Annotated in this window: 66 protein-coding genes and 1 tRNA gene; 38 read left to right on the top strand and 29 right to left on the bottom strand. The window is 39.4% G+C overall.

Annotated elements, in window-relative coordinates:
• Positions 1-200: 200 nt before the first annotated feature.
• The 4 genes from ACRD69_RS15820 to ACRD69_RS15805 form a co-directional block, all read right to left on the bottom strand.
• Positions 201-1,415 (bottom strand): site-specific integrase, encoded by a 1,215-nt coding sequence (locus tag ACRD69_RS15820; RefSeq protein WP_430816085.1) that lies wholly within the window; start codon positions 1,413-1,415, stop codon positions 201-203.
• A gap of 308 nt (positions 1,416-1,723) precedes the next feature.
• Positions 1,724-1,808, bottom strand: a tRNA-Ser gene (locus tag ACRD69_RS15815).
• A 441-nt stretch (positions 1,809-2,249) separates the two neighbouring features.
• A complete protein-coding gene (bamJ, locus tag ACRD69_RS15810; protein WP_430816084.1) occupies positions 2,250-2,900 on the bottom strand; it encodes a BamJ family beta-barrel-assembly machinery protein in 651 nt (216 codons plus the stop codon).
• Positions 2,901-3,291: 391 nt separating this feature from the next.
• On the bottom strand, positions 3,292-3,996 hold the full coding sequence (locus ACRD69_RS15805; protein ID WP_430816083.1) for an SAM-dependent methyltransferase: 705 nt from the start codon (positions 3,994-3,996) through the stop codon (positions 3,292-3,294).
• Positions 3,997-4,175: 179 nt separating this feature from the next.
• On the opposite strand from ACRD69_RS15805, the gene ACRD69_RS15800 reads away from it, so the two are divergent.
• Complete coding sequence (locus ACRD69_RS15800; protein ID WP_430816082.1) at positions 4,176-5,105, top strand: bile acid:sodium symporter family protein; 930 nt, start codon at positions 4,176-4,178, stop codon at positions 5,103-5,105.
• A gap of 318 nt (positions 5,106-5,423) precedes the next feature.
• Here ACRD69_RS15800 and ACRD69_RS15795 read toward each other — a convergent pair whose 3' ends face one another.
• A complete protein-coding gene (locus tag ACRD69_RS15795; protein WP_430816081.1) occupies positions 5,424-7,673 on the bottom strand; it encodes an inorganic phosphate transporter in 2,250 nt (749 codons plus the stop codon).
• A gap of 528 nt (positions 7,674-8,201) precedes the next feature.
• On the opposite strand from ACRD69_RS15795, the gene ACRD69_RS15790 reads away from it, so the two are divergent.
• On the top strand, positions 8,202-8,840 hold the full coding sequence (locus tag ACRD69_RS15790; RefSeq protein WP_430816080.1) for a LysE family translocator: 639 nt from the start codon (positions 8,202-8,204) through the stop codon (positions 8,838-8,840).
• A gap of 797 nt (positions 8,841-9,637) precedes the next feature.
• Here ACRD69_RS15790 and menB read toward each other — a convergent pair.
• From menB to ACRD69_RS15775, 3 genes are read right to left on the bottom strand one after another with little or no spacing between them, the layout of a single operon-like run.
• Entirely contained in the window at positions 9,638-10,459 is an 822-nt protein-coding gene (gene menB / locus ACRD69_RS15785) for a 1,4-dihydroxy-2-naphthoyl-CoA synthase (protein ID WP_430816079.1), read from the bottom strand.
• Positions 10,456-12,147 (bottom strand): 2-succinyl-5-enolpyruvyl-6-hydroxy-3-cyclohexene-1-carboxylic-acid synthase, encoded by a 1,692-nt coding sequence (gene menD, locus ACRD69_RS15780; RefSeq protein WP_430816078.1) that lies wholly within the window; start codon positions 12,145-12,147, stop codon positions 10,456-10,458. Before menD ends, menB begins: the two co-directional genes overlap by 4 nt.
• A gap of 13 nt (positions 12,148-12,160) precedes the next feature.
• Complete coding sequence (locus ACRD69_RS15775) at positions 12,161-13,240, bottom strand: isochorismate synthase (protein ID WP_430816077.1); 1,080 nt, start codon at positions 13,238-13,240, stop codon at positions 12,161-12,163.
• 358 nt (positions 13,241-13,598) lie between these two features.
• Between ACRD69_RS15775 and ACRD69_RS15770 the strand changes: the two genes are divergently transcribed.
• The 3 genes from ACRD69_RS15770 (at position 13,599) to ACRD69_RS15760 (ending at position 19,284) form a co-directional block, all read left to right on the top strand.
• On the top strand, positions 13,599-15,887 hold the full coding sequence (locus ACRD69_RS15770; RefSeq protein WP_430816076.1) for a GAF domain-containing protein: 2,289 nt from the start codon (positions 13,599-13,601) through the stop codon (positions 15,885-15,887).
• A 29-nt stretch (positions 15,888-15,916) separates the two neighbouring features.
• On the top strand, positions 15,917-17,905 hold the full coding sequence (ppk1, locus tag ACRD69_RS15765; RefSeq protein WP_430816075.1) for a polyphosphate kinase 1: 1,989 nt from the start codon (positions 15,917-15,919) through the stop codon (positions 17,903-17,905).
• A gap of 170 nt (positions 17,906-18,075) precedes the next feature.
• Positions 18,076-19,284, top strand: coding sequence for a Pycsar system effector family protein (locus ACRD69_RS15760; protein ID WP_430816074.1), 1,209 nt, complete (start codon positions 18,076-18,078; stop codon positions 19,282-19,284).
• A gap of 224 nt (positions 19,285-19,508) precedes the next feature.
• On the opposite strand, the gene ACRD69_RS15755 is transcribed toward ACRD69_RS15760, so the two are convergent.
• The 6 genes from ACRD69_RS15755 to ACRD69_RS15730 form a co-directional block, all read right to left on the bottom strand.
• A complete protein-coding gene (locus ACRD69_RS15755) occupies positions 19,509-19,673 on the bottom strand; it encodes a hypothetical protein (RefSeq protein WP_430816073.1) in 165 nt (54 codons plus the stop codon).
• A 1-nt stretch (position 19,674) separates the two neighbouring features.
• Positions 19,675-19,875, bottom strand: a complete 201-nt coding sequence (locus tag ACRD69_RS15750) for a hypothetical protein (protein ID WP_430816072.1) — start codon at positions 19,873-19,875, stop codon at positions 19,675-19,677.
• A gap of 110 nt (positions 19,876-19,985) precedes the next feature.
• Entirely contained in the window at positions 19,986-24,209 is a 4,224-nt protein-coding gene (gene glgP, locus ACRD69_RS15745; protein ID WP_430816071.1) for an alpha-glucan family phosphorylase, read from the bottom strand.
• A 124-nt stretch (positions 24,210-24,333) separates the two neighbouring features.
• Positions 24,334-25,629, bottom strand: coding sequence for a glycoside hydrolase family 57 protein (locus tag ACRD69_RS15740; RefSeq protein WP_430816070.1), 1,296 nt, complete (start codon positions 25,627-25,629; stop codon positions 24,334-24,336).
• 18 nt (positions 25,630-25,647) lie between these two features.
• A complete protein-coding gene (locus ACRD69_RS15735) occupies positions 25,648-26,943 on the bottom strand; it encodes a glycosyltransferase family 4 protein (RefSeq protein ID WP_430816069.1) in 1,296 nt (431 codons plus the stop codon).
• 5 nt (positions 26,944-26,948) lie between these two features.
• Positions 26,949-28,883 carry a glycogen debranching enzyme N-terminal domain-containing protein gene (locus tag ACRD69_RS15730; protein ID WP_430816068.1) on the bottom strand — a complete coding sequence of 645 codons (1,935 nt, stop codon included), beginning with the start codon at positions 28,881-28,883 and terminating at the stop codon, positions 26,949-26,951.
• A gap of 266 nt (positions 28,884-29,149) precedes the next feature.
• Here ACRD69_RS15730 and ACRD69_RS15725 point away from each other — a divergent pair, with 266 nt between their 5' ends.
• From ACRD69_RS15725 to ACRD69_RS15710, 4 genes are all read left to right on the top strand, one after another.
• Entirely contained in the window at positions 29,150-30,082 is a 933-nt protein-coding gene (locus ACRD69_RS15725) for a polysaccharide deacetylase family protein (protein ID WP_430816067.1), read from the top strand.
• A 142-nt stretch (positions 30,083-30,224) separates the two neighbouring features.
• Positions 30,225-32,813: an ATP-dependent chaperone ClpB gene (clpB, locus tag ACRD69_RS15720; protein WP_430816066.1), complete on the top strand. Its 2,589-nt coding sequence runs from the start codon at positions 30,225-30,227 to the stop codon at positions 32,811-32,813.
• Positions 32,814-32,954: 141 nt separating this feature from the next.
• Positions 32,955-33,428, top strand: coding sequence for a hypothetical protein (locus ACRD69_RS15715; protein ID WP_430816065.1), 474 nt, complete (start codon positions 32,955-32,957; stop codon positions 33,426-33,428).
• A 16-nt stretch (positions 33,429-33,444) separates the two neighbouring features.
• Positions 33,445-34,116, top strand: coding sequence for a hypothetical protein (locus tag ACRD69_RS15710; protein ID WP_430816064.1), 672 nt, complete (start codon positions 33,445-33,447; stop codon positions 34,114-34,116).
• A 138-nt stretch (positions 34,117-34,254) separates the two neighbouring features.
• Here the strand turns inward: ACRD69_RS15710 and ACRD69_RS15705 are convergent, their stop codons facing one another.
• From ACRD69_RS15705 to ACRD69_RS15695, 3 genes are all read right to left on the bottom strand, one after another.
• Positions 34,255-35,043 carry a hypothetical protein gene (locus ACRD69_RS15705; protein WP_430816063.1) on the bottom strand — a complete coding sequence of 263 codons (789 nt, stop codon included), beginning with the start codon at positions 35,041-35,043 and terminating at the stop codon, positions 34,255-34,257.
• 18 nt (positions 35,044-35,061) lie between these two features.
• On the bottom strand, positions 35,062-36,057 hold the full coding sequence (locus ACRD69_RS15700; protein WP_430816062.1) for an NAD-dependent epimerase: 996 nt from the start codon (positions 36,055-36,057) through the stop codon (positions 35,062-35,064).
• 79 nt (positions 36,058-36,136) lie between these two features.
• Positions 36,137-36,643: a UpxY family transcription antiterminator gene (locus ACRD69_RS15695; protein WP_430816061.1), complete on the bottom strand. Its 507-nt coding sequence runs from the start codon at positions 36,641-36,643 to the stop codon at positions 36,137-36,139.
• Positions 36,644-36,783: 140 nt separating this feature from the next.
• Between ACRD69_RS15695 and ACRD69_RS15690 the strand changes: the two genes are divergently transcribed.
• The 8 genes from ACRD69_RS15690 to ACRD69_RS15655 all read left to right on the top strand — a co-directional run bounded on the left by ACRD69_RS15690 (position 36,784) and on the right by ACRD69_RS15655 (position 44,586).
• Positions 36,784-37,968 (top strand): aspartyl protease family protein, encoded by a 1,185-nt coding sequence (locus ACRD69_RS15690; RefSeq protein WP_430816060.1) that lies wholly within the window; start codon positions 36,784-36,786, stop codon positions 37,966-37,968.
• 167 nt (positions 37,969-38,135) lie between these two features.
• Positions 38,136-39,665, top strand: coding sequence for a glutamine-hydrolyzing GMP synthase (guaA, locus tag ACRD69_RS15685; protein WP_430816059.1), 1,530 nt, complete (start codon positions 38,136-38,138; stop codon positions 39,663-39,665).
• Between the two features lie 150 nt (positions 39,666-39,815).
• Positions 39,816-41,405 carry a S41 family peptidase gene (locus ACRD69_RS15680; protein ID WP_430816058.1) on the top strand — a complete coding sequence of 530 codons (1,590 nt, stop codon included), beginning with the start codon at positions 39,816-39,818 and terminating at the stop codon, positions 41,403-41,405.
• 33 nt (positions 41,406-41,438) lie between these two features.
• The gene (pnuC, locus tag ACRD69_RS15675) at positions 41,439-42,044 is read left to right on the top strand and encodes a nicotinamide riboside transporter PnuC (protein WP_430816057.1); all 606 of its coding nucleotides are present in this window, start codon (positions 41,439-41,441) and stop codon (positions 42,042-42,044) included.
• Positions 42,034-42,558 (top strand): AAA family ATPase, encoded by a 525-nt coding sequence (locus ACRD69_RS15670; RefSeq protein WP_430816056.1) that lies wholly within the window; start codon positions 42,034-42,036, stop codon positions 42,556-42,558. The genes pnuC and ACRD69_RS15670 overlap by 11 nt, the downstream gene beginning before the upstream one ends.
• Before the next feature lie 105 nt (positions 42,559-42,663).
• Entirely contained in the window at positions 42,664-43,485 is an 822-nt protein-coding gene (locus tag ACRD69_RS15665; RefSeq protein WP_430816055.1) for a serine O-acetyltransferase, read from the top strand.
• A 155-nt stretch (positions 43,486-43,640) separates the two neighbouring features.
• Positions 43,641-44,189 carry a SiaB family protein kinase gene (locus ACRD69_RS15660; protein WP_430816054.1) on the top strand — a complete coding sequence of 183 codons (549 nt, stop codon included), beginning with the start codon at positions 43,641-43,643 and terminating at the stop codon, positions 44,187-44,189.
• A gap of 16 nt (positions 44,190-44,205) precedes the next feature.
• Complete coding sequence (locus ACRD69_RS15655) at positions 44,206-44,586, top strand: DUF1987 domain-containing protein (RefSeq protein ID WP_430816053.1); 381 nt, start codon at positions 44,206-44,208, stop codon at positions 44,584-44,586.
• A 35-nt stretch (positions 44,587-44,621) separates the two neighbouring features.
• On the opposite strand, the gene ACRD69_RS15650 is transcribed toward ACRD69_RS15655, so the two are convergent.
• Both ACRD69_RS15650 and ACRD69_RS15645 read right to left on the bottom strand, forming a co-directional pair.
• Positions 44,622-47,714 carry an ATP-binding cassette domain-containing protein gene (locus ACRD69_RS15650; protein WP_430816052.1) on the bottom strand — a complete coding sequence of 1,031 codons (3,093 nt, stop codon included), beginning with the start codon at positions 47,712-47,714 and terminating at the stop codon, positions 44,622-44,624.
• Positions 47,715-47,770: 56 nt separating this feature from the next.
• Positions 47,771-48,208: a hypothetical protein gene (locus ACRD69_RS15645; protein WP_430816051.1), complete on the bottom strand. Its 438-nt coding sequence runs from the start codon at positions 48,206-48,208 to the stop codon at positions 47,771-47,773.
• Positions 48,209-48,491: 283 nt separating this feature from the next.
• Between ACRD69_RS15645 and ACRD69_RS15640 the strand changes: the two genes are divergently transcribed.
• The 6 genes from ACRD69_RS15640 (at position 48,492) to citC (ending at position 56,202) form a co-directional block, all read left to right on the top strand.
• Positions 48,492-50,630 (top strand): S9 family peptidase, encoded by a 2,139-nt coding sequence (locus tag ACRD69_RS15640; RefSeq protein WP_430816050.1) that lies wholly within the window; start codon positions 48,492-48,494, stop codon positions 50,628-50,630.
• A gap of 325 nt (positions 50,631-50,955) precedes the next feature.
• A complete protein-coding gene (gene citD, locus ACRD69_RS15635) occupies positions 50,956-51,246 on the top strand; it encodes a citrate lyase acyl carrier protein (RefSeq protein WP_430816049.1) in 291 nt (96 codons plus the stop codon).
• A 6-nt stretch (positions 51,247-51,252) separates the two neighbouring features.
• Positions 51,253-52,146, top strand: coding sequence for an HpcH/HpaI aldolase/citrate lyase family protein (locus ACRD69_RS15630; protein WP_430816048.1), 894 nt, complete (start codon positions 51,253-51,255; stop codon positions 52,144-52,146).
• Between the two features lie 11 nt (positions 52,147-52,157).
• Complete coding sequence (gene citF / locus ACRD69_RS15625; RefSeq protein ID WP_430816047.1) at positions 52,158-53,711, top strand: citrate lyase subunit alpha; 1,554 nt, start codon at positions 52,158-52,160, stop codon at positions 53,709-53,711.
• Positions 53,711-55,123, top strand: a complete 1,413-nt coding sequence (locus tag ACRD69_RS15620; protein WP_430816046.1) for a triphosphoribosyl-dephospho-CoA synthase — start codon at positions 53,711-53,713, stop codon at positions 55,121-55,123. Before citF ends, ACRD69_RS15620 begins: the two co-directional genes overlap by 1 nt.
• 2 nt (positions 55,124-55,125) lie before the next feature.
• Complete coding sequence (citC, locus tag ACRD69_RS15615) at positions 55,126-56,202, top strand: [citrate (pro-3S)-lyase] ligase (RefSeq protein WP_430816045.1); 1,077 nt, start codon at positions 55,126-55,128, stop codon at positions 56,200-56,202.
• A 23-nt stretch (positions 56,203-56,225) separates the two neighbouring features.
• Here citC and ACRD69_RS15610 read toward each other — a convergent pair whose 3' ends face one another.
• Complete coding sequence (locus ACRD69_RS15610) at positions 56,226-56,552, bottom strand: STAS domain-containing protein (RefSeq protein ID WP_430816044.1); 327 nt, start codon at positions 56,550-56,552, stop codon at positions 56,226-56,228.
• A 14-nt stretch (positions 56,553-56,566) separates the two neighbouring features.
• On the bottom strand, positions 56,567-57,022 hold the full coding sequence (locus ACRD69_RS15605; RefSeq protein WP_430816043.1) for an Hpt domain-containing protein: 456 nt from the start codon (positions 57,020-57,022) through the stop codon (positions 56,567-56,569).
• A gap of 253 nt (positions 57,023-57,275) precedes the next feature.
• Between ACRD69_RS15605 and gcvT the strand changes: the two genes are divergently transcribed.
• From gcvT to ACRD69_RS15565, 8 genes are all read left to right on the top strand, one after another.
• Entirely contained in the window at positions 57,276-58,358 is a 1,083-nt protein-coding gene (gene gcvT, locus ACRD69_RS15600) for a glycine cleavage system aminomethyltransferase GcvT (RefSeq protein ID WP_430816042.1), read from the top strand.
• A gap of 292 nt (positions 58,359-58,650) precedes the next feature.
• Positions 58,651-59,721, top strand: coding sequence for a 3-phosphoserine/phosphohydroxythreonine transaminase (gene serC, locus ACRD69_RS15595; RefSeq protein WP_430816041.1), 1,071 nt, complete (start codon positions 58,651-58,653; stop codon positions 59,719-59,721).
• A 75-nt stretch (positions 59,722-59,796) separates the two neighbouring features.
• Positions 59,797-60,720 carry a 3-phosphoglycerate dehydrogenase gene (locus ACRD69_RS15590; RefSeq protein ID WP_430816040.1) on the top strand — a complete coding sequence of 308 codons (924 nt, stop codon included), beginning with the start codon at positions 59,797-59,799 and terminating at the stop codon, positions 60,718-60,720.
• Between the two features lie 832 nt (positions 60,721-61,552).
• Positions 61,553-62,809 carry a DUF1015 domain-containing protein gene (locus ACRD69_RS15585; RefSeq protein ID WP_430816039.1) on the top strand — a complete coding sequence of 419 codons (1,257 nt, stop codon included), beginning with the start codon at positions 61,553-61,555 and terminating at the stop codon, positions 62,807-62,809.
• Positions 62,810-62,922: 113 nt separating this feature from the next.
• On the top strand, positions 62,923-63,594 hold the full coding sequence (locus tag ACRD69_RS15580) for a YggS family pyridoxal phosphate-dependent enzyme (RefSeq protein ID WP_430816038.1): 672 nt from the start codon (positions 62,923-62,925) through the stop codon (positions 63,592-63,594).
• A gap of 111 nt (positions 63,595-63,705) precedes the next feature.
• Positions 63,706-64,692 carry a dihydroorotate dehydrogenase-like protein gene (locus ACRD69_RS15575; RefSeq protein ID WP_430816037.1) on the top strand — a complete coding sequence of 329 codons (987 nt, stop codon included), beginning with the start codon at positions 63,706-63,708 and terminating at the stop codon, positions 64,690-64,692.
• Between the two features lie 241 nt (positions 64,693-64,933).
• A complete protein-coding gene (locus ACRD69_RS15570) occupies positions 64,934-65,860 on the top strand; it encodes a hypothetical protein (RefSeq protein ID WP_430816036.1) in 927 nt (308 codons plus the stop codon).
• 10 nt (positions 65,861-65,870) lie between these two features.
• Complete coding sequence (locus tag ACRD69_RS15565) at positions 65,871-66,317, top strand: hypothetical protein (protein WP_430816035.1); 447 nt, start codon at positions 65,871-65,873, stop codon at positions 66,315-66,317.
• A gap of 31 nt (positions 66,318-66,348) precedes the next feature.
• Here ACRD69_RS15565 and uvrA read toward each other — a convergent pair whose 3' ends face one another.
• Positions 66,349-69,153: an excinuclease ABC subunit UvrA gene (gene uvrA / locus ACRD69_RS15560; protein ID WP_430816034.1), complete on the bottom strand. Its 2,805-nt coding sequence runs from the start codon at positions 69,151-69,153 to the stop codon at positions 66,349-66,351.
• A gap of 207 nt (positions 69,154-69,360) precedes the next feature.
• Between uvrA and ACRD69_RS15555 the strand changes: the two genes are divergently transcribed.
• Both ACRD69_RS15555 and ACRD69_RS15550 read left to right on the top strand, forming a co-directional pair.
• Positions 69,361-69,954 carry a sigma-70 family RNA polymerase sigma factor gene (locus tag ACRD69_RS15555; protein ID WP_430816033.1) on the top strand — a complete coding sequence of 198 codons (594 nt, stop codon included), beginning with the start codon at positions 69,361-69,363 and terminating at the stop codon, positions 69,952-69,954.
• A gap of 61 nt (positions 69,955-70,015) precedes the next feature.
• Positions 70,016-70,222: a hypothetical protein gene (locus ACRD69_RS15550; RefSeq protein ID WP_430816032.1), complete on the top strand. Its 207-nt coding sequence runs from the start codon at positions 70,016-70,018 to the stop codon at positions 70,220-70,222.
• Here ACRD69_RS15550 and ACRD69_RS15545 read toward each other — a convergent pair.
• Complete coding sequence (locus tag ACRD69_RS15545; RefSeq protein ID WP_430816031.1) at positions 70,219-71,214, bottom strand: glycosyltransferase family 2 protein; 996 nt, start codon at positions 71,212-71,214, stop codon at positions 70,219-70,221. The two genes, ACRD69_RS15550 and ACRD69_RS15545, sit on opposite strands and share 4 nt — an antisense overlap.
• Positions 71,215-71,315: 101 nt before the next feature.
• Positions 71,316-72,533 carry a 6-phosphofructokinase gene (locus ACRD69_RS15540; RefSeq protein WP_430816030.1) on the bottom strand — a complete coding sequence of 406 codons (1,218 nt, stop codon included), beginning with the start codon at positions 72,531-72,533 and terminating at the stop codon, positions 71,316-71,318.
• A 320-nt stretch (positions 72,534-72,853) separates the two neighbouring features.
• Between ACRD69_RS15540 and ACRD69_RS15535 the strand changes: the two genes are divergently transcribed.
• Both ACRD69_RS15535 and ACRD69_RS15530 read left to right on the top strand, forming a co-directional pair.
• A complete protein-coding gene (locus ACRD69_RS15535) occupies positions 72,854-74,500 on the top strand; it encodes a diphosphate--fructose-6-phosphate 1-phosphotransferase (RefSeq protein WP_430816029.1) in 1,647 nt (548 codons plus the stop codon).
• Between the two features lie 104 nt (positions 74,501-74,604).
• Positions 74,605-75,003: an RrF2 family transcriptional regulator gene (locus ACRD69_RS15530; protein ID WP_430816028.1), complete on the top strand. Its 399-nt coding sequence runs from the start codon at positions 74,605-74,607 to the stop codon at positions 75,001-75,003.
• On the opposite strand, the gene ACRD69_RS15525 is transcribed toward ACRD69_RS15530, so the two are convergent.
• Genes ACRD69_RS15525 through ACRD69_RS15515 form a run of 3 tightly spaced genes read right to left on the bottom strand, consistent with a single transcriptional unit; the run spans position 75,004 to position 79,337 of the window.
• Positions 75,004-76,344 (bottom strand): zinc-dependent peptidase, encoded by a 1,341-nt coding sequence (locus ACRD69_RS15525; RefSeq protein ID WP_430816027.1) that lies wholly within the window; start codon positions 76,342-76,344, stop codon positions 75,004-75,006.
• Positions 76,337-77,029 carry a 16S rRNA (uracil(1498)-N(3))-methyltransferase gene (locus ACRD69_RS15520; RefSeq protein ID WP_430816026.1) on the bottom strand — a complete coding sequence of 231 codons (693 nt, stop codon included), beginning with the start codon at positions 77,027-77,029 and terminating at the stop codon, positions 76,337-76,339. The genes ACRD69_RS15525 and ACRD69_RS15520 overlap by 8 nt, the downstream gene beginning before the upstream one ends.
• Positions 77,030-77,084: 55 nt before the next feature.
• The gene (locus tag ACRD69_RS15515; protein WP_430816025.1) at positions 77,085-79,337 is read right to left on the bottom strand and encodes an ATP-binding protein; all 2,253 of its coding nucleotides are present in this window, start codon (positions 79,335-79,337) and stop codon (positions 77,085-77,087) included.
• Between the two features lie 362 nt (positions 79,338-79,699).
• Here ACRD69_RS15515 and ACRD69_RS15510 point away from each other — a divergent pair, with 362 nt between their 5' ends.
• The 3 genes from ACRD69_RS15510 to ACRD69_RS15500 all read left to right on the top strand — a co-directional run bounded on the left by ACRD69_RS15510 (position 79,700) and on the right by ACRD69_RS15500 (position 86,041).
• Positions 79,700-80,386 (top strand): TapB family protein, encoded by a 687-nt coding sequence (locus ACRD69_RS15510; protein WP_430816024.1) that lies wholly within the window; start codon positions 79,700-79,702, stop codon positions 80,384-80,386.
• A gap of 309 nt (positions 80,387-80,695) precedes the next feature.
• Positions 80,696-81,535 carry a 50S ribosomal protein L11 methyltransferase gene (gene prmA, locus ACRD69_RS15505; RefSeq protein WP_430816023.1) on the top strand — a complete coding sequence of 280 codons (840 nt, stop codon included), beginning with the start codon at positions 80,696-80,698 and terminating at the stop codon, positions 81,533-81,535.
• A gap of 39 nt (positions 81,536-81,574) precedes the next feature.
• A complete protein-coding gene (locus ACRD69_RS15500; protein ID WP_430816022.1) occupies positions 81,575-86,041 on the top strand; it encodes a hypothetical protein in 4,467 nt (1,488 codons plus the stop codon).
• A gap of 357 nt (positions 86,042-86,398) precedes the next feature.
• Here the strand turns inward: ACRD69_RS15500 and ACRD69_RS15495 are convergent, their stop codons facing one another.
• Positions 86,399-86,728, bottom strand: a complete 330-nt coding sequence (locus ACRD69_RS15495) for a TraR/DksA family transcriptional regulator (protein WP_430816020.1) — start codon at positions 86,726-86,728, stop codon at positions 86,399-86,401.
• Between the two features lie 123 nt (positions 86,729-86,851).
• Positions 86,852-87,421 (bottom strand): class I SAM-dependent methyltransferase, encoded by a 570-nt coding sequence (locus ACRD69_RS15490; protein ID WP_430816019.1) that lies wholly within the window; start codon positions 87,419-87,421, stop codon positions 86,852-86,854.
• Positions 87,422-87,427: the final 6 nt, after the last annotated feature.

The raw sequence follows: 87,427 nt of genomic DNA, 5'->3' as shown, positions 1-87,427 counted from the left end.
TCTCCTTAATCTTTGATTCGGCACTTTGCTTCTTCTGTTTCATTATTGAACTTTTATTGGTTGATAAATTAAGAATTCATCTCTTAACTTTTATACCAATCTGTCCAAATTAAGCTGAAGACCTACAATGTTTTGGTGCGACCAAAACCCTTTAGGGGGCATCCCGTTGGTCTATAAAAAATATGGATGAAAAGATATAATTATAATCTCTTTCGCAATTCATTCATGTCACGGCTAACTTTCTCGTTAATTACTTTCGAATAAATCTGGGTTGTACGAATGTTTTTATGTCCTAACATAGAGCTGATGGATTCTATTGGAACACCATTAGCCAAAGTAACAGTAGTAGCAAAGGTATGCCTGGCGGTGTGAAAAGTGAGGTTTTTATTAATAGATGCCAGGTCTGCCAGCTCTTTAAGGTAAGCGTTAAGCTTTTGGTTGCTGAGGTTTGGTAGAATATGCTCTTCGGTTTTCTTAGCCGGGTAGAACTTGTACTTATCTATTATTTCAATTGCCTTGGGCAGTAATGGAACATTTGATGGTACTTTGGTTTTCTGACGTTGAGTGATTATCCAAAGATTACCGTCAATCCCTTTTCGGATATTGTCCATCGTCAAGTTGGCCACATCAATATAAGCTAGGCCAGAATAGCAGGAGAAGATAAAAATATCACGAACTGTGTCTAAACGGGATATATTTATTTTAAGGTCTTCGAGCTGATGCAACTCATCCTTGCTAAGAAACTCCCGCTTGACTTCAACTAGCGAAGCTTTATATTTGGCAAAAGGATCTTTTTCCATCCATTCATTGCGGATGGCGATATTAATTACCTTTTTAAAATTCTTGATGTATTTATAGGTTGTATTGTTATTGCATTTGCGAGTTGTTCTAAAGTAGTGTTCCAGATCTGTTATAAATGAAAACTTGAGTTGGTTAAGTGGGATATCATCCAGCCTGTATTGTTGATTGATAAATTTCTTGATATGTTCCAGGGTAGTTACATAGCGCTGTATCGTCGCAGGCGAGTAAGAAATCCCTGATAATTCTGATATCTGCCTGTTGTGATATTCAAAGACTTCCAATAGTGTACGTTTGTCTTCTTCGATGCCAAGAAACCTATTTTTTAATGTTTTGGCAGTAATATGCTCACCTTTCTTCACCATCGCAGTGTGGTGGTCAAAAATGCCATTCTTTAATACATCCAGGAATTGATTGATTTGTGCTGCCCCTTTCTTTTTAGGAAAAGCCTTATTTATTTTACCATTCCAGTTTTTAGGGTTAATATATCGGCCTGTTGCAATCTCAGCCCGTCCTTGGTCAATGAAAATACGCATGTATATCGGTGCTTCACCATGTTTGTTAGTCCTGTTCTTCCGAATCAGGAAACTAACTTTTAGAACAGAAAAAGTATTCATAGCAGGCGTTTTAGAACGGTTTAGTACACTTTGGTAAATGCAAGAAGGTTGAAATACCTAAAAGTGTTCACTCAATTTACAAAAACACCGTAATAACGTCAAGTGTAAATTTATGCATTATTTATTTTAATGTGTTTTGATCCAATTTGTTATGAGGTTATTGGTGAACAGTGGAGGAGTATGGATTGTACACTGGTGAGCTCCCGTATCAAACGTGTTTGTTTGGGTATTTATGGTCTGTGTAAAAATAAAAAAGACCGTAAATCGTTTGATTTACAGTCTTTTGATACAATTTGATAATTGCAATGCGGAGAGAGAGGGATTCGAACCCCCGGTACCTCGCGGTACAACGGTTTTCAAGACCGCCGCATTCGACCACTCTGCCATCTCTCCAATACTTTTATATTTTGTCTGAAACCCTTGTGGTCTCTGGTGTTTCAGTGTTTATCTCTTTCGATAACGGTTGCAAAAGTAGGGTAAATTTTTAAACTGCAAAACTATTTTTAGATAAAAATTAGCGTACCATTTTAAGCCCAATTCTATCTTTTTAATAACTAGGTTGATAATGATCGAAAAAAAATAAAATAATTTTAGTGAGAACACTTGAATGGCGCTTATAGTGGAGTGTTTGTTAGTATCTGGCTTAGCTTAGGGCTATTTTCGGCTTAGTCTGTAATTAGTATATTCTTTCACCATTCACCACTCAAAACGATAGTTATGGAAGTGCATTGTCTGGTTTCCCGTCTGAGCCGGCGCAGGAGAGAGACAGGTGAATACATAAAAAAAGGCTTTCCAATAATGAAAAGCCTCTTTCTATATGATAAAAGTTAAAACTTACTCGCCAACTTTAATTAATTCAACCTCAAATATAAGAGCTGAATAGGGAGGGATTACCTGACCGGCACCACGCTCACCATAAGCCAACTCATAAGGAATATAAAAGATGGTTTTACCACCTTCTTTCATTAACTGTAAACCTTCAGTCCATCCTGGAATAACCCTGTTTAATGGGAATGAAATAGGTTCGCTACCTTCTGAGCTGTCAAATACCTCACCATTAATCAATGAACCTTTATAATGTACTGTTACCAGGTCTGTTGCAGCAGGAGATGCTCCGGTTCCTTCTTCCATTACCTTATACTGAAGGCCACTTTCAGTAGTTAAAACACCTTCTTTTTTGGCATTTTCAGCTAAAAAGTCAATGCCAACCTGAGCTTTACCCATGGCAATAGCCTGACCGGCTTCTTCCAGTGTCAGCTGACCATTTTCGCTCATGGCTTCTTTGATTCCGGCAGCGATTAATTCCGGATTTAAGCCTTTTTCATTTTGAAGCTCACGTGCCATCATCACCCCGTAGCTGTAGCTGATGCTATCAGCCTGGTTACTTAACTTGGCAGGACCAGTTGGTGTTGTACATGACTGAGCCAATACTATTGTTGCAATAGCAAAGCTTGAACCGGCAATTTTCAGAAATAAATGTTTCATTCGATTGTTTTCCTTTTATTATTATAGCCCCAAAGGTATTTAAATAGTTGGATAAATAGCGATTTACATACAAAAGTTGGGCTATCCTTCATCTATAGTTGCAAATTGGATGAATGGGAGCTTGACCACAGCCCGGAGTTGGTAATTTAATCCTTGCACAATCCGCTGATAATTAATATTGAGTACAATTTAATTAATAGTTGCAATTGGAGTGATTTTAATCGTGTTATGTCCCTTTTGTACTTTGGAGTATGTAAGAATTGATTATCCTTAATAATTTAAACAGAATGAATTGCTATAGTCCTTATTCAAACATTCCTGCGCTTTATCCATGGACAACCTCGGACTGCCCTGTTAGAATAGGCTCTACATAATGGAATCCAATTCTCCTTTAACCAAGAATCAGAAAGATAGCCGGTCGCTTATTGATCTCCGGTAACTTACTTTTCCACTGCGCGATGGTTTTAGTTTGTATGAATTCAGTTTCCAGGGTAATATCGCAGGCGATGCACAGGCGGGTTTGAGGACGACAGGCCGATAGTATCTCCTGTAATACCTTCATGTTACGATAAGGCGCCTCAATAAATAATTGGGTCTGCTTCTCCCTGATTGAACGATCTTCCAGGTGTTTGATATGTTTACCTACCTCGCCTTTCTTGAGGGGAATATATCCGTTAAAAGCAAAGCTCTGTCCGTTTAAACCCGATGCCATCACCGATAACAGGATAGAGGAGGGGCCTACCAAAGGAATGGTCTGTATCTTTTTTTCATGCGCCAGCTTCACAACATCGGCACCGGGATCGGCCACACCGGGACATCCGGCCTCTGATAATAAACCGAGTTTATTGCCATCGTGGCAGGGTTTTAAAAATCCGGGTATGTCATTGGGATTCGTATGTTTATCAAGTACATAAAAAGTAAGATCGTCAATCTCAATGGCTTTATCCACCTTTTTAAGGAAGCGGCGGGCCGAGCGGACATTTTCAACCACAAAGTGTTTGATTGATCGGATGATTTCAATGGTTTCTGCCGGAAGGTTACGCTCAATGGGGCTTTCGCCTAAAGTATTGGGAATTAAATATAGCTTGCCTTTCATGTATATGATATTTGCTGATGTATTCTTTTACGTTCTTATTTTAAAGCTTGGGGCAAAAGTACATAATTGGAACAAAGCAATGCAAGTGGAATATATCACATTATTAATGTAGAATAGTTCTAAATAAAATTTGTAAGTTTGCCCTTCATCAATAAGATTAATGTTTTTAGAGTATTAATATGCAATATATTCTCAATTTAGTACGAAATCGTAACTTTGTTTTAGTGCTGGCTGTTGTGGTAGGTCTGGCACTCGGTGATTGGGCTGTTTATATTAAATCCTATACAACCTGGATTCTGGCCGTTGTCATGACCTTTTCAATGACTAATATTCGCACCTCCAGTTTATACCCGCTTCGTTCACTGGTAAAACCCATGATGACAGGTATTCTGTTGAACTATGTGCTTTATGCCATTGTAATGATTGGTCTGGCCTGGTTTATCATTGATGATAAAGAACTGTTTTACGGTTTTGTGGTCATTGCCACCACACCTCCCGGAGTGGCAATAATTCCTTTCTCCTACATATTGAAGGGCGATGTTGAATATTCAATAAAGGGGGTACTGGGTGCCTTTTTATGTACTGTTTTTGTTACACCATTCATAGTAGGATGGATAACAGGTAATGATGGTATTGAATCATTTGGGCTTTTTATGCTAATGGTTAAAACCATAGTTATTCCATTGATAATTTCCAGGATCTTATTATTGCCACTACCTTTTAAACTGGTTGACAAACTAAGGGGTAAGGTGGTTGACTGGGGATTTGCCTTGCTTATCTTTATTGCCGTAGGACTGAACAGAAAAGTGTTTTTTAGTGAACCGGGTATTTTAATTAAGATTGCCCTGATTTTGTTTTTGACACATTTTGTACTGGGTTTGGCCTATGAGAAAATGTGTAAAGTTTTAAAGCGAAATGAGGTCAAGGCAATGTCTGAGAACTTGTTGCTGACTATCAAGAGCTCGGGTTTTGCCGTGGTAACAGCCATTACCTTATTTGGTCAAAAGGCTGCTATTCCTACAGCTGGCCTGGCAATATTCGTATTATTGTACCTTCTTTTCTTATCGTTCAGAATGGAGTTGAAAGAAAAAAGCCGTCAGAAAAATTAATTCCGACGGCTAAAGGTAGTTCACCTTTTCAAGTTAAATTTCTACTTCTGAACTGAAGCAGCGTTTCCCGATTGTATTATTTATCGTGTCTGACACACCTCTTCCGGTCCAATTACATGCTTTTTAAATCATTAAACCATGTGGTGAGAGGGGTAGTGTCACTTTTAGTGCTTCTTTTAAAATTAAGCTTCTCAGGTGTCTTAATCAGCGACTTTAAAACTTAATGGCGAACAACGCTTGTTGTTACTACATAAACTAAAATATACAGGTACAAAAAAAGAAAGAAGCCACGGGGCTTCTTTCTTTCAACTCTTATTCTTATTTCGATTGATAGTCTACGAAATCTCTTTGAGCCTTAACTAAGTTCACAAGGTGCAGCATTAAATTCTGCGTCTCATGTAAGGTGTTTAAGTATAGTAAACTTACTTTCGTTCCGGCTTTTTCATTCTTAATACGCTTCAATTGTTTCTTACGATTTTCGCGCATACTGGCAAAAATGCTTTGCTGTTGTTCGATCAACTCATCCAATGAACCATAATCACCGGTTGTGATAATCTTGATCGCTTTAGCCATAAAGTCCTGAACATCCACTCTGACGCCGTTTAGTTCTTCAAACTGCTCTGGAGTAAACACTTTGTGGTTGTTGTCAATGTGTTCGAAAGCAGGATCAGTAACATACGATAAACAGTGAGCTACTTCACGCAGGTAATCAACAACCTGAATGTAATACAGGCTTGAATCGATTGACTGTTCCTGAAGCTTCTTAACTGTAGGATAAACGTTTCCTTTTAGTTTTTTGGCTTTCTTATTGATTGATTTAACCTCTTTGGTAATTTCCTTAAGGCTTCTTCTGTCTTCAGCTTCGAAATCGTGAATAGCCTGAGCGTAGATCTGAGACACTTTCTTAAGGATGTCTGTTACACTGTACTTACACTTCTCAAGTACTTTTTCAGCTAATATTTCACCGTTTACTTCTTCTATTTCAAAGTCTTCGATCTCAGTTTCTTCCTGCTTGCTTTTCTTATGGATAATGTGCGTACGGAATACCACGTAAACAGCAATAGCAACCAGTACAGCCACAAACCAAAGACCCAGTGTGCTGATCAGAAGCGCCATTACAAATGCCACTGTAAATGCAGATAGTGCAGTGAAGAACCATCCACCAATTACCGATAGTACTCCTGTAATACGGTATACAGCACTTTCGCGTCCCCAGGCGCGGTCAGCCAATGAACTACCCATTGCCACCATAAAGGTTACGTATGTTGTTGATAAAGGCAGTTTCATGTTTGTTGCAATGGAGATCAGGATACTGGCAACTACAAGGTTAACAGAAGCGCGAAGCATATCAAAAACAGGAGCTTCAGAGCCAAGCTGACGTCTTCTTTCTTCATAATTGGCAGAATCAAATTGACGGTTGATGGCATTGTTTACCGATTTGGGCAAAACAGCACTTACAGCGTTAGATGCATTGATTGATACACGAACGATTGAACGTGCAAAGTATGAAGAACCAAAACGCTCATCACCTTCTTGCTGACGGCTAAGATCCAATGAGGTTTTTACAACCGCCTTTGCTTTCTTTGATGTCCACAAGGTCACCACCATAACAGCACCGGCAATAATTAACATATAAGTAGGGGTGGATACTTTACCTGCTAACGCCTCCATGCTCGTGCCTGCATCTCCGCTGGCAGTAAAGATCTTAAATGACTCAAATCCGGCCAGAGGCACACCGATAAAGTTCACAAGGTCGTTACCGGCAAAGGCCATAGCAAGGGCAAATGTACCGGCTAATACAATGATTTTCAGGATATCAACCTTAAATACAAGCTTTAGGAACTGTAAAAGAATTGTCCATCCCGCCATACTGATGGCAATGATAGTAAGACCGTTGTTCTTGATCCAGTCCTTGGTGTCAGGGTCCATAAATGAAGCTCCCTTGGCACCTTTTACCAAAATAAAGTAGGTAATAGCTGTAATAGCGATACCTCCCCATATAGCGCCAAAATAATTTAAGCGCTTATCGTAATCAAATGAGAATATTAAACGTGTAATGTATTGAACCAATGCACCCACACTGAAAGATATCACCACAGAAAGCAGAATTCCTGAGATAATGGCTAATGCTTTTGCGGTATTGATATACTCGCTTAAGGCAATGTCAGGGTTGTTCGATACTTTGATAAGTGCAACAGCTACAGCCGCACCAAGTATTTCAAATACAATGGATACCGTGGTTGATGTGGGCATTCCAAATGTATTAAATACGTCAAGCAGAATCACATCTGTTATCATCACGGCCAGGAAGATGATCATGATTTCAGAAAAGATGAAATACTGCGGATTGAAAATTCCCTTTCGGGCAACTTCCATCATACCGCTCGAAAAGGTAGCTCCAAACAAAATACCCAGAGCGGCTACAATCATAATGTACTTGTAAGGTGCTGCTTTAGCGCCGATTGCTGAGTTAAGAAAGTTCACAGCATCATTACTCACACCTACAATCAGGTCAGAAATGGCCAAAGCAAATAAGACAATGACCAGAATGAAATAAATGTTTTCCATCAGAAAATGTTATTTGTTGTTCTTTTTCGCGAGGCAAACATAGCTACTCAACCGAACTATGGCATTGATTTAATCTTAAGCGAATGTTAAATTTGTGTTAATTCGCAACAAGTTAAATTTTTCTTAAACGTCATACAAATGATTTATAAGAAAATGTATCTTTTTGATAGTTAGGGGTAAATGGGCCATTCTTTTGACCGCTTAATGTGAATCCGGTTTTTGCAATATCGGCTTGTCAGGCTTAATTTTTAACTCAAGGGACAGAATTTTCTAATATTTATGATTTTTATCCACCGGTAAATTGCCTAACTTATATTGATTAGTTCACAAGTTGTCAGGTCATTAAATTATTAACTGATTATATTATTCATAATTCTTCATTATTATCCATTCAATGGATGTCGTATTAAAAAAGGTTTTTATAATTTTGCCTGACTTTGCGATAAATTTAGAAGGTAAGCTGACTTTCTTGTGTTTGTTGTTACATGATAAGATAAGTGCAGCAGTGCTGCTACAAAAAGGCATTTGATGAGTATTGGAAATATAATTGACGGAGTTATAATTGGAATTTCAGCTTCTATACCTTTAGGACCTATTGGTGTGCTGGTTATTCAGCGAACGCTTAATAAAGGTCATTTATCAGGGTTTGTCTCTGGTTTGGGCGCGGCATTATCAGATACCATATATGCCATCATCGCCGGATTCAGTTTATCATTTATTGTAGGTTTTATTGAGTCGCAACTTCTTTGGATTCAGATATTTGGAGCCTTGATACTGATCGCTCTCGGATTAAAAATATTTACCACTAACCCCGCTATTCAGCTCAGGCGGCAAAAGAAGAAAAGTACCAGTTTGATTCAGGACTTTTTCTCAACATTTGCACTGACCATCGCTAATCCTCTAGCCGTATTTTTATTTATGGCATTCTTTGCCGGCTTTCGGGTGGTTGGATCAGAAAATACGGGTATTGATAATTTATTACTGATAGGAGGGGTGTTTGCAGGAGCCGCATCATGGTGGTTGATACTAAGTTCACTGGTTAACCTCTTCCGTTCAAAAATTAACCTGCGTCGCTTATTCTGGATCAATAAAATAGCAGGCAGCACCATTATTGTTCTTGTAGTTTTAGCCTTTACTATCTGGATAAGTAAAGAGTATCTGTTTTAACAGCCAGGTTCACTTTTGGAAATAAAACACAATGCTTCTTCTGGTGCCATTCGATGAATTGGCACGCTTTTATCCTTAGCCGGGCCAACAGCTTCTCTGCACCTGATATGATAACCAGTTGTCAATAACACTATTTCCTTTAAGCTCCTGAAGTTCATGATCCTGGTATTTGGGGTTTGTTTTCAATTTCCAACAAACATACAGCGATCAAAGGCGTTTTGCAATGACAGTGCATGCATTGTAATTTGGGAAAAATCACAACTGTCACATATTCTGCTGTTTAAGTGCCTTTATGGACTGCTTATGTTTAATGACTTAACTCAAAGTACGTTAGAGAAATCGCTCTTTTTCCCACAAAACGCCTAAAAACTGCATGAAAACACCATTTTTTTGCCTGTTTGACCCTTAATCGAGCCTTTTTCGGGCTATAATCGGGTCTTGTTCGGTATTTCTTCGGTAATTCTTCGCTTACGCGCGTAGCCGAAGAATTACCGAAGAAATACCGAACAGCTACCGAACAAGATACGAAGCGGTCCCGAAGACGAGTAACAGCAAATGGCAATAATTACCGAAGAGCTTTCGTGAACTTGATGCAGGATTCTAGAGAACTAATCAAATAAGTGCCGGACATCTATCGGCTTTATTTTAGCCCAATAAAATTTCTACTATGATAAAAGTTAAAGTTTAGCTTCAAATGTGGAGCATGGTCCCTCAATACCAGGGTATAAAAAAAGCACAGCTCCCAATGAACTGTGCCTGTCTTATATTGTCTGATCAACTATTCCAGTACTCCCGCATCAGGGGAATTTAGGGAATTGATGAAAATCCGGATCTCGTTTCTCAAGGAAAGCATTACGTCCTTCCTGTGCTTCTTCCATCAGGTAGAACATTAAAGTAGCATCACCGGCCATTTCCATGATACCTGTCTGACCATCCAATTCGGCATTTAGTCCGCGTTTGATCATACGAAGTGCCATTGGGCTGCGCTGAAGCATTGTCTTACACCATTCGATGGTTGTTTCTTCCAGCTCTTCCAAAGGAACAACAGTGTTGACCAAGCCCATATCTTCAGCTTCTTTGGCTGAATACTGCTTGCATAAGAACCATATTTCACGAGCTTTCTTCTGACCGACGTGGCGAGCTAAATACGATGAGCCAAATCCACCATCGAAACTACCTACTTTAGGACCACTCTGACCAAAAATAGCATTGTCTGATGCAATTGTTAAATCACAAACTACATGTAAAACATGACCGCCACCAATGGCATAACCATTTACCATGGCAACAACAGGCTTAGGCATAGAGCGGATGCGCTTGTGTAAATCCAATACATTCAGTCGGGGCACGCCTCCCTCATCAATATAACCACCGTGGCCTTTAACATTCTGATCACCACCTGAACAAAATGCCTTATCGCCTTCACCGGTTAATACGATGACACCAACATCTTGTCTTTCGCGACAAATGTCAAAGGCATCAATTAGCTCGGTAACGGTTTTAGGTCGAAACGCATTGTAAACACGAGGTCGGTTAATTGTGATCTTGGCAATTCGTTCAAAGTATTCAAACTTAATATCTTCGTACTCTTTTACAGAAGTCCAGTTACGTTGACTCATAATTCTTCTTTTAAGCGTTTAAAATAAGATTTAAGTACACCGGCATTTTCTTTAGCGGGTGTTTTTACTTCCAATATTATTGGTCTTTCACTATGTGCAAACAATTGTGACAAACTTTCGTTCATTGATTTCTCATCATTGGCATATAAGTAGCCGAGTTGATACATTTCGGCCAATGGCTGAACGTTTAGTTGATGCGATGCCTCAAAATAAGTCTCCAGTTCTTCAGAGTCTGAAGGACCGGGAATAAAGCGGAAAATGCCACCTCCACCATTGTTAATGACGATGATGCGCAAATTGGAAGGAAGGTAATTATTCCATAATCCATTACTGTCGTACATAAACGACAGGTCTCCCACAACAAGCAAGGTGGGCTGCTGACTGGCGTAGCTCGCACCAACGGCTGTACTTACACTGCCGTCTATTCCGCTTGTGCCCCTGTTACAATACGCATTTTGATTGTAAAACTCCTTAAACAACTGGGCATAGCGAATGGCTGAACTGTTTCCCCATTGAACCTGCCAGTTTTGCGGTAATTGTGTTGATATGTGCGAAAATGCTTTTAAATCATTCCAGCCATCCTTATTCAGGTACTCTTCATGGTGTTTTTCCGAGCGTTCGGCACGATTCATCCAGGTGGTTTTAAAACGGCTTTTAACCGTATTAATACCCGGCATTAGTTGCTTGAAGAACTCCAGAGGTTGAGCTTCAATTGATGTTGTTAACTGCTGGTAAGTATCCATATGACGATTGGCCAGGCTAATATGCCAGTGAGATTTAGCCCGGTAATTACGCAGGAACGTTTTAATCATTTTGGATACTATGGCCCCATCAAATGTTATCAGTAGTGAAGGTTTGAAAAAGTGAACTTCCTCTTCGGTAATGGTCGAAACCACTTTGTCAATTCCTGTGATAATATTCTCGCCTTTTACATTCGATGTTGTTTCACTGAGCACAACAACCTGTTCCATCTCAGAGAGGCTCTTAAGCACTTCCTGTAGTTGGGTGTTGGGTTGCTGCATGCCGGCGACTATGAGTATTTTGTCAGTATTATTCCACTCTTCGCACAGTTGCTCTATGGCATCCTTACTTATTGAACTGCAGGATGTAATCTGTTTTATTTGTCGTTGCTTTTCTTCAGGGTGCACCGTCTTGCCATATAAAGGTTCGGCCAGGGGTACATTAATATGAACCGGTCCGGGCTGTTTATGGCGGCAATGATAAAATGCTTCACTCACCAGTCGGTTAACGTACCAGGAGCTGGCATTTTTTGAAGTCGGCAACTGACAGCTGTATTTGACAATATTATCCAGCGTGCCGTTTTGTCTGATTGTTTGTCCATCGGCCTGGTCAATCCATTCCATAGGTCGGTCGGCACTGATAACAACCAATGGAATGTTTTGATAATAGGCTTCAGAGATAGCTGGTGCATAGTTAAGAAGGGCAGAACCACTGGTACAAACCAATGCAACAGGTCGGCCTGTTTGCTGTGCCAGACCCAGTGCAAAAAAACCTGCACTGCGCTCATCTACAATACTAAAACATTCAAACTCCTCGTGTGCGTTAAAAGTTAATGTAAGTGGAGCATTTCTTGAACCAGGTGAGATCACCACCTGACGCAGGTCTTCAGAAATGCATATATCGATTAAGCTTTTTACAACTTTTTTATCAGAAACTGCTTTATTCATAAGTTTGCAAAGGTTAAATATTTTTTAGAACAGACAATAGGGTTTGTGCTTTTAGCTGTGTTTCCTGCCATTCACTTTCTGCATGACTTCCTTTTGTCAGACCACCGCCAAGATACAGGACTGTTTTTGACGGATACACCTGCAGGCACCTGATGTTGACGTAAAACTCAAAATTACCACCTGTTACCGGACCAAGAAATCCTGAGTAAAACCTGCGGTTGTGTTTTTCGGTATCTAATATCAGCTGATAGGCTTTTTCTTTTGGCATACCACAAATGGCGGGAGTTGGGTGTAATTCGTATAATAGACCAATCTGATTGCCGTTCGTCTGCTTCAATTCAAAATTAAAGGTGGTGCACAAATGCTTGACTTGTCCGGCATTGATCGATGCCGGTTCAGAGTATTCGATATTAACTGCCTGATGCTGAATAAGTGTTTCTTCAATGTAGTTGGTCACCAGTTGCTGTTCATCAATCTCCTTGGCAGTCCATCTTGCACCAGGTTTATTGGGAATAGTACCTGCTAAAGATACTGTGGACAGTTTATCTTTTTGCTTACGCAATAATAATTCAGGGCCTGCACCTATCCATGTGCCTGAAGCGGGTGAACTGACGACGTAGACAAAAGCGTGTTGGTATTTTTTGGCCAGTAATTCAAACAGATCAATAATTTGTTCTTTATGAATGGCCGGTCCGCTTTGAATACGTGACAAAATTACCTTATTCAATTCTCCTTCCACAATGGCCCGGTGCATCTTTTCAAAATTTTGCTGGTAGGAGTCAAAATTATCTTCATTGGAAGTAGCCTCATCACCATTGACTATGAAAAGATCTGAAAGCAGCTCTTTGTCAGGCTTGTCAAGTTCATTGTAGCTTGTTGAATAACTGCTGTCAATGAATAAACCATGCGATTTTAAATTGTCAAAAGGTTCAAATACAAAACCATCGTCCATGCAATGATGAACATTAATCCCGTTATATATTTTCTCGCTATTACCTAATAGTATGTGCTTATCGGTTTTATGCGGTAAACGATATAACACAACTGAATCAAAATCCCTTTGATTAATAGCTTGTTTGAGTTCTTTTTTCAAATCCCAGACTTAATTGTAGCTCCCAAAGATAGTAAATAGGCTCCAATTAAAATAAATGGTCACATTTTTGTATTTAAGTAAAAACACTATTCAGACTAAGATATTAATAATGAGTATGTCATTATGGCAGTCAACCAACACGGTTCTTAAACTGTTTCATTAGGTGAAGAGTGTCTTTCAAACATATATTTAACTGTTTTATACACATTTGGTTGAAAAGAATATAATGTGTACGGATATTTGATACAAAATTGGGGAGATGATAGATAAGGAACAAATAAAGGTAAATTGCAGTTTATGTAATATTCCCTTCAAAACGAAACTCAGCTTTCAATTACTGATTAAGGAAATTGAAAAAATGAGTAAAAAGCAGTCGCATGTAATGAGTCACATGGCTGTTGAACTACTTAGAAAGCTTGATGAAGCTCCGGAGTTAAAGACCGAGGATGTATCCCAGGCTACCCTTGATAAGTATCCTGACCTTGTAAAACAATTGATGAGTTTTACCTTTAACCCAATGCAGGATGAACTTGAGCTAAGTGCTGCATGGAAACCATTTGATCCGAGTACTGAGGTTTTTGCAAGCTCTGCTTTTAAAAGGGTATTGGGAGAGGGTGATGTGATGATGGAGCTGGCCAAGGAAGAAGAAATGGAGTTGGATGACAACGCCATGTTGATCACCATCCTGTATCAGGCCTATTTCATAATTCTGGAGCGTTATTTTAAGGTGGATATTCCAGTTGATCTGCCATTTACCTTAAAAATGACCAATACAAAAACCGGTGTTGTTAAGTTCTTTAATAAGCGCTTTAATTCACGTTTCCTTGAGATAAAAACAACGGGAAAAGTGAAGGACCTGGATGCTGAAGACTTGAAAATGTTACTTGATAATGATCACGACCTGGACCTTTGGAACAAGCTGATTCCACTGGATAAGTTTGAGTTCAGAGGCTTTATTCAATTCCAGTATCATGATGTAACGCGTGATCATGCTATTTCAGAATTGAAATCTGATTTATTAAAAAAAGAAACCATCTTGTCAAAAGAAGGTTATTTAAAGATAAGGGATAAGATCAGGACATTGATCGAAAATCCTCATGCTGAATTTGGTATGGCTGCCAACTATGGCTTTGAAACCCAAATGAATCAGCAATTCATTTGGAATACCATTATACCACGCGAAGAACTGGATTGCCACAGTTACCAGGGAACCATGTATGAAAAGGCGTTTAAAGGAAAACAGATCGTGCTGACCTCAGATATTGCTGAGCTGGAAGAGAATGAGGTTGTTGAAAAATTCTTAAAACACGGTATCAGAAGTCATGCTGTTGTGCCATTACTGTTGGAAGGAGAGATAATGGGAATGCTGGAGTTTGGATGTAAAATGCCAGGCAGCATCACCATGATCCAACTGAAGTTGCTGCATGACCTTTTCCCGATATTTGCTTTGGCCATGAAGCGTTCCAAAGAAGACTGGGATGATATGGTGCGTTCAGTTATTCAGGAAGAATATACGGCCATTCATCCAACCGTGGAATGGCGCTTCAGAGAAGCTGCTGCTCAGCTGATTAATGATGATGATTCCAGTGATTCAATAAAAAACGAAGACATCGTTTTTCCGGATGTGGTGCCTATTTACGGGGCTTCTGATATCCGTGGGTCATCCATCGAACGTAACATTGCAATTCGTAAAGACTTAAAAGCTCAACTACTGGCTGCCAGAAATATACTTGAAAAGGATAAAGAGGTGGCTGATGTTCCGCTGATGAATGATTTGCGTTACACAATCGGCAAGCATCTTAAAACGGTAGGTTCGGGACTTAAAGCCGGCGATGAAGTGGTGATCATTGATTTTCTGAAGAAAGAAATTAAGCCTGTTTTAGACCTCTTTAAAAGTCGTTATCCTGACATGAATGCTGTCATAACGGAATATGAGAAGATGCTTGATCCTGAACTGGGTGTTATTTATGAGAAGCGCAAGGATTTTGAAGATAGTTTAACACTGATAAATGATGAGGTAAGTGATATAATTGACAAGGAGCAGGTAGGTGCCCAGGAAGTATTTCCACATTATTTTGAGAAATACAGAACCGACGGTATCGAATACAATGGTTATATTGGTCAGTCGCTGGTCAAGGATATGAAATACAGCCATATTTACCTTAAGAATATCCGCTTATGGCAATTGCTTGTCATGGTTAAGGTGGCACGCCGTGTCCGTGACCTTCAGCCAACACTGCCTACCAAACTTGATATAACGCAATTGATCCTGGTTCACTCCAATCCTTTAAGCATTGCCTTCAGGCAGGATGAGAAGAAATTCGATGTGGCGGGTGCCTATAATATTCGCTATGAAATTACCAAAAAACGAATAGATAAAGCACTGGTCAAAGGAACCAACGAGCGCGTTACACAGGTCGGGAAGATCGCGATTGTATATTCCCATGCTGATGAAATAGCTGAATACAGGCATTACCTTGATTTTATGCAGGCCCAGGGATATATAACCGCTAAGGTCGAAGATCTTGAACTGGAAGACCTGAAAGGTGCGTCGGGATTAAAAGCATTAAGGATCGAAGTGGACTTTACTGCTGCTGATACAAATCAAACAGAAGAAGCGGCGTTTGAAGAAATAATTACTAAATAGCAGACCTTAACGATTAATCTCATGCACCAATGAAATATGTAGACAGAGATCTAAGTTGGTTATCATTCAATGGCCGCATATTACAGGAAATAGGTTCAAAAGATGTTCCGCTGATGGAGCGCCTTAAGTTTGTGGCTATTTACTCATCAAACCTCGAAGAGTTTTATAAAGTGCGTGTGGCCAGCCATCGTTTTGCTCAAAAGTATAAAGGTGATAAGCGGAACAAATATGGCTATCGCCCATCATATATTTTACAGCAGATCAATTCTATTGTCAGTGAACAGCAGTCCTGCCTGGGAAGGCTGTTTTTTGATGAAATAGTTGCCGGTTTGGCACACGAAGGAATCTTGTTCCTATGTGGTGATATTAATAAAAATGACCAGGAGCTGATCGGGAAATACTATGATGCGCATTTTAAGGATGAATTTAAACTGATTGAAATAACCAATGAGACTACGCTTGACCTGAATAATCAGTCGATTTATCAACTGGTTGTAGATGGGGGTAAGCAATATCTGCTTGAAATGGATTATGAGCGCTGGGGACGATTTATCACATTGGAGCAAACTGAGCAACACATTAAGATCGTGCAGGCCGATGATATCTTCAGATACAATATACACAAGATCCTTGGGCATGATACAGAGGTGTATGCTTTCAAAATTTCACGCGATGCAGAATTGTATATCGATGAAGAGCAGGATGAAAATATAGTAAAGAAGATTAAGAAAAGTCTTAAGAAGCGTGATACTGGCCTGCCTTGCCGACTGTTGTTCAATGAAAACATACCCTTTAAACACATTAATACCTTGCGTAAAAAGCTCGACCTGGATATGTCGAGCCTCATAGCAGGAGGAACGTATCATAACTATTATGACTTTTTCGGATTTCCTGTTTTTGAAGATAAACCACATTTATACTATAAAACGGATGCTAAACTGCCTTGTAAGCGATTAGATAATAGTACTGACTGGTATCAGACAGTGGCCGATAAAGACGTTTTTTTAAGTTATCCGTACCAGTCCTTTGACTATGTGACAGACTTTTTAAAACTGGCCGCTGAAGATGAGGCTGTCGAGGAAATAAGTACTACTTTATATCGCGTCAGTAAAGGCTCAGAGGTTGGCCTGGCACTGGAGAGAGCTGCCCAAAGTGGCAAGAATGTGTTTGTGTTGTCAGAAGTACTGGCACGTTTTGATGAGGAATCGAATATTTACTGGGGTGAACGCCTGGAGCAGGCTGGAGCGGTAGTGAAATACGGAATTGATAAGCTAAAGGTTCATGCCAAGGTATTTCTGATAAAACGGCGTGAAAACGGCGTGTTGAAATCATATGCTTACCTGGGAACAGGTAACCTTAATGAGAAGACAGCCCGAATATATGCCGACCACGGGATATTAACCTGTGACGATCGCTATACCAATGACCTGGATGAGGTATTTAAATTTTTAAAAGACGAGCAGTATGAGCCGCATTTTAAGCATTTGCTTGTCGCTCCTTTTGTGTTACGGAAAAAGCTGACGAAAGCCATTCACCGTTCCATTACTAAGGCAAAGGCAGGAAAGGAGCAGCTCTTGCATATCAAACTCAATAGCCTGGAAGATCCGGAGATGATCGATTTGATTCGCGAAGCTGCTGACGCTGGCGTGAAGTTCCAGATGGTGGTACGCGGTATTTCGTGTTTCTGTCCGCTTTCAAAAGCACAGAGAGAGAATGTTAAGATTGTGAGTGTAATTGACAAATACCTGGAGCATACACGAATCTATCATTTGTCGGAAAAAGAAACATACCTGGCTTCGGCCGACTGGATGACAAGAAATTTATCAAGTCGCATTGAGATCGCTTTCCCGATATGGGATGCCGATGTGCAAAACATGCTGCTTCAACAAATCAGTTATCAGTCAAATGACAGATTAAAAGGTCGGGTAATAACACCTGAAGGGGACAATGCTTTTGTTGAGGGAAGCAATAAATTAACCTCACAGGAGTATATGTTTGAATTAGTTACTAACTTGTAATACCAATTTTTATCATCAACCTGGCTTGAGGTATGGTGAAACCTCTTTGTTATTAATGTGGGAAAAGCCATACATGTGGTCCATGTTGTTAACTAAACAGGTACGAAGAGCAAATGATGTGAGCTCTATATGTGTGTAACATTGGTATAATAAGCATAAAGAAAAAGAATATGACAGATCAGCCATGGACATTATTGGTAACGGAATGTATGCCAATTGCTGAAGAACAAATCAAGAAATACCAGGAGAACGAACATAGCTTTCATAATTGGGAACATACGCTTAATGTGCTTAACTCGGTAACTGAGATTGGAAGTGCTACGCCTGAGATAAATGATAAGGAACTTGAGAGCATACAATTGGCAGCCTTGTTTCACGATGTGAAAGCATGCGAGGAAATCAAAGGCCATGAGAAACGATCAGCTGCCTTCGCACGCGAGGTACTTGTAGCCAGGAAATACGCCGAGGAATCCATTCAGTTGGTGGAGCGTGTTATTTTAAGTACCAAACTGGGACATGAGCCGGTTGATATCTATGAGCGGATCATTAAAGACGCCGATCTGTCCCATTTGAAGAATAATGATTACATACGTGTTCAGTTTCTTAACCTGTTTAATGAGGTTAGCAGCAGAACAGATAAAACGCCCGCCCAATGGATAGGCGACTGCATCGTATTCTTTGACGAGCACCAGTTTTATACCGATTATGCCCGCGGGAATTACCAAAAGGGTAAAGATAAAAACCGCGATCGACTGCTTGAATTGTCACAAAAGGATATTACTACCACCGAGGAACTGGCAAAACTGACAGAGAAAAAGAAAAAGAAGAAAAAGGGTGCGGCTGAAAAGCCTGATAAGGGCATTGAAACCATGTTCAGGGTGACCCTGAGAAATCATTTGTCACTGAGTCAGATTGCCGACAGTAAGGCTAATACGCTGATAAGTGTAAATGGTATTATTATCTCCATCGTCTTATCAGCCTTGTTCCCAAAATTGGATAACAATCCATATTTACTGGTTCCTGCTCTTGTGCTGGTCAGTTTTAGTGTGGCTACAATTATCATTTCTATCATATCGACTATTCCGCGTACAACCCATGGATTAATGACACGTGATGAGGTTAGTAATAAGCGGGGTAACCTGATATTCTTTGGTAACTTTCACAACATGGAACAGAATGATTTTGAGTGGGGTGTTAGTGAACTGATGCAGGATAAAGATTATTTATATAAGAGTTTAACACGCGATTTATACCACCTGGGACGCGTCCTTAACAAAAAGTATACTTACCTGCGAATGGGTTATATCACCTTTGTGATCGGCTTATGTGTCTCAGTGGTGGCTTTTGTCATCAGTCTGACATTGATACATCACGTCTGAGATCGGGCAGGGACTTGTACGGCAAGGTGAGCTGTTACCTGTATCTTACATGGGGGGCAATGATGAAGCCTTTAAGGAATAATGATCACTATTTATACATAGAAAAAGAGCTGCTCAAACATGAACAGCTCTTTTGTATGTTGTGTGATTGCCACGCTGTGGATAATATGCTTGTTTCGCACCCAACATCTTGCTGCATATACAATGCCTGATCATTGCCGGGCCTATTTTTTACAGACATTCTCTTGGGTAGAGACATCCTCAGGTGAGATTTCCACCACTTTTCCTCCTTTAGATACAATAATCGGCGTTTTTTTATACTTCTTATACCTGATCAGCTTTTTATAGGCTTTCTCCAGGCCTTCAATTATTTTTTCACTATTATCCATCTTATTTTGATTTATAGTAATTCGCCAGTTCATTCCACCTGGCAGAATTTCTTATGGTAATTTCATTGCTGTTTTTTTGAGCAATTAGTTCATATGGTTCTCCCGAGTTATCAATAAACATCCATTCATCAACTATAGCTTCAAATATGGCAAAGAAATTCTTAAGCCCATTATTATGCTGGTGTTGCTTCGTGGTGAGCATTATCTATGCACGAGGCATACTAGCGGGTCAAAAAAAGAGTTGCTCAATTATGAACAACTCTTTTGAGTATTATACTGTCTGTATTTAGTCAGAGCTTACCGGTTTTCAGTCTATATCCATTTGACATAGCTGAAATCCTGTCGATGGGGTAGCGCCGGATTGCAGGCGAAAACACGAACGCCAAAGTCAAAGATACCCGGATCAAGCAACTCCAGATCCAGTTCGTAGAATGCCAGTGTATCAACTTTACGTACCTGACTGAACTTTTGTGTTGTAATAGGTCCGCTACTTTGCCCTTCTGATGAATTACGGATTACCAGCTCAACACAAATGTTTTCATCCTTGAGATCTTTTAGATCCAGGGCCACCTCCATGTGGTATGACTGCCCCGACAGGTATTTGTGTTTTGGGGTGCTTGGCGCATCTACCGAAATGACTTCGATCTTATCCCATGATGCCAGCAGCCTTTGTTTCCAGGCGGCCAGCTCTTTGGCTGATTCGTAGTCATTAAGACGAACCTTTCTTACGCGTTTATACATTGGTTCATAGAAGCGCTCTTTGTAATCATCCATCATACGTTTTGTTGTATAATCAGGTGCAATATCAGCAATACAGTTTTTAATGTATTTCACCCAGTCAACCGGTATGTTGTTTTCATTACGTTTATAAAATAAAGGTACGATCTCGTTTTCAAACATCGAGTAGATGGTTTGTGCATCCAGTTCATCCTGAAAACCCTGATTTTCATAGGTGCGCTTTTCAGTCAGAGCCCATCCTGCACCTTTGCGATAGCCTTCCAGCCACCATCCGTCAAGTACACTGAAGTTCATGACACCGTTCATCACCGCTTTTTCGCCCGAAGTACCAGATGCTTCCAGCGGACGGGTAGGAGTGTTCATCCATATGTCAACCCCTTTGACCAGTTTCTGACCTAATTCCATGTCATAATTCTCCAGGAAGAGGATCTTACCAACGAACTCAGGGCGGCGCGAAACATCAACGATCAGCTTGATCAAATCCTGTCCTGCCTTGTCGGCCGGGTGAGCCTTACCGGCAAAGATAAACTGAACCGGCATCTCAGGATTATTTAAGATCTTCGATAAGCGGTCAATGTCACTAAACAAAAGGTGTGCACGCTTATAGGTTGCAAAACGTCGTGCAAAACCAATGGTTAAGCTATTTTCGTCAATGGAATCAATGATTTCAACAAGGCTCTTAGGATCTTCATAGCGCCTGATCCAATTGCGGTGGAATCGATCTTTAGCATAGTCGATCAGTTGCTTGCGCAAACCGTTTTTGGTTGCCCAGATTTTCTCATCTTCAATTTCGTGTATCTTTTCCCAGTACTTTTTATTGGACTGGTCATTGATAAAGCCTTTTTTAAATTCACTTTCATATAATGTACGCCACTCTTTGGCTGTCCAGGTGGGGTAGTGAACACCATTGGTTACATAGCCTATGTGAAGCTCCTCCGGGAAATAGCCCTCATAGAGGTTGTTAAACATTTCCTGCGATATTTTACCATGCAGCCAGCTAACGCCATTCATCGCCACTGAAGTATGTGCAGCCAGGTTGCTCATTGAGAATTTCTCATTGGCATCTAATGGGTTGGCGCGTCCAAGCGCAAGGAATTTCTCCCAGCTGATACCCAGTTCTTCCGGAATATAATACAGGTAATGGCGTATCATATCGGGTGCGAAGGTATCATGTCCTGCCGGTACCGGCGTATGTGTTGTAAACAACGATGAGGCCCGTACGATTTCTAATGCTTCTTCATATGAATAACCATCATTGATAAACTGACGCAGGCGTTCAACATTGATCAGTGCGGCGTGTCCTTCGTTACAATGGTACAGGTCGGGTTCAATATTCAGCTCATCGAGTGCCCGGATACCGCCGATACCAAGTAATATCTCCTGCTTGATACGGTTATCCCAGTCGCCACCATATAGCTGATGGGTTATGACACGATCTTGCTCATTGTTCATTTCAGTTTCGGTATCGAGCAGATAAAGCTTAATACGTCCCACATTCACTTCCCAGATCATGGCTTTGACTGTTCGCCCTTCCAGGTGGAAATTAATGGTTTTGGGCACCCCTGCTTCGTCGCGTAACAAGGTTACCGGAAGGAATGAGAACTTTTGCGCGTTTAACTCAACCAGCTGTTCGCCTTTGAGAGATAAGCGTTGGGTGAAGTAACCAAACTTGTATAAAAAGCCAACGGCCACCATGTTAACATTGGAGTCACTGGCTTCCTTCAGGTAATCGCCGGCTAATATACCCAAGCCTCCTGAATAAATCTTTAGATTATCACTTAGCCCGTATTCCATACTGAAATAGGCAATTTTAGGCTGATTGGCTGCCGGTTTAACGGCCATATAATCCTTGAAGTCCTGGTAAACCGATTGATAACGCTTCAGAAAGTCTTTGTCTTTTTCAAGTTCAGCCAGGCGTGTACTGCTAATTGATTTAAGCAGTATGATCGGGTTCTTTTTAACCTTGACCCACAAAGCCGGATCAATGTATTCAAAAAGGTCAATAGCCTGGTAGTTCCAGCACCACCACAGGTTTTTTGATAATTCCTCAAGTCCTGACAGGTCGGCCGGAAGGTTTGATTCAACTATTAACTTGCGCCATTGAAGCTGGTTGGTTCTGGCTACTTCTAGTTGTTTGGTTTCGTGCTTGTCTTTTCCTTTACTCATGTTGTTTCTTATTGCTAATTCATAGGCTTTGTGGTAATAGCCGATAAAATTCTTCCAAAGTGCTCTTTGGGCAATTTGTCTTGCGTTCTCACGATAATTCTGTACCACCTCTTCGGGCTGCTGGGCAAAGCGCTGAATATAATGCGCCATATTATGGACAAGTTCATCCGTATTGGAATCGTTTCGATCAATGACTTCAACACCGCCTTTACCATTTTCTGCTATCTGCATAACCCATTTACCAAATCCTGCCAGTGATGTGGTGATGGTAGGTACTCCAAAGGCCACACTTTCCATTGGCGTATAACCCCAGGGCTCATAATATGATGGAAAAACGGATAAGTCAAGCGCTATCAGCAGATCGTAATAGGCTTTATTAAAAATGCCATCATGCCCGGTCAGGTAGGTTGGTACAAAAATGACTTTTACCTTTTCGTCAGCTGCATTGCTAAAACCCACTTCCTTAATTTTGTTTAAGATCGGGTCGTGATCAACGTTGCCCAGGTAGTGAGTAATAAATGGCGTTACCAACCCTTCGTCTTTTTTATTATTACTCAGGCTATTGACCAAATCCTTTCGTGGTCCTCGCTGATCTCCCGGAATAAAGAAAAAAGCAACAATTTCACGATCGAGTGTACGGTCATGGTTTAATTTACCTAAGGTATCAAGCAATACATCAATACCTTTGTTTTTAAACTCGTAACGCCCACCGGTTCCAACAAAGAGGGTATCTGAAGCAAGTGAATAACCCAGCATTGTTTCGGCAACTTCTTTTAGTTGTTGACGCGATGCTTCTCTTGTGTTTTTCAGAGTGCCGGGCTCGGGGACAAAATCATCTTCAAATCCGTTGGGTAATACCACATCAACGGGGCGATCATAAAACTGCTTACATTCGCGTGCTGTAATTTCACTAACAGTGGTCAGGCAGTCGGCTGCAAGGGCTGCTTTCTTTTCCAGTGAACACTTGGCTGATACATTGTACTGGCTGGTTTTTTCTTTAGTGTCGAACTTATATAAATTATCATACAAGGCTTCACCATTACTGGCCAGTACCCGTCCAAGCATGGTGGCATGGGTGGTAAAAATGGTGGCAATTTCAGGCATGTGATGCTCTATGTATAAGCATCCGGCACCTGTCATCCACTCGTGAAACTGTGCCACCGCCTTTTCGCGCACAGATACATATTCTTTTACAAAGCTTTCGATTATCTGACCGGCAGCATAACCAAAAATAGCCGGTTCATGGTAGTCATCGGCACCATAGAGCGACTCCAGTCTGTACACTTCCCACATTTTAGCATAGAAAGCATCCTTGTTTTTGAGCAATGGTTTAAAGTCGATCAGGATGACCTGGGGTTCACCGGGAATTTTCCAACGACCAATCCTGATGGGAATCCCTAGCTTTTCAGCCTTTTGCTTAAAATCAGGATAAAGCGAGTCATCTTCTTTAAATTCTTTCTCGCGGTGCTCTTTATAATTAAAATCAGGACCAATGTATATAATGTTATCCTTAAGTGTTTTCTTAAGTGATTGTGCTTTTGTAGAAATAACCGTATGAATTCCTCCTACTTTATTACATACTTCCCAGCTGACTTCAAAAATAAAATCGGGATCTGGTTTTACCTTTTTCATATGATTATAGTTTATTAAATCATATGCAAATTACTTGTGTCGGTAGTGCTTTGTCATACCATCGCTAAAGTTTTTGCATATGTTTGATTTTTATTTGATTCCATGGCAATGTTAATGAGAGGAGCTAGTCCTGCAGAATCTGCTTTTTGAGCTTACTTATTTCTTTCTCATATTGCTTTATCAGCTTGTCCTTTTGCTGCAACTCATCATTGGTTTCTTCTTGTGCTCTTGCATCCATTAACTCCTTAATGCGTATTTTAAAATCACTCAATACATTCATATAATTTATAAACGCATCATAGGGCGAGTTATAAGGGTTAAAGTATGAATGCACATCACCGTCAGAAAAGAATTTAGTACACATGTAATAGAAGTGATCACTGCTCTGGAGGTAGTTCCAATCCTTATTAATGCGTTGGTCATTTAGTGTCAAAACATCATCACGCAGTTCATTTAACTTTGAAAATGCCTCGTCCTGCAAGGAGTTACCAAGCCATGCTGATAGGTCACGTTCTTCATCGGCCCACGAAATTACATTAGGTACATGTGCAACAGCAATGGGCTGGTATTTTTTAACCGCTTCAGAAGGTGTGATAAACTCGTAATGGCCTGACTTAAGAACGGCGGCCGGGAGGTTTTCAAGGAATTCAAAAATTCCCGACTCTTTCTTCTGGTGTTCACCAAAGGTTTCGTAGTCCATAAAAACATTGACAATCTCTTCCTTTTCATCCATCTGGTTCATCCAGTCAACCAATTTCTCTGTTGTTAAAGGCCATTCATTCCAGCCCTCTTCAGAGAAACGAAAAGCTATGTCGTCGCTCAGTGTATAGTTGCGCATCAGTAGTTTTAATTTAGGGTTGATGGCATTGCAATACAAATAATTAGGACTTTTCCACCCAAGGATGTGTTTCGCACCTTCAGTAAGCATGCCTTTGTAACCCATGCCGGCTACTGTTTTGCCTATTTCATCGGAGTATACCAGTTCGGTATTGCGGAATATTTTTGGTTTTTGACCAAATAATGAGTGGATACGCTGACTGTGTGCCTTAACCTGTGATTTAAACTCATCATTGTTATTAAGTGCTACAAGCGAGTGTGAATAGGTTTCAGCCAAAAATTCCACGCATCCGGTATCGGCAAGTTGTTTAAAGCTTTCAATAACTTCGGGTGCATACTGTTCAAACTGATCAAGTACAACGCCCGTAACTGAAAAACTCACTTTAAAACTTTTATTATTTGATTTTATAAGATTCAATAAGATTTCATTGGCCGGCAGGTAGCATTCTTTCACAATTTTGTGCATGATTGATTCATTGGTGAAATCATCATAGTAATAGTGGTCGTGACCAATGTCAAAAAAACGATATCTTCTTAAACGTAATGGCTGATGTACCTGGAAATATAAACAAATTGACTTCATCTAGTTTAGTTTTAGTGTTTAAAGGAATGAGTTAATGGCATTATTGTACACCTCGTGTACATGCAGTGCTGCGTTGGTCCACTTCAGGTTATCTACTTCTTCTTTGCCTTTTTCTTTAAAAATTCCTGAAAGAGAATCGTATTTAATTATTCCGTAAATAGCATCGGCTAATGCATCAATGTCCCAGTAATCGACTTTTACAGCATGGGTTAATATTTCAGAAACACCCGATTGCTTGGATATGATAACCGGAACATTGGATTGCATGGCTTCGAGGGGGGATATACCAAATGGTTCTGATACAGATGGCATGACATATACGTCGCTCATCTCAAACATTTTAAATACATCATCGCCTTTAAGGAAACCGGTAAAGTGGAATCGGTCGCTTATGCCCAGTTGAGCGGCACGAGCCACCATTTTCTCAAGCATATCACCGCTTCCAGCCATTACAAACCTGACATTGCCGGTTCGTTTTAACACTTCGTTAGCTGCTTCAACAAAGTATTCGGGACCTTTTTGCATGGTTATTCTGCCCAGAAAGGTCACCACCTTTTCCTTAACACCTTTTTTAATGGACTTTTTCTGTTCAAAAGTTACCGGTTCAACGGCATTATAAACAGTTTCTACCTTATCAGGATCCTGACCGTACTTTTCAATGACGATGTTGCGGGTAAGGTTGCTTACCGCAATGATTTTATCAGCAGCATCCATGCCCATTTTTTCAATTTCAAATACCTTGGGGTTTACGCTGCCGCCACTGCGGTCAAAATCAGTTGCGTGTACATGCACAACCAATGGCTTGCCTGATACTTCCTTGGCTGCAATGCCGGCCGGGTAGCATAACCAGTCATGAGCATGAATAACATCGTGCTCATTATCCATGCTGATTGTAGAAGCTACATAGGCATACTTGTATATTTCTTCAATAAGGTTAGAACCATATTTACCACTAAATTCAAGCTTACCTTCTGTGTTGACCTTGAATAGTTTGTTTTTACCAAATAATTTGGAATCACGGAAGGTGTAGTATTCATCAGGATCGTTATATGGTATCAATTCTGATTCAACTTCAAGGTAGGTATGTTTTGATTTAAACTTTTTAATGTGTTCCTGTACCTGCTTAATATGTGTATTATTGGCACCTACCAGTTGCATTTTGCTCTGATCTTCATCGCCATAGGCTTTGGGTACCACAAATACAATATCCAAATCATCTATTTTAGATAAACCTTTTGTTAAACCGTAGCAGGCAGTTCCTAAACCACCTGATATATGAGGAGGAAATTCCCATCCGAACATTAATACTTTCATAAAAACTACTTATCAGATAGATTATTAATCATTTTACCAACCCTTATGATTTCAGCAACACTCAGAGCATATGAGGTTGCTTCATTAGGTTTATGAGGCGGGTTGCCATCGTATATTTGAGAAATGGAACCGATGCCATGTTCAGTAACACATTCTTCAAATCCTTCCAATAGTCGTTTAATGTGTGCTACACCCGATGTCTTATGCAAATCGAGGTAAGCATCAGCATAATGTCCAAATAACCAAGGGAAAACAGAACCATTGTGTAACGCCCTGTTGCGTTCGTATTCGTTACCATTGATAACGCCCAGATAGTCCTGGTTATTAGGAGACAGGGTTCTCAGTCCTCTTGGTGTCAATAGGTCTGTTTCCACTTTGTCAAGTATAGATTTTTTCTGTTCCGTATTTAAACAGGAGTTAGGCAGTGACGCAGCAAATAGCATATTGGGGCGTATACTCCAACTGCAGTAGTTATCACTGACATAGTCTGCCAGGTAACTTTTTTCATCATCCCAGAAAACCTGGTTAAAACTTTCTTTAATCAGGTCTGGATAAGACTGCCATTCCTTAATGAATGATTTGTCATTGCCTTTTCCAGCAAGGTCCAGGGCAAAAACAACAGCATTATACCATAAGGCGTTTACTTCGACTACATAACCCATGCGCTGCTGAAGAAATGTACCATTGTTACGCACTTTCATCCAGGTGACTCCTTTTTGGCTGGTCCACAATAAACCATTGTCATGAAGTTCAATGGCCAGGTGCGATCGACTCTTGTAATAGTTTAGTATTTCTTTGATGACCTTTTTGTATTTTGACCAAATATCTGCCTTATCAGCTCCAAAAGTTACATATTGCTGTAAGGTCCAGAAAAGCCATAAAGGCACATCAACAGAGGTACGGTCTTTATTAAGTGCCTTTTCTGGTAAAAAGCGATTGGTGATCGTTTTTAACGAGGTGTTTAAAATCTCATTGAAGGTCTTCTCATCATCCCGTGAAAGGCAAAGTCCCGGTATTGATAAATAGGTGTTTCGTTCGCTGTGGCTTAGAAACGGGAAGCCGTTGATCACACTTACTGTTTTTCCTTTGCGCGATATTGTTTGCTGTGCAGAGTTATCCAGACAACTTTCAAAGCTATCACGATTGATGCGTTTTTTCAATTCTGAATTAAACTGTCTGACAAGGGAGCCGGGAGTAGCTTCCCTGGTTCCGGCAGAAAAAATGATTGGGGAACCCTTTTTGATTTCCATCTCAAAATAACCGGGTACAAACAGGTCTTCATGGCACTCATAGCCACGTTTTTTCTCCTCCTTGTATTCAATGTCAAAATACCAGTCAGGTGCATGAACAAACTCAGCCGCTCTCGATGTTTGCATAAACAATTGAGGAAAACCTTCGTAAAGTTTCAGGCTAATACCGTTTTTGGCTACCGCCGCACGTGTGTTGGCATCAAGATTAGCCTTGGTTAAAGCATGAATGTTACGGAATGCAACAAATGGCTGGAATCGGATAGTAGTAGGCGAATGGGCTTCGAGTAAAGTGTATTTTACCAGAATGCGCTGTTCCTTTTCAACCAGCAAAATTTCTTTTTTCAATAATACGCCACCCACACGATACGTAATTGCCGGATTGGGATCGACTTCATACTCCCTTATGTACTTATGTCCCTTAGGGCTATAAGTTCCGGGATATTTATGGATGCCAAGGTTAAACGGCGCACCATGTTGAATAATTGTCTCATCCAATGAAGATAACAGAACGTGATTGTCTCCGTTAAATTCATCGATCGGACAAATTAAGAGCCCATGGTACTTACGGGTGTTGCAATTAATAATAGTTGAACTGGCAAAAGAGCCTGCTCTATTGGTACGGATGAATTCCTTTTTCAAGGAGTATTCAGTGTTTACCAATTGAGCCTTGTCGAACTTTAAGTAACTCATACGCAAATGGTAATAGTCTGATTAAAATTAAATTCCTGTTGTTGCGTTGTTTTACTCCCTGTGAATTCCCGTATCAAATTTAGGTAAATTTTTAGCTCAAGTAGCTATATTTGTGACAAAAATCATTTTTTTAATGATTTATAACATAGATTAAGGGATGTAAGTATATTTAGCTGTGGAGTAAGAAAAAGAAATTATAACGTTATTGTGAGTTGTAAAATGTAAGTTAAGAGCCCTTTGGATAGTATTCAATTAACAAAAATATAATGTATAGACTAAAGTTTTTAGCCCTAATGGTATTGATGGGAGCAGGGTGTATGGTCACTGCTCAAAAACAAGTAGCAATTACTATAGATGATGTTCCAAATATCAGGAAATATAAGTCGGATGCTAATATGACCTTTCTCAATTATCTTTCTGAAAACAGAATACCATCTGCTATTTTTATTAACGAAAGCAGATTGCGCAATGACCCTGATAACAGTTTAGTTTATTTAAAACCATGGATCGAGGATAAGTATGTTACTGCAGGCTCACATACCTTTTCCCATCCGCATTATTCAAAGGTGGATCTGGATACTTTTAAAAAGGATATTATTAAAGGTTTGGAGGTGAGTAAAAAAATAGCGGCTCAGACAGGCAAATCCGTCAAATATTTCAGATTTCCTTACAATGATTTGGGAAACGACTCCCTGGAGCACGATGCTATTCATAATGTACTGGATTCCTTGAAGCTAATTTCTACACCCTTTACGGTCGAAAGCTCAGACTGGATGTTCAATGCCATATATGAATATTACCTTAACAATGACAGTCTAAGCCAAGCCAGAGAGATAGGGCAGGCCTATGTGGATGCTACAATGCGCAGTTTTGCCTGGATGGATTCGTTAACTGTAGCTCAATATGGCAGGCAGCTAAAGCATATTTACCTTTGTCACGATAACTCAATCAATGCAGATTTCTTACCAGATATTGTTGAGCGGTTAAAAGCTAAAGACTACACCTTCATTAGCCTCGATGATGCAATGACCGATGAGGTGTACCGTCAGCAGAGTCACTTTTATAAAAGTTGGGGTATATCATGGGTGTACCGGTGGATGTCTGATGAAGCAGCGCGTAAAAAATTAATGCGTCAGGAGCCGGGTGTTATGGAGTATTATAAATTATATGAGCGCCTAAGGTCTTCTCAGTCTTATTGATCAGTATGCCTGATTTTTTGTCATTCGTTTTTATATTTCTAAGTCAAAATGACATGTATCTACCTGTAAGATAGGACAATGTGTCTTGTTTGTGCCTTGAGGTATGGCATTTGATAATTGCTTTTTATCAAAAGAAAATGTCATGAATTTTAATAATTATACAATCAAGTCGCAGGAAGCTATTCAGCAGGCTCAGCAAATTGCACAGTCGCTGAGTCATCAACAAATAGAGAACGCTCATATTTTGAAGGGTATTTTTACAGTTGATGAAAATGTGCTGCCTTTTATTCTCAATAAGCTTGGCGTTAATACGGAGCTATTTAAGCAAACTCTCGATAGTATTATACAGAGTTTCCCCAAGGTAGAGGGAGGAGATGTTATGTTGTCGCGTACGGCCACATCCATGCTTCATGATGCAGCCAATGTGGCTAAAAAGATGAAGGATGAATATGTTGCCGTTGAGCATTTGATGCTGGCCATATTAAAAGCCAAGGATGAAGCGTCTAGTTTAATGAAGGATAGTGGCGTTAGTGAGCAGGAATTGGGCAAGGCGATTGCCGAGTTGAGAAAAGGAAAAAACGTGACTTCACAATCGCAGGAAGAAACCTATCAGTCACTGGAAAAGTATGCACGCAACTTAAATAAACTGGCCAATGATGGAAAGCTTGATCCTGTTATTGGACGTGATGATGAAATACGCAGGATTTTGCAGATCTTATCCCGGCGGACAAAGAATAATCCGATGCTGGTGGGAGAACCGGGAACGGGTAAAACCGCAATTGCAGAAGGACTGGCACATAGACTGGTCAAGGGAGATGTGCCTGAAAATCTGAAAGATAAAATCATCTACTCATTAGATATGGGAGCGCTTATTGCGGGTGCCAAATACAAGGGGGAGTTTGAAGAGCGGCTAAAGGCTGTAGTAAAAGAGGTTATTTCTGAAGAGGGGCGCATTGTGTTGTTTATCGATGAAATCCATACGTTAGTGGGAGCAGGTGGAGGACAGGGAGCTATGGATGCAGCTAATATTCTTAAACCTGCTTTAGCACGTGGAGAATTACGTGCCATAGGAGCTACAACTTTAGACGAGTTTCAGAAGTATTTTGAAAAAGATAAGGCCCTGGAGCGACGGTTTCAGAAGGTGTTGGTGGATGAGCCCGACAAGGAAAGTGCTATTTCAATTCTCAGGGGGATAAAAGACCGTTATGAGAAGCATCATAAGGTAAGGATAAAAGACAGTGCTATTGTTTCGGCGGTAGAGCTGTCACATCGCTATATAAGCGATCGTTTTTTACCCGATAAAGCCATTGATCTAATGGATGAAGCTGCTTCAAAACTGCGGCTTGAGATGAATTCTAAACCGGAAGAATTAGATATTCTGGATCGCCGGATCATGCAGTATGAAATTGAGCTGGAAGCCATCAAGCGAGAGAACGATAAGGAAAAAATCACGCAGATCAAAAAAGAACTGGCCGACCTAAAAGAGCAGCGTAACAGTATTTTTGCCAAATGGGATAGTGAGCGCAGTGCAGCTGAACAGGTACAGACCATTAAAACAAGGGTTGATCAGCTTAAGCAGGAAGCTGATAAGGCAGAGAGGGATGGAAACTTTGGTCTGGTGGCAGAATTACGCTATGGTAAAATAAAAGAAGAGGAGGAAAAGTTAGAATTGGCGCAACAACGTCTCAATGAAAATCAGGAAAACGCTTTAATTAAAGAAGAGGTAAGCAGTGACGACATTGCTGAAGTAGTGGCCAGATGGACCGGTATTCCTGTTGCTAAAATGTTGAGTAGTGAACGTGAAAAGCTGCTGAACCTGGAAAATGAATTACATAAGCGTGTTGTTGGTCAGAATGAGGCCATTGAAGTCGTTTCAGATGCCGTTCGCCGTTCAAGGGCTAACTTGCAGGATAGCCGTCGCCCAATTGGCTCATTCCTATTCTTAGGGACAACAGGAGTTGGTAAAACCGAATTGGCCAAAACACTCGCCGATTACCTGTTTAACGATGAAAATGCTATAACCCGCATTGATATGAGTGAATACCAGGAACGGCATGCGGTTAGTCGTTTGGTTGGGGCACCTCCGGGGTACGTTGGTTATGATGAAGGAGGACAGCTTACAGAAGCGGTTCGACGCAAGCCTTATTCGGTTGTATTACTGGACGAGATAGAAAAGGCTCATCCGGATACCTTTAATATCTTATTGCAGGTCTTGGATGAGGGGCGTTTAACCGATAATAAAGGTAGGGTTGCTGACTTCAAAAATGCCATTATCATCATGACGTCTAATATGGGATCGCCTATTATACAAAACAAGCTGGAAGGTATGGATATGCAACAACGCGAAAATATGGTTGATGAGACCAAAACAGAGGTGATGAAACTGCTAAAGCAATCGATCCGTCCCGAGTTTTTGAACAGGATCGATGAGCTGGTGATGTTCACGCCTCTTAACCTGGACGAAGTGAAGGAGGTTGTGCAGATTCAAATAAACGCGCTGAAAGAACGCTTACACCAGAATCAGTTATCATTGGAATTGACTAAAAAGGCTGTTGATTTTATTGCCGAACAAGGATATGAACCTCAGTTTGGAGCGCGACCTGTAAAACGGGTTATTCAGCGTTTGGTGTTGAATCAGTTATCCAAAAAGATACTGGCCGATGAAATTATGGCTAATTCAACCGTATTGGTTGATGTTGAAGACAATGAACTGGTATTTACAAACAAGTGATATTGGTGCTTGTAATACTCAGAAAATAAAATAATTGAATGGAATGGATAAAGTGGCCTGTGATTATCGCGGGCCTTTTGCTATTAATAGCAATCGGTGAAATTTTGCTATATTCAAACATTTAATAGTGATTACTGCATTATGGAACAAAATAAAATTATTCAGCTAAAAGAGGTGGAGCCTCAGGATATTCCTCCGAAGGATTATAAAGAGTATATCTACATGCGCAGGTTAGTTGAAGAATTAAATAAAAGAGATTTGCCACAGGGAGTGGTAGAGTTTATCAATGATAACCTTGAACTGATCAACCACGCTATTGAAAACAAGTATGAGTTAAAAAAACAGATCAAAACTTCTAAAAAGAATATTCTGAGATTTTTGGAGAAGCAGTTAAAGATAGTTACCAAAAATCATTACCGAAATCTTTGGATGGCATTGGGTATGACGGTGTTTGGTGTGCCTATGGGAATTGTATGGGGGCAGGTAACCGATAATATGGGAAGTCTTGGAATTGGAATAGCTATTGGAATGACTATTGGCCTGGCACTGGGTAATTCAATGGACAAGAAAGCAGCAGGTGAAGGCCGGCAATTAAATATAGAAGCTAACTCCTGATAGAAACAATTACACAATGAAATTAACGGATAAGGAGAAGTTTGCTCTTGAATTTATCGAGCAGTATAGCATCAGAGGTTTTGGCTCGATGAACAAAAATGATTTTGAGGTTTTAATCTTCAATTTACTTCGTAAATATGGCGATTTAAAGGAGAAGTCAAATTTTGAAATAAGCCTTGACCTGCAAATACCCGAAACGAAAGTGCGACGTTTGTCCTATGAAAGTGATTTAAAATATGGTCATATCACAGAGTCGGATGTCAAGGTAGAGTTTTTTAAAATTGTTGCCCGGTCAAAGTTGAGAGCTGACCTGAACAAGGTTGAGTTTGTGATAGAAAATAAATTTATAAGGACAAGCATAGGTGCCCAGCTAAAAAAATTAGGGCATTATGCCGATAGTTCTTTTAATTCAGAGATCACACGAATTCATATTGAATCATTTGTTGACTTACTGGCGTATTACTATCCTCAGGAAGCCATAGAGCGTATCGTGAAGGAATGCCAGGCAACAATTAAAGGAGACAAGGAAAACCCTGTCACATTCAAATCTATTTTACGAAAATTCCTTGAAGGGGTGGCAGCTGAATCGGGGAAAAAAGTTGTTGATATTGGAGCTGCATTTTTTACCGGAGGTGCAGAAAATGTTATTCCCCTTATAGGTCAACTTAAAAACTACCTCTCTGATTAGCCAATGATTGAATTGTGAGGGAGAACATACTATTAAAAGCTACGCCCTAATTAAAAGGGAGATGGCAAAGCTCACATTATACAGGTTCCTGTAATAATTGCGTGCTTTGCATCCAGGCTTTTGGTAATGGAAACCCTTTTATGCATTTAGCTTGCAGAATTCTACTTTAAGAATTTCACTGTAAACTTCTTTATCACTCCAGGCATCTTCCCATTCAGGATAAAGGGTTTGAGAAGCAAACATCAGGGCATCCAACATCAGGATATCTTTTTTGCCGGCTAAATATTCAAATAATGCGGTGTGCAAACTCATTAATTCGAACGAATGAATGGCTTTTCGTTTAAAAACGCCAGATGCTGTCGTATTTTTAATAAAATCATCAGATACAAGACCGCCATTTTTTCCCTCTCGGTTAATAACAGATTCATGCTCCAATCTGATCAGGATGTCATCGGGATATATAGAAAGAGCTTCATCCAGTTGGCGAAGAATCTTCTTTGGCGCTTCCTCCTGTATTTCCATTAATACAATTTTAATAAGCACGAGGAAAGAAAGCTCCGGGTAACGGTTCGCCAGTTTTTTGGGATTGAGCTTTTTAAGATCATCAATGTCATCAAGTGCGTTTAACACATCTTCAATCAGGTCATCGTGCTCATTGATACCTCCGTTCATGGTCGCCGGAATGACATCATCATCCGTATCCACATCAAAGAAATGAAGAATGGTATTGCGGGCATCCATCACCTTATCAAGCCCATAGTAGTTATAAAACAATCGTTTACTAACATATAACAGTTCTGTTGCCGCATCTTCATCGCTGGCGTCATTCAATGCTATTAACTCCTTAAAACGCTTTGAGTCTTCATGACGTTCCTTTAATGCTTCACTATATATGTATTCTTCTATGGGTAATTCTTCTTCGTACATGCCTTTAGGTGTTAGCTGTTATTTGCTGTAATATGATTTATACCAATCGATGAATTCTTTTAAACCTTTGTCAAGACTGGTGTCTGGCTTAAAACCAATCCGGTTTTCCAGATCAGAGATGTCTGCATAAGTTTGATATACATCTCCTTTTTGCATGGGCAGGAAGTTTTTGATAGCTTCTTTGCCAATGTATTTTTCGAGTGTTTTGATAAAGTCCAGTAGTTTAACCGGCTTGTTATTACCAATATTAAATAAACGATAGGGTTTATCAATTTCTTCAGGCCTGTCAAAGGGTAAGTCAATTAGTTTTTCAATGGCTTTAACTATATCATCAATATAGGTAAAGTCACGCTCCAGATCACCATTATTATACACCTGTATGGCTTCATTTTTGACAATCTTATCAGTAAAAGAAAAGTAAGCCATATCGGGGCGGCCAAATGGGCCGTAAACTGTAAAAAATCGTAAGCCGGTAATTGGAATTTTATATAAGTGGGCATAACTATGCGCCATCATCTCATTCGACTTTTTAGTGGCGGCATAAAGTGAAACGGGTTCATTGCAGGCATCTTGCGTGCTAAAAGGAGTAGCTTTTGAATTGCCATAGACAGAACTTGATGATGCATATATCAAATGCTTAACAGGGTAGCGTCGACATGCTTCCAGAATGTTAATAAAACCAATCAGGTTACTGTCAATGTATTTATACGGTTGTTCAATGCTGTAACGAACACCGGCTTGTGCAGCCAGGTTAATGACATAATCAAATTGTTCATTCTTAAATAACTGATTAAGCCCTTGCTTATCACATATATCCTGTTTGAGAAAGCGAAAGTTACTGTATTTCTCCAACTCCTTTAATCTGTCTTCTTTAAGTTGGGTGCAATAGTAACTGTTAATACTATCAATCCCTATTACTTTACAGCCCGATTGAAGTAACTGCTTACACAGATGAAATCCGATAAAGCCTGCAGCGCCAGTTACTAAAATACTACATTTTTGATTTGCGATCATGTTTAGGTTGAATTATAAAAATTAGGCTGCTAATACCTTATTGTCGTAATAAATAAGTCATTAAAATGGTCTGGTAATCTTAATCCTTTTTAAAACTGGCATCATCGAGGTTAACAACCAGGGTATAGCCAATGTGCTGAATTCGAAGAATGATTTTTTTCTTTCCCTGAATGTCAATTACCTCTCCTTTAATGCCTTCAAGTGGACCTGATGTGACAGTGATTTGCTGTCCTTTTTCAATCTGGTTGGCTTCAACACTGAAATCCAGTTGATTCTCAATGGTGCGTTTCATGGCTAGAATATCACCATCAGGAATAACACAAGCTTTCCCCTTATAGGATACATATGCAACAACACTATTTGCTTTAAAAACTTCACGATAAGCTGCCTTGGGAATTTTCACAAAAATATAGGAACTGATAACAGGCATTTCTACCCACTTTTTTCGGTCACTCCATTGCCTTAATGTCTTTTTTAAAGGCAAATAGGTTTCTATTCCAAGTGTTGTTAATTGTTCCAAAGCTTTTTTCTCACCACGTGATTTGGTATACAATGCATACCATTGTTTGTCTTGATTATTGTCCAAAGCATCTAATTTTATGCGAAATTAACAAAAAAAGTATAAGGAAATATTGATATTTAGATGTTATCTGATAATATTCAAACTTACTTTTGGATTAGTTTTGCTGTTACTTTAAGATCAAACTAAATCAAAAACAGAATCGTATGTTAAAATATAAAGTTGGTTTTTTATTGCTTACAGTATTATTGTCTGTAAGTGTCGCAGCCCAATTTAATGGGGGGAAACACTCTAATGGTGATAGGTTTTATGCAGAAATGCCATTTGAATATATCCATGATAAAATCGTAATTAAAGCATCGATTGATGGTGTTGAAGGTCGCTATTTGCTTGATACAGGAGCTATGTGTATTTTATTTAAAGATAGTACTCACCGTAGCTTTTCACAATCGAGAGAAATCAGTATTGGAGATGCTACAGGTAAAAAGGAAATGGCCCGTTTAGTAGTGTCAGAGAATATAAAACTCGGAGGTTTGAGTTACCAGGAGATTCCGATTCTTTATGTTGATGTGTTTGAAGGGCCTTTTAAATGTCTTGGTTACAAGGGTATAATCGGAAGTAATTTGCTGAGATTTGGTGCGTTTAAGATTGATTGGCAAAAACAACAGCTCATTATCGCAGATTCGTATCAAACCATTGAAGGGGATAAAGCTAAAGGGGCGAAATTAAGGGTTAATAAGCAGCAAAGCTCCCCCTTTATAAAGGTCAGGGTCAATGATCAGGATATAAAGTGGGTGTTGATCGATACAGGAAGCGGAGACTCTTTTGCCTTATGGAATGAAACTGCAAAATGGTTAAGAGGCAAAGATGCAATAGCTGCGCCGGTATATATGTCTGATGGAACCAATTCGCACGGGGCCTGGGGTGCAGGAGAGTATGAGTCGCAAATATACCATCAAATGAATCTGCAAATAGGACAATCACTTTTTAATAATGCGATTATTGAAGCAGGAGCCGGGAAATCAAAAATAGGGATGAAAGTGCTGGAGCAAGGGACCTTTACTTTGGACTATCCCAAGAAGCGATTTTTCTTTAATGTTGAAGACCCTGAGCCTATTAAGGTCAGGAGTTTTGGCCTTGATATTATCATGAAAGATGATCAGTTTGTCGTTAATGGAGTTTGGCAGGGCAGCGAGGCTGATGAACTGGGTATTGAAAAAGGAGATGTGATAATAGATGTGGAAGGAGTTAACTTTATGACTAAAAGTGCCTGCGAAGTGTTTTTATCACTCAAAGATATAACAGAAGATAAGGAGCAATTGGTGTTCACTATTCAAAAGAACGAAGGAGAAGAACTTGAAAAATATCAATTATCCAGAATTAAGTTTTAGGTTTTCATTGTTCTTAAGCTCTCCATTATCAAATATTAAATCGTATATTTGCGCTCAAATTTTTGAAGGTATAACTATTGGTTACTCCCAAATTAAATAATGGGCTCATTGATAAAAAGATAGTAGTTATTTATAAGGTTGTTAACTAAGAATAAAGGCAAATATTAATGCAGGAAAAAATCATTATTCTGGATTTTGGTTCTCAGTACACGCAATTGATTGCAAGGCGAGTGCGCGAGATTAATGTGTATTGTGAAATTCACCCATTTAACAATTGTCCTGAGCTGGATGAATCTGTAAAGGGTGTTATTTTAAGTGGAAGTCCTTACAGTGTGCGCGATGAGGAAGCACCAAAACCTGACTTGACTGCTATTAAAGGAAAGATGCCTTTGTTAGGAGTTTGTTACGGTGCTCAATATTTATCGCAGTTTTATGGAGGAGAAGTTCAACCGTCTAAAACGCGCGAATATGGTCGTGCCAACCTTGAGTATGTTGACAAAAGCAGTGAATTATTGACAGGTGTCAGCGATCATTCACAAGTTTGGATGTCTCATGGTGATACTATTGTTAATCTTCCTGAAGGATATAATATTATTGCCAGTACCAAAGATGTAAAGGTTGCTGCTTATAAAATTGAAAGCGAGAAAACTTTCGGAATGCAGTTCCATCCTGAAGTATATCACAGTACAGAAGGAACGCAAATTCTTAAGAACTTTGTTGTTGGAGTTTGTGGTTGCAAACAGGATTGGACACCAGATTCTTTCGTTGAAACAACAGTTGCTGAATTAAAAGCAAAACTAGGAAACGATAAAGTTGTACTTGGATTATCAGGCGGTGTTGACAGTACGGTTGCAGGTGTGTTATTACACAAGGCAATTGGTAAAAACCTGACTTGTATCTTTGTTGATAACGGCTTACTTCGAAAAAATGAGTTTGAGGCGGTGTTGGATTCATACAAACACATGGGCTTGAATGTTATTGGTGTAGATGCTAAACATGAATTCTTAAGCGAGTTAGATGGCGTGTCAGATCCTGAAACAAAACGCAAGATCATTGGTCGCGTGTTTATTGAAGTATTTGATGCAGAAGCACATAAAATACAGGACGTGAAGTGGTTGGCACAAGGGACTATTTATCCTGATGTTATTGAATCAGTATCAGTTAACGGACCGTCGGCAACCATTAAATCACACCACAATGTAGGTGGTTTACCTGAAGAAATGAACCTGAAGGTGGTTGAGCCATTGAACTTATTATTTAAGGATGAGGTTCGTCGTGTTGGTCGTGCCATGGGTATTGATGATAACCTGTTAGGTCGTCACCCTTTCCCTGGACCAGGATTAGCTATTCGTATCTTAGGTGATATTACTGCTGAAAAAGTGGCCTTGTTGCAAGAGGTGGACCATATCTTTATTCAGGGGCTGAAAGATAGTAACCTGTATGATCAGGTATGGCAGGCAGGTGCTATGTTATTACCTGTGCAATCTGTTGGTGTAATGGGTGATGAGCGAACATATGAAAAAGTAGTGGCCCTGCGTGCTGTAACATCTACTGATGGAATGACAGCCGATTGGGTTCATTTGCCATATGATTTTCTTGCACGTGTATCAAATGATATCATCAATAAAGTCAAAGGCGTTAATCGCGTAGTTTACGATATTAGCTCAAAGCCACCTGCGACCATCGAATGGGAATAGGATAAAGTGATATTTTATAAAAAATATAAGGCCGGAGGAACTTTTTCTTTCCGGCCTTTGTTTATCTTTATAGTTCAAGTCACATTATAGCTGCGGGTAGCATAATTCCTGCTATTTGAACAACATTAGAACATAACTAAAACGGAGAAGATGGGTATTAAGAAGAGTTTGATTTTAAGCGTTGCGTTTATGATGGTTGCACTGCTTGCCAGTGCCCAGGTTTATGATAAAAACATTCAGAAATTACAGTTGACGTATCAATTGGTTAATTCCTTATATGTTGATTCAGTTGATAACGAAGGGTTGGTTGAGGAAGCCATTGTTGGCATGCTGAAGAGTCTTGATCCCCATTCAGTGTATATTTCAGCCGATGAAGTGGCTGCAATGAATGAGCCTTTAGACGGTAGTTTTGAGGGGGTAGGAATTCAGTTTAATATTTTGGATGATACCCTTATGGTTGTCAATCCTGTTATAGGAGGTCCATCCGAGAAAGTTGGAATTCGTGCAGGCGATCGTATAGTGGAGATTGATGGTGAAAATGTGGCTGGTATCGGCATTAAAAACAGTGATGTCTTTAAATACTTAAGAGGTAAAAAAGGAACGAAGGTCAACCTGAGTATTCTACGCAAGGGAACCGGTGGAGAGCTTAAGTTTGTTGTTACCCGGGATAAAATACCATTGTATAGTGTTGAGGCCGCTTATATGGCAACACCAAAAACTGCTTACATTAAAATTTCGCGTTTTGCCCTTAATACCCATGATGAATTTGTTGAGGCGCTTGAAAAACTTGAAGAAGAAGGATGCGAAAATTTGATTCTTGATTTAAGGGGCAATGGTGGAGGTTACCTGAAAGCAGCGATTGATATCGCTGATGAATTATTGGATAAGGACAAACTTCTTGTATATACTGAAGGTTTGAATAGCGAGAGGCGCAATCACCATGCAAGTAAAAAAGGCTTGTTTGAGAAAGGTAACCTTGTTGTACTAATAGACGAAGGGTCTGCATCAGCCAGTGAAATTGTATCTGGTGCTGTTCAGGATTGGGACAGGGGACTTGTACTTGGACGACGCAGTTTTGGTAAGGGCTTGGTTCAGCGTCCATTCGACTTTCCTGATGGATCCATGATTCGACTGACCATTGCCGAATACTATACTCCTGCGGGCAGATGTATTCAAAAAGACTATACAAACGGTGTTGCTGCCTATCACAATGAATTAGGTGAGCGTTACCTTCACGGTGAGTTGTCCAATGAGGATAGTATTCATTTCGATGAATCGCTGGAATATAAAACTAAAGTTTCTGGTCGCACCGTATATGGTGGTGGAGGAATAATGCCGGATGTGTTTATTGCAGTTGACACGACCATGTATTCTGATTACTATCGTGATCTGGTTGCAAGTGGGGCGGTTAACCGAATGATTTTGAATTATGTGGATGGAAAACGTAATGAACTTGAAACTAAATACCAGGATTTTAAAACCTTTGAAAAAGAATTCATAATCTCAGATGAAATTTTAGGCCTATTGATTAACGAAGGTAAGGATGAAGATATTGAGGAGGACAAAGAACAATTGGAAATTTCACGTCCATTAATTGAGGCACAGTTGAAAGCTCTGATAGCGCGTGATCTGTTCTCATCGTCAGAATATTTTCAATCCATTAATCCAATTTCAGAAACTTATAATAAAGCCGTTGAAATTGTAGAGTCTAAGAGAGATTATTCACAATACCTGAAATAAACCGAAATAGCTCACCAAATTATTAGTGTTTGAATGATAGATTTTATTTATCGTTATGGATTTGAAGTGGCAGGAACTTTCGCTTCTCTGATCTATTTATTTTATTCAATTCGTGAAAAAGCATGGCTGTGGCCCTGGGGTATAGTAGCATCGGTCATTTCACTTATAGTCTTTTACCAGTCGGCTTTATATGCTGATATGGGTTTACAGCTATACTATGTTATCATTAGTGTTTATGGATGGTGGTATTGGTTAAGCGGGCAAACTAAAGAAGAAGTATCAGTCACAATTAAAGGATTAAGGTGGCAATTACTACTTAAGCTGATCGTTATTGGAACTATCCTTTATTTTGTTTTGTTATCGGCTCTGTTAAAAATACCTGTAATGGTAGATATCGCCAGCTCAGATTTGCCTTATCTGGATTCCTTAACAACAGCGGCTTCTATCGTAGCAACCTGGCTGCTGGCACGTAAGTATATTCATCACTGGGTGTTCTGGATAGGCATTAACACCCTTTCAATGGGAATGTATATTTATAAAGGTTTGTATTTTTATGGCTTTTTATTCCTGGTATACACCATTGGGGCAGTTGTCGGTTACTTTGAGTGGAAACGATTAATGGTTCAGCATGCTAAATAAGAGACCTAAGATAATTGTGTTTACAGGGCCTGAATCAACAGCCAAATCGACATTATCACAAATGTTAAGTGAAGAATATAAAGTTCACTGTGTGCCCGAATATGCAAGAGAATATGTGGCTGGCCTTGATCGTGATTATGCTTATGAAGATGTTGAGGCCATTGCAAAGCATCAGATTGCATCGTACAGGAAAGCATGCGGGTTGAATCAGGCCTTTGTTGTTTTTGATACCTTTTTAATTATTACAAAGGTGTGGTTTACTGAAGTATATAAGAAAGTGCCGGTCTGGTTTGAAGCTTTTTTAAAAGACGTAAAGATAGACCTGCACCTCTTATGTTATCCCGATATTGAATGGGTTGCCGATGGTATTCGCGAGAATGAGAATAAGCGCATGTACTTGTTTGAACAATATGAACAAGAGCTGAAAAGATATAGTTTCAATTATCGGATAATTAATGGCCGGGGCGATGAACGTTTCCAGCAGGCAAAGAACCATATTAACCAAATATTATAGGATATGACCTCTGATCATTTTTCAAGAGTTAAACAGGCAATAGAGGAGCTATCGCGGGAGCATAGCTACAAAAGTGTTTGTCATCCAACATTTAAAGACCACAAAATGCCATCAATTATGGCATTGGAGGAAATTGTCAACCTGTCCCGGGAAATTATTTTTCCAGGCTATTATGGCAATAGCTCCATTCGTCCCGATAGTGTTAGCTATTATATTGGGGTGAATACTGAAAAGTTATACAGTTTATTAGTTGAACAGATCTTTGCCGGTCTTTGCTTTATGTGCGATAAACCAGAGGGCTTTGACCTGGGCGAACGAAAAAGTCTGGCACATGACTATGCCAGTCAGTTTATTGGTGAGCTACCTGAAATTCGCCGTATGCTGGCAACCGATGTTGAAGCGGCTTTTCTCGGAGATCCTGCTGCGCAAAGCAAAGGAGAGGTTATTTTTTGCTATCCGGCCATCAGGGCCATAACTAATTACCGTGTGGCTCATGCGCTTCTGACTATTGGTGTGCCGCTGATACCACGTATGATCAGTGAAATGGCACATTCAGAGACAGGGATAGATATCCATCCGCGTGCAACGATTGGAGAGTACTTTAGTATTGATCACGGAACAGGTGTTGTAATTGGAGCAACCTCAATAATTGGAAAAAATGTAAAGCTTTTTCAGGGAGTGACCCTGGGAGCAAAGAGTTTTCCATTGGATGAACATGGTAATCCGATAAAAGGAATTCCTCGTCACCCCATCATTGAAGATAATGTTGTTATATATGCACAAGCAACCATATTAGGACGAATTACTGTCGGTGAAAATTCGGTTATCGGAGGTAATGTGTGGGTGACCAACCCAGTAATGCCGGGTTCGAAAATTGTACAGTTTAAACCCCGTGATTTATTGTATGCAGAAGGTGGTGGTATTTAAAATTGTCAAACAAAAAGTAGTTTTAATCCGAAAATACCATGGCTTTACCAAATAGTTGCACCAAATGAGGGAAAGCTGATGTATTTAATGTAAACTTGTGCTGAAATGACGAATAGCATAATTTTTCTATATTTGTAGGCAATTAGACCATTGGGATGGCATTTGAACTTAAAAATTGGTATTTAGAGAAGAAACAAGGGGAGGTTATTCTGGAGTATAACGGAAGTATTACACCAGATTTAATTTCTGAAGCTCTACAGTCCATTGAAAACAGTTTGAACATGAAGAATGAAAAGAATCGTGTTCGAAAGAAAGTTTACAATGTATTTGTTGAGAGTTTACAAAATTTATATCATCATGTCGACTTGCCGCCATCAACAGCACCAGTTGAACAAAGTAGCAATTTTGGCATTATTATCTTAAGTAAAGATGGTACCTTTTACCGCATCTCTACGGGCAATTTTGTGAAAAAGGAAAAATTAAATTATATTAAAGACCGAATTGACCAGGTAAACTCTCTGTCAGACGAAGAAGTTCGTATGCTTTACAGAGACATACTTAATAACGATGAGTTTTCGGAAAAAGGAGGGGGAGGCCTTGGAATGCTCGATATCGTTAGAAAAACAGGCAATAAATTAGAATATTATTTTTATCAATTTGATGATGAATACATCTTTTTCTCGCTAGATGTATACATTAGTTAACCGTATAGCTACCAGTATGGAAACAATTATTCGTGAAGGAAGTCCAAAAACACCATTTGTAAGACTGGATGGGGAAAATGGAGTGGTTGAAATAAAAGGCCGTTCTATTCCTGAAAATTCTGTTGAGTTTTACAAGCCCATAATTGATTGGCTTGAGAAGTTTGGTGATACACCTTCTGAAGAAACCAACGTCAACATCCAATTAGAGTATTTTAATACAAGTTCATCTAAATGTATTTTAGATATTTTTAAGCGCCTCGAACTCATTCATAAAAAAGGAAATCCGGTTGAAATAAACTGGTATTATGAAGAGGACGATGAAGATATGTTCGAAGCTGGTGAAGATTATCAGTCGATAATTAACATACCTTTTAAAATGATTGAAATGGAAGAGTAATAACCTTCCTTAAGAAATACAGGAAGCTGGTAAGTTTAATACTTATCAGCTTTTTTTCTGTCTTTAATATACCAGCCGATAAGGGTTCTTAATCGTAAAAGGTTGGGCAGTACTCTGAAGTATAGTGCGATAAACAATATGATATTAATAAGCCATATGATTATTGTATTCGCATAAAAGGTACCCACATGCACCTTGTTTACTTTCTTGGTAGGTGCCAGAAAATGTGCTTTAACAGATGATTCAGGATCCTGATAAATGGGATCAAGCTTTTGCCAGAGAGCTCCGTTATATTCAATAATCTTATTGGAGAAGAAATTGTTTGAATTTGTTACAAAGCGTTCAAGGTCATCGTTGTGATATTTGTTTTTACTATCAATATAGGCTAACCTGCTTTCTTCAGTCTTTGTCAGGTCTTTAACCTTCTCATCTAGTCTTTTGTCTGCCTGATTGAAAAGCGTTTTATAATACTCTTTTAATTGAGTGAGATAATTACTGATGGAATCAATTTCGCCCGATCTGACTTGTGTTGAAATGGTACGCGGTTTTGTTGTGCGCTCAGGATATAGTTTATAATGCTTCGCTAATTCTTGATTAATCAGACTAACAGAGTAGTTGCGTTTTTCTGTGTCATTAGCCTCATTGGACGGGTCATAAGCTCTGATCTTTGAAAGGTGGCTGTTAAGAGCAGGTATCCAAAACTCTTTTCTGTATTTAGCCTGGCTCTTTAGCTTTTGGTAACTGTAAAACTGTTCATCAAAGTCATTTTCCATAAATTGGGCTACAGCCAATGCTTCAAAGGCCCAGCGAGCTGTAATGATTTCTCCGTATAAAGGTATCTTTTCAGGACTCGAGATGGCTGGATTCAGACGATCAAAGCTAATAAATACGCCACTTAAGATCAGTTGAGGAATGATCAGGAATGGTATGATGATGTATATATTAACTGTTTTCTTGAATGTGTCTGATATGTTCAGTCCCAGTATGTTGGCAAATACAGAGCAGCTAAACAGAATGAGCCAGTAATGGAGAAACATACCATTCAGTTCAATGATGTAGTTTCCTATCAAAACGAACAAGGCCGATTGAATAGCTGACAGTCCGGAAAGAATAAAGAGTTTTGAAAACAAGTAACTCAACCTGCTCAAATTGAGGAACGATTCCCGCTTTTTAATCTTCCTGTCACTTATTATTTCTTCGGCACTAACAGTTAAGCCAACAAACAAAGCAATGATTACCGACATGATGATGTAAACGGTAATATTCGGATTCTTGGCAAAACTATATACCGAATCGGTTGCATTATCTACATCGTAATACCTGATGATGGATGCAAGCAAAAGTGCAAGAACCGGAGTTTCCAATAGGTTTATCAGTAAATATTGCCTGTTGGATAGCTTGGAAGCAATGTCCCTTTTCATGAAGATGAATAACTGCTTCAGCTTATTGGGTATTTGAAAGCTTATTTTCGGAAGGGTGGATCTTTCCGATACCGGAGGATCATTCGATTCCCATCCATCATGAAATAAATCGTACCATTCTTTGGGATCAACGCGCCTTGTTTGGGTGAAGTTACCATACTCATCAAGTATTTGCGAATTGACGATATTGAGTATTTGCTCAACATTCACATTACCACATGTGGGGCATTCACTTTCATCCCGATTGGCATGATTAATACATGCCTTAAAATAATTGACACTTTCAACCGGATCGCCGTTGTAAATTAAATAACCACCAGTGTCCAGTACGAGCAACTGGTTGAACATTTTAAATATATCAGACGATGGTTGATGTATGACCACAAAAACCAGCTTGCCTCTGATCGAAAGCTCTTTCAGCAGATCAATAATGTTGTCTGAATCCCTTGAAGAGAGCCCTGATGTCGGTTCATCCAAAAATAAAATGGATGGTTCACGAATAAGTTCTAAGGCTATGTTCAGACGTTTACGTTGCCCCCCGCTGATCTTCTTATTGAGAGGGCTGCCTACCTTCATAAATCGAATCTCATAAAGGCCCAATGAACTTAAAAGTTTTAAGACTTTTCGCTTTATCTGGTATTCATGAAGGTTATCAAAACAAAGTTTGGCATTGTAGTACAGGTTTTGGTAAACGGTTAAGTCTTCCATCAGAAGATCATCCTGAGCTACATAACCAATTAAGCCCTTAGCCTGATCTAAATTTTCATGAACATCTATTTCGTTAAGATAAACATGACCTTTTGTAGGTGCTTCTATTCCACTTAGAACATTAACGAGCGTGCTTTTTCCCGCTCCGCTGGATCCCATGATACCAACCAGTTTTCCCGATTTGGAAGCAAAAGAAGTGTCATGAAGACCAATGGCTTTTTTACTAAAGTGGTACTCTACATTAATGCACCTGAAATCAATGGCATTATCCGTATTGTCGCCAATAAACTGCCCGAATATATCACTGTAAAAAATGGTATCGATCAGTTTATTTCGCAGAGAACTTCCGGGGTTTAAGATCTGGACTCGTCCTTCGGTGATTAATTGACCATTCATAGTTAAGTCAATATTCCCCCGAAAGCGAAAAGCAAAGAGATTGACAGACTTAAGGTGCACTACCCGTAATTCTCCCTTTAGGTTATCCCAATACAAATGTTTGAAAGCTGTAGGCTCATAGAAGGTCTTATTATCTACGATCAATACATTTTTTGAATCGGGTAGCTCAGAAAATGAACTTGTAATAAAGCTATTTAATAAGAGGTATTCCTCTTGAGGTATATTAAATGTTTGCGCAACAGTTTCAATGAACTCACGTTCATATTCACTCATGCCAATATCAATATTCAGAAATTCAGTTAATTGAATCAGAACTATTAACTTCTGATAATAGGTCAGTGCTTCATTTATCTCTGTGGCTATCTTAAGAACCTTTACTGAGCTTGCAGAGTGTCTTTTGCGGAACTTACCCTTGTCGGATAGGCGTTGTTCGTTTTCTTCGTGTAGTCGGTCAAACAACTCGAGATATTCTTCAACCAGTCTATTGTTAAGCTGCTGATTCAGAAAAGACTTGACAATGAATCGTCGGGATTTTACTTCGGTGCGGGGAAAGGCAATGAGGGCAAAAAGTTGTATAAGTGCTTTTAATATTTCCTCGCTCATCCTACCTGGTCAAATAACCTCTTTGAGGTTAGTATTTAGTTAATTTGGAAATGAATCTATTGGTTCATTTCATCAAGGCTTTTAAATCCAATCATTAACATTGCAATTCCTGATGTTGAAACTTCAGGGTTTAACCTTGCTTCAACAATGCACTCAACAGAACCTTCTATTTTAAAATCCCATGAGCCTGCAGCCTCAAATTGCTCATTAGAGAAAAGAAGGTTACGCTCTTTGTCATAAATGGAGAACAGAATATTATTGTCCTGATGACTTGAAGCAACAACACGATACATACTTCCGGAAAAGAATGTAGTATGAAACTCAGCAACTTCTGATCCTGTTAAAAAGGCTCTGAAAGGCTGGCCGCTTGCAACAAACGGCGACTTGAGTTCGTTAATGCATTTCGAGAATAAAACGTCTTCTTGTGAATTTAATTTTAACGGAGATACTATTGCTAATACAGCTAATAAAAATAAAATTACCGAGCGCTTCATTTTAAATGTGCTTTTATAGAGATTTAACAGGTTCAAATTTTTCAGAAAGATATTTAAAAGTTGTCAATAATAGTTGCTGTGAATGAAAAAAAATCAAAAATAATATCCTTAGCTATTGATTTTATGTGTAGATATGATATAGATTTCATCCAGGCAATCACCATATAATTACTTTTTTCATTGTTTAGTTGATATATTTTTATCAACTATGCATTTGATAAGCCTAACGTACGGCGCTTAATTTAATTGTACTGCAACGAAAAATAACTATAAATAACTAACAATGAAGAAAAGTGTTTTCTTATTTCTATTGATTGTGTTTTCTGCCACAACAATTAATGCTCAGCTAAGCATTGAAGATGTTATCCACGGTGGAAAAACATTTTACAATTACTATCCACGTGCATTAAATGTTGCTTTTAAGGGGGATGCCAACCAGTTGGTTATCCAACGTAATGATTCTGTTTTTGTGCAGGCACTTAAATCAAATGCCGAATTTCTGGCCTTCGATTTGAAATGGCTAAATGATGTTCTTGAAAATGGTAATCACAATAAGCTAAGTCGCATGCCACGTTTAAAGTGGGAAACCGCAACGCGCTTTTCTTTTGCCGGCACAGAAGGTTTTTTTACCATAGATGAGAGTACCGCTCAGGTTGAAAAGTTTGTAAACCGTGATACCAATGGTGCTAATTTTGATTTAAATAATGATAAGAAGACGGTTGCATATACGATTGGTAATGACCTCTACATAAAACAAGGAAATGGTGAATCTGTATTTGTTGCCGGTAATGAAGGTGATGATATTGTTTTTGGTCACACGGTACATCGCAATGAGTTTGGAATTGATAAGGGGACATTCTGGTCTCCTGATGGTTCTTACTTAGCTTTCTATCGTGAGGATAATTCAATGGTTAGTGATTATCCTTTGGTTAATGTGGCAGAACGTGTGGCAAGGGTTGAGAACATTAAGTACCCAATGGCCGGTATGGATAGCCATCAGGTGAAAGTGGGTGTATATAACCTAAGTTCGAAAGAAACTATTTACCTGAAAACCGGTGATCCAAAAGATCGTTACTTTACAAATGTTTGCTGGACACCTGATAATAAATACATACTTATCGCTGAGTTGAATCGTGGACAGGATCATATGGAATTGAAAAAATATGATGCCGTAAGCGGAGAGTATATATCCACTCTTTTTGAAGAAAAGGATGAGCGCTGGACAGAGCCTCAACATCCTGCGTTGTTTATTCCAGGTAAAAAAAGTGACTTTATCTGGCAAAGTCAGCGAGATGGATTTAACCATCTTTATATATATACATCAAATGGTCACTTAGAAAAGCAACTGACAAGTGGTAATTGGGAGGTGACAAAAGTGCTGGGTTTTGATAAAACCAATAAAAACATTTTTATCGAGTCCACTAAGGAAGAAGCATTAGAGCGTCATGTTTATAAAGTGAGTCTTTCTTCTGGGAAAATGACCCGCGTCACCAATGAGCCTGGTGTACATCGTACTAAAATTAGTAAAGACGGGCGTTATGCTTTAACGACCTTCTCATCTTTACATGTGCCTTCAAAGACGAACCTGAACGATACACGAGGCAGAAAGATCCGCACCTTGCAGGTCGTTGAAAATCCGTATGAGGGCATTGAGATTGGTAAAGTGGAAATGGTAAAGTTAAAAACAAAAGATGGTCAGTTTGACTTAAATGCACGTGTTGTGCTGCCTGTAGACTTTGATGCATCAAAAAAATACCCGGTAATTGTTTATGTATATGGTGGTCCGCACTCGCAAATGGTACAAAACCGGTGGTTAGGCGGAGCTCGTGGCTGGCAATTGTATATGGCTCAAAAGGGTTACATTGCTTTTACGCTTGATAACAGGGGAACATCATACAGGGGTAAGGATTTTACCCAGGCTATTCACCGTCAGATCGGGCAGCCAGAGGTTGAGGATCAGATGCAGGGAATAGAATACCTGAAGTCATTACCTTATGTCGATACTGATCGTATTGGAGTCCACGGATGGAGCTATGGTGGTTTTATGACCATTTCAATGATGACACAACACCCTGATGTATTTAAGGTGGGAGCAGCAGGCGGACCTGTGATCGATTGGAAGTATTATGAAATAATGTATGGTGAACGTTATATGGATACTCCTGAGGAGAATCCGGAAGGTTATAAGCAGGCTAACCTGAACATGCGGGTAAATGATCTTGAAGGACGCTTATTGGTAATACATGGTGCCATTGACCCTGTGGTGGTTTGGCAGCATAGTTTGACCTTTGCCCGTGAATGTGTTAAAAACCGTGTTCAAATAGACTATTTCGCCTACCCAAGGCATGAACACAATGTAAGAGGAAAAGACCGGATTCATTTAATGGAAAAGGTAACGCAATATTTTGATGATTTCTTGTAGTAGTTGCAAATACTGCAAAAGAAAGCCTGGTAAGTTCAATCTTATCAGGCTTTTTTTTGTAAGAACTAAAGAAAAGATTTTTGTCTGCTATAGCAAGTCTTTTTGTTGAAATATTAGGCTGGTGCTAATGTTCACAAAACCAGCAGGTAAGCTGTGTCGTGTTGTGGCTGGTGAAATTGCCTGTATCTCTAACTGTCAGAATTGCAGTTGATTGTCGTTGTTGTTGCCCTGTAAGGGGCAAAATATGTTATAGAACCATATTTGTAACTAGGTTATTAACAGATTTAATTCAATATTTGATGAAAAATTTCTTTAATGCTAAGCTATGGAACTAAAACAAAAAGCACAAGCTGGTAGTTTCGAGTCAAGTGATATACTTGTAATGGTTGAACCTGTTGAGAAAGGAGCAGGCCGCCTGATTGAATTGAAGTCTATTGTTATGCAGCAATTTGGTGAAGACTTGTTAAGTCAGATTCATGCGGATCTGGACAAATTTCAGATCTCAGATGTTCGACTGATTATAAATGATAAAGGAGCATTACCGCCAACTGTTTCGGCCAGGGTGGAAACCGCATTAAAGAGGGCTGCCCAATTGCAAACCGGAACCTTAAACTAGCGAATGATGGAAGTGAAACAAAAAACATTTAAACGGCGAACCATGCTTTACATTCCCGGTAATAATCCGGCAATGCTTCAGCAGGGGAGTGTGTATGGTGCCGATGGCGTTTTACTCGATTTGGAAGACGCAGTGGCATTAAACCAGAAAGATGCAGCCCGTATCCTGGTGTCACATATGCTGCAATATATTTCATATGAGGGCTGTGAAGTGACAGTTCGGGTTAATCATATTGATACTCCATTTGGACTTGAAGATTTAAAACATATTGTTCCATTACAGCCTGATGCCATTCGCCTGCCTAAAGTGGAAACCCTGGAAGAAATTGAGCGGATCATACATGTGATTGAGCAGATAGAAACAGAGCATCATTTGCCCCATGACCGGATGAAGGTGCATGTTATGATTGAAACAGCTTTAGGTGTTCAGAATGTCTATGACATCGCTAAATATTCAAAACGTATTGATGCCATCTCTATCGGAGGACAGGATCTGGCTGCTGATATGCAACTGGTGAAAGCTAATGATGGAATAGGAATCGATTATGCGCGCAAGCAGATTGTAATGGCTGCTAAGGCATGCAAAATAGATGTGTTCGATACCGTTTTTGTGGACGTGGAAAACGAAGAAGGTTTACGCGAAGAGGCTGAGTACATTAAAAAGCTGGGCTTTACAGGTAAGGCAATTATAAATCCGCGCCAGATAGAGATCGTTAACGAGGTATTCACGCCCACTGAACAGGAGATCAGGAAAGCGGCCAAAATTGTAAAAGCCTTTGAACGAAATAAAGCTGAAGGTATCGGTGTATTTGCAGTCGATGGAAAAATGGTTGATGCACCTGTTGTCCAACGTGCTTTACGTGTGTTGGAAATGGCTGATATTGATGTTGAATCGCTTTAAATCGTATTGTTGTGAAAAATAAAGTAAATATTGATATACCCCTTGAATTGACCGGCATTGGAAAGCTCGAGCCATTTGAAGGTGCTTTTACAAAGCTTAAAAAAGGATGGATGGAAGAAAAAACAGTTCCACCGCCCAATAAAGCGAAGATGCCGCATTCCAATAAGATGTGTGATACCTTGCGTGAGGCGATCATCAAAACCAACCCAAGGGATGGTATGACTGTTTCATTTCATCACCATTTGCGCGGAGGTGATAACCTGGTGTTTGAATCCATTAGAATACTGGCGGAGCTGGGTATTAAAGATATTACACTTGCTGCAAGTAGCCTGACGACAGCTCATGATCCTATTCTGCCTTATTTCAAAGATGGAACAATTACACAAATATACGCCAGCGGCATCAGGGGTGAACTGGGGAAAGCCATAGCTGAAGGTGTTTTGCCAAAGCCTTTCGTGATTCACTCCCATGGTGGACGTGTACGTAGTGTGCATACCGGTAAGATCAAAATCGACCTGGCTATTCTGGCTGCATCGGCTTCTGACATTGAAGGTAATGCAACCGGTGCCCATGGTAAGTCAGCTTTTGGTTCCATGGGTTATGCAGCCATCGATTCGTGGTATGCCAAACAGGTAATTGTGGTGACCGATACCATTGTTGATTATCCTTGTGTCCCTCAATCAGTGACACAAAATTACATCGATTATGTTGTCAAGGTTGATTCCATTGGTGATCCTTCAAAGATCGCAGGTGGTACGACGCGTATTACCAAAGCGCCAATGGATCTTCAAATTGCTCGCCTGGCTGCTGAAGTGATCGAAAATTCGGGTGAGTTAAAGGATGGTTTTAGCTTTCAGGTTGGGGCAGGAGGTGCTTCACTGGCTGTAGCCAAGTATATTCGTAAAATAATGAAAAAGCGCACCATAAAAGGTAGCTTTTTACTGGGGGGTGTTACGTCCTATGGGGTAGATATGCTTAATGAGGGCCTGTTCAGCTCTATTTTTGATGTGCAGTCGTTTGATGCGGCAGTGAGTTCTTCATTAATGGATAATCCCTATCACATAGAGATACCGGCAGGTCTGTATGCTAATCCCTTTAATTGCGGATGTATGACCAACAAACTGGATATTGTTGTACTGGGTGCACTTGAAATAGATACGGAATTCAATGTCAACGTGATCACCGGTTCGGAAGGCTATGTGCGTGGCGCATCCGGTGGGCACAGTGATACGGCATCGGGTGCTAACCTGACTGTAGTGGTTTGTCCTTCATTCCGTGGTCGTATACCAATTGTCAAAAAGAAGGTGCATACCATTGTTACACCGGGTGAAAGTATTGATGTTCTGGTTACGGAGCGGGGTATCTGTGTTAATCCTGAACGTCCGGAGCTAAAAGCTAACCTGGAAAGGGCAGGTATCGCTGTTAAAGATATTGAGACGCTGGCCAATGAGGTGGAAGGTATTACCGGAAAAGCCAGGCCTATTGAAACAACAGATCGCGTGGTTGGAATAGTTGAGTATCGTGATGGAACTGTAATTGATGTTATACGGCAAGTGAAAGAATAATGGAAGTACCACTGGAAACAGAAGTCTTTGGTCGATTACTGGAAGCCCGGGAAAAGCGACAGGATGAAAAGCTGAAAATGGTCAGAAGCGGCTATCATTTAGTGTCTTTACAGTTAAATATTCCTGGTTTGCCAAAGTCAAACGCTGCCTTGTTATCATTTATTCATAAGGTTGACAGGGAGTTTTCGTTCTATTTGCAGAGCCAAAATCCTAATTTTAAATGGCAGGATAAGCAGACGATCCATGATGTATCGGGAGATGCAATTATTTATCTTTTCAAGCATGAACAAGTTGACCCGTTTGAGTTGAAGCAGATAACCGAAGCATTTGAAGAAAGCTTCGAACTGGGACGAGTTACAGACCTGGATGTTATGACATCAGATGGTAAGCCTGTTTCATCAGGAAAAGCAAAACAATGCTTTATTTGCAAAGAGTCTGCAGAAAACTGCAGGAAATTAAAGCGACATTCCATTGAAGAAGTCAGGCAGGCCATGTTAGATGCGATTGACTTGTATTTGCTAAAGCAGCGTAACAATGAGTTGCTTAATAAACTTGCCTCATTCGCAACAAAAGGTTTACTGCAGGAGGTTGTATTAACGCCAAAGCCAGGATTGGTTTGCAGGAATTCAGCCGGTTCACATGGCGATATGGATTTTATTAGTTTCATTAATTCAGTATCTGCTTTATCACCGTATTTTATCGAGTTAAATAAGTACGCCCTGTCCTTTGAAGGTGCGGATGTTTCAAAAGCATTGCCGTATATCAGAGTCACAGGCCTAAGAATGGAAGAGGCCATGTATCAAGCGACCGGTGGTGTGAATACGCATAAAGGTGCTGTATTTCTGTTGTCGATAAGTTGTTTTGCCGTGATCAGAGTTGTTAAAAAGATTGGTTATTTAAAGCTCAACTCTTTTTCTTCTGTGATTCAGCAATTGACGAGGGGCATGGTTCAAAATGAATTGTGTTCAGTTAAAAATGATGCGGAACTAACACACGGTCAGCAATGTTTTAAAAAGTATGGTCTTCAGGCTGCGGGAGCCAGGGGTGAAGCTGAACAAGGTTTACCAACGGTTCTGCATCATGCCATGCCATTTCTTTTGGAACGCCTGAAAAAAACATACGCCTTACATAATGATGCTGAACTTAATGAACTGCTGGTGCCTGTTTTGTTAAAGATAATGACGGTCAATAATGATACGAATATTCTTTACCGTCATAATAAAAAGGTGCTGGAAACGGTCAAAAGAAAAGCCCATGAAGCCCTACTGGCATGGGACTGTGGCAACAGGCAGTTGTATGAAGAGTTTGTCGCCTGGTGTAATACCAATCGCATCTCACCGGGAGGATCGGCCGATTTACTGGCCTTGACAATAACGTTGCACCATTGTAAAACTGAATTTGCAAAAAAGTAAACATGATTGAGAATTCAGACTTTCGGATTGAAGAGCCAGACCTGAGTAGTAGGTTTGATGTGGAATTAATTCGTCGTTTTTTGTCTCCTCTGGGCTTTTATTTCGATGAATCATTAGTTGATTATTGCATAATTCTCTATACTTTAAATGATGATATCGTTGGGGTGGGTTCCTGTAAGGGAAAAATTCTGAAATATGTCGCTGTTGCCCCTCGGTTTCGTGAGTCAGGCGCATTCGCGCATATTGTAAGTCACCTGACAGAGCGCGTTATGAGCAATAACCGACAAGCCTTTGTTTTTACCCGTCCCGAAAATATTACGCGTTTTGAAGGTATTGGCTACAGGCAGCTGGCCACCGCTCAGCCATTGATCTCGGTTTTAGAATTCGGGTATCAGAGCATTGATGATTATAAACAATACCTTAAGTCAATAAAGCCAGGAAATCAGCAAGGAAAGGCTGCTTCCATAGTTATAAATGGCAATCCATTTACCCTCGGGCATCAATACCTTGTAGAGAAAGCTGCCAGGGAAAATGAACAGGTGTATGTTTTTGTTGTACAAGCAGAGAAATCCGCTTTTTCTTTTGCCGATCGCCATGAAATGATTCGTTTGGGAACACAGCATTTACCCAATGTGGTACTTGTAAAGGGAGGAGAGTACATCGTTTCTTGTGCGACTTTCCCCAACTATTTTTTAAAGAACGAAAACCCGGATGCCATTACTCAAAAACAAGCCGAGTTGGATATTGAGATCTTTGTAAGTCATATTGCACCCGTATTAGGCATCAATAAACGGTATGTAGGTACGGAGAACTATTGTGCCACTACGGCTTTCTATAATAAAGCCATGAAAGCCATACTGCCAAATAAAGGGATTGAATGTTGTGAGGTTCAACGACTGGAAAAAGATTCCGGATCCGGAGAGTTTATCAGTGCCAGTAAGGTGCGTGCTGCCATTAAAAACAACAATGTGGCGGAATTGCAGTATTTACTTCCGGAAACCACAATACAATACTTACAGGATAAAATGGATCTGATGTCAATCAGGACGCGTTTGAGTACCGCTGATTCGAGACATTAAAAAAACCGCTTTCGCGGTTTTTATTATGCTGTTTGTTCTTCAGAATCAAAAATATCAAAAACTTTGTCGAGCTTCATAAGTTTTAAAAGGCTTAGTACTTCTGCCTTTATGCCGCAAAGTTGAAAAGTGCCTCCATTTTGCCGGGCTGTTTTAAGTGCACTTATTAAAGTACCAATTCCGGTACTGTCAATAAAACTAATGTTAGACAAGTTGAGTATCATTTTAGTACCTTCAGTCGATAACGCTGCAGTTAAATCAGCTTTAACTTCTGCGGCTACAGTTGCGTTTAATCGATTTGTCTCAGCTAGTGTACCATACATTACACCATCTTGTTCTTTAACGTGTAGCATATTACTTGTTTTGTTTAATTCTCAATAACCTCTTGTAATTCAATGACTGCTGCGTCGCAGGTTTCATTGAAGCGCTTAATTAATTCTTTAATAGAGTTTTCATTCTTATTATCCAAAAGCCATTGCCTTCTGTCATCGGGATAACTGTCAAAGCTTTTCTGAATTTGAATAGCTTCTTCAGAGTCATTTTCCAGGCTTTCCATTTTCAAAAGCTTGGCAATTAACTCAAGATTTTTTAAATCTTTATTGCCCAATTCTTCCATTCCCATTGACATAACTGATGATTTTGCTTTATGAGCCACAGCAGCGATCTTGCTCCAATCTTTAGAAGACAGTCCTTCGTCAAACCCTTCCTTAAACTCCGGAATTTGCTCAATAAAAATGTTAATTAGCTCTTTGATAAGGTCATAGCTTCCGTCAGTTATACTTTCAAGATAGCCTAAGTCAATGTGTGAATACGGGTTTGGCATAAATGTTTATTCAATTTAATGATGCTCAAATTACAAATTATTTGGCAAAAGTAACTTTTTTAAACGAAATTATTTGATTGAGGTCAAATGTCGTTAGCCCGAGGTGATATTAATTAGCTTTTTAGGCCGATAATTATCATTTTTTGGCAGCTGATTATTTGTTTACATTTGTTCAGATTGCTCGGGATAAATATTTGTCCCGTTAATAAAAGTGATAAATAACTGATATAATAAAGATTAATAGCATTATCAAATGAAAAGAACGGCCTTTTTCAAGTTTCACGAGTCCTTAGGAGCCAAAATTGTTTCCTTTGCTGGTTATGAGATGCCAATTGAATACTCTGGTATTAACAACGAGCACATGACTGTGCGCAATGGTGTTGGTGTTTTTGATGTGTCACACATGGGAGAGTTTTGGGTTAAGGGACCTAAAGCTTTTGAATTAGTGCAAAAAGTAACCTCAAATGATGTAGCTGCTTTGTCAGTGGGACAAGCACAGTATTCTTGTTTTCCCAATGGTAAAGGTGGTATTGTAGACGATTTGTTGGTTTACAAATATGATGAAGAAAAATACCTTTTAGTAGTAAACGCAGCTAATATTGATAAAGACTGGGCGTGGGTCAATGAGCAAAATACAATGGGTGCAGAATTGGAAAATGCCAGTGATGCTATTTCTCAGTTGGCTATCCAGGGTCCTAAAGCAGAAGCCGTACTTCAGAAGTTAACGGATATTGATTTGTCATCGGTACCTTATTATACCTTTGTTACGGGAGCTATTGCAGGAGCAGATGATGTAATAATTTCGAATACCGGTTATACAGGTTCAGGAGGTTTTGAGCTTTACATGCACAATGCTGACGCTGAAAAGGTGTGGGAAGAAATTTTCAAAGCTGGTGAAGAGGAAGGTATTTTACCAATTGGTTTAGCTGCCCGCGATACCTTGCGTTTAGAAAAAGGATTTTGCCTGTACGGAAACGATATCGACGATACTACTTCTTCTATTGAAGCAGGTCTGGGTTGGATCACTAAATTCAACGATGGTAACAAATTCATTGACTGTGAGTACCTGTTGAAACAAAAAGAAGAAGGTGTTTCAAAACGCTTAAGAGGTTTTGTACTGGAAGATCGTGGTATTCCTCGTAAGGATTATGAAGTAGTTACAGAAAATGATGAAGTAATTGGTCGTGTAACATCAGGAACCATGTCGCCAATGCTTCAAAAAGGTATTGGAATGGCCTATATTAATAAAGGCTATACAAAGTTCGATACGGAGATTTTTATCAAAGTACGTAACCGAAAGCTAAAGGCTAAGGTGGTTAGAATACCTTTTGTTTAATCCTCGTAAAGAGATGACGAAAAAATATCAAACAAAAACGTGATAATTATCATGTTTTTGTTTGTTGTTTGAGTGTTTATTACAGAGTGTTGATAATTGGTTACTTAGCCATTAAACAATACTTGTATGAAATGAGATCGCTATCAATTTGAGATGAGTTTTGCTTTTAAACTGTAAGCTATATTTTATCTGATTTTGTGTGCTTTGCAGTAGATATTTCATAATTTTATACACTCAAAACATTAATCAAAACAAACTAAAGTTAATTAGCAGTAATTAAATTTTTAATAAAATGAAGATTCACAACTTTTCAGCAGGACCATCAATTTTGCCTGAGTCAACAATCAAAAACTCGGCTGAAGCCGTACTAAATTTTGCCGGAACAGGCTTGTCTTTGTTAGAAGTTTCGCACCGTAGCAAAGAGTTCGTAGCTGTTATGGACGAAGCAACAGCTTTATTTAAAGAATTGTTGGATATCCCTGCAGGATACGAAGTGGTTTTCGTAGGTGGTGGTGCCAGCACTCAATTCTGCATGGTGCCTTACAACCTGATGAAGTCAAAAGCAGCTTACCTTAATACAGGTACATGGGCTAACAAAGCTCTTAAAGAAGCTAAAGGGTTTGGTGAGGTTATTGAAGTCGCATCATCAAAGGATTCAATCTACAATCATATACCTAAAGGATATGATATTCCTGCTGATGCAGACTATTTCCACATTACAACTAATAATACCATTTATGGTACTGAAATTAAGAAAGATTTAGATGTAAATGTGCCGTTAGTAGCAGATATGTCTTCTGATATTTTCTCTCGTCCTGTTGATATTTCAAAATATACATTGATTTATGGTGGTGCGCAGAAAAACCTTGCTCCTGCAGGTGTTACTTTTGCTATTGTAAAAGAAGACGCTTTAGGAAAAGTTGATCGTCACATCCCAACAATGTTGAACTATAAAACTCATATCGACGGAGGTTCTATGTTTAACACTCCTCCGGTATTCCCGGTTTACTCAGCTCTTCAGACTTTGAAGTGGTTGAAAGAAATGGGTGGTGTTGCTGCAATGGAAAAGATCAATATCGAAAAAGCAGCTGTTCTTTATGATGAAATTGATCGTAACCGTTTATTTAAAGCACCGGTTGCAGACCTTGAAGATCGCTCATTAATGAACATCTGTTTCATCATGAACGATGAATACAAAGAGTTGGAAAAAGACTTCTTTGACTTTGCAACTGCACGAGGTATGAGCGGAATCAAAGGTCACCGTTCTGTAGGTGGTTTCCGTGCTTCTACATACAATGCTATGCCTAAGTCCAGCATTCAGGCATTAGCTGATGCCATGAAAGAATTTGAAGCTAAGCACTAAAAAACAATTTCCATAATATTGAAGTAGCCCCGCTTTGGGGCTTACTTTTTTATCACCACACTTAATTTTATTACAATGAAAAAAATATTAGTTGCTACCGAAAAGCCATTTGCTAAAGCGGCTATTGATCAAATTGCACCAGTTGTTAAAGAGGCCGGTTACGAATTGGTTCTGCTTGAAAAATATACTGATAAAGCTGAATTATTAGCAGCAGTAAAGGATGTGCACGCCATGATCGTTCGTTCAGATAAAGTAACTCGCGAAGTTGTTGAGGCGGCTCCGGAGTTAAAGATCGTTGTTCGTGCAGGCGCTGGTTTTGATAACCTTGATTTAGAGGCTTGTACTGAAAAAGGTATTGTAGCAATGAATACACCAGGTCAAAACTCAAACGCTGTAGGTGAGCTAGTGCTTGGTATGATGGTGTTTATGGCTCGTAACGGTTACAACGGAACTGCCGGAACAGAGTTACGCGGTAAGAAAATCGGTATTCATGCTTATGGTAATGTTGGCCATTATGTAGCTGAGATCGCAAAAGGTTTCGGAATGGAAATCTATGCTTTTGATCCTTTTGTTGCTAAGGAGAAAATTGAAGCTGCTGGTATCAAGCCACTTGAAACAGTGGAAGAATTGTATTCCACTTGTGACTATGTTTCATTACACATTCCTGCAAACGAGCATACTAAGCAGTCGATTAATTACGACTTATTAAATAAAATGCCTAAAGGCGGTACTTTAGTAAATACTGCCCGTAAAGAAGTTATTCATGAAGAAGAGATTTTGAAGTTAATGGCTGATCGTCCTGACTTTACTTATATCTCAGATATTGCTCCTGATAACAAAGCTGATTTCGAGGCTGGTTATGAAGGCCGTTACTTCTTTACACCAAAGAAAATGGGTGCTCAAACAGCTGAAGCTAACATCAATGCAGGTGTTGCAGCTGCTAAGCAAATCATTGGTTTCTTCGAAAATGGCGATGAAACATTCAGGGTAAATAAGTAATTACTGAATAGTTACGCAGTAATTATTATAATATAGGAAATAGCAGGGTACGTAAGTATCCTGCTATTTTTTTTTATGGAAACGCAATGATACAAAAATATGACAATCAGGATTTTTTTTCTACTCACATCGACTATACTGCTGGTACCGTTTCAAAGAATTTGCTCTTATAAGGTTGAATGTATACTTCCATAAGAACCATTGAACAGCAAAGTATCCTCATGTTGAAGAAGTAAATTGTATTTTACAATAATAATTACTTGAGCGTCGCCATGTTTAAATTTCAGCGATTATTTCCTGCAAAGTGGCTTCGGTAACGCTTCGGGCTTTCTTCGGTATTTGTTCGGGACCGCTTCGGATCAACCTCGCTGGCAGCGAGGTTGATCCGAAGAAGTCCCGAGGATAGTGCGATACAGGGCCTTTTGTAAAGCGATGCTTTCAGAAGATACGTATTGTAAATTTAGATAAATAGTATAGGTGGTCACTGGTGCTTTTAGTTGCGGTTTTCAAAGAGACATCAGCCATTTTTTGAATCCCGTTTTTACAGGAAGTTGAGCAAAAGAAAATGTTTTTAAATTAGCGACAAAAGACAAGAATAAATGCCTGTTGTCATAATACAGACTATCATTATTCCACCTTCACCGCTACCCGGTTTTATAAGGATGTGTTTTAAAACAGTAAAAAATCACATTTGATGTTGACGAAAGTCACCTAATCGACAATATCTGATTACCTACATTTGTAAATAGGAAATAGAGATGACATGTTGTTGTGTCATGAATACGCTATTTACTGAAGTACAAAAAATATTAAACTAACTAAATATCAAGAAATGGCAATTATTAAACCATTTAAAGGCCTAAGACCGCCACAAAACATTTCGCAGGATTTAGCCTGCTTACCATATGATGTAATGAACAGCGCAGAAGCTGCTCAAATGGCAGAAGGAAAAGATTGTTCATTATTACACATTACACGCGCTGAGATTGATTGTCCTGCCGGTACTGATATTCATTCAGAAGAGGTGTATGAAAAGTCAGTTTCTAACTTCAGGGCTTTCCAGGAAAAAGGATGGTTAGTGCAGGATGAAGAGGCTAAGTATTATATCTATGCTCAAACAATGGACGGACGCACACAGTACGGTATTGTTGGAGCAGCTGCTTGTGAAGATTATGCTAACGGTATCATCAAAAAGCACGAATTAACACGTCCGGATAAAGAGGAAGATCGTATGATCCTGACTCGTTACCTGGATGCTAACATTGAGCCGGTATTCTTTTCTTATAAAGCCGTACCTGAGATTGACACCATTGTAGAGAATATCGTTAAGAACCAGAAGGCAGATTACGATTTTACTGCAGAAGATGGTTTTGGTCACCATTTGTGGGCCATTAATGATGCGGAGACAAACAAGCGTTTAGAAGAGCTTTTTGAAACTAAAGTACCTGCCACTTACGTTGCTGACGGTCACCACCGTACTGCTGCTGCTGCACGCATTGGAGATGAGAAGAGTGGTCAGAACGCTAATCATACAGGTGATGAAGAGTATAATTTCTTTATGGCTGTTCACTTTCCTGATAACCAGTTGAAAATTATTGACTACAACCGTGCGGTAAAAGATTTAAATGGATTAACTCCTGATGAATTATTGGCGAAGCTAAATGAAGTATTCGTCGTTGAGTGTATGGGTGAAGGTGAATACCGTCCTGCTCAATTACATGAGTTCAGCATGTATTTAGAAGGTAAGTGGTACAAGTTAAATGCTAAAGAGGGAACTTATGATGATAATGACCCAATTGGCGTACTTGATGTTACAATTCTTTCTAACCATGTATTGGATAAGATGTTAGGTATTGAAGACCTGCGTCGTTCAACCCGCATCGATTTCATTGGTGGTATTCGTGGATTGGGAGAATTAAAGAAGCGTGTTGATTCAGGAGATATGAAAGTGGCTTTTGCTTTGTATCCTGTATCAATGCAGCAATTAATTGATATTGCCGATACTGGAAATATTATGCCTCCAAAAACAACTTGGTTCGAACCAAAGTTGCGTTCCGGCTTAGTTATTCATAAATTGGAATCTAAATAGTCTTTACCAAAAATACAGACTAACTAAATATCCGTTTAAGCCCCCTTTCAGCAGGGGGCTTTTTTGTACACTGAGCTTTCTTAAGTAAATTTGTGTTTTTTAAAACAACAAACATGTCAATACAAAATAACCTTCAAGCAGTTAAAGAGCTGATCGACAACCGTGCCCTTCTGGTAGCCGTTTCCAAAACCAAACCAAACGAAGACCTGATGGAAGCATATAATGCCGGTCAACGTGTTTTTGGCGAGAATAAAGTACAGGAACTGACTACTAAATATGAAACATTGCCAAAGGATATCGAGTGGCATATGATCGGTCATTTGCAATCCAATAAAGTAAAATATATTGCCCCTTTTGTGAGCCTGATCCATGGCGTTGATTCTGAAAAGTTATTGAAGACGATCAACAAGGAAGGAAAGAAGAATAACCGGAAAATACCATGTTTGTTGCAGGTTCATATTGCCGAGGAAGAAACAAAGTTTGGTTTCACTGAAGAAGAATTGTTATCGATGCTTAGCCAGGAACTGTTATCATCTCTAGAGTACATTGAATTGAAAGGAGTGATGGGAATGGCTACTTATACCAATGATACCGACCAGATAAAAAAGGAGTTTGCCACTTTAAAACAGGTTTTTGATAAGCTTAAATCGTCTGTTTTTGCTTCAACTGATTCGTTCACTGAGATAAGCATGGGTATGTCGGGTGATTACCAGTTGGCCATTGAAGAAGGAAGCACGATGGTTCGCGTGGGAAGCTCAATTTTTGGAGCCCGCGATTATCATTAAAACCATTCTATATAAGGTAATATTTACAATAATTTTTTCCTTACGCTTCGGTGTGGGTGAGTTTTGTTTATATTTGTTCTAATCAAGATTGTATAAAAAATAATTGACCCAATGGCAAATTTAGAAACTAAATACCTGGGATTAACATTAAAGAATCCAATAATAGTAAGTAGTTCAGGGCTGACTAACAGTGCTGAGAAAATAGGTAAACTTGTTGAAGCCGGAGCTGGAGCAGTCGTGCTTAAATCGCTTTTTGAAGAGCAAATTAACCATGAAATCAATAACATAATTTATAAAGGTGAAGGGTTTGATTATCCTGAAGCTGCAGATTACGTTAAAGGTTATACGCGCGATAATTCGGTTGGTGATTATTTAACTGTCATTAAAGAAACAAAAGCTAAATATGATATTCCGGTGATTGCCAGTATTAATTGCTTTTCATCGGACGAATGGGTTGATTTTGCACAACAAATAGAAGAATCGGGAGCAGATGCTCTTGAATTGAATGTTTTTGTTTTAAATACCGATAAAAACAGTAACCCAGAAGAATATGAGCAACTGTATGTAGATATTGTTGCAAACGTAAGCAAAGTAATAAGCATACCGGTTTCAGTTAAACTGGGATTGTATTTTTCAAATCTGGTCAATGTGGTTAATCGCCTGTCTGTATCAGGTGCTAAAGGTGTTGTTTTATTCAACCGCTTCTACGAGCCTGATATAGATATAAATAAATTGTCTCTTACATCGGCAGAAGTTTTAAGTAGTCCTGCTGATATGCGCAGAACCTTACGTTGGGTTGCTATTACTTCAGATAAAGTGCATAATATTGATATATCGGCATCGACCGGAGTACATGATGGCGAAGCCGTTATTAAGCAAATATTGGCTGGTGCAACCACAGTTCAAACCTGTTCAGCAATTTATAAAAACGGGCCAAAGGTGATAACAGACATGTTGGATGTATTAACTAATTGGATGAATGACAAGGGCTACAATTCACTGGCAGACTTCCGTGGATTAATGAGTTACAGTAAAATTGAGAATCCGGCTGTATATGAAAGAGCTCAGTTCATGAAGTATTTTTCGTCATACGAATAAAAAAATAATAATTAAGATTTTAGTCCTGCTTTTTCGAAAGTGGGACTTTTTTGTTATAAGTACCTGGAAATTAATAGTTGAAAGACATAAACCAAATGTACAGTATGCTTGTTATAGCTTGAAATACACTTTTATTATTACTAAAAACTCAGGTAATTCGTATTATTTAATATTTTTATATTAATTTTCAATTTTAAAACTATTGAGATAACGTAATAAGAAGTATAAATATTCTATCATTATGAGAATTGTAATGACCAAAGCTACCGTCTACCTTTTAACTATCGCACTTGGAGGTGCTTTGTTTTTTTCATGTAATTCAAGTCAGAAGAAACAAAAGTCAGAAGAGAAGGATATAGTAGAGTCCGTAAGTGTTGATGGAAAGCTGGTGGATGACTTTAAAAAGTCAAAATTAATTTTTTACTCATTGCCTTCACCTTTGGAAACTGCCATGTTGATTAAGCGTGCAGGTGCAACTTACAACGAAGATTTATTAAATCCGCTTTCTAACATTGACAAGTATTCAACGAATCGTCAAATGGCTTTAAATCTGGGTGTATATTCAGCCGATTTAAGTTATACCAGCCTGTTCGATCAAACTCAAAGTTCTATCAAGTATATGGCTAATGCAAAGCGTTTAGCTGATGCTTTGGGGATCATGGATGCGATCGATGAGGAAACATTGCGCAAGTTAGAAGAGAACATTGATAATCGTGATGTGATGTTGGATATCATTTCTGAAACTTTTATGTCTTCAAATGCTTATCTGACAGAAAATGACAGGCCAGCCATTGCCGTAATGGTGCTTGTTGGCGGATGGGTAGAAGGTTTATATATTGCAACACGCCTTACCAATGGTTCGGTTGATAACAATAAGCGATTGATCGATAGAATTGTATATCAGAAATTGAGTCTGTACACGGTTATCAACTTGCTGGAAGAGTACAAATCAAACGAAGACATCAGTTATATTTTAGATCGGATCACAGAATTAAACGCGATATTTGAGGAAGTAGAGATCAATAATACTTCCAAAATTGAAGCTGAGACAAATGCTGAAACAAGGGTTACAACCATTAAGGCTGAGTCGGAAGCTATCATATCTCCAGTAGTGTTTGAAAAGCTGATGAAGAAGGTTGCTGAGATCAGAACTGAATTTGTTTCTTAATTGTACTAATATGCGTCATCTAGTTCTGATTACACTATTAGTTATATCTGGTGCTCTTGCTTCAGCCCAATGTATAAATTATGCCAGAAATGCAGGTAAAGATCTTCTTGGAGATTATATACATGATGGTAACTATAATGGGGCAGTCCTTGAAGAGGGAGAAAAGGCTGAACTTTATAAAACCTTTTTTAGTGGGCAAAGCTATCGTGTAGGAATATCAAAGGTTGCTCAGCTTCCTGATATCCACTTAAGGATCCTTGATAAGGCAGGAAACGTATTATTCGATAATGCAGATTACGATTACCGTTTGGTTTGGGATTTTAAAGTGGAAAGTACTCAAATGTTGGTTGTTGAGTTAAACGTACTTGAAAGAGATGGTGAGCATGAAGACCTTGTCAGCGGGTGTGTCGCTGTTTTGTTTGGATTGGAACCGGATAAGAAAAAGAAGAAAAAATAATAATACATACTATACAAAAAAAAGAGCTCTGTCAGGAGCTCTTTTTTTGTATATAAGGTTTTAGGTATTTACCGGTATAGGATGATTTATTTTTGATCAGCTCATCTGGTGTTCCTTCAAAAACAATATTTCCACCAGCATCACCTCCTTCAGGCCCCAGATCAATGATCCAGTCGGCCGATTTAATGATGTCCATATTATGCTCGACAATGATCAGTGAATGACCGTTTTTAATTAATGCCGCAAAGGCATCCAACAGCGTTCTGATATCATGAAAGTGTAAGCCGGTTGTTGGTTCATCAAAGATAAAAAGCGTTGGTTGGCTTCTTTCATTGGCCAGAAAGAATGCTAATTTCACACGTTGACTTTCGCCACCACTTAAGGTGCTGGATGATTGTCCGAGCTTAATATAACCCAAACCAACATCCTGAAGAGGCTTCAAACGCCTGATAATTCGTTTTTCAGCGGATTTATTGGTCTCTGCAAAAAAGTCAATGGCTTCATTGATGGTCATCTCCAATAGGTCATGCACATTTTTACCATTGTACCTTACCTCCAGTATCTCATCTTTAAAGCGTTTGCCCTTGCAGCTTTCACACTCCAATACGATGTCAGCCATAAACTGCATTTCTACCTTAATGGTGCCTTCACCCTGGCATTCATCACAACGGCCGCCGTCAATATTAAATGAAAAATGTGATGGTTTGAAGCCGTTGTTTTTAGCAGCTTGCTGATCAGCCATTAACTTACGTATTTCATCGTATGCCTTCAGATAAGTGGCAGGGTTGGAGCGAGAGCTTTTGCCTATCGGATTTTGATCGACAAACTCAACTTCTGTCAGCTTATTGATGGAACCTTTAATCAGGTCAAAAGCTCCCGTTTTATCTGCATAGCCTCCTAAATGCTTCTTAAGAGCCGGAAATAATATCTTTTTGACCAAAGATGATTTGCCACTTCCTGAAACACCGGTAATAACCGTCATCACATTTAGCGGGAATTTTACATCGATATTCTTAAGGTTATTCTCGCATGCACCGGTTATCTGAACAAAATCATTGTGCGGACGTCGTGAAGCCGGAACCGGAATTTCCTCCGTACCATTCAGGTATTTGGTTGTCAGACTCTGTTCTGAAGCTTCCAGTTGCCTGTAGTCGCCCTGAAATACCAGTTCGCCACCGAGTCTCCCGGCTAAAGGACCAATATCAATAATGGTGTCTGCAGAGCGTATAATATCTTCATCGTGTTCAACAACAATGACAGTATTACCAACCTTTTGTAAGTTCCTTAGTACATTAATCAGTAATTCTGTATCGCGCGAATGTAATCCGATACTCGGTTCATCTAAAATATATAATGACCCTACAAGGCTGCTCCCCAGGCTTGTCGCCAGGTTAATGCGCTGACTTTCTCCTCCTGACAGAGTGGAAGAGAGGCGGTTCAGGGTGAGATATCCCAGCCCTACATTATTGAGGAACTGAAGGCGCGTACGTATTTCATGTAAAATGCGTTTGGAAACATCGATTTCGTGTTTATTTAAGTCAAGCCCGTCAAAAAAGCCAAATAATTCACTAACAGGCAGAACTACCAGTTCATGAATGCTTTTATCGCCTACTTTAACCCAGCTGGCTTCTTTTTTTAGCCTTGTTCCTTTGCACGATGGGCAAACTGTTTTTCCGCGGTAGCGCGATAGCATAACCCTGAATTGTATTTTGTACTGTTTCTCTTCAACGTGTTTAAAAAATTGATTGAGGCCTTTAAAATGACGATTGCCTGACCATAATAACTCCCTCTGTTCAGGTGTCAGTTCAAAATAAGGGCTATGCACGGGAAAATCAAAATGGTGAGCACTTCGAATCAGTTGCTCTTTCCAGGCCTTCATTTTGTCTCCCTTCCAACAGGCAATAGCATCTTCAAATACAGATAAGCTTTTGTTGGGTATCACCAGGTCTTCATCAATACCGATCACGTTACCAAAACCCTCACATTCAGGACATGCGCCTACCGGATTATTAAAGGTAAACATGTGCTCACTAGGCAGCTCAAACTCAATGCCATCCAACTCAAACTTATTTGAGAAATTGTGTACGGATGCTGAGCCATTATCATAGACTTTTATTAAACATTCTCCCTTGCCTTCGTAAAAGGCCGTTTGAACAGAGTCTCCCAAACGGCTTACAGTGTCTTCGTCATCTGCGGCAGACAAGCGGTCTATAACAAGGAATAGTTCGCGGCACGATTCACTGAGTGAAGATTTATCTGCCAACAGATCATCTATGCGTACAAACTGGTTGTCCGCTTCAACACGACTAAATCCTTGTTTCAAAAGTATTTCAAGATGTTCGTGACATTGGCGGTCATCGGTAATCACGATAGGGGAGAGAATAGCTAACTTCTTGCCCTTCTCAAGTGAAGTTACAAAATTGACAACGTCGCTGGTGTAATGCCTTTTTACTTCATTACCACTAACAGGTGAAATAGTCCGGCCTATACGGGCATATAGTAATTTGATATAATCATAAATTTCCGTACTGGTTCCAACAGTTGATCGCGGATTACGCGTATTTACCTTTTGTTCTATGGCTATTGCAGGTGGAATACCTTTAATAAAATCAACGTCGGGTTTGTCAAGTCGCCCTAAAAATTGACGGGCATATGAACTTAAACTTTCAACATATCGACGCTGACCTTCAGCATATAATGTATCAAAAGCCAGTGAAGATTTACCACTACCGGAAACGCCTGTAATCACAATGAATTGATTACGAGGAATTTTTAAGTCAATATTTTTGAGATTATGAACGCGAGCTCCTTTGACAGTAATCTCTTTCTCCTGCATACTGTAATTTTATATTAAGTGAGAACAAAGATAGGTATCCACCATATAGAATTGAAACAAAAACCGCTTCACTTGGTTGAAAATTTCAGAGATTTGGTTTTTAAACATTTTTTTACTTTTTTTACATCCGAAAACAAACAAGTATTGACTTCTTAAAATTAATTGCCTATAGGACGACCTTTACGAGATGTTTAAAAATTTTATAGTATGGAAAAGCAATTAGTGCTTTCTGATGAGCAACTTGTAAAGGATTTTGTTGCTGGTGATAGTGGTTCAATCGATATGCTAATTGAACGTCACAAGGCAAAGATTTTTTCTTACATTATTATGTGTGTAAAGCAGCAGGAGTTGGCTGAAGATATTTTTCAGGAGGCTTTTATACGCGTTATCAGAACTTTAAAGAATGGTCGTTACTCCGATAGTGGTAAATTTTCTTCATGGGTTATGCGCATTGCCCACAACCTGATTATAGATTATTACCGCAAGCAAAAAAATCAATCGGTTATTTCGAATGATAACTATGAATATGATCTGTTCAATTCATCTCAGTTTTCAGATAAGTCGGTTGAGGAACAGATGGTCACTGATCAGGTTTTAAGTGAAGTTAGCATGTTGGTTAATCTACTTCCTGATAATCAGCGTGAAGTTGTTGTTATGCGTCACTATCGTGATTTGAGTTTTAAAGAAATCGCTGAAGAAACCAATGTAAGTATCAATACTGCTTTGGGCCGTATGCGTTATGCCCTTATGAATTTACGTCGTTTAGCTGAAGAGCGTAATATTTCTTTAACAATGTCATAATTGGTATAATAATTTGTGAAGGCACTACGTTATTAAAGTGTTAAACTTGTAATTAGTGCCTATGGACGATAATTTTACTCAAGAACTCTTAGTGTTAGAAGAGGAAGCAGGTTATTGGTTTTCAGTATTTGATAAGCTTCCCGACGGATCGTTTATGAACAGTGCTTGTTTGCCCAAGGCGATCATCATTAATAAACTTAAGGCTTTTGCACGCGCATACCAACCACTGGTTGTTATGGGTAAGGAAAGTGACTTAATTATTAATTAGTCATAGAATGATTTGGCAAAGTTGTGAAATGAGCCTTTTCCTTTAACAACTCTAATCCAAAAAGCTTTAATAAAACCAGAGCCATATCCGGTAAGCTGTATCAATGATGCCCAGGTGCTCAGTATCGCTACCGGGAATTGGCGTGTTCTGTAGTATGCATCAATCAGTATGATACCGGGAAACAAGAGAAAAGGTATCAAAAACCATGATGATAAAGTTATTGCAAGGAACAATAACAGAGGGTATCCAATTGTAAAAGCCGAGGGAAGTAAATGAACAGGTTTAAGTGTTCCCGTATGTAAAAGCGATAAGTCTATTCGTGCAATTCCAGAGTTAAATACCTGCTTAAAAAAGGCTTTAAAGTGGGTGCGGCGTTTGTGGTATACGTATGCTTCCTGTATCAGTCCAACAGAATAACCGCTTTTCATGGTGCGCATGCTTAAATCCAGATCCTCACCGAATCGCATGTGGGCAAAACCATTAACGGCTTCAAATATTTGCTTTTTTATACCCAGGTTGAAGCTTCGTGGATAAAATTTATCCATTTTACGACTACCACCTCTGATACCTCCGGTTGTTATAGGAGATGTCATTGAATAGCTGATGGCTTTTTGGATAGGCGTAAAAAACGGGTGTGATTCATCTGGTCCCCCAAAACAATCCAGTTCCTGAATATCTAAATGTTCCATGACATGGTTGAAATAGTTGGAGGGGATTATACAATCACTATCAAAGAAAATAAGGTATTCTCCTTTGGCTTTTGCGGCCCCATGGTTTCTTGCCGGACCCGGACCTTGATTATCCTGTGTGTAATAATGCAGATCTAACTGATTGAAGTAGGGTTCTATGACATCCTTGCAGGGTGTTGCAGAACCATCTTCCACAATAATAACTTCGAATACGGATTTTGCCGATTGAAGAGTTAATGATTCCAATAACTCTACAATTTCATCGGGCCTGTTGTAAATAGGAATTATTACTGAAAATTGCATGGGGCTTCATTTATTCACCCAAATATAGCAATTATTGCCATTGAAAAAGGTTATCGAAAGTTAAAGCCGTCCGATAACCTTATTATTTTAATAGATATAAACTACTCCCTTGTTAAAATAAGCATGGGGTCGCCAACTATATTCGAATAGATGGGGCGATAACGATTAGTATCATAAAACTTGCTTACATTCACTATTTTAGTGCTTTCACCTTTGTCGTTTTTTCGCACTGCTTCAATGGAAATATGGTTATACTTTCCATCGTTGATGCATACCATTTGCCCTGAAATACCCTCAATAATTAAATCCATGGCTAAATTGGCATAGGCTGTGGGAACGATCGAATCAAGAGCATCGGGCTCACCAGAGCGAACCAGGTAGCCCAATTTTTGATTAATGACATTAATTGATTTGCCATTGTTGAATTTCGGTGAAAGGCGTTTGAGTTGCTGACCGATATTCTCACCAATACCACCAAGCTTTTTATGACCAAATGCATCCGTTTCATGGCTGCTGTATATAATATCACTTCCTTCGTAACTGGCACCTTCCGAAACCAGCACAACTGAATATTTACTAGGATTATTATTACGGTCTTCCACCATTAATGCCGTTAACTGTTCAATGTTAATCTGATGCTCAGGAATAACGCAACGATCGGCAGCGCCTCCAACAGTTGGCAGTAATGCTGAGAAGCCGGCATTACGTCCAAAAACTTCCAATACAAGAAAACGTTCATGTGAACCGGCACATGTACGTAAAGCATGCGTTAATTCAATGGTGCGGGTTACGCAAGTACTGAATCCAATGCAGTATTCAGTGCCCGGCACATCACCATCCATTGTTTTGGGTATGCCAATGGTGCGAACTCCCTCATGGTGTAAACGTACGGCATAGCTTAAAGTGTCATCCCCGCCAATTGGCACTAAATAATCAACACCGAGGTGCTTAAGGTTAGATACCGCTTCCTTGGTCAGGTCATTGTATTCGTCGGTATATGTTGCTTTTAAATGATCTGGTACATCGTTTATATGTACTTTGTCGGCTTTGGTTCTGCTTGAATGCAGAAATGTACCACCTGTTCGCCCAAGCCTGTTAACTGTATGGTCATTCAATTGCATGCAGTAAGGCTGTTCTTCAAAAGGTAGGAGGGGGTTAATGGAGATGACACCTTTCCAGCCGTTCTTAATGCCAATGACCTTAAATCCTTCGCGTGTTGCACGGATGGTTATTGCTCTTATGGCAGGATTTAAGCCTGGTACATCGCCTCCTCCGGTTAAAATGGCAATGGTTTTTGATGTATGTTTTTTAAGTATCATGGTTAAATGTAATTGAGTGAAATGTTCTATTTCTTACAAGTTATTACCTAAAAAACTGCAAATCAATCTTAAAGCCTATAAAAAGTGATAAAAAGCAGGAAATGATTAAATCTATTGGTTTCGCTAATGAAATGTAAATGAATGGAAGAGTTTGTTTGCAACTTTAATCAAATTCACTCTAAATAAGTTAAAGATTGTAAATTGTTAATATTGAGTCTTCCTGATTTAAAAAAATATGAGCAAATTTGCATGAATTTCATAAAAAGGTGTTGTAAAACACATTTAAGAAGATTCCAAATAAAAAAACAATACAAGACAGTATGATGATTAAAAGTCCACTTCAGATTGCACGTGAAAGCTACGTGCCAAAGATGCCATCTTCACTAAAAGGGGGTATTAAGATTGTAGAAGGTAAAGAAACTGAGTCGGTTGCTGATCAGGCAGATATTAAAAATATGTTCCCAAATACATATGGGATGCCTGTACTTTCATTCGAACCGGGAGATGCTAAGGTTTATGAGGCAAAAACAGTAGGTGTAATTCTTTCAGGTGGTCAGGCTCCAGGTGGGCACAATGTTATTTCGGGTATTTATGATGGTTTGAAAAAACTTAACCCTGATAATAAATTATATGGATTTTTAGGCGGTCCTGGTGGATTGGTTGATAACCAGTATGTGGAATTGACAAGTGACATCGTTGATCACTATCGTAACACAGGAGGTTTCGATATTATTGGATCGGGACGTACCAAGTTAGAAGAAGAAGCTCAGTTTGAGCAGGCTTTGGTTAACTGTAAGGAATTGGGTATCGATGCTTTAGTAATTATCGGTGGTGATGATTCAAATACAAATGCTTGTGTTTTAGCAGAGTACTACAAGAAAATTGATGCGGGTGTACAGGTAATTGGTGTGCCAAAAACCATTGATGGTGACCTTAAAAACGAAATGATCGAAACATCGTTTGGTTTTGATACCGCATGTAAAGTATACAGTGAGTTAATTGGTAACATTCAGCGTGATGCCAATTCAGCTAAAAAATACTGGCACTTTATTAAGTTGATGGGCCGATCGGCTTCTCACATCGCTTTAGAGTGTGCATTACAAACACAGCCAAACGTAACTATTGTTTCTGAGGAAGTAGAAGCGAAGCAGCAAACTTTAGATGATGTTGTGAGTTACATCGCTAATATTGTTGCCAAGCGTGCTGAAAACGGTGATAACTTCGGTACAGTATTAATTCCTGAAGGGCTTGTTGAGTTTATTCCTGCAATGAAGAAATTAATTGCTGAGTTGAATGATTTCCTGGCTCATAACGAAGAAGAAGTTAATGCTTTGGAAGGAAATAAAGAGAAGCGTGATTTCGTAGCAGAGCGAATCTCAGAAGAGTCACGTAATGTATTTACTTCTTTGCCAAACGCAATTGCCAACCAGTTGATGTTAGATCGTGATCCGCATGGTAACGTTCAGGTTTCATTGATTGAAACTGAGAAGATGTTAATTGACATGGTTAAAGCTAAACTAAAGAAGATGAAGAAAGCCGGCGAATTTAGCGGTAAATTCAAAGGTCAGCCACACTTCTTTGGTTATGAAGGCCGTTGTGCCGCTCCATCTAACTTTGACGCTGATTACTGTTATTCATTAGGTAACACAGCTGCCATGTTAATTGGTGAAGGTAAAACAGGTTATATGGCTTCAGTACGCAACCTGACAGCTCCTTCAACTGAATGGATTGCCGGTGGTGTTCCTGTTACTATGATGATGAACATGGAAAAACGTCATGGTGAAATGAAGCCTGTAATTCAAAAGGCTTTGGTTCAGCTTAACGGAGCTCCATTCCAGAAGTTAGTGGAGAGTCGTGAGGAGTGGGCCATCAACCCGAGTTATGTTTATCCTGGTCCTATCCAGTATTTCGGTCCTTCTGAAGTATGTGATATCACCACTAAAACATTAAAATACGAGAAGGAATAAGTAACCTTTAAATATTATAGCCCGTAACTAAGTGCGTTACGGGTTTTTTTATCTATTTTTGCGGAAATAATTATTTGAGTATTTAATTTCCTTTTTATCAAGATATGTCAAAAATTGTTACACTTTCAGAGGCAGCATCTATCGCTTTGCATTCAATGGTATTAATTGCACGAAGCGAAACAAAGCTTAATGTTAATCAAATATCAGAAGCTATTGATAGTTCAAAACACCATGTTGCCAAAGTTATGCAACGATTGGCAAAAGAGGATTTTGTGGCATCGAACCGCGGACCAAGTGGTGGATTTGTTTTGAAGCAGGAACCGGCTGAAATATCATTATTAATGATATATGAAGCTATTGAAGGCAAAGTAGCTATCCAATCATGTCCTGGCGATAAACGAGCCTGCATTATAGGTACATGTATGTTAGGTGATTTATCGCGAAATATGACCAAGGAATTTAAAGAATATATGGAGAGTCATTACTTAAATGAGTACTTGTAATCATTTGTAATCTTCTTTTTTAAGCCACTTGTTGTTGTGCTTAATTTTAACGCTTTGCTGGAGTAATAATCGCTCCAGCTTTTTTATGCTCGCCGGTGAGTAATATAGTGATAGCTGTTTCGACATAATTTCATCACCTTCAAAGTAAGATATTTCAGTACTGTAATAAGTGAGCATATAGGTAAAATTAATATTGACAATGTTCTTCAGGTGTACTGTAAAATAATCGTTATTAAATATTAAGGTTTTACTGAGCAGATGGCTGTTCAATATTCTGACTTCTTTCCCTTTTCTCATAAATATCATGATTATTCCTGCCAGATATAGGGTTGAAAGGGAAGCATAGATGATCATATCCCAGCTGTTAACCGACAGGTTTATAATTGGTACAACCAGGCCAACAAGTAAAGTATAGGAAGCAAAGGGTATAATAATATTTACATTGGGTTTCAGGTTTATCCTGGGCTTGTACAACTGCAACTGTTTCTTGCTTAGATTATTGCTAAACTGATGACTATGGATTGATTGAAAGCCCCTGAATATTTTGTTACATGGGTCCTGATTAAGTAGCTGGCAAAGTTCGTAATACAGTTCTGGCATCTGTTCCCTGAAATCCTCCGGTGCTTCAAAAAAATGCTCTACTGCTACTGAAAAGAATTCCCGGGTGTTGGAGCTTCCGTATTCTCTTAAGAAGCCATTGGGATTTTGGCGTAAAGTCATCATTTTATCAAAAGCCGATTGTCTGAATTTATCCATCAGGCGGTGTATATTGTACCTTCTTCCTTCTGATAAATGCAGGGCCAGATCAAGCGCATGCGCCATTTCGTGCAGGCCCAGGTTTATTTTGTCTTTTGTATCGGCATAGCCTTGCTCAAAATGTTTCCACGACAATACAATCAGTCCTGCCTGATTTACTTCGCCGCGATGGTATTTACGGGTGAACCTGTTGTAATAAGCATCATCGTGTATCAATATAGTTTTAAAACGCCCGAAGCTTATTTGCTTCAACCCGAATGTGAGTTGTGCTGCACAGGCCGAAATTAAGGTCTTTTGGTAAAGGCTCACAATTGGTTTACTTGATGAGATCCAATTGCGACGTTGCATGAACTGATAGGTTCGTAAGATAAAATCAGTTTTAAGCTCGTCAGGTAGCTGGTTGTAATACGAAAACTGCTCCTGGAGAATTTCTTTTATTTTCTTCCACCTGGCAGACTTCTGAGCCACCTTGAGATTAATGGTATTGGTACGTATGAATTTGAGGTATGCATTGACAATTACCGCCATTGCCACCAGCATGCCAAAAACAAATATTAAAATGACATATAAATGCTCTTTAGTCATTTAGCAAATGAATTGTGTGACAAGCAACAACTCCCGCTGTTTCTGTTCGCAAGCGACTGTTTCCTAATGATACTGGTTTAAAACCCGCCTTAGAAGCCATCTCCACTTCATCAATTGAAAAATCACCTTCGGGACCAATGCATAGTGTGCAGTCTGTACCCGTTGCATAGATCTGTTTTAATGGTGTTTTATCTGAGTCGTAACAATGAGCTATAAAGCCGTTTGTGTGGTTTTTATTTATGAACTCATCAAAAGGAGTCAGTTCATTTATTACAGGCAAATAAGCCTTGAGAGATTGCTTCATGGCGGCAACCACCACTCGTTCAATCCGGTCTGTTCTTACTTTTTTTCGTTCAGAGTGATGGCACAGTAAAGGAGTTATTTCACTTATGCCCAATTCCATTGCTTTTTCGACCATCCACTCAAAGCGGTCAATGCTTTTAGTAGGGGCCACAGCCATATGAATACCAAATGCTGACTTTGGAAATGTTTGCTTCTCAATTAAAGCCAACTCACACTTTTTAGGATGGGCATTGATTATTTCACAATTATAATAATGGCCTTTGCCATCGGCCACTGTGATTGTATCACCGGCTTTATGGCGTAATACATTGATGCAGTGTTTGCTTTCTGATTCGTTTAAAATGCCTTGTCCGTCAAATGCCGGATCGAAGAATAATTCCATATAGAATGTTGTTTGGAGCAAAGATAAAAAATGCTCTTTTGTTAAACCAGAATGATCATGAGAAGGTGGTATGTTGATGAATTTTTATTGGCAGCTTAACACAGAACATCGCTCCTTTATTGGGTTGTGAATGAATGGTAATACTGCCGTTCATCAACTCAACAAGACTTTTTGTAATAGACAGTCCTAAACCGGTTCCTCCATGTTTTTTAATGGTTGACTCATCTATTTGTCTGAAACGTTCAAAAATAACCTTTTGATGCTCTTCAGAAATGCCGGGACCGGTATCTTTTACCGATAGTGACAGCTCTTCATTGCTGATTGAATAGTTTATTTCGACCAGTCCTTTATCGGTGAACTTAATGGCATTACTAACCAGGTTTAGTAAAATCTGATAGACCCGAAGTGGATCGGTATAGATCAATAACTCTTTATCTGATCCTCCGTTCAGTTGCACCTCAACTTCTTTATTCAGGGTCGCACACAGACTTAAACCCACTGAATAAACTTCTCTAACGAGCTGGTTGATATTAATTACATCTTCGGTTATTTTAAGTTCGTCTGATTCTATTTTACTAATGTCAATAATGTCATTAATGAGTGTTAAGAGGTTTTCGCCACTGCGCTTTATTAAATTCATGTATTCATGCTGCTCACTGGGGGTAAGCTGACCATATAACAGCAGGTCGGTGAAGCCAAGTATGGCATTCATGGGGGTACGGATCTCATGCGACATGTTGGCCAGAAACGACGACTTTAAACGGTCACTTTCTTCTGCTTTTTCCTTCGCCTTTTGCAGTTCGCTTTCAAAGGCTTTTTGATTATTGATGTCAATAACAATCCCTGTTACCCTGTAGGGCATATTATCAATTCGCTCGGTAATTTTACCATGGATGGACACCCAGGTGAGGGATTTGCTTTTGGTGATGATTCTGGCTTCACACTGAAAGGCCTCAGCTCTTCCTGCTTTATGCAGGTTGTAAGCCTCTTTCACTTGTTCAATGTCCTGAGAGTAGATAAACGATTCCCAGGTATCAACAGTTAACTGAACTTCGCTGGGAGTTTGATATCCCAACAGTTTAGCGAACTGCTCATTTAAGAAAATGCTTTTTTTCTCCAGGTTGATGTCCCACAGACCCTCATTAGCCCCCTGTATGGCCAGTTCAAGACGTTTCTCACTTTCAATAAAGCTGATCTCAACGCTTTTACGCTTGATGATATCACTAACCAGCAATAAGATTATAAAGATAAATACAATTAGTATCGACAGGATGATGGTTAACTCTTTCTTATGGGCCTTGATGTAATTGAGTTGCTCATTGACAAAGAGTATGTCCATTTCGTGGCCATTCGTCTCTAATTCGAACTTTTCAAGTACGTTGTGATCGATAATTGTATAGTTATCAGGATGATTGTGCAGGTGATTGTCTTTTTCAAATAACAATTTTTCCATGAGTTGTGCTGAAATTTTTCCCTGGTCTTCAGCTTTTAAAATTCGCCCCCCTACGATCAGATTCGGCATCAGGAAATCCCAGTTGCTGTATATGGGAATATTAACATGCTCAAAAAAGTAATGGCTTTCAAGCAGCATCTCATTCGGAATGCCATTGCGCTCAGTATACAGACTCAATAAATAGATGGCCCTGTTATTTGAAGGAATCTGCTCCAGTGTTCGTTTTAGTTCTCCGGGATTCGTATTGTTAATAATACGATAGGAGTAGGAGCGTTTTTCAGTTTCAAAGGCATCGATAAATTGGTTAAGAAAAATGTTGCCCGATAAGGTCTCATCTGAAATGACGACGATCTCTTCAATTTCAGGTTGTAAATCTTCAATCAGATCAATGGTTCCTTTAACATCAATAAGCTCATAAACAATGGCATGTTTCTCCGGATCAACAAGATCGAGTTGCTTATCAATGTTATTAACTCCGCAAAAAACAGCCGGAATATCTCCCCAGATATCTTTTCCGTGTTCAATAAAAAAATCAAAAGCCCTGTTGTCAGAGCAAATGATGCCATCGATTTTATGGTCTTCGTATTTTAATTTGTATTGCTCAAATAAGGTTTGAAAATACGGTTCAGAATTAAACCGTTTACTATCCATAAACTCTGAGAAAAGGCGGGTTGATTGATTGTATCTGAAATGCGCTGCAATGGCACTGTTAATGTCAGACGTCCATTTAAAGCCTGGATGATACGAATTCAGGACAACGATCTCTTTTAGTTCGTCGGCTTTAAGTGTGCTGCTAAGTTGCAGTAATGCAACGATTAACAGGAGAAGTATTCTTCGAGTCTGGTTTGATGTCATTAGTGTTAGCGTACAGTTGCATGCTAAAGATACTTAAAGAATTTTAATTTGCTAATAACCTGAATTCGATATTATATTTCTACCTCAGTCCGCTTATAAATGTCTGTTTGTGAGCGGTATTGCTCATCGCTTTATGTGAAAATCCGGTTAATTTCCTTAAACTTAATTGCAATAGTGTACTATTCCTTCATAAATTATAAGTTGTCATTCAACTTATTAGCTTAATCAAAGCTGTGAAATATAAACGAAATCAAATTAATGCCTTTAGTAGAAGTCAATTTACTTTTGATTTAAGGGCTTTACCTCCTGAAAAATACTTCATAACTTAGATTGCCTATTTATCAAATTTAATCCAACCTACAATGAAAAAATTAGTGTGCAGCATTATTATTGCTTTACCATTTTTAACAGCTAATGGCCAGGACTGCAAGGCTTATATACCGTATGAAGAAGGGACGGTCACTGAAATAAGGAATTACGATAAGAAAGGAAAGACTGTGGGAGTCGTCACCCAAACAGTTACAGCAGTTGAGCATAAGGGTAACAACACCACATTTTCAGTTCACCAGGTTTATGAAGATCCTAAGTCGAAAGACGAAATAGTTGAAACAGATATAAGTTTTAAGTGTGTTGATGGTACTTTTTATATTGATATGAGTGGCTACCTCGATCAAAAACAGATGGAGGCATATGAAGGCATGGAAGTTAAGCTTTTGATGGATGAAATTAATATACCCTCATCATATGAAGTAGGTGATAAGCTGAAAGACGGGTACATACGAATGGAAATTACCGGTGGTCCTATGCCAATGAATATGACTGTAAGCATTGAAAACAGGAAAGTATTAGCCGAAGAGAAAGTAACTACGGAGGCAGGCACATTTGACTGTATAAAGATATCGCAGGACATTGTGACAAAGGCTTTTGTCAATATGACGATCAATTCTGTTGAATGGTATGCCGAGGGGGTTGGTGTTGTAAGGTCAGAAACTCACCGGAAGGGAAAGATGGTAGGATACAGTGAATTGACCAAATTCGAAAAACCTTAATCAATCAGACTAATTGAATTAGTTTCCGTTAAGAAAGGCAATAACTAACAGGGGGCAAAAAATACTAGTAAATGCATAAAGAGCCGCTTTGAGGCATCAGTTTCAAAAGATGGTTGTTGAACCACTGCATTGGCAGCACCTATACTAATGAATGAAGGAACCGTCTGAACTTACATGAATAACAGTGGTAGTTATGTCCTCCAATATAAACCCTGGATATCAGTCTTTTGACATAATCGGAATAATGAAATGTTATTCCTGACTCACGTTAATCCCTTTTTTAAATACTTTTGTGAAAAAAAAAGAAAGATGGAATATACAAAAGTACAGGTAACTGTTATGCCTGTAAACCAGATAGCCAATGAATTATTAATGGCACAGATGGGCGAGATGGGTTTTGAAAGTTTTGAAGAGAATGATAAGGGTTTTAATGCCTATATTCCAAGTAATCAGTATGATTCGGAGAGTGTATCTGCCATTGTGTGCCCGCTTGAAGGAATAGAATTATCGTTTCAATCAGAAGTCATTGCTGACCAGAACTGGAACGATGAGTGGGAGAAGAACTTTTTTCAGCCTATTGTTATTGCTAATAAGTGTGTGATTCGCAGTTCATTTCATAAAATAGAACACAATGCCGAGCATGAAATCATTATTGATCCACGCATGAGTTTCGGAACCGGACATCATGAAACCACCGGTCTGATAGTGCAGTATATCCTTGAGTCGGATGTAAAAGATCTGAATGTTCTTGATATGGGTTGTGGAACGGCTATTTTGGGGATGTTATGTTCTAAGAAAGGAGCTGCTAAGGTCACGGGTATTGACATTGATGAGTGGGCCTACAATAATGCTTTAGAGAATATTAAACTCAACAATATTGCTAATATGGATGTGCTGTTGGGTGGAGCCGACCTCTTAAATGAGCAGCAGTACGATCTAATATTGGCCAATATCAATCGCAATATCCTATTGAACGATATGGATAAGTATGCAGCAGTCCTGAAACCGGGGGGGCATATTCTGTTTAGCGGTTTTTACAGTGAAGATGTTGATTCAATTGATAATATAGCCCGCAAGCATAATTTAGAATTAAAAAGTCAAAAAACAGATAACAATTGGACGGCACTTGCGTATATAAAAGCCAGGTAAACTAATTGGGCACACACAACAGAGCAGAACCTTTATTATATGATTAAACGACTACTAGCCGTATTAATTTTTATTACGATTGGAATACAACTGACAGACGCGCAGGGCAAGTTTAGCGGGCAGGCGGCCATGTTTGTTGAAGAGATGGAGGAAGTTTTTAAAGGAGCAACGGATAAAAAGGCGGCTAAAGCGTTTCTTGAATCCTTTGAATTGTTCTGGACAGGTGCTGATGCAGAGTTGCAGGAGCTGATGATGGCTACCTGCAACAAAATGGCAAAAAAGAAAGCCCGCCCTTACCCCGATTACCACACCTACATTACAACGATCATGTCTTTTCAGGAGACAGGGCACCCCCAAAACAGTTTTGACAGCTGGCATGCTGCAGTAAATGATTTACTTGTCAAACCACGTTATGCACTTCGTCACCTGAAGGCCTTCGTGGCATTGAGCCAAAGAATGGTAGAGACTGATGCTGTTTATTCAACTCCTGCACTGGCCTGGTATGCTCGTTCGGGCGACTACCATTACGAGTACGATAAGGATAAAAAACGATTGGCGCTTATAGTGGGAAACACCAACCTGGTTTGTGTGTCAAAGAGAGACAGTATCGTTATTGAAAATACATCGGGGGTGTTGTATCCTTTAGAAAAAAAATGGGTTGGCAAAAACGGGAAAGTGACCTGGGAGCGTTCGGGCTTTGAGGCGTCAATGGTGTATGCCACTTTTAAGGATTATGAGATAAAGGCTGATAAACCAAGGCTTGAAGTAGATTCTGTAGAATTCTATAACCGTCATTATTTTGACTATCCGCTGCATGGAACGTTGGAGCATAAGGTGATGCAGATCACATCACCTGAATCAACCATTTATCCAAAATTCGTAACCAGCGAACAGCGTTTTAAAATTGATAAGATCCACCCTAATATCGATTATGAAGGAGGTTTTGCTCAAAATGGTGCTAAGTTTTTAGGAGCCGGTACCCATGAAAATCCTGCTTCAATAACCATATCGCGTAATGATACAACATTCATAACTGCTAAATCACTGTATTTCGCCCTTCGTAAAGATCAGATACTGAGTAATGATACCGAAGTGTCCATTGTGATGGATCGTGGGTTCATCTATCACCCGGGACTGATCTTTAAATACATGGCCGATCTTGAGGAAGTGCACCTGATACGAAACGGTGAAGGTTTGGCACTTAGCCCGTATTTTAACACCTTCCATAACATTAGTATGGACGTTGAGCTGATCAGGTGGAAAATTGGTTCACAGTTTATTGATTTACGCATGCTGACAGGCGCAGCTCAGAACCAGGCTTTCTTTGAATCGCTCAGCTACTTTCGGGAAGAGTTTTATAACCGACTGCAGGGAATGGATGCCATTCACCCGCTACAGGGATTGCGCAATTGTGATAAGTACTACCATGGTCAGCCCTTTACAGCCGAAGAGTATGCCAAGTTTATGGGCTTACCCCTTAGCCCGGTCCGTCAGCAAATAATTGACCTGTCATTTCATGGTTTTATCGGTTATAACGTCAATACCGATGAGATAACCATCAGGCAGCGACTACGCGACTACCTTGATTTCAGACTTGGTAATAAGGATTTTGATGTGATACGCTTTACATCATTGACCGGAAGTGAGATAGCTAATGCCAAGATTGACCTGCTAAATTTCGACCTTGACCTGAACGGGGTGGAGACCATTTCAATTTGTGATCACCAAAATGTGGTTTTCTTTCCACGTAATCAGCAAATTATTCTGAAGGAGAACAGAAACTTCGTTTTTAACGGAACCATTAATGCCGGTATGTTAACCTTATCAGGTAATGGATTTAAGTTTTTATACGATGATTTCAGGATCGATATGAGTAATATCGATTCCTTAAAGATGAAAGTGCAGTCGGGCCAGAAAGACTACTTTGGTATGCCACTCTTAAAAGATGTAGGAAATACCATTTCGCAGCTTTCGGGGTATTTACAAATTGACGAACCCGACAATAAATCAGGAGCTAAGTCAAACCCTCAATTTCCGGTCATTAACAGTCAGATCGAGTCTTATGTCTATTTCGATAATAAAAACATTCAAGGCGGTGCGTACCACAAAGATGAAATGTTCTTTACGCTTGACCCGTTTGAAATGGATAGTATCAATACCCTAACTCGTCAGAACTTTAACTTTAGTGGTGAGTTTGAATCGAATATTTTCCCAACCTTCAGGGAGAACTTAACCATTCGACCGGATTACTCCTTAGGTTTCAAACGTCAAACGCCCGAAACAGGCTATCCTATATACGGAGGAAAAGCAACCTTTACCAATACCATTGATCTAAGTAATAAAGGATTGAAAGGAAATGGAGAGCTTAACTACTTGACATCGACTTCGTTCTCAGAGGATTTTACATTTTTACCAGACATGGTTAAGGGGCAGGTATACGATTTTACGGTTAGTAAACAAACAGACAGTCCGCCATTTCCTGATGTTACATCAAAATACATCTACTTAGAGTACATGCCGCATGAAGATGAACTTCATGCTAAAACTCAGGAAGAGAACTTCACCATGTTTAACGAGGAGGCGCAGTTGCAGGGCAATATTAAAATTACACCTTATGGCATGACAGGTGCTGGTACTTTCTATATGGCAAGGGCTAATGTTAAATCAAAAGATATTGATTTCACTGATCATACCATTTTGGCCGATTCATCGGACTTTAACCTGTCAGGAGCGGAGGTTGAAGGAGTAAGTTTTGCAACAACCAACCTGATATCGGATATTAATTTTGAAACACGCCAGGGAACATTCCGCTCACGTTCAGGTGGTAGCCGAGTTGACTTTACTGAAAACCGCTATGTATCCTACATAAGTGAGTTCTCGTGGGATATGGATAAGAATGATATCTACATGGGAGCACGCGGATCAAAGGGTAACAGGTTTGTATCAACACACCGCCGTCAGGATTCACTGGCCTTTTACGTGCCAATGGCTATGTACGACGTTGAAACCAAAACCATTTATGCCGAAGAGGTGAAGAACATCGAGGTGGGTGATGCCAATATGATTCTGAATAACGGCCTGGTAACCATTCGTGAGGATGCGGCACTTGACCCGCTGGACAGTGTTCGTATTGTATTGGATAAAGATTCATTGGTGAGACACACCATGTACAACGCACGTGTGTTTATTACCGGTAAGTATGAGTATAAAGCCAATGGTAAATACGATTACTTTAATGGAGATGGTAAAATGTTAACGCTTGACATGCACAACATAGAATATGGCAAAGAAGAAATGACCATTGCCGAAAGTAAGATAGTGCCGGGCGATCTGTTTACATTCGATTCTCATTTTGCCTACCAGGGCAATGCAACATTGAGGGCTACAGAGCAACTGCTGTCATTTGACGGAGGTGTTCAGATGCTACACCGTTGTTCGCGCGGACCACAAACATATATTCGTTTCGATTCACCAATTGATCCTGCCAACGTGCGAATACCAATCGGTGAAGAGTTGCAAAACTTCGATTACGATAATATTTATAAGGATTTCTTTATTACCAAGGATAGCACACACGTTTATTCATCTTTTGTTGAAGACCGTAAAGATTACAGCGATATTCCGATGATTAATGCCTCGGGCTACCTGGTTTATAACGATAAGGAGAAAGCCTTTGATATTGCATCAGAAGCTAAACTGGCCAATGCCGATACAACCGGAACCTTAATGCGTTTTTCTGAAGCCGCCTGCAATATTCAGGGACATGGTATTATCGATTTGGGTATTGATATGGATCAGGTGAAGATGAAATCGACTGGTACCATACTTCATGACCGCGATAAGAATGAGATCAGCCTTTCGTCAATGTTGGGTATCGATTTCTTTTTTAATGCCGATGCCCAGGATGTTTTATACAGCACTATTATCGCCTCATCAGCCAAGTCTTCGTCGTTGAGTAAGAAAACATTTAACAGCCGTCTGTCCGAATGGACAGGCAGGAACAAAGCTGAAAAAGCTGAAAATGAAAGGGGCAAAACAGGCGAGAGTACCGTTCTTCCTGCCGATCTTCAGCAAATGCTGCTGTTCAGTAACATTGACTTTAAATGGGATACCAAAAAACGAGCTTTTGTTGCTGAAGGAAAGGCTGATTTGGCTTACATCAAACAAATGGTGGTAAATCGTGAAGCCAAAGTACTGGCAGAGATCACACGTAAGCGAAGTGGTAATTCTCTTGAAATGTACCTTGAGTTTGATGCCGATAACTGGGTGTATTTTACCTATAAAAACAGTATGATGCAAACCTTGTCATCCAATTCTGCCTATAACAGTATAGTGCAGGAACTGAAGCCAGAAGAGCGTAAACAAAAGGTTGGATTAGGAGAGAGGGGTTATACCTTTATTATGGCACCTGAAAGTAAAAAGAAGAAGTTCCTTTCCAGGTTTAATAAGAAGTCGGCTCCGGCAGCATTGCCCGAGAAAGATGAGGAAGGAGAGGTGCCTGAATAGTGATGGAAAAGTATTGTAACTAATGCATACTGATGGTCGACAACAGGCCGATATATAAGAAAATTACAGTTGTGCCCCGGGAAGACATGAAGTTGCCCGGGGCTTTTTGTTCAGTTATATCTTCAGTAATAAGCATGCGCTTATGATGGGCAGATGGAATGATCACAGCTGCAGCTTTTATCGTATAGTTTTTATAAGCGAAAGGTTCTCAATTCCATTTATTTATTGAGGAGTGATGATGTAACTGTTATGATCCCTGCATCTGTTTAGCCCAATGGTTTGCAAGGACTCTCAACCATGGTGCAAAAACATTAAGCTGTTCAATAGATAATAGTGGTGCTTATTACGCCAGGACTTTTACCTGGCACACTTCATGCACTTTCGACTTTCGGGCATGAGTACAATACGGCCAGGCTGTATGGGGCCATGACATTGTATGCAAATGCCAAAATCATCATCATTAAGGTGCTGAAGGGCCTCATGTAGTTTAGTGAGCTTGGCTTCTGACTGTCGCAGGGCTGCTTCATTAACGCTTTTGTTATTGATAGCATCCATACGGCTAACACGGCCTATGGCATCGTCAGGAGCAATGGCTTGTGTTAGTTCTTTCAGAGACTTTATCTTACGTTCAACACTGCATATCTGCTTGTTAATTAATTGCTCTATTTCTTGCTTGTCAATGGCCATTAAGTTATACTATTACAATATTAATATGCATTGGAATAAGGCTGATGCATATACAAAGAGTTTAAAGGAGTGAAAAAACTAAAGGTGCTCCTGATAATTATTGGGATTGCATCGTCATCGACATTATTTCTTTTGTGCAACAACAATAATCGAGTCGTCTTCCTTGAATTCTTTGTATGTGCTGATATGAAGAACCTTAAACTCTTGTTCAAACATCTGTATTACCTCTTCTGTTTCATAATAATGAAACAACATGCCTTCGTAGTTTTCTTGTCCCGTTCCCTTCCAGAAGGTGTGTAATACAAGACCCTTAGTGTTAAGGATCTCTGCTTGTCGACTTATTGACTTCTTAACATCATCGAATGTCAAATGGTGCAGTACCTTGTTGGTGTATATGCAGTCAAAGATCTGTTTGATTTTAATGGTAACGGCGTCAAGTACCTTTATTTTTATTTCAGGATGACTTCGTTTGTATAACTCGGCAAATACAAACGAATAATCAGAACCAACCACATCGTACTCAAGGCGGATATTATCCAAATCTTTGCCAGGTCCCATGCCTAACTCAAGGCATTTATAATTTACAGGAACGTGCTTTTTAAACTGTTCGAAAAACCAGCGACCATCATAATCGGCAGTCATTTCAAAATATTGCTTTACATTTTCTTCTTTTTCAAAGAAAGACTCACTCATAATTTT

Source organism: Carboxylicivirga agarovorans (genome assembly GCF_050589845.1).
Taxonomy (GTDB): domain Bacteria; phylum Bacteroidota; class Bacteroidia; order Bacteroidales; family Marinilabiliaceae; genus Carboxylicivirga; species Carboxylicivirga agarovorans.
Note: the sequence above shows the minus strand (reverse complement) of the source record. Positions and strands in the feature narration are given on the sequence as shown.

Excerpts from the sequence above, each read along its gene's own strand:
- ACRD69_RS15820 (WP_430816085.1), bottom strand. The coding sequence starts at position 1,415 with ATGAATACTTTTTCTGTTCTAAAAGTTAGTTTCCTGATTCGGAAGAAC.
- bamJ (WP_430816084.1), bottom strand. The coding sequence starts at position 2,900 with ATGAAACATTTATTTCTGAAAATTGCCGGTTCAAGCTTTGCTATTGCA.
- ACRD69_RS15805 (WP_430816083.1), bottom strand. The coding sequence starts at position 3,996 with ATGAAAGGCAAGCTATATTTAATTCCCAATACTTTAGGCGAAAGCCCC.
- ACRD69_RS15800 (WP_430816082.1), top strand. The coding sequence starts at position 4,176 with ATGCAATATATTCTCAATTTAGTACGAAATCGTAACTTTGTTTTAGTG.
- ACRD69_RS15795 (WP_430816081.1), bottom strand. The coding sequence starts at position 7,673 with ATGGAAAACATTTATTTCATTCTGGTCATTGTCTTATTTGCTTTGGCC.
- ACRD69_RS15790 (WP_430816080.1), top strand. The coding sequence starts at position 8,202 with ATGAGTATTGGAAATATAATTGACGGAGTTATAATTGGAATTTCAGCT.
- menB (WP_430816079.1), bottom strand. The coding sequence starts at position 10,459 with ATGAGTCAACGTAACTGGACTTCTGTAAAAGAGTACGAAGATATTAAG.
- menD (WP_430816078.1), bottom strand. The coding sequence starts at position 12,147 with ATGAATAAAGCAGTTTCTGATAAAAAAGTTGTAAAAAGCTTAATCGAT.
- ACRD69_RS15770 (WP_430816076.1), top strand. The coding sequence starts at position 13,599 with ATGAGTAAAAAGCAGTCGCATGTAATGAGTCACATGGCTGTTGAACTA.
- ppk1 (WP_430816075.1), top strand. The coding sequence starts at position 15,917 with ATGAAATATGTAGACAGAGATCTAAGTTGGTTATCATTCAATGGCCGC.
- ACRD69_RS15760 (WP_430816074.1), top strand. The coding sequence starts at position 18,076 with ATGACAGATCAGCCATGGACATTATTGGTAACGGAATGTATGCCAATT.
- ACRD69_RS15755 (WP_430816073.1), bottom strand. The coding sequence starts at position 19,673 with ATGGATAATAGTGAAAAAATAATTGAAGGCCTGGAGAAAGCCTATAAA.
- ACRD69_RS15750 (WP_430816072.1), bottom strand. The coding sequence starts at position 19,875 with ATGCTCACCACGAAGCAACACCAGCATAATAATGGGCTTAAGAATTTC.
- glgP (WP_430816071.1), bottom strand. The coding sequence starts at position 24,209 with ATGAAAAAGGTAAAACCAGATCCCGATTTTATTTTTGAAGTCAGCTGG.
- ACRD69_RS15740 (WP_430816070.1), bottom strand. The coding sequence starts at position 25,629 with ATGAAGTCAATTTGTTTATATTTCCAGGTACATCAGCCATTACGTTTA.
- ACRD69_RS15735 (WP_430816069.1), bottom strand. The coding sequence starts at position 26,943 with ATGAAAGTATTAATGTTCGGATGGGAATTTCCTCCTCATATATCAGGT.
- ACRD69_RS15730 (WP_430816068.1), bottom strand. The coding sequence starts at position 28,883 with ATGAGTTACTTAAAGTTCGACAAGGCTCAATTGGTAAACACTGAATAC.
- ACRD69_RS15725 (WP_430816067.1), top strand. The coding sequence starts at position 29,150 with ATGTATAGACTAAAGTTTTTAGCCCTAATGGTATTGATGGGAGCAGGG.
- clpB (WP_430816066.1), top strand. The coding sequence starts at position 30,225 with ATGAATTTTAATAATTATACAATCAAGTCGCAGGAAGCTATTCAGCAG.
- ACRD69_RS15715 (WP_430816065.1), top strand. The coding sequence starts at position 32,955 with ATGGAACAAAATAAAATTATTCAGCTAAAAGAGGTGGAGCCTCAGGAT.
- ACRD69_RS15710 (WP_430816064.1), top strand. The coding sequence starts at position 33,445 with ATGAAATTAACGGATAAGGAGAAGTTTGCTCTTGAATTTATCGAGCAG.
- ACRD69_RS15705 (WP_430816063.1), bottom strand. The coding sequence starts at position 35,043 with ATGTACGAAGAAGAATTACCCATAGAAGAATACATATATAGTGAAGCA.
- ACRD69_RS15700 (WP_430816062.1), bottom strand. The coding sequence starts at position 36,057 with ATGATCGCAAATCAAAAATGTAGTATTTTAGTAACTGGCGCTGCAGGC.
- ACRD69_RS15690 (WP_430816060.1), top strand. The coding sequence starts at position 36,784 with ATGTTAAAATATAAAGTTGGTTTTTTATTGCTTACAGTATTATTGTCT.
- guaA (WP_430816059.1), top strand. The coding sequence starts at position 38,136 with ATGCAGGAAAAAATCATTATTCTGGATTTTGGTTCTCAGTACACGCAA.
- ACRD69_RS15680 (WP_430816058.1), top strand. The coding sequence starts at position 39,816 with ATGGGTATTAAGAAGAGTTTGATTTTAAGCGTTGCGTTTATGATGGTT.
- pnuC (WP_430816057.1), top strand. The coding sequence starts at position 41,439 with ATGATAGATTTTATTTATCGTTATGGATTTGAAGTGGCAGGAACTTTC.
- ACRD69_RS15670 (WP_430816056.1), top strand. The coding sequence starts at position 42,034 with ATGCTAAATAAGAGACCTAAGATAATTGTGTTTACAGGGCCTGAATCA.
- ACRD69_RS15665 (WP_430816055.1), top strand. The coding sequence starts at position 42,664 with ATGCCATCAATTATGGCATTGGAGGAAATTGTCAACCTGTCCCGGGAA.
- ACRD69_RS15660 (WP_430816054.1), top strand. The coding sequence starts at position 43,641 with ATGGCATTTGAACTTAAAAATTGGTATTTAGAGAAGAAACAAGGGGAG.
- ACRD69_RS15655 (WP_430816053.1), top strand. The coding sequence starts at position 44,206 with ATGGAAACAATTATTCGTGAAGGAAGTCCAAAAACACCATTTGTAAGA.
- ACRD69_RS15650 (WP_430816052.1), bottom strand. The coding sequence starts at position 47,714 with ATGAGCGAGGAAATATTAAAAGCACTTATACAACTTTTTGCCCTCATT.
- ACRD69_RS15645 (WP_430816051.1), bottom strand. The coding sequence starts at position 48,208 with ATGAAGCGCTCGGTAATTTTATTTTTATTAGCTGTATTAGCAATAGTA.
- ACRD69_RS15640 (WP_430816050.1), top strand. The coding sequence starts at position 48,492 with ATGAAGAAAAGTGTTTTCTTATTTCTATTGATTGTGTTTTCTGCCACA.
- citD (WP_430816049.1), top strand. The coding sequence starts at position 50,956 with ATGGAACTAAAACAAAAAGCACAAGCTGGTAGTTTCGAGTCAAGTGAT.
- ACRD69_RS15630 (WP_430816048.1), top strand. The coding sequence starts at position 51,253 with ATGGAAGTGAAACAAAAAACATTTAAACGGCGAACCATGCTTTACATT.
- ACRD69_RS15620 (WP_430816046.1), top strand. The coding sequence starts at position 53,711 with ATGGAAGTACCACTGGAAACAGAAGTCTTTGGTCGATTACTGGAAGCC.
- citC (WP_430816045.1), top strand. The coding sequence starts at position 55,126 with ATGATTGAGAATTCAGACTTTCGGATTGAAGAGCCAGACCTGAGTAGT.
- ACRD69_RS15610 (WP_430816044.1), bottom strand. The coding sequence starts at position 56,552 with ATGCTACACGTTAAAGAACAAGATGGTGTAATGTATGGTACACTAGCT.
- ACRD69_RS15605 (WP_430816043.1), bottom strand. The coding sequence starts at position 57,022 with ATGCCAAACCCGTATTCACACATTGACTTAGGCTATCTTGAAAGTATA.
- gcvT (WP_430816042.1), top strand. The coding sequence starts at position 57,276 with ATGAAAAGAACGGCCTTTTTCAAGTTTCACGAGTCCTTAGGAGCCAAA.
- serC (WP_430816041.1), top strand. The coding sequence starts at position 58,651 with ATGAAGATTCACAACTTTTCAGCAGGACCATCAATTTTGCCTGAGTCA.
- ACRD69_RS15590 (WP_430816040.1), top strand. The coding sequence starts at position 59,797 with ATGAAAAAAATATTAGTTGCTACCGAAAAGCCATTTGCTAAAGCGGCT.
- ACRD69_RS15585 (WP_430816039.1), top strand. The coding sequence starts at position 61,553 with ATGGCAATTATTAAACCATTTAAAGGCCTAAGACCGCCACAAAACATT.
- ACRD69_RS15580 (WP_430816038.1), top strand. The coding sequence starts at position 62,923 with ATGTCAATACAAAATAACCTTCAAGCAGTTAAAGAGCTGATCGACAAC.
- ACRD69_RS15575 (WP_430816037.1), top strand. The coding sequence starts at position 63,706 with ATGGCAAATTTAGAAACTAAATACCTGGGATTAACATTAAAGAATCCA.
- ACRD69_RS15570 (WP_430816036.1), top strand. The coding sequence starts at position 64,934 with ATGAGAATTGTAATGACCAAAGCTACCGTCTACCTTTTAACTATCGCA.
- ACRD69_RS15565 (WP_430816035.1), top strand. The coding sequence starts at position 65,871 with ATGCGTCATCTAGTTCTGATTACACTATTAGTTATATCTGGTGCTCTT.
- uvrA (WP_430816034.1), bottom strand. The coding sequence starts at position 69,153 with ATGCAGGAGAAAGAGATTACTGTCAAAGGAGCTCGCGTTCATAATCTC.
- ACRD69_RS15555 (WP_430816033.1), top strand. The coding sequence starts at position 69,361 with ATGGAAAAGCAATTAGTGCTTTCTGATGAGCAACTTGTAAAGGATTTT.
- ACRD69_RS15550 (WP_430816032.1), top strand. The coding sequence starts at position 70,016 with ATGGACGATAATTTTACTCAAGAACTCTTAGTGTTAGAAGAGGAAGCA.
- ACRD69_RS15545 (WP_430816031.1), bottom strand. The coding sequence starts at position 71,214 with ATGCAATTTTCAGTAATAATTCCTATTTACAACAGGCCCGATGAAATT.
- ACRD69_RS15540 (WP_430816030.1), bottom strand. The coding sequence starts at position 72,533 with ATGATACTTAAAAAACATACATCAAAAACCATTGCCATTTTAACCGGA.
- ACRD69_RS15535 (WP_430816029.1), top strand. The coding sequence starts at position 72,854 with ATGATGATTAAAAGTCCACTTCAGATTGCACGTGAAAGCTACGTGCCA.
- ACRD69_RS15530 (WP_430816028.1), top strand. The coding sequence starts at position 74,605 with ATGTCAAAAATTGTTACACTTTCAGAGGCAGCATCTATCGCTTTGCAT.
- ACRD69_RS15525 (WP_430816027.1), bottom strand. The coding sequence starts at position 76,344 with ATGACTAAAGAGCATTTATATGTCATTTTAATATTTGTTTTTGGCATG.
- ACRD69_RS15520 (WP_430816026.1), bottom strand. The coding sequence starts at position 77,029 with ATGGAATTATTCTTCGATCCGGCATTTGACGGACAAGGCATTTTAAAC.
- ACRD69_RS15515 (WP_430816025.1), bottom strand. The coding sequence starts at position 79,337 with ATGACATCAAACCAGACTCGAAGAATACTTCTCCTGTTAATCGTTGCA.
- ACRD69_RS15510 (WP_430816024.1), top strand. The coding sequence starts at position 79,700 with ATGAAAAAATTAGTGTGCAGCATTATTATTGCTTTACCATTTTTAACA.
- prmA (WP_430816023.1), top strand. The coding sequence starts at position 80,696 with ATGGAATATACAAAAGTACAGGTAACTGTTATGCCTGTAAACCAGATA.
- ACRD69_RS15500 (WP_430816022.1), top strand. The coding sequence starts at position 81,575 with ATGATTAAACGACTACTAGCCGTATTAATTTTTATTACGATTGGAATA.
- ACRD69_RS15495 (WP_430816020.1), bottom strand. The coding sequence starts at position 86,728 with ATGGCCATTGACAAGCAAGAAATAGAGCAATTAATTAACAAGCAGATA.
- ACRD69_RS15490 (WP_430816019.1), bottom strand. The coding sequence starts at position 87,421 with ATGAGTGAGTCTTTCTTTGAAAAAGAAGAAAATGTAAAGCAATATTTT.